The organism is Pseudomonas sp. FW305-7 (genome assembly GCF_058786735.1).
This window is the reverse complement of the sequence record NZ_JBYSZA010000026.1, coordinates 1-83452: the sequence shown is the minus strand read 5'-3', so window position 1 is coordinate 83452 and position 83452 is coordinate 1. Positions and strand designations below refer to the sequence as shown.

Below are 83452 nucleotides of genomic sequence, written 5' to 3'. Positions count from 1 at the left end.
GCCCCGAACTCCGCCCGGGAGCCCGACAAGTCATTGTTGAACACGTTGTTGTTGACCTTCACTTCGTTGTTCGAGGCGAACTCATGAGCAATCGCCGCGCGCACGTAAGGCTGCGCGACAGCGCCGTTACCGAAACCGAAGTTACGCCCGAACGTGGCACCGGCCTTGCCGAGCAGTGAACGCATGCGATCGCCGTCGGCGTCCATGTCGTTGTCCAGCGTGTAGCGTTTGCCCTGTATCTGCACCGCCGACAATTGCGTGAAAGGCTCGATGAAGTAACCGTCAGCCAGTTTGATATGCCGACCGAATTCCGCCGAACCGCCCACACCCCAGTTGTCGTAATCGCCCTTGGTACGACTGCCGTCGCTCAGGTTGACCTTCGATTCGTTGCGAAAGCGGTTGAACTTGAGCACGCCATCAACGTAGTAACCGGTGTCGCTGTCGAGCCAGGTCACGTACGGGCCGACGTAATAGCTTTTCACCGTGCCCGAGGTGCCACGGTTCAAATCCAGATCAGACTGGCTCGTGCCCGCCAGCACACCGACCAACACCTGGCTGTCACCGATCCGGGCGTCGGCGCCAAGGGACAGGCCCTGCTGCTGTTGCTGGTAACCGGTTCCCGAACCGTCGGCCACGTTGTATTTGTTGCCGTAGGTGCGGATCCAGCCACCGGCCTGACCGCCGTTGAAACGCAGCTCACCCATGCGGCTGCGCAACGAGCTCAACTCGCCGTACCACACGGTGGGCGCGGTATTGAACAGTGCCAGCACTGAACGCGCGCCAGGGCTGATCACGGCGGTGGTAGGGTCAAGAAACCAGTCCCTGCCGCCTTCGCCGTTTTCCCGATTGGCCAGGCTGTAAGACCAGGTGCCGACGTCGACCACACTGTTGCCCGCCAGTGCAAACTGCGCACCATTGGTACTGCTGGTGCGTGCCAGCGTCAATTGCTGAGGCGCCACCGCATCCAGGCCCGACGCCGCCACCGCGAGAGCAAAGTCACCCGCCGATGCGCCGACCACATTCAGGAAGTCATGCTCTCCCGTAGCAAAATCCCCCTTCATGACAAAGGTGCCATTGCCAGACAGCGCGCCGACATTCAATTGGTAATAGGTGGCGGGTGCATCTGCGGCGCCAAAGGTGACATTGCCACCATTCATGCCCAGGGCGCCGATCGAGTCGTTGCCTGTCAGCGTCCAGTTCGAATGGCTGTCGATGTTGACGCTGGCGACCTTGTCCAGGCGACCGGTGAACTGTGACTGGTTTTGCAAGGTCACGCTGGCTGAGGAACTGCCATCGACCAGCACGTCGCCGGTCATCTGGCCCTGATCGAAAGTGAGGTTGGCGGTGCTGCCGTCCGCAATGTTGATGTTGCCTTGCAACGTGCTGTTGGCAACTGCCATGGTAACCGTTGAAGCACCTTGCACATCGAGCAGGATGTTATTGCCAGCGAGCAATTTCGAGTTGTTCAGAACATGAATATCCGCCTGCACCCCTTCCTCGACAAGAATGGCTGACGATAACCGCCCTTCAAGTGTTGCGCCATCAAGCGTCAGATCGGTCTCTGCCAACCCTTGACCACTCAGGGCCATCCGCACACCGTTGGCGTCACCACTGATAATTGTGCCGTTCGCCCGAACCGTACCTGCAAAAAATTCGATGCCGACGCTGTCCGCAAGGGTACCCGTGACTTCACCGCCATTAAGTTCGAGGGTACTCAATCCTGTAATCGCAACACCCGCTATTCCACCGCGCAGGACGCTGTCTGTCACTACGGCAGCAGAACCGGTAAGCGTTCCCACCTGGCGCCTCAGCGTCAGTGCGGCGTCATCACTGGTGAGCGTTACTCCGATCAACGTTGCCTGACTGTTCGAGAGGGTAATACCACTATTGCCATTGCGACCGGCGAAAGTGCCCCCTGTCGCATTTATTGTCGAACCGGACTGAACGAGAACTTCATAAGTACCGGCATTATGGGCGTTCAGGATACCGCCGCTGTTCACCAGGTAATTATCAGTTGGCGTGGCGTTGTCTATGCTTCGACTTTCCCCCGCCCCCACGATGGTCAATGCCATCAGGGGCGAGCTGACAAAAAACAAAGGTGAAAACATCAGAAGGGTTACTCGGCCGGCGCACAGAAAATGCCCTCTCGACTTTTTACAACTCATAATTCTCTCCGATGGTATGAGTGTTAAAAAACAGATTCTTTGATGTAAGCAGAGTAATAGGAAGTGCCACCCACAAAATGTAGGAAAAGTCTCATATTGCATGAGGTTTTATCCCGCGCTCGCGCCGAATCCGCACATCGCTTCCATTGCGAAACCCCACATCATAAAAACCTGCAGCACAAATGAAAAAGGAAGATTTGCATCTTCCTTTTTCGTTACACCGATTAACGAACAGTCGGGATCGGGCACATACCTCCGTCGCCTGTGCGTGCAATCACTTGAACTTCGTGCTTATCAGAAGTCTCAGACCGACCCTGTACTAAAGCTGAATATTCAATGCTCCCACTGCCGTCTATGATCGGTTTCAAGACGGTGTCGTAAGGTAAATACACAGTGAATCCGTCTCGATGTTCTTCGTTGGCAAGTTTTTTGGTAAATTCATAAGGTGTGATTGGAACAGGATCTGTTCCATCCCAGCCCACGCCAGTCCAGGTAAACTCCAAGTCCATGCCCAACTCCAAAGGCGCTCCGCCCGGAACCGTCACAAGGGCTACATGTCCCTGTCCGGCAATATTTCTCAGCGACCCACAGTCCAAGTATTCGCTACTTCCAATCATGAAAGTAAAGTTGATCTTTGGCTCTGGCAAGGTGACGGGCATGACGTAAACGCTCACTGGCTGTCGAAGTGACGGGTTTGGATTATTGTCGGGCAATGCGGGATTGGTAATCTTGTAATGTACGGGAATTGCCTGACCATTACCCTGTGCAGTAATAAATGCATGTGGAATGGTAAACGGAACCGGATCGTCGTCATTTTCACTACCGGTCACGGTATACACCCCTCCAGGACCGGGAACAGCTACGTCCCCCCAGTAGAGTTGATAGACGTCACCAACTTGTCGAACTTCATCAATGACTGTACTCGCCGTGCCGTCCTGCCCTGCATCGACGAGCTCAAATTTATTGGGCTCGCCAGTGATTGCCGCTTGAACCCTTACCACGCTCAAGTTCGGGTTGCCTGTTTCCGGATCTTCTGGATCAGGTGGCAGGGTACCCGGACGCCGAAGGTCGACGTTCACCGGCACAACCGTGTTTTCAGGATATTCCTGCGTGCTACGCCATATCGAGTAGGTGACGCTGACAGGCCTATCCCCGAGTCCTTTGGCTTTCACATGGTGGTAAGGAACGTCGAAGATCATCGGAAAACCATCAACGGACCTTTTGCGTGGCTGAGGAATGCCATCCCACGTCAGCGCTACCTCATCCATCGCGCCAACATTGTCGTACTCGCGGATGATAACGCCCACATCAGGGTACGCATCGCTGATAGTGATGAGGTTATCGGGGCCTGGCGCCTCAGGCACTTCAAGAGGCTTCAGGTTAGTGGGCTGCTGCGCCAGCAGAACCAGAACGTCCAGTTCATGTGAAGGCGGTCCTTCATTGCCAACGCGATCCTGCCATTGGTAATAAATGATTTTTTTCCCCTCACCCTCGGCTTCGATCCGGGCCTTCGTCAGTGTGACCGTCATAGCATCGCTACCGGCATCGGGGGCAATATAGGTGTCGACAATCGTGCCCGGGATGCTATCGCCCATATAGACACGGGCAGTATCCCCGGTTCGTCGATCGGGATGCAGCGGGATCGTCAACTCAAGATCAGGGTCGGTTGCCAATCGCTCTATTGTTATACGACCGTCCTCGTACGGAGTCGGTAATTCAATTGGCTCACCAGCGATATTTTTATTCGGCGGCTCCTTATCAATCAGAATAAATTCCGGAAGTGGAAAATCATATACATCCCTGACATAGGTCAATCTATAGCTCAATGCAAACCGACCTTCTGCAGTCGTCTCAAGACCCGGCAATACCAGTGTCTGCTGAGTATCTACCGGAGTCTTCGCTATGATGGCATCGCCCACTTCCGCGCCATTCCACAATAGTTGCAACTTTACGTCGCGATTAGGTGGAGGGACAGGACTGATTTCCAGAACGTTTTCGATAATAACTTCGTTAGGAAAACCCTGCCGAGCCTTCGGTAGTTTGTTGTCATCGTCACCTGAAACATTATCCAGCAAGCCCTGTAGTTTCGGTGGTGTTGGAGCGCGTGACGCCCGGGCTGCGCGGATGGCCTTCATTGCCGCCCTGCCGGGCTCGCCTTGGGTATTTTTTTCATGGACAGTCATTTTGTCACTCTCCTGATATTAAAGCAGATATTTGAACTCTATTTTTCGACACAACATGACCTCCGAATCGAAACTCCGACCCGTTACTGCCTGTCATTTATTTACTGCTTTATTTGCACGAAAAAACTTATTCCGGGCAATAAACCTCATTCATCGGCGAACAGACTATGCCGCTAGGCATGGTTCTATTGATAATTACAAATTCAGGTCGTGACCTGCCAATCGTGCCGTCCTGCTTATACAAAACATAATAAACAAGTGCAGAAGCATTATTCACCATGGGTGCTATAAGCCGTTCGTAATCAGTGACGACCAGATCAAAGCCATTTTGGATATCCGCCAACTCGATTTGTTTTGGCAATTCGTCATAAGCATCGACAATAGGATTAGTCCCGTTCGGTCCCAGACACCCCTGCCAATGCACAATAACTTCATCCTTCTCTGCAAAGAGAGGGTTGGCCGGAATATGTACGGTGACGCCTTCCCACAAACGAGGTTTGGAGCAACAGTGCAATTCGACTTGTTTTCCGGCATGGGGGAATGTCGGCTCGTCGAGATTTTCGATGACGACGATCGCCACCTCTACCTCAGTCTTTCGAGCATGCTGGTCATTCACCCCATTACGGGTAACGTAGTAAACCGGTAACTTCGGATTCTGCAGGTCTGGCTGAATGTACTGCCAGGGAATCTCAACCTCGATGGGCGTGCCGGCGCCATCACTGGCTTGCACCGTGTACGTGGCAACCGGCGTCGGAATCTGCCCCCAGTACACGTCTATTTCCTCAAAGGGCTGAGGATTGTCGTAGAGCGTCAATATCGCTCGCGCCGGCAAGCCGAAATCAATACTGCGTAGCTTGTCGGGAAGATCAGACTTCTGCCCGCGAATTTCCACTTTGGCCAGGGTTTCATTGAGCAACGCCGGGGCGTGCACATGATCCTGACCGGCAATGGTCAAATTCAACGCGACGGAAATGTCGGAGGAAGGCGCAGTGTAGCTGCCATCTGCCAGACGAATGCGATAACTCACTTTGGGCCGTGACGGACCATCGCCACGCGCATGCAGCGCCGTCCACGGAACAGTGGTTTGCAGCGGGAAGTCCGTCGGATCGACTGGAATTTCTGCCAGCGTTGTTCCGTCCCAGTCGATAGCAACCCGATGGGCAGCATCCGGAAAATCATAAGGATCTATCAGTACCTGGACGCTTTCACGAGCCTGCTGCCGATCAAGCAAATTACGCGTCAAAATCACGCGAGGAGGAGGCAGCTTACCTGGCAGCGGCGACAGGTCGACAAAGATTTTCGCTCGCCTGGCATTGGGCCCGATATTGCCCGCACGATCCCTGAGCCGGTAATACATAAAACGATCACCGTGCCCCCAAGGGCGGATCTCGTCGGCATACACAGTGATCAACAGACGTTTGTCGATAATGTCCTGAGCGCTGAACTCCTGTTCGCGGATCTCGACGTCGCTGTCGAGCGGATCTTCCTTGTCCGTCCAGAAATAGACTGCTCGATCGCCCGGTGCTACATCGATGTAAAACGGTACTTCGACGATGACCTGCCCGTGCTGCGTCAAATAGCTTTCTGTGATGACACCGTTCAGCTCGTCAGGAAAAATGACCGCATCGGGCTGGTTGCCGAAATTGGGCTTGCTGGTGTCGATGGTGATCTGTTTTTTTAAGGATTCCGAAGCGTTGGCCTCAGATCCGCTGGGGTAAAAGCGAATGGATACGTCATAGACCCCATGGCTTAAAAGATCTTTCGGTACGCTAAGAGTCTGCGGCTGCTGCACCGGGACATTGGATGGGTACTCGCGAAAATCCACCGGAACAAAGGCTGCGCCGCGCGTTCTGAAGCTCAGTTCCACTTTGTCGGTACGATTGGGAACCGTGGTGAAATCCACGCCTTCGAACGTGACCTGCAGAGGCTGCCCCAGCGCACGCAGAGGAAGAAGTCCCGCAGGATCATCCGGGTCCAGCACCGAAGGTACTTTGGGTGCTGGAATATCGGCGAGCGGCTCGCCCTGAGGAGTGATTTGATCGTTCGGCGTATTGGTGGCAGACATCGCACGTAATCCCTGACGAATGTTGAAGCCCGCGTTGCGCACATTGTCGAACTGCGGCAGGCGTGTGTTGAATGGCTTCATTTAGCGCGCATCACTCAAAAGCGACAACTGTCAGAAATTACAGGTATTGCTACCGTTCGTCGGAGAAAATCCCGATTAGCAGGCCTACACCCGATAAACGACAGCGTTTAACCGATCGCGCCCTCGACCGTGGTTGCTGAAGCTCTCGGGAGCAAGTCCTCCGCCCACAGGGATCTGTGTCGATCACAAACCTCTGTCACACCACCGAACCTGTGGGAGCAGCTCGCGCAGACTGGCGAACAAGCAACGCATTTCCATCAGGCAGAAAAAACCCGCCGCCCCTTCAACGGGGGCGGCGGGTTTTGTCGTTTCAGGCCTCGATCAGACGGTGTCCACCTTCAACGAATGATCATTCAACATGCCGCTGATGATCGTCGCCGTGTCATGGCCACCGGCAACCACGCCACCCGCCCCCGGCGTGACGCCGTAATGGCTGGCGAGGTTGACACCGGCCAGATCAATCGTCTGGTTCGGCGTCGCACCGGCCATGGCGCTGACATCGATGCTGGTGAGCACCGACGCGCCGCTGCCGGTGACGGTGAAGTGCAGGTAGTCATCCAGCGACGCCGTGGTGCCGTTTTCACCTTGCAGCAGTTGCGACAGGTCGAGCTTGTCGGTGCCTGGGGTGAAGTCGGTGATCAGGTCGTGGCCGCTGTTGCCTTTGAGCCACTGGAAGGTGTCGGCCCCTGCGCCGCCCGTCATCGTGTTGTTGCCCATGCCGCCGATCAGCAGGTCATCGCCGCCGCCACCGTTGAGGATATCGTTGCCCAGGCCGCCGTTGATCACATTGTTATTGTTGTCGCCGGTCAGGGTGTCGTTGAAGTTCGAACCGACGAGATTTTCGATAGCGGTCAGGGTGTCCGTCCCTGCGCCGACGGTGTTTTGCGCGCCGAGCAGGCCGAGGTTGACCGTGACGCCGGCCGTGGCGTGGGCGTAGCTTGCGGTGTCGATACCCGTGCCACCGTCAAGCAAGTCGTTGCCCGGGCCGCTGTAGAGCAGATCGTTGCCGGCACCGCCGTGCATTTCGTTGTTGCCCGAGCCTGCGGTGAGCACGTCATTGCCATCGCCACCGTTGAGGATGTTGTCGCCGGTGCCGGCCACCAGAATGTCATCCCCGGCAGTGCCCGTGAGGGTGTGGCCATCCTGATAAGTAATGGTCACAGCAGCGGTATCGCTGCCGCCGTGGTTGTCGTTGGCGGTGTAGGTACCGTTGAAGTCCGGGGTGATGTCGTGGGCCCCGGCGTAGTTGACCGTCATGGTCAGTTGGTAGTTTTCCGCAGCGTTGGTGTTACTGCCGCTGGTGTTGGTGATGTTGGTCACGTGGATCTGATACGTGCCGTCGGCGCTGGCGGTGATGGTGCCGCCATCGGCGATGCCGACGAACGCGCCGCCGTTGAGCGAGTACTCCATGGTGATGTGCCCGGCCGCCAGGTTGTGATCGAGGTTGAGAGTTTCGCCCTGTTTCAGTTTGACGGTGATCAGGTCTTCATCGTTGGCATTGGCGTTGGTCACCGCGCCGAGGTAACCGCTGACCACCAGCACGGCGGTCATCGCTGCGGTGTTGGCGGCAAACGCATTGCGCACATCCGCCAGGCTCTGGTTGGCGGCCGTATTCCCGGTACCGTTGAAGGTGATCGCGCCGGAGCCGGTGAAGTCCGCGCCCTTCGCCACCCAACCGGTATTGAAACTGGTTGGCGTGGCGTTGAGCGTGTCGCCATTCGGATCAGTGTCGTTGGCCAGCAACAGCTCACCCGGCACCACGATGTTGCTCGACAGCACGTTAGTGATGACGTGGTCGTCCGCCGCCACCGGAGGCGCGTTGGGGATCACTTTCACCGTCAGCGTCGAGCTGGCGAGGTCGCCGTCGTTGTCGCTGAGGGTGAAACCGATGTTTTCGGTGATCACCACCGCGGTGGTTTTCTGCGAGGTGTAGCTGTAGTCACCGGTGTCGAGGTTGATCACCAGCGTGCCGCTGTTGTTGGTGGCGATGCTCAGCGTGTTGTTCACGGTGTTGAAGGTGCCATGGTTGGTGCCGCCGCTGGCGACCAGCGAGCCCTGTCCGCCATTGGCTTTTGGATCGTAGGTGTACGTGGTGCCGTCAATGACGATGGATTTGATGAAACCGCCATCGGCGCCGAACGTACCGCCCTCGCCCAGCAACGAACCGGTAACCGGCGCGCCTTCGACGGTGCCGGACAGCACCGAGTTGAGCTGATTGAGATCGGTGACCACCACCGCGTTGGTATTGGTGTGAGTGATGCCGTCATACGCCAGCGGATCGAGGTTGGCGTTGCTCACGCCACTGCCCAGGCCGATCGCGTAGTTCTTGATGTTGTTGGCATCGAGGAAGTTTTTCAGCGCCGCTTCGTCGGCAGCGTTGATGTCGCCCTCGTTGGGTTTGCCGTCGGAGAAGAAGTAGCCGACGTTCTGCGCCCCGGTGAGTTTGCCCGAGGTGTTGAACGCGGTCTGCATCACCGCCACGGCCGCGTCGTAGTTGGTGCCGCCGCCCGCCGTGAGGCCGGCGAGAATGGATTTCGCCGTGGCCACATCGACCCACACCGAGGTGCGATCGGTAGCGTTGCTGCTGAAGGTAACGAGCTGCACTTTCACATCGCCAAGATCATCGTACTTGTCGAGCAAGGCACTGATCGCCTGCTTGGCCAGCGCCAGCCGCGACAAGCCGGGCACGCCAGAGGCGTCGGCCATACTGCCCGAGATGTCGAGAACGATCAGCAGGTTGGAATCGATCTCCACCGCCGCCACCGAACGATCCGACGCCACGGCTTTGGGCACGTCGTCGACGATGTTGACCACAAGAGTGCTGGTAGTGCTGTTGCCCAGTGCATCGGTGGCTTTGTAGGTGAAGCTTTCGCTCAGGGTGTTCGGTCCGTCGTTGGCGTTCGGCGTGGTTTTCGGCGCCGAGGTCAGCGTGTAGGTGTAGGTGCCGTCAGCGTTGAGCTGGATCTGCCCGTAAGTGCCGGTGGCGCTGCCGACCAGCGTATAGGTGATCGCGCCCGTGCCGCCGGTGACCGCGCCGACCAGGGTACCGGTGGCGGTTTCGCCGGTGTTGCTCGGGTCGCTGCCGGTGACCGTACCGGGGGCCAGATCCGCGCCGTCCTTGGTCAGGTCGAGGGCTTTTTCGTAGACCGTCACGTCCTGATCGACCGAGGCCACCAGTTTGCTGTCGGCGACATTGATGGTGATGGTCGTGGTGCTTTCGTCGCCGTCACTGTCGCGGATGGTGTAGGTGAATGTATCGGTGGCGCCGGGTGGACTCACCGAGTTCGGGTTGCTGTGGTAGACGGCGTTGCCCGCCGCATCGAGGGTCAGGTATCCGAAGGCGCCGTTGATGTTGCTGTTGAGGCCGCCGATTGCCGACGTCGCGGTGTTGCTGCCGGCGCGCACGCCCACCACGGCTCCACCCGCCGCAGCACCATCGGCGCCGGTGACGTCGTTGCCGAGCACGCTGATGTTGACCGTGCCACCCTCCGCCACCGAGCCGGTGTCGGCTTTGGCGGTCGGCAGATCATCGATGATGTTGACGTTGATCTGGCCGCTGGCGGTGCTGCCATCGGTGTCGGTCGCCACCACGTTGAAGTTCTCGGTGAGGCTGTTGGCACCGTTGGCGTTCGGGTGGGTTTCGTTATCCACCAATGTGTAGCTGTAGCTGACCACGCCGGTCGCCGGGTTGTAACCGGTGATGGTGAACGTGCTGCCCAGCGGCGAGACGACCGATTGCGGGAAGCCTGCGGCCACGCCGTTGGTGACCACGGCTATGCCACCGACGGTGAGGGTTTGCAGACCATCGAGCGCGGTGACGGTAAAGGTGCCGCTCTGGGTCAGGGCCGGTGCGTTGGGGCTGGTGCCGTCGCTGAGGTTTTTCTCGTAAACGGTGAGTTCGCCGCCATTGACGTCAAGGCCGTTGAGCACCACCGGATCGTCGTTGTTGTGGATGTTCAGCACCAGGTTGGCGGTGCTGGTGTCGCCGTCGGCATCGGTCAGGGTGTAGGTGAAGGTCTCGGTGCCGTTGCCACCGCCGTGCAGATTTTTGAAGTCGGCGTCGCTGGTATCCAGCGTGTAGGTGTAAGTGCCGTTGGCGTTGAGTACCAGGGTGCCGTAGGTCCCGACGATCGTGGCGGGCGTGATCGGACCGGCATTCGGCCCGGTCGCGACGACATCGGCGCCTTGCACGTCATTGGTCAGCACGTTGCCGGTCAGCGTCAGTTGGCTTTCCGAGGCGGTGCTGGCGTTGCTGTCATTTACCGCTTTCGGCACGTCATCGACGATGCTGACGACGATGGTGCTGGTGACGACGTTGCCCAGCGAATCGGTGGCCTGATAGGTAAAGGTTTCGGTCAGGGTGTTGGCCCCGTCGTCGGCGTGCGGCGTGGTGGTCGCCGGCGATGTCAGGGTGTAGGTGTAGGTGCCGTTGGGGTTGAGGACGATCTGCCCATAGTTGCCGGTGGCACTGCCGACCAGCGCATAGCTGATTGCGCCAACGGCGCCGGTGACCGAGCCGACCAGCGTGCCGGACGCGGTTTCGCCGGTATTGCTCGGATCGCTGCCGGTGACTGTACCGGGGGCCAGATCGGCGCCGTCCTTGGTCAGGTCGAGCGCTTTTTCGTAGACGGTGACGTCGGTGTCGCTGGTCGCGTACAGCTTGCTGTTGGCGACATCGATGGTGATGGTGGTGGTGCTCTCATCACCGTCGGAATCGCGCACGGTGTAGGTGAACACGTCCACCGCGCCCGGGCCGTTCACGGTGTTCGGATTGCTGTGATAAACAGCGTTGCCGTTGGCATCGAGGGTCAGGTAGCCGTAGGTGCCGTTGATTTGCGCGTTCAGGCCTCCGATGGCAGAAGTCGAAGTGTCGGCACCGACGCGTACGCCCACTACTGCGCCAGTCACGGCCGGGCCGTCAGCGCCGCCGATGTCATTGTCGAGCACGTTGCCGCTGACCGTACCGCCCTCCGCCACCGAGGCTGCGTCGGGATGAGCGCTGGGCAGGTCATCGACGATATTGACGTTGATCTGGCCGCTGGCCGTGCTGCCGTCGGTGTCCGTGGCGACTACGTTGAAGTTCTCGGTGATGCTGTTGGCACCGTTGGCGTTCGGATGGGCTTCGTTGTCGACCAGGGTGTAGCTGTAGCTGACCACACCGGTGGTTGCGTTGTAACCGGTGATGGTCAACGTGCTGCCGAGTGGCGTGATGATCGACTGCGGGAAGCCTGCGGCGACGCCGCCGGTCACCACGGCGATACCGCCCACGGTGAGGGTTTGCAGGCCATCGAGGGCGGTCACGGTGAAGGTGCCGCTCTGGGTCAATGCCGGCGCATCGGGACTGGTGCCGTCGCTGAGGTTTTTCTCGTAGACCGTCAGCTCGCCACCGTTCACATCGAGACCATTGAGCAGTACCGGATCGTCGTTGTTGTGGATCTGCAAGACGAGGTTGGCGGTGCTGGTATCGCCGTCGGAATCGGTGAGGGTGTAGGTGAAGGTTTCAGTACCGTTGCCACCGCCGTGCAGATTTTTGAAGTCGGCGTCGTTGGTGTTCAGCGTGTAGGTGTAAGTGCCGTTGGCATTGAGTTGCAACGTGCCGTAAGTCCCGGTGAACGTGCCGGCGGTGACGGGGCCGGTGGTTACGCGGTCGGCGCCTTGCACGTCGTTGGTCAACACGTTGCCGGTCAGTGTTAGTTGAGTTTCCGAAGCGGTGGTGGTGTTGCTGTCGTCCACGGCTTTTGGCAGGTCGTCGATGATGTTGACGTCGAGGGACGCGTTGGCGGTTGTGCCGTTGTCGTCGACCACGGTGACGGCGAACTGCTCAGGCAGGTTGTTCGCGCCGTTGGCGGTTGGGTGCGCTTCGTTGTCGACCAAGGTGTAGCTGTAGCTGACAACACCAGTTGTGGCGTTGAAACCGGTGATGGTCAGCGTGCTGCCCAGCGGTGTGGTGACTGATTGAGGGAAGCCTGCGGCGACGCCATTAGTGACGACGGCAATGCCACCGACGGTCAGCGTGGTGACGCCATCGAGCGCGGTGATGGTAAACGTGCCGTTTTGGGTCAGTGCGGTTGCATCAGGCGCGCTGCCGTCACTGAGATTTTTCTCGTAAACCGTCAGTTCGCCGCCATTCACATCGAGACCGCTGATGACCACCGGATCGTCGTTGTTGTGGATCTGCAAGACGAGGTTAGCGGTGCTGGTATCGCCGTCGGAATCGGTGATGGTGTAGGTAAAGGTTTCGGTCCCGTTGCCACCGCCATGCAGGTTTTTGAAATCGGCATCGGTCGGATTCAGCGTGTAGGTGTAAGTGCCGTTGGCATTGAGCTGCAGCGTGCCGTAAGTCCCGGTGAACGTGCCGGCGGTGACGGGGCCGGTGGTTACGCGGTCGGCGCCTTGCACGTCGTTGGTCAGGACGTTGCCGGTCAGTGTCAGTTGAGTTTCCGAAGCAGTGGTGGTGTTGCTGTCGTCCACGGCTTTTGGCAGGTCATCGATGATGTTTACATCGAGGGTCGCGTTGGCGGTTGTGCCGTTGTCGTCGACCACAGTGACGGCGAACTGCTCAGGCAGGTTGTTCGCGCCGTTGGCGGTTGGGTGCGCTTCGTTGTCGACCAGGGTGTAGCTGTAGCTGACAACACCGGTCGCTTCATTGAAACCGGTGATGGTCAGCGTGCTGCCCAGCGGTGTGGTGACTGATTGCGGGAAGCCTGCGGCGACGCCGTTGGTGACGACGGCAATGCCGCCGACGGTAAGCGTGGTGACGCCATCGAGCGCGGTAATCGTGAACGTGCCGTTCTGAGTCAGCGCAGCGGAGTCCGGTGCGCTGCCGTCACTGAGATTTTTCTCGTAAACCGTCAGTTCGCCACCGTTCACATCGAGACCATTGAGCAATACCGGATCGTCGTTGTTGTGGATCTGCAAGACGAGGTTGGCGGTGCTGGTGTCGCCGTCGGAATCGGTGAGGGTGTAGGTGAAGGTTTCGGTCCCGCTGCCACCGCCGTGCAGGTTTTTGAAATCGGCATCGGTCGGGTTCAGCGTGTAGGTGTAAGTGCCGTTGGCATTGAGCTGCAGCGTGCCGTAAGTCCCGGTGAACGTGCCGGCGGTGACGGGGCCGGTGGTTACGCGGTCGGCGCCTTGCACGTCGTTGGTCAATACGTTGCCGGTCAGTGTCAGTTGAGTTTCCGAAGCGGTGGTGGTGTTGCTGTCGTCCACGGCTTTTGGCAGGTCATCGATGATGTTGACGTCGAGGGTGGCATTGGCGGTGGTGCCGTTGTCGTCGACCACGGTGACGGCGAACTGCTCAGGCAGGTTGTTCGCGCCGTTGGCGGTTGGGTGCGCTTCGTTGTCGACCAGGGTGTAGCTGTAGCTGACAACACCGGTCGCTTCGTTGAAACCGGTGATGGTCAGCGTGCTGCCCAGCGGTGTGGTGACTGATTGCGGGAAGCCTGCGGCGACGCCATTGGTGACGACGGCGATGCCGCCGACGGTAAGCGTGGTGACACCGTCCAGCGCGGTGATCGTGAAGGTACCGTTCTGAGTCAGCGCAGCGGAGTCCGGTGCGCTGCCATCGCTGAGGTTTTTCTCATAAACCGTCAGCTCCCCGCCCTCGACGTTCAAGCCGTTGATGATCACCGGGTCGTCGTTGTTGTGGATCTGCAAGACGAGGTTGGCGGTGCTGGTGTCGCCGTCGGAATCGGTGATGGTGTAGGTAAAGGTTTCGGTCCCGTTGCCACCGCCATGCAGGTTTTTGAAATCGGCATCGGTCGGGTTCAGCGTGTAGGTGTAAGTGCCGTTGGCGTTCAGCACCAGCGTGCCGTAAGTGCCGGTAAAAGTACCCGCCGTGATCGGCCCGGCATTTTCACCCGTCGGCACACGGTCGGCGCCTTGCACGTCGTTGGTCAGGACGTTGCCGGTCAGTGTCAGTTGAGTTTCCGAAGCAGTGGTTGTGTTGCTGTCGTCCACGGCTTTTGGCAGGTCATCGATGATGTTTACATCGAGGGTGGCATTGGCGGTGGTGCCGTTGTCATCGACCACAGTGACCGCAAACTGCTCAGGCAGTGTATTGGCGCCGTTGGCGGTTGGATGCGCTTCGTTGTCGACCAGGGTGTAGCTGTAGCTGACAACACCGGTTGCCGCGTTGAACCCGGTGATGGTCAGCGTGCTGCCCAGCGGTGTGGTGACCGATTGCGGGAAGCCTGCTGCCACGCCGTTGGTGACCACGGCAATGCCGCCCACCGTCAGGGTGGTGACACCGTCCAGTGCCGTGATGGTGAACGTGCCGTTTTGCGTCAGTGCGGTTGCATCAGGCGCGCTGCCGTCGCTGAGGTTTTTCTCGTAAACCGTCAGCTCCCCGCCCTCGACGTTCAAGCCGTTGATGACCACCGGATCATCGTTGTTGTGAATCTGCAAAACCAGGTTCGCGGTGCTGGTGTCGCCGTCGGAATCGGTGATGGTGTAGGCGAAGGTTTCCGTGCCGTTGCCACCACCGTGCAAGGCTTTGAAATCCACGTCGCTGGTGTTCAGCGTGTAGGTGTAAGTGCCGTTGGCGTTCAACACCAAAGTGCCGTAAGTCCCGGTGAACGTGCCGGGCGTAACCGGGCCTGTGGCCACACGGTCGGCGCCTTGTACATCGTTGGTCAGGACATTACCGGTCAGCGTCAGCAAGGTTTCCGAGGCTGTCGAGGTGTTGCTGTCATCCACCGCTTTCGGTACGTCGTCGGTGATGTTGACGTCGAGCGTGCCAGTGGCGCTGTCGCCGTTGCTGTCGCCGGCAATCACCGTGAACTGTTCGCTGAGGTTGTTCGTGCCGTCGCCGGCGGCATGGGTTTCGTTGCCGTTGAGGGTGTAGCTGTAAGTGACCACGCCGGTCGCCGGGTTGTATCCGGTGATGGTCAGCGTGTTGCCCAGTTGCGTGGTGATTGATTGTGGAAAGCCGACGGCCACGCCCGCGTTGATCAGGCTGATGCCGCCCACGCTCAGGCTGCTCAACCCGTCTGGCGCCGACACGGTGAAGCTGCCGCTCTGGGTCAGCGCGCCGGGATTGGCGGCCGAACCATCAGGCAGATTGGCTTCATTGAGGGTCAACTCGCCGCCGGGCACGGCAAGGCCGCTGAGGGTGACCAGATTGTTGACCGGTGGCGGTGGCACCACCGGCACGGTGTTGTCACCGTTGTCGATGACCGCGTTGTGGCGTTCTTCGGGAAACTCGGGGATACCGCCGAACCCGGCAGTCGGGAAGCCGATGATCGGATCGACCCGCCCGCCGACTTCGGTCAGTAAAACGAAACTGTGCCCGCCGCCCAATTCACCCGGCGCGCCGCCCGGTGCATTGGGGCCGGCTGCAGTGGCTTCAGCGGATTTGGTCGGGTCGTCACCGGCGGCGATGGCTTTCTGGATCTGCTCGACGTCGGTCAGTTGCGCCTCGCTCGGGGTCAGCACTTCGGGCGCGTTCACATGCGCCGCCTGATCGGCCAGCAACTGGCTGGTCATGGTCAGGCTGCTGTCGCGGCCCAGGGTCAATTCCTGGCCATTTTGCAGATGAACGGCAACGGCGCCTTCCGCCCCGGTGATCAGTTGATCGCCCGCAAACAAGCGATCCCCTTCAACCAGTGCGCGTTTTGTACCGTCGGTTGACTGAGCGAAAACCTGGCCAATGACTTTAGTAACCGTACCGATGAGCGTTGCCATGTGAAATCCTCCGCTGCCGACCACCGTCGGCACTGGTAAGCGAAGCAGCCCATGGCTCAATCGGGTTGTCGGGGGCGACGCTCGCACCCTCGACAGTTCGTTTCGCAGGTAGCGCCTTACGGAAACTTCAGTGCTATCAAGCACTTCCGAACCCTGTTCAAGGCAGCACGCCCACTAACGCTACGTAACGATGGTGAATCACCCGAGTGACAAAAAAATGTCGCTCATCCGTCGCTACGCGTCCCTCCCCTTCAGCAGTACTTCGCCGTATGTCGCAAAGTGAGTGGAACTTTCCTCAAGCCTTTTTGCACTCCCTAAAGCGCATAAAACAAAGGCTTTCGTGCTGAACAATGTGCCGCTTTTTACAAAGCGCATAAGTTTTTTTCGGCATAAGCCTTATGAAAATTTTTTCTTAGCTACGCTTCAGGATGTTCTTAGCTCTGTTGTTACAAGAGTGAAACGCCTACACCTAAAAATATCGTCAAATATTTGGCGACAGTTACACACCATCAGGACTCAGGGAGATGCACCCATGCGCGTTCTAACCCCCCTCTGCAGCGCGGTTTTGCTGGCCATGGCTTGCACTTCTCAAGCCCATGCCATGAACCTCACCGAGGCGATCCAAAGCACGATTGCGACCCACCCGGAACTGGCTTCGCGCGTGGACGCACGCCTGTCGGCTGATGAACAAGTCAAAGTTGCCAAGGGCGGCTTCTACCCGTCCGTCGATTTGAACGCCGCCTATGGTCGCGGCTACAGCGACAACACCAACACCCGGGCCTTCGGTAATCACCACACCGAGATTCTCAATTACACCCAGTCGGAGCTGCGTCTGCGGCAAATGCTCTTCGACGGTTTCAACACCGCCAACGAGGTCGAACGGACCAAAGGCGTGTCCAATTCGCGCGCGTACTACGCGCAAGGCACCGCTCAGGATCTGGCCCTGCGCACCATCGAGGTCTACCTCGAAGTGCTCAAGCGCCGCGAACTGGTGACGCTGGCCCGGAACAATCTGCAGGCGCACTTGCGGGTCAACGATCAGATCGGCCTGCGCACCGAGCGCGGCGTCGGCAGCACCGCTGACTCCGATCAGTCGGTCGCTCGTAAAGCGCTGGCACAGAACAACCTCGACACCGCCGAAGTCGATCTGGCCGATGCCGAATCAAACTTCTACAGCGTGGTCGGGCGCATGCCCGATGAGCTGGAAACCCCGGCCTCGACCCGTGGCGAGTTACCCACCTCCCTGCCGGAAGCCCAGCAGAGCATGGTCGAGAACAATCCGTATCTGAAATCCGCACAGGCCGACGTGCAATCGGCCGAGAGCCAGTACGAAGTCGCCAAGTCACCTTTCTATCCACGCTTCGACGCAGAAGCGGCGGTGGGCGCGAACAACAACGTGCAAGGCGATGAGGGTCACGACAACGAATGGCGTGTGGGTGTGGTGATGAACTACAACCTGTTCCGTGGCGGCAGCGACAAGGCGCGACTGGCCTCCGATGCGCACCAGATCAATCAGGCGATGGACATCCGCAACAACGCCTTGCGTCAGTTGAACGAGAACATTCACCTGGCCTGGAACGCCATGCTCAACGCGAAGAAACAGACCCCGACCGCCCGCGAATACGCTGAAACCACCAAGCGTGTACGCGCCGCCTATCAGGATCAGTTCGGCCTTGGCCAACGCACCCTGCTCGATTTGCTCGACAGCGAAAACGAGCTCTACAACGCCAACCGCCGCTACACCGAAATTCGCTACACCGAGGAATATTCGATGTACCGCGTGCTGGCGAACATGGGCCAGTTGCTGAGCAAACAACGGGTGGTGCTGCCTGCCGATGCGATCGCCGCGACCGAAGTCAAAAACGAAGCACGCCTGCCAGAGCTGAAATGACGTAGACCTCCTACCGAAGGCTGCTGATTCTGATCGTTCCCACGCTCTGCGTGGGAATGCAGCCCGTGACGCTCCGCGTCACTGGACGCAGAGCGTCCCTGGAGGTATTCCCACGCAGAGCGTGGGAACGATCAGTAAGCCCAATGAAGCGGTAACAGGGGAGCGATCAATATGACCAGCATGGAACCCGGTAACGCAGGGGTCGATCCGCGGCTGAGCTTCGATGATCCGTTACTCGACGGTCTGTTGATCCTCTGCAAACTCCATGGCGCGACGGTCAGTCGCGCCAGCCTGAGTGCCGGGCTGCCCCTGAACAAACAACGCCTGAGCCTCGATCTGTTGCCCCGCGCCGCCGCCCGGGCCGGGTTGCAGGCGCGTTTGCTGCGTCGTGATCTGAAAGATATCTCGCCACTGAACCTGCCGATCCTGTTACTGCTCAACGACGGTCGCACCGCTGTACTGCGGCGTTTTGGCGATGACGGCAAAGCCCTGATTTTGCCCAGCGAAGCCGATGGCGGCGAGCAATGGGTCAGCCGCGAAGAACTCAGCGAACACTACAGTGGCCAGGCCTTGTTCGCCCGGCCCCGCCACGAACTTGAAGACCTGCGCTCGCCCCTGGTGCCGCGAGTGCATGCGTGGTTTCGCGACACTTTGAAGCTGTCGAAATGGCTCTACAGCGACGCGATCCTTGCCAGTTTCCTGATCAACCTTCTGGGCCTGATGGTGCCGCTGTTCGTCATGCAGACCTACGACCGCGTGGTGCCGAATCAGGCCACCTCGACCCTGTGGGTGCTGTCGATCGGGCTGCTGATCGGCACCGGTTTCGAACTGGTGTTGCGGGTGGTGCGCGCGCACTTGCTGGACACCGCCGGCAAGAAAACCGATGTGATCCTTTCCGCGACTTTATTCGAACGCATCACCGGCATGTCGATGAAGGCGCGGCCGGCGACCATCGGTGGTTTCGCCCAGAGCATTCATGACTTCCAGGGCCTGCGCGAATTCCTCACGGCGGTGACCCTGACCAGTCTGATCGACCTGCCCTTCGTGGTATTGATGCTGGTGGTGATCGGCCTGCTCGGGGGCTGGCTGGTGGTGATTCCGCTGCTGGCGTTTCCGATCACGATCATGTTTGCCCTGGCCATTCAGGTGCGTCTGCGCGACACCGTGCAGAAGAGTTTGAGCCTAGGCGCCGAACGTCAGGCTTTGCTGATCGAAACCCTCGGCGGTCTGGAAACCCTCAAGGCTTGCAGCGCCGAAAGCGAGCGCCAGCACAAATGGGAAAGCACCCACGGCGCCCTCACCCGCCTCGACAGCCACGCACGCAATCTATCGGCGCTGGCCACCAACGGCACGCTATTCATCCAGCAGTTTTCCGGGATGGCGACGATTGTTGCCGGGGTCTACAGCATCATCGCCGGCAACCTCAGCGTCGGCGCGCTGGTGGCGACATATATGCTCGGCAGTCGCGTGCTCGCGCCGCTGGGGCAGATCGCCGGGCTCATCACCCGTTATCAGCAAGCGCAACTGACCATGAAGAGCACCGACGCGCTGATGGCTTTGCCGCAAGAGCGCGACGGCAAACAGCGGCCGCTGGAACGTACGCAACTGCAAGGCGCGCTCGACGTCAACGGCGTGACCTTTCATTACAACGGGCAGAATGCGCCGGCCCTGAGCAATGTCAGTTTCAGTCTGAAACCTGGCGAACGGGTCGGCATCATCGGTCGCAGCGGTTCCGGCAAAAGTACTTTGGCGCGGCTGGTGATGGGCTTCTATGAACCGGAAGAAGGCCAATTGCTGCTCGACGGCCTCGACCTGCGGCAACTGGACGTCGCCGACCTGCGCCAGCAGATCGGTTACGTCGCCCACGATCTGCCACTGTTGGCCGGCAGTCTGCGCGACAACCTGACCCTCGGTGCGCGCTACATCAGCGACTCACGCATGCTCGAAGTTGCCGAACTGACCGGCGTCACCGAACTCGCCCGTCAGCACCCGCAAGGCTTTGACCGCCCGGTGGGCGAGCGCGGGCAATTGCTCTCCGGCGGACAACGCCAGGCCGTGTTGCTGGCGCGAGCGTTGTTGCTCGACCCGCCGATCATGCTGCTCGACGAACCCACCAGCGCCATGGACAACAGCAGCGAAGACCAATTGCGCCAGAAGCTGCACGACTGGGTACAAGGCAAAACCCTGCTGCTGGTCACCCACCGCACCTCGATGCTGAGCCTGGTGGATCGCTTGCTGGTGCTGGACAACGGCCGGGTCGTCGCTGACGGTCCGAAAGAAGCAGTCATCGATGCACTGCGCAAGGGCCGTGTCGGCTCGGCGGCAGTCTAGGAGTAAGCCATGTCTGCTGCATCCGATGGCAAATCACGCGGCTACTTCGACAGTTTCGGCAAAAGCGCCGAGGCCGAGTTCATGCCGGAAACCGCCGGCGCCTCGTTGCAGGATTCGCCACGCTGGTCGCGGATTACCGTGTGGCTGGCGGCGGGATTGCTGATCTCGGCGCTGGTCTGGGCCAAATTCGCGGTGCTTGAAGAAGTGACCATGGGCGAAGGCAAGGCGATTCCGTCGAGCAAGGTCCAGGTGATCCAGAATCTTGAGGGCGGGATCGTCACTGAAATCTTTGTCCGCGAGGGGCAAATGGTGAACAAGGGCGACACCCTGCTGCGCCTGGATGACACGCGGTTTCGCTCGAACAAGGGCGAGAGCGAAGCGGATCGTTATGCACTGACGGCCCAGGTCGAACGGCTGTCAGCGGAATCCGAGGGCCGGCCGTTCAAACTCTCTGATGAAGTGATCGCCAAAGCACCGCAAGTGGCAGAAGACGAGCGCTCGCTGTACGAGCAACGGCAACGGCGTCTGGCCAGCGAACAGCGCACCTTGAGCGAACAATTGCGCCAGAAGACTCAGGAACTGGCTGAGTTCCGCTCCAAGCAAGGCCAGTTCAGCTCAAGTCTGGCGCTGCTGCAGCAAGAGATGAACATGTCCGAGCCATTGGTAAAAACCGGCGCGGTGTCCCCGGTGGAAATCCTCCGGCTCAAGCGTAGCGCGGTGGAAATTCGCGGCTCCTTGAACGCTACGACACTGGCGATTCCCCGGGCCGAATCGGCGATCGCCGAGATCCGCAGCAAGATCGACGAGTCCGAGCAGACCTTCCGCTCCGAGGCCGCCAAAGAGCTGAATGAGAAACGCACGGACCTGTCGAAAATCACCGCCAGCAGCATCGCCATCGACGACCGCGTCAGCCGCACCACGGTGACGTCGCCGGTACACGGGGTGATCAAGCAACTCAAGGTCAACACCATCGGCGGCGTGGTCCAGCCGGGCAGCGACATGGTCGAAATCGTGCCGCTGGAAGACAACCTGCTGATCGAGGCCAAGGTGCGTCCGCAGGATGTGGCGTTCCTGCATCCGGGCCAGAAAGCCATGGTCAAGTTCAGTGCTTACGACTACACGATTTACGGCGGGTTGAGTGCCAAGCTTGAGTTGATCGGTGCGGACACGATTACCGATGACAAGGGCAACAGCTTCTATCTGATTCAGGTGAGAACCGATAAAAACCATTTGGGCGGGGATGTGAAACCGCTGCTGATCATTCCGGGAATGGTAGCGACGGTGGACATTATTACCGGGGAGAAAAGTGTGCTGGATTACTTGCTCAAGCCAGTGCTGAAAGCGCGGACCGAAGCGATGCGCGAACGGTAGAGATATCCGGATTTTGTGGTGAATTGACTGGCCTCATCGCTGGCAAGCCAGCTCCCACAGTATCCGTGTCAAACACAAAACCTGTGAACACCTCAGAACCTGTGGGAGCTGGCTTGCCAGCGATGAGGCCTGCAAAGGCACCGATCATTTTTCAGCATGATTGCGCTGAAAAACCTCCTCCCCCATCGCCGCAATCTGCCCCTCGATCAACGCCTCGAACGGCCTCAGCAACGGCGCAAACGTAGTCGGTGCTTCGAGAGTTTCAAGCGCCTGCACAATCGCCTCGATCGTCGACAACGCCCCCGGCCCCGGCGCCTTGCGCAATCGATAGCGCGACACACCGCCCTGCGCCAGCGTCACCCGTGGCAACGCCGCCAGCAGCGGATTGAGGTGCAACATCTTGCGCGCCTTGCGCCAGGTGCCGTCGGGCACCACCAGCAGCAACGGTTCATCAGACTCGCCATACGCCTGCATCGGCTGCGCATCATCCGCCGGAAACAACAACCGCGCCTGATACCCCGGCCGGTTCAGCAGCGCCGGCAAATCCGCGAACACCTCGCCGACAATCAGTTCGGCATTGGTCAAACCCAGCGCCGCCAAGCGCGCGGTATTGAGCGCATGACTGACCTCGCTCGGATGCTGCAACAACAACACCCGGGTGCGGCTGTCGAGACGGGGGATCAGCGCGCACAGGCAATGGGTTTCGGGGCGCAGGCAGCGCGGGCATTGAGGTCTGGACATACTTCTTGTTCCTACAAGCTAGGCCTGATTGAGCTGGGCTTTAAGCAAATCACGAAAGGTCTGAATCAGCGGTTCACGGCTGCGGCCCCGGCGCATGATCATCGAAAACGGTGCCTGATAACCGAAGGTCGCCGGCAGCAACACACGCAAATCACCCTTGTCCGCCCAGGCTTGAGCGTAGTGCTCCGGCAGGTAACCGATGTAGGCGCCGGACAGCACCAGAATCAGCTGCGCTTCCATACTTTCCACGGTCGCCGCACTGTGTTTGAAGCCGTGCCGGGCCAATTCCGCCTGACTCCAGTAACCGCGTCCGACCATGCGCTGCTGGGTGATGACCTGCTCGGGGATACGCCGCTCGTTGAACAACGGGTGCCGGCTGCTGCAATACAGCCAGTGCTGCTCGCGGTACAGCGGCATGTAGACCAGACCGCTCATGCGCGTGGAGAACGCCCCGATGGCCAGATCGAGGCGGTTGTCCTGCACACCGAGTTGCAGTTCATATGGGCTCATCACCGACAGATGCAAATGCACCGCCGGATGCTCCTGACTGTAGGCGCCGATGGCTTCGGCGAACGGCAGGGCCTTGTCGCTGACAGTGGAGTCGATGACCCCAAGGTTGAGCGTGCCGCGCAATTCGCCCTTGAGCGCGGCGGCGTATTGCTCGAAACCTTCGAGTTCGGCGAGCAGGCGCAGGGTTTCCTGATGGAACAGCTCACCTTTACTGGTCAGGCTGAACCCGCCACGCCCGCGATGGCACAGCACCAGACCGAGCGCGGCTTCGAGCTGGCTCATGTAGGTGCTGATCGCCGAGGTCGACAGGTTGAGTTCCTGTTGCGCGTTGGCGAAACCCTGATGGCGCACGACGCTGACGAAGATGCGCAACAGTTTCAGATCGGGTAAAGCGTTGGCCATGCGGCTCTCCAAACATCTGTCGAACACTGATGACTTTGTGGTGAGGGGATTTATCCCCGATGGGTGGCGAAGCCGCCCCACGCCTGCAAATCGATTCATCAGGTATGCCGCGAGCAACGAATTGACGACTGCTGCGCAGTCGATCGGGGATAAATCCCCTCGCCACAGGGGTATAGGTGCAGGTTCGGGAAGTCTATCTCCAGCCTCGCCATTAGTTTAGAAAAATCTGAACTAAGTATTTGCCCGTAGCGATTCTTCCCCTCCACTACATTTCGCAGAATCGGCCCCACAGCGGCGTCCGAACCTGTGCTGAACGGTGCGCCGACATAAATAAAACAAAGACGATGAGGCCTTTCCCGTGGACAAGATTCTTCACCAACCACTGGGCGGCAACGAAATGCCGCGCTTCGGCGGCATCGCCACCATGCTCCGACTCCCACACCTGCCCACTGCTGCCGGTCTGGACGCTGCCTTCGTTGGCGTGCCGCTGGACATCGGTACTTCGCTGCGCCCCGGGACCCGCTTCGGGCCACGCGACATCCGCACCGAATCGGTGATGATCCGCCCGTACAACATGGCCACCGGCGCTGCGCCGTTCGATTCGCTGTCGGTGGCCGACATCGGTGACGTGGCGATCAACACCTTCAACCTGCTCGACGCCGTGCGCATCATCGAAGAAGCCTACGACAATATCCTCGAGCACAACGTGATCCCGATGACCCTGGGTGGCGACCACACCATCACCCTGCCGATCCTGCGGGCGATTCATAAAAAGCACGGCAAGGTCGGTCTGGTACACATCGACGCCCACGCTGACGTCAACGATCACATGTTCGGCGAGAAGATCGCCCACGGTACGACCTTCCGTCGCGCCGTCGAAGAAGGCCTTCTGGACTGCGACCGTGTGGTGCAAATTGGTTTGCGTGCGCAGGGTTACACCGCTGACGACTTCAACTGGAGCCGCGATCAGGGCTTCCGCGTCGTCCAGGCCGAAGAATGCTGGCACAAGTCGTTGGCCCCGCTGATGGCCGAAGTGCGCGAGAAAGTCGGCGGCGGTCCGGTGTACCTGAGCTTCGACATCGACGGCATCGACCCGGCCTGGGCGCCAGGCACCGGCACCCCGGAAATCGGTGGTCTGACGACCATTCAGGCGATTGAAATCGTCCGTGGCTGCCAAGGCCTCGACCTGATCGGTTGCGATCTGGTAGAAGTCTCGCCCGCTTATGACACCACCGGCAACACCTCGCTGCTGGCCGCCAACCTGCTGTACGAAATGCTCTGCGTACTGCCTGGCGTGGTCCATCGCTGAGGATCGGGTCATGAACGAACGTGATCAGGTTTTGCAAGCGGCCGCCGATCTGGTGGCCGCGTTCGCCCGCAACGATCGCGAAGCTTACTTCGGCGCGTTCAGCGCCGACGCAAGTTTCGTCTTCTACACCCTCGAACAGCCTTTGCTGTCGCGCGATGCCTATCAGGCCTTGTGGGACAGCTGGCGCGCCGAGGATGGCTTTGAAGTGCTGTCGTGCACTTCGAGCAACGCCTTCGTCAGCCTGCAAGGTGACGTGGCGATTTTCATCCATGACGTGGCCACCGAGCTGCGCATGCAAGGGGAGCAACACTTCAGCCAGGAGCGCGAGACGATTGTTTTCAAGAAACAAGCGTCGAGCCTAGAACAACAAGGCCATTGGCTGGCCTGCCACGAACATTTGTCCGCAATGCCGGAAGGGCTGCCATCCCCTTAGCCAAGACAGGTGACGTTCACGCACGATGAACGCGCCTTTATGATCGGAGCAGATCATGAATAACAACAACAACGACCAAAGCCTTACGCAAATTGAAACCCACGGGGTCGAACAGATCCCGGACCACGAACGCAGCGCAGGCCCGACGGACTTGTTCCGGATGATCTTCGGCGGTTCGAATACCTTTGCCACCGCCGTGCTCGGCAGTTTCCCGGTGCTGTTCGGCCTGTCGTTTCAGGCTGGCGTCTGGGCGATTGTTGCGGGCGTGCTGCTCGGCTCGCTGATCCTCGCACCGATGGGCCTGTTCGGCCCGCTCAACGGCACCAACAATGCCGTGTCGTCCGGTGCGCACTTCGGCGTGCACGGGCGGATCGTCGGTTCGTTCCTGTCGCTGTTGACCGCTATCGCGTTTTTCTCGCTCTCGGTGTGGAGTTCGGGGGATGCGCTGATCGGTGGTGCAAAACGCCTGATCGGTCTGCCGGAAACCGACCTGACCCTGGGCCTGGCCTACGGTCTGTTCGCGGTCCTTGTACTGACCGTGTGCATCTACGGCTTCCGCTTTTTGCTGTGGGTGAACAAGATCGCGGTGTGGAGCGCCAGCCTGTTGTTCCTGCTGGGCATCTTCGCCTTCGCCGGTCCTTTCGACGCGCATTACGCGGGCACCGTCAGCCTCGGTCAACCGGGCTTCTGGGCCGCGTTCATCGGCGCTGCACTGGTAGCGATGAGCAACCCGATTTCCTTCGGTGCGTTCCTCGGCGACTGGTCGCGCTACATCCCCCGTGAAACCTCCAAGCAACGGATCATGGCGGCGGTTGTGCTGTCGCAGATCGCCACGTTCATCCCGTTCCTGTTCGGCCTGGCCACCGCGACCATCGTTGCGATCAAGGCGCCGGACTACATCGCGGCGAACAACTATGTCGGTGGTCTGCTGGCGGTGTCGCCGAGCTGGTTCTTCCTGCCGGTGTGCCTGATTGCGGTGATCGGCGGCATGTCCACCGGCACTACCTCGCTGTATGGCACCGGGCTCGACATGTCCAGCGTGTTCCCACGCGTGTTGTCGCGCGTGAAAGCGACGTTGCTGATCGGCGTGCTGTCGATTGCCTTCATCTTCATCGGACGCTTTGCGGCGAACCTGGTGCAGAGCGTGTCGACCTTCGCCGTGCTGATCATCACCTGCACCACCCCGTGGATGGTGATCATGATCATCGGCCTGCTGGTACGTCGCGGTTTCTACTGCCCGGATGACCTGCAAGTGTTCACTCGCGGCGAGCAAGGCGGACGCTACTGGTTCAGCCACGGCTGGAACTGGCGCGGTCTGGGTGCGTGGATTCCGAGCGCGGCGGTCGGCCTGTGCTTCGTCAACCTGCCGGGGCAGTTCGTCGGCCCGCTGGGCGAGATGGCCGGCGGCATCGACATCAGTTTGCCGGTGACTTTGGGTCTGGCTTCGGTTGTGTATCTGACGCTGCTGAGCCTGTTCCCGGAACCGCGCGACGTGTTCGGCCCGACGGACGCGCGTAGCCAAATCGTGGAAAAACCTGAACTGCGCCAGGCTGCCTGACGCAGATCCCCTGTAGGAGTGAGCCTGCTCGCGATAACTGCAGCACATCCAATAAAGATGTGACTGACAGACCGCTATCGCGAGCAGGCGAAGGCCTACAAAGGGCAGCACCACTGAACCAAATTTGTTTCACCATAAAAAAGACAATCGGAGACACGCCATCATGGCTTTGGATTTATTCGTCGTCCTCATCTACGCCGCCGGCATGCTCTTGCTCGGCTACTTCGGCATGCGCAAGGCCAAGACCAACGAAGACTTTCTCGTGGCCGGTCGTAACCTAGGCCCGAGCCTGTATATGGGCACCATGGCCGCGACCGTGCTCGGTGGCGCATCCACCGTCGGCACCGTGCGTCTGGGCTACGTGCACGGCATCTCCGGTTTCTGGCTGTGCGCGGCACTCGGTTGCGGCATCGTCGCGCTGAACCTGTTCCTCGCCAAACCGCTGCTGAAACTGAAGATCTACACCGTTACCCAGGTCCTGGAAAAACGCTACAACCCGATGGCCCGCTCGGCGAGCGCGGCAATCATGCTGGCCTACGCGCTGATGATCGGCGTGACCTCGATCCTCGCCATCGGCACCGTGCTGCAAGTGCTGTTCGGCCTGCCGTTCTGGATCTCGGTGTTGCTCGGCGGTGGTGTGGTGGTGGTCTACTCGGCCATTGGCGGCATGTGGTCACTGACCCTGACCGACATCGTCCAGTTCATCATCAAGACCGTTGGCCTGATGTTCATCCTGTTGCCGATCTGCCTGTACCGCGTCGGCGGTTGGGATGAGTTGGTGCTGAAACTGCCGGCCACTGCCTTCAGCTTCACCACCATCGGCTGGGACACGATCATCACCTACTTCATGATCTACTTCTTCGGCATCCTGATCGGTCAAGACATCTGGCAACGGGTGTTCACCGTCAAGACCGCCAAAGTCGCGCAGTACGCCGGCAGCATCGCGGGCATCTACTGCATCCTCTACGGCCTGGCCTGCGCGCTGATCGGCATGGCCGCGCACGTGCTGATCCCGGATCTGGACAACGTCAACAACGCCTTCGCCGCCATCGTCAAACTGTCGCTGCCGGACGGCATCCGTGGTCTGGTGATCGCTGCGGCACTCGCGGCAATGATGTCCACCGCCAGCGCCGGCCTGCTCGCCGCTGCCACCACCCTGACTGAAGACCTGTTGCCGAAACTGCGTGGCGGCAAACAGTCGAGCCTGGGCATCAACCGCTTGTTCACCCTGCTGACCGGCATCGTCGTGCTCGGTATCGCGCTGGTGGTGAACGATGTGATCAGCGCCCTGACCCTCGCCTACAACCTGTTGGTCGGCGGCATGCTGATCCCGTTGATCGGGGCGATTTTCTGGAAACGCGCGACCACCGCCGGCGCCATCGCCAGCATGGGCCTGGGCTTTGCCACCGCGCTGCTGTTCATGTTCAAGGACGGTCTGGACGCCAACACGCCGATCTACTACAGCCTGGCTGTCGGTCTGGTGAGTTTCGTGGTGGTCAGCCTGGTCTCCCCTCGCCCGGCGACCGTGGCCAGCGCGATCTAAGCTGAAACATAACGACTTGATGCTTTCTTCGACGGGTGTGGCGTCGGTTGCCACACCCGTTTTTTTCGTCTGGAGAAAATGGCTGATGAAGATTGTTTCGCGCGATCAATGGTTTGAAGTGCAGAACCTGAGTGACGGTATTCGGCTGATTCACGAGCCGTATATTCGCCCGTTCTACCGCTGCAACCTGTGGCACGTACAGGGCCGCGACAAAGACCTGTTGCTCGATAGCGGTTCAGGGCTTGTCAGCCTGCGCGAACAGTTGCCATGGATTACCGAGCGACCGTTGGTGGCAGTAGCCAGTCATTGCCATTTCGACCACATCGCCGGGCATCACGAATTCGCTGAACGACTGGTGCATCCGGCCGAGGCGGACATTCTGGCAGCGCCCGATGGCGAGAATGATCTGAGCCGCGCTTTCGTCGGCGATGACATGTTCGAGGCGCATCCGGATTGCCCGTTGTGCTACGCCGAGTACCGGGTCAAAGCCGCGCCGGCGACCGGGTTTGTCGAGGATGGCGATGTGCTGGATCTGGGCGATCGCAGCCTGCAGGTGCTGCACACGCCGGGGCATTCGCCGGGCGGGATCAGCCTGTATGAAGCGGCGACACAAACGCTGTTCAGTGGCGACATCATCTACGACGGGCCGTTGATCGAAGACGCCTACCATTCGAATCTGGATGACTATGCGGCCAGTCTGCGGCGTTTGCAGGCATTGCCGATCCGCACCGTGCATGGCGGGCATTTCGGCAGTTTCTCCGGCGAGCATTTGCGTTCGATGATTGACGAGTGGTTACGCGGGCACGCGTGACGCCTGCTGTAATCAAGCAAAACAACAATCAGAAATATCTGCCATGAGAAGAGCTGCCGTGCGTGCCGCCGTGCACCGATATATTCGGCGCCTGCTGGAAAGCCGCGAATTCAACGACAACACCAGTCTGGTGCAGTTGGGGCTGGAGAAAGCCGATATCGAAGATCTGATCTTTCATCTGGAAGATGAATTCGGACTGACGGCGTTTACGGCGGAGGAAGACCGGATGCTCAAGACCGCGAAGACCGCGAATGACTTGAGCCGGTTTTTACTGGAGATCGGGCGGCATTGAGAGGTATTGCCAAATACATATGTCAGGATGCTGGAGATCCCTGTGGCGAGGGGATTTAGCGAAACGTCGCACCGCCCCGATGGGCTGCGAAGCAGCCCCAAAACCATTCAGCCCGGTTGCCCCAGACCACCTTGTTGACTGACTTTACGACTGCTTCGCAGCCGAGCGGGAGCAAGCTCCCTCGCCACAACAAGCGTCACTCACAGGGTGATCGCTTACCGCCGACGCTGTTGGCGCCGACGCTGCTCGTCGTCTGTGCGAATCGGTACAGGTTGCAGAGGCGGTTCGATCAAGCCGAGGGCAACACCTAAATCGTGCAGCCAGTTCTGAATTTTCTCTTTCATCGTCATGCCCCCTTCAGGGTGGTGCTGAGCGGCCGGAATTCTGAGGCCGCTTCGCACTGATAATAGTCCGAAGTCCTACGCAATGCTCGGCGAAATCCGCAATGATCTGTTACTGAATTGAACAGAATTCCTGTCCATTCGTTCAAGCCGTTTCCCGGCTTTCATTCAGAGCCGCAGGATAGACGGCTTGCTGCACTTCAATCCACGCGTTGAGGTTGGCGCCAAGCATGCCTTTGCGCCACATGAGCCATGTTGTCGCACTCACGAACGGCTCAGCCAATGGATGCGCGGCAACGTTCTCGCGCCCCGGCAGGCTGGCCAGCATCGACTCCGACATCAGCGCCACGCCACTGCCCGCCACCACACAAGCAAGCATGCCCTGATAGGACTCGATTTCCATCGCCCGGCCCATCGCCGCATGGGCGTGGGCAAACCACGCCTCCAGGCGCATACGGTAGGAGCAGCCTTGGCGAAACGTGAACACCGAACGCCCTTCAACATCCGCGGCGCTGCGCACCGATGGGTGATCGATTTCCGTGATCAACACCAGACGCTCTTCGCACAACGGCACACCATCGAGCCCGGCCAGCTCCAGCGGGCCGTCCACGAAAGCCGCATCGAGGCGACCGGTGAGCAAGCCTTCGAGCAGTTCGCCGCTCGGTGCCGACTGCACTTGCAGGTTCACCGCCGGGTACTGCTTGTGATACCGCGCCAGCAACGCCGGCAAATGGATCGCTGCGGTGCTGTACATCGTACCCAGAACAAAATCCCCCGCCGGCTGCCCACCCATCACCGCCGCAGTGGCCTGATCACGCAGGGCAAACAGTTTGCCGGTGTAGTCCAGCAAGACTTTTCCCGCAGGCGACAGCTGCAAACGCTGACGTTCGCGGACGAAAAGCTCTACGCCGAGTTGCTCCTCCAACTGTTTAAGCCGGGTCGACAGATTCGACGGCACTCGGTGCAGGCGTTCGGCGGCGCGGGTGATCGACCCTTCCTGCGCAACGGCCTGAAAAATCCGCAGTTGGCTGAATTCCACAACCTTTCTCCAGAACAGAACAAGTTACTCACTATTATTCAATTTTAAAGAAAGTCAATCAGTCTTAGCCTGACGGTCATTGATCCTCTAAAGGAATCCAGACCATGTCGCCGCTGATTCGCTTATCCGCTTGCTTCGTCGCTCTGATGATGGCCATGGGCATCGGCCGTTTCGCTCTCACACCGCAAATGCCGCATCTGCTCAGTGAAGGGCAGTTTGACCTGACGGCCGCCGGTCTGATTGCGGCGGCCAACTACCTCGGTTATTTGCTGGGTGCGGTGGATGCAATGTTCGCCCGCCGTCCCGAGCAGGTGCAGCGTCGCCTGCACGGCGGATTGTGGCTGTGCGTGCTGCTGACGCTGGCATCGTTCTGGGCCAACGGTTTCTGGTCGCATCTGGTATTACGCTTCGGTACCGGCGTGGCGAGTGCCTGGGTTCTGGTGATGATCACATCACTGAGCCAGCCATTGGCTGCGGCGGCAGGGCGTCCTCGGTTGGGCGCATTGGTGTTTGCCGGACCAGGTCTGGGAATTTTTCTGACGGGATTGCTGGCACTCGTCTCACATCTGTTGCAGCAGACGTCGGCGACGTTGTGGCTGATTTATGCCGTGGCGGCCTTGGTGATGATGCTCGGCGTCTGGCGCTTTTTGCCGCAACCGGTCGCCGCGCCCATCGTTGCAACGACTTCCATCAATCCAGCCAATCGCGGTATTGCCCGTCTGGCCGTTATTTACGCGTTGTACGGCATCGGCTACATCATCCCGGCGACGTTCCTGTCGCAGATGGCCAACGCGCAGTTTCACGGGCAATGGCAAGCGGATCTGTTCTGGCCGTGCTTCGGCCTTGGCGCGGCCATCGGCGTGTTGCTGGTGAGTCTGCGCCGGCATGATCCGGCGACCACGCGCCACTGGTTGACGGCGACGCTGTGGCTGCAAGCCGCCGGGGTTTTTGCCTGCCTGTTGGGCAGTGGTTGGGGTCTGGCACTGGGTGTGGTTCTTTGCGGCACTCCGTTTCTGGCCTGCATGCAGTTGGTCATGCAACGCTCCCGGGAGCTGGCGCCGCATGCCACCCAGCGCAATGCCGGCATGTTGACCGCTTGCTTTGCCGTCGGTCAGCTCAGCGGCCCGTTGCTGGCCGCGCTGAGCAGCCATTTCAGCGGTGGTTTGCAGCCTGCGCTGGTGATCGCCGGCAGCGGCTTGTTGATGGCCGGTGGCCTGGCGCGGCAATCGACTAGCGCTGGCCGAGCGCTTTGCGCAAACGCCGACGCAGCCACTGCTCGGCGCTGACAAAAGTGATGCCGAGCAATACCAGCACCGCACCGATTACAAAGTTCAGGCTCAGGTGTTCGCCGAGCAGCAACACGCCGAAGGTGACGCCGAACAACGGCGTCATGAACGAGAACACCGCGAGGTTGGCGGCCAGATAACGGCGCAGCAGCCAGAACCACACCAGGTAACTGAAGAACGACACCACCAGGCCTTGAAACAACACGCTGGCCACTGCCACTGTAGTCAGGCTGACATGAGTAATCTGGCCGCTGAACAGCGCGATCAGCAACAGGCCGAGAAAGCCGACGATCAATTGATAGAACAGGGTCAGCGTTACCGGTGCCTCGGACAACCGCGAAGCGCGCACCACCACCGTCGTCGCGCCCCAACAGGCGCCAGCCAAGACACCAAAGGCGTCCCCCAGCAGCATCCGCCGGTCGAGGTTGTCCCACGACACGCCGCCAGCGAAGGCAATCGCGATACCGATGAAGGCGAGCAAAATCCCCAGCCACTGCAAGGGCCGCAAACGCTCGCTGGCCAACAGGAAGTGCACGCCCAGCGCGGTGAAGATTGGCGCGGTGTAGAGGAACACTGACATGTGCGCCGCCGTGGTCAGTTGCAGGCCTTCGGCGATGAAAAAGAACTCCAGGCCGAACAGCGCACCGGCCAACAAGCCGCCGCGCCAGGTCTTGCCGACCTGATTCCAACCGCCCTTCCAGCAGATGAGCAGTCCTACCAGCAATGCGGAAATGCCCGAGCGCGCCGCCGCTTGCATGACCGGCGCAATGTCGGGCGCCGCCCACTTGATCATCACTTGCTGCACGCCCCAGATCAGGCACAGGCCAATCATCACTTGCAGGGCAAAACTATCGGCATTGCGCCGCTCGATACTCACGGCAACACCTCGTATACACACAACATGGCAGGCCATCCAATGGTCATAACAAAGCCCCGGATCGATGTCCGGGGCGAATAGTGATGGCGTCGATTATTCACCAGTGCGGCAGAAAAAGCCGTCTGGAAAAGACATTTAATTCTTCCGTTGCGTCAGCGGTGAATGGCTGTCGGCTGCGCCGTCAATCGCTGGCAAGCGAGCTCCCACAGGGTTGCATAGTGTCTACAGATTCTATGTTCGGCACAAAACCCTGTGGGAGTCTGGCTTGCCAGCGATGAGGCCGGTCGAAGCAGCACAACTCAACGCTTCGAAACAGCAAACCGCCGAGCCACACAAAACCCGACCGTACAAGCCACCGCCGTGGCAAACGTCCCCCACCCCCAATCCAGCAACGTCACCTGCACCGACCAGCCGCGCAATGTCGCCCAATTGGTCAGGTCATACGTCCCATACGCCACCAGCCCCAACAACACTCCCATCCGCGCCGCTTGCTGCCAACTGAGCGCGGGCAACACCACAAACTGGATACAACCGAAAACGTACAGGCAATAAAAAACCGCTGCGGGAACCAGCAGCGGTTTTTCGAGCATCAGCGGACCGAGCAGTTCGCGATAGGTCGGTGCCATCAGCAGGCCGAGCCAGATGCCGTCAAGCAAAAGAAACGTCACCAACGTGGCGACGTAGGCAATCAACGCTTTTTTCATTTACCCGACCTCCTGTGAGCCCATGCAACATGGGCCACACCAGGCTCAGGTTAGTTCAATGCGATCGGCGTGAATGACGATCTTGCCATCCTTGTACAGCGAACCGATGGCCTTCTTGAAGTTGCCCTTGCTGACGCCGAACAGGCTGCTGATCAGTGCCGGATCGCTCTTGTCGCTGACCGCCAGCGTGCCGTCGTTCTCGCGCAATTTGGCGAGGATCTTCGACGACAGGCTGCTGGCCGCTTCCTGGCCGACCGGTTGCAGGCTCAGGCTGATCTTGCCGTCGCTGCGCACTTCCTTGATGAAGCCCTTCTCACGCATGCCGGAGCGCATGAACTTGAAGATTTCGTTCTTGTGAATCAAACCCCAGTGCTTGTTGTTGATGATCGCCTTGAAGCCCATGTCGGTGGCTTCGGCGACCAGCAGATCAACTTCCTGGCCTGCGCTGTACGTGGCCGGGGTCTTGTCGAGGTAGCGATCCAGACGCGCGGTGGCGGTGATGCGGCGGGTGTGCTTGTCGAGGTAGACGTGCACCACGCAGTACTCGCCGGCAGTCATCTGCCGCTTCTCTTCGGAATACGGCAGCAACAGATCTTTCGGCAAACCCCAATCGAGGAATACGCCAATGCTGTTGACTTCAACAACTTTCAGACTGGCAAACTCGCCCACCTGAACTTTTGGTTTTTCCGTGGTAGCGAGAAGTTTGTCTTCGCTGTCCAGATAAATAAATACGTTGAGCCAGTCTTCATCTTCGCTGGGAATATCTTTAGGGATATAACGGTTGGGCAAAAGAATTTCGCCGTCGGCACCGCCGTCCAGATATAAACCGAAGTTAGTGTGTTTAACCACTTGCAAACTGTTGTAACGCCCGACTAAAGCCATTTTCCAGAACCCTCATTGCGTGGGCGGCATTCTACCCGGTTTTGCCGCGTCCGTTCGCGGGCAAACCGGCGAGGCCGCAAATTCTGTGACAAGCCTTGATTTTCCTCGGTCGCGGGCCGGCGAACTGCCGCTCGTCAGTCTGATTTCGCGCCTCGCGATCGAGCATCACGGCGCCACGGAACATCAATGTTCTTATTTAAAACAGCAGGTTAGCCGGATATTTCGAGTATTGAATCGAGAATAATGCAGCAACGCACTGGGTTATTCCGAAGGATATTTACCAAGCTATTGTCAAGTTATTCCTGTACGATGCCTGGCCGAGTTACTTTTCTACAGGTTAATGGCCGCCATGCGTGTAAAAGCATCCACCAGCAAAGCAAAGCCAGCTCCAGCCGTTGAAACCAGCGAATCGATCAACGATCAGATCGCAGCGTTCCTCAAGTCCGGCGGCGAGATTCAGCAAATTGCCAAAGGCGTCAGCGGCCAGACGTTCGGCCCGTCCAAGCAGATCAGCCTGGGCAAGAAGTAACACCCGGTAATACACCCGTCCTGAGGCGCTTTGAGCTTCGAAGCGTCTGGACTGGCACCCTCGCCACACCCCACCTCTGTTTAATCAAACTTGTATAAATCGACGAACGGCCTTCAATGCCGATCATTCGCCGGTATCCTTGCACGCGTCTAGATCAAGCGTTTCAGCAGGCCCGCCGGCCAGCGCTCGCTGTTCATGGAGTGACGCATGCGCAAAACATCCTGTTTATTGCTTGTAGGCCTGCTGGCATGCACGACTGCGCACGCGCAGATTTTCCAGCGCGAGCTCGGCGATTTCGACCTCAAACTCGGCACCACTCCGAGCCGCAGCATGGCCCAAGGCCTGGTCAAACCCGCGGCGGTCGGTTCATTCCACGGCGGCCTCGATCTGAGCCATAACAGTGGGCTCTATGTTGGCCAATACGCACCGAGCATGGGCATCACTCCGGGCAAAAACCTCGAGATCGATTCCTACGTCGGCTTCAAACAACCCTTCGATAACACCCTTGGCTATGAAGTCGGGATGATTCACTACAGCTATCCCAAGGTGGATACCCTCGACAGCCAGGAACTGTTCGGCGGCCTGACCCTGCTCGGCAGCCGATTCGGCATCGCCTTGAGCAACGATCCGGACAAACAGAACAACACCCTGTTCGCCGACCTTGGCGGCAATCAGCCGTTTGGCATTGGCGTCAGCATGAAATACACCACCCACCAACTGAACACACCGGTCGCTGTGGACGGTGGCTACGTCAGCAGTTTCACCGATTGGTCGGTGAAATTCTCGCGTCCGATCATGGGCGTCAATCTGGACCTGATCTACAGCAATTCCAGCCTCAGCGGCAGCGATTGCTCGGCCTACTCCGGTCATAACAGCGAGTGCGACGGCCTCGTCACGCTCAAGGCCGAACGCGCGTTCTATTGATCGGCTGAACTGCTGCACACCTTCTGCGTTCACATAGGAATCAGACTTTCGAAGCCAGGCTCACGCAAGGATTGGCCCATGTCTCGCTGGTTCAAAAACATTGCCGCCCTGTTGATATTCACCCTCGCTCTCGGCGCCTGCAGTCGCGTCGGCCTGGCCTATCGCAACCTCGACGTGATCATCCCGTGGACGCTCAGCGACTATGTGGACATGAACGGCGAGCAGAAAGACTGGTTCAACGAGCGACTCAAGGAACACCTGAGTTGGCACTGCACCACGCAATTGCCAGGCTATCTGGATTGGCTGGATCGCTTGCAGACCATGGTCGAAACCAATCAGGTCACCGACGCAGCACTTCAGTCGCGCACCGTGGAAGCCAAACAGGCCATCGCTGAAACCGCACGAGAAATCACTCCGTCTGCAATCGAGTTGTTGCAGGGGCTGGATGACAAGCAGGTCGCGGAAATGAACGACGCGTTTGCCAAGGATCTGCGCAAACGTCAGCAGGAATACCTCAAGCCACCGCTCAGCCAACAGATCGCCGAACGCGCTGCACGCATGGATAAACGCCTGAACGACTGGCTCGGCCCTTTGAGCGCGCCTCAGGAACAACGGGTGATGGCCTGGTCAACGGCGCTGGGCGATCAGAACACCCAGTGGATCGCCAATCGTGCGCATTGGCAGAAGCAGTTCAGCGCCGCCGTCGCGCAGCGTAACAGCCCGGAGTTCCCACAACGAATCGAAACACTTCTGGTCAATCGCGAGAGTTTATGGACAGCGGATTATCGCAAAGCCTTTGCCGATACCGAGGCGCAGGGACGCGCACTGGCGGTGGACTTGATGGCGGTAAGTACGCCGCAGCAGCGTCAGCGGTTGTTGAAGAAGATCGAGGGTGTACGGAAGGATTTCAATGACTTGAAGTGTCTGAAGGCCAAGCAAAAACCCTGAGCATTACGTATTTCAATTGTAGGAGTGAGCCTGCTCGCGATCGCGGTGTGACAGGCGCTGTTTATGTGGCTGTCACACCTCGATCGCGAGCAGGCTCACTCCTACAGGGCGATCTGCGTAAACTCAGGCGATCTGGGCTTTGGACGCCACTTCGTCAAATGTCGCCTCATCCAGCGCATCCTCCTGATCATCCAGCACTTGGCGCGGATGATCATTGCCGGGGATGCTGCTGTCGATCAGGCTCAGCAGGCTGGATCCACGCGGGGTCAGAATGAAATTGTTTCCGGTGCTGCCCTCATGGTCCGGGCGCGGCGCGATATACCCGCGGTCGAGCAGCAGACTTTCATAGTCACAGGCCAGCGTTTTCAGATGATCCAGATTCTCGATCTGTTCACCAGAATTGGCTTTCTCCGCCGCATAGTCCTCGGCGTATTTTCGAGGCGCGAAACTTTCGCCAGCGCTGTTCTGCACTTCGTGCAGCAAACGCTCAATCAAATCCCACTTATAAGTCGTCATCCTGATTCAACCTCCGGTGCGCATGGTTTGTGGCGCTGTCATAGGTTGTGACCCGAGCCTGTCGCAGCCGTTCAGCCGCGTTTTGCGAGATGACCGACCGGCGGTCTGTCGAATTCCCCGAGGGTTAAACGACTAGTCTGAAACAGACGGTTTCAACCCCGCAGGAGAAATCATCATGAACGTTGAGAATCATCCGGTGGTGTCGCGCGAAGAATGGCTCGCCGCCCGTAGGCAACACCTCGATCACGAAAAAGCCTTCACCAAGGAGCGCGACCGCCTCAGCGCGGAACGCCGCGCCTTGCCGTGGGTGAAGATGGAAAAGGACTACCACTTTCAGGGCCCGAACGGCGAACTGAAACTGGCGGACCTGTTCGGTAAACACAGCCAGTTGGTGGTTTACCACTTCATGTTTGCCAAGGATTGGGAAGAAGGCTGCCAGGGCTGCTCATTCCTCAGCGACCACATTGATGGCGCCAACCAGCACCTGGCCCATCATGACATCGCTGTCGTTGCTGTTTCCCACGCGCCGTTCAGCGAATTTCAGGATTTCAAACGGCGGATGGGCTGGAAGTTTGACTGGGTGTCTTCAGAAGGCTGCGACTTCAACTATGACTTCGGTGTTTGTGCCCGGGCTGGGGATGTGGCTGCAGGAAAGGCTACGTACAACTATGAAAAGACCGACAGTGCCGAGGAAGAGATGCCGGGGCTGAGCGTTTTTTATCGCAACGATAAAGGCGAGATATTCCATACCTATTCAACCTACGCCCGTGGCCTGGACATGTTGGTTGGCGCCTATAACTACCTCGATCTCACACCCAAGGGCCGCAATGAGGACGAGATCATGGAGTGGGTTCGTCATCATGATCGGTATGAGGCAAAAGCAAAGTCCAGTTGCTGCCATGGAGACTGAAAGGCAAGTACAGATTCTGAACTTTTCCCGCCACCCAGGCCTCAACCGGTTAACCCGCCTTAACCGGAACTGAGGCCTGCCACGATGAAAACCCTGATCAAGCTCACCCTCGCCGCCACTCTTGCCTGCGCCCTGCCCGTCTGGGCCTGCACGCCGGAAGAAGCCACCGCCAAACGTGAACAACTGGCCAAGGAAGTCGCCAAGCTCACCGAGCAGAATCCAGCCAAGGCCAAGGAAATCAACGCTGAGTTGCAGAATATGGATCTGGGCACGGCGAGTGCGGATCTGCCGGACAAGTGTCAGTTGATTGATCAGCGCTTGAAAGAGCTGGATACAGCAGAGAAGAAAACCGAAAGCTAAAAAGCTAAAGATCGCAGCCTTCGGCAGCGCCTACACCGACCTCTGTAGAAGCTGCCAAAGGCTGCAATCTTTCGACCCTTGAAAATGCATTAATGCATTTATTTATTTGCACAAATGCATATTCATGACTACGGTTACTTCGAGCAAGGAGATCGGCACCGGCCATCGGAGATGGCAACCGTTGAATACCGATCGCTCTGTAATACCGCAACACCCATACAAGCTGGACGCTTGTTTTCACTCATGGAGGATTGAAAATGTTAACCACAGAAGCAACCCGATTTACCGGCGAAACTTTGCCAAGGTGCCTGATCGGCCATCTGCTCGACCCGCAACTGGTCGAAGTCGAAGCCGCTGTACAGGTCAACGCGCTGGCCGCCAGTCTCAACTTCAACATGCAAAAGCAGACCCAGACCAACTGGTGCTGGGCCGCCGTCTCCGCCTCGGTCGGCAACTATTACGGCACTGGAAACTGGACCCAGTGCGGGGTAGCCAGCTCGGCACTGGACCGCAACTGCTGCAATCAACCCGGGCCGTGCAACGTCTATGGCTATCTGGACACCGCGCTGCGGATCACCCGCAGTTACAACGGCATGAATCAGGGCTCGCTGCAGATGTCAGCCATCCAGAACCAGATCAGCATGGGCCGACCGGTCGGCCTGCGTTGCGCCTGGTACGGCGGCGGTGCGCATTTCCTGACGATCTACGGCACCAACGGCGATTACGTGCTGGTCGCAGACTCGATCTACGGTTACTCGACCCGCGCCCTGAATGCCTTCCCCCGTTCCTACAACGGCGGCGGCAACTGGACCAACACTTACTTCACCGTGAAAAACTGAGGAGGGCGACATCATGCAACTGACTTATCCAAAGGCGCCTTCCAACGGCGTACAGACCTTGCGTCCGGCTCTGCAAGCCGCTCTGCAAACCCGTGGCTTTGGCGTCAACCGCCAATTCGCCAACGCCGCTGCGGCGAAGATCAGTCTCAGCGAGGCTTACCGTGGCTACTCGCTCAGCCTGGACGACCTGAGCAACGGCAAAGGTCTGCAGAACGCGCGGATCGGCGATTGGCATTACCTGGTGTTTGCCGATGGCGTAACGATTGCCGATGCACAATTGGCTGAAGTGCGCGGGCATGTCGAGTTCGCCTCGTTGAACCACGGCGACCTCGCCGCCGCCACGGTGGGTGCGCTGAAACTGGCAGAGCAATCGCCGCAGTTGCAGGGCAAAACCGTGGAGCTGCGGCTGTTGTTTGTATCTGCGCTCAACGTTGTGGCGATCTGGCTGCATGCTGACGGTGAAGAGCTGCTGATCCCGATCGAGCCGACGCCCAGGGACCTGGCCGTCACTCGGTTGTACAGCGAGGCTGCCCTGCTCGCTGCATTGAAACCGGCGGCTGCTCAGGCGAAACAGCGCTTTGATGCCGACACCAGCGGCCTGCTGGGCAACTGACAAACGCTGGACGAAAAAAAACCCGGACATTGTCCGGGTTTTTTCTGTGTGCCTGAATCGACTTACTCAGCCGCAGGCTCTGCCGGCTTGCGGCGCTTGAGCGGGGCCATGCCGTCGCTGCTCACCAGAGAGTCCGGTTTCGGGCGGTTGACGCTCTTGCGCTTGGTCGGCGTCTTGGCGGCGGTTTTCTTCTTGTCGCCCTTGGCGTCGGTCTTTTTCTTCTTCACGCCGACAGCTTTGCCCGAGGCCTTGACCTTTTTCGGTCCGCCGTAGGTGCCTTTGACTTCCTTGATGGTGCGGCGCTCGAAGCTCTGCTTCAGATAACGCTCGATGCTCGACATCAGGTTCCAGTCGCCGTGGCAGATCAACGAGATCGCCAGACCGTCGTTACCGGCGCGGCCGGTACGACCGATACGGTGTACGTATTCGTCGCCGCTGCGTGGCATGTCGAAGTTGATCACCAGATCCAGGCCATCAACGTCCAGACCACGGGCCGCGACGTCGGTGGCCACCAGAATCTTCACGCCGCCCTGTTTCAGACGGTCGATCGCCAGTTTGCGATCCTTCTGGTCTTTCTCGCCGTGCAGCACGAACGCCTTGTATTCCTGAGCCACCAGACGCCCGTAGATGCGGTCGGCCATGGCGCGGGTATTGGTGAAGACGATGGCCTTCTGATAGGTCTCGTTGGCCAGCAGCCAGTTCACGATCTGTTCTTTGTGCTGGTTGTGGTCGGCGGTGATGATCTGCTGACGGGTCGTCGAGTTCAGCTGGCTGACCGCGTTGAGCTGCAAGTGCTCAGGGTTGTTCAGCACCTTGGCGATCATCTCGCGCAGGCCGGAACCGCCGGTGGTGGCGGAGAACAGCATGGTCTGCTGACGGTTCGGGCATTCGTCGACCAGACGCTGGACGTCTTCGGCGAAACCCATGTCGAGCATGCGGTCGGCTTCGTCGAGCACCAGTACTTCGACTTCTTTGAGGTCGAGGTTGCCGGCGTTGAGTTGCTCGATCATCCGGCCCGGGGTGCCGATGAGGATGTCCGGCACTTTGCGCAGCATCGCCGCCTGCACCTTGAAGTCTTCACCGCCGGTGATCAGGCCGGACTTGATGAAGGTGAACTGCGAAAAGCGTTCAACTTCCTTCAAAGTCTGCTGGGCCAGTTCGCGGGTCGGCAGCAGGATCAGGGTCTTGATGCTGACGCGAACCTTGGCCGGGCCGATCAGGCGATTGAGGATCGGCAGGACGAAAGCGGCGGTTTTGCCGCTACCGGTTTGCGCAGTCACCCGCAAATCACGCCCTTGGAGCGCCAGCGGGATGGCCGCGGCTTGCACAGGCGTTGGCTCGACAAATTTCAGCTCGGCCACAGCTTTAAGCAGGCGTTCGTGCAGGGCGAATTGGGAAAACACGGGTGCTACCTCGAAGATATGCAAAAAAACAGCTGCATAGGTTACCGGTTTCGAGCGCTCAGGCCGAGTTTCTTTATACAAACGGACGTAATCAGTGGCTTTTTTGTTGCTCGATTTGTCTCTAACGGTAATACACAGCGTCTTAAATGCTCTAATTGCCCATCGCGTCTTACAGAAGAATCGTTTCTCTCATGGATTTCAAACAGCTCTGGCTCAAAGCCCAGGACCTCTGGGGCACCCTCGAACAGCATCCGTTCCTGCAGGCCGGCCTCGCCTTGACCTTGCTGCTGGTGATCGCGCTGGTACTCGGACGAGTGGCGCGTTATCTGATCCTGCACACCAGTCGCATGCTCGGTCGCCAGCCGTCCCTGCACTGGATCAACGACTTTCGCCACAACAAGGTGTTTCAGCGCCTGGCGCAGATGACGCCGTCGCTGGTGATCCAGTTCGGCCTGCACCTGGTGCCCGAACTGAGCAAAACCGCGATGACGTTCCTTGGCAACGTCGCGCTGTCGTTCACCATTCTGTTCCTGCTGCTGTCGATCAGCGCCCTGCTCAATGCCTTGCTCGACATCTACGCGCGCACCGAACACGCCCGTACCCGCTCGATCAAAGGCTACGTGCAACTGGCAAAAATGGTCTTGTACGTGTTTGGCGCGATCATCATCGTCGCCACGTTGATCGACCGCTCGCCGCTGTTGCTGCTGTCCGGTCTTGGCGCGATGTCGGCGGTGATTCTGTTGGTCTACAAGGACACTCTGCTGTCGTTCGTTGCCAGCGTGCAACTGACCAGCAACGACATGCTGCGGGTCGGCGACTGGATCGAGATGCCGCAAGTCGGCGCCGATGGTGACGTGGTCGACATCACGTTGCACACGGTCAAGGTGCAGAACTTCGACAAGACCATCGTCTCGATCCCGACCTGGCGGCTGATGTCCGAGTCGTTCAGAAACTGGCGCGGCATGCAACAGTCCGGCGGGCGACGGATCAAGCGCAGCCTGTTCATCGACGCCAGCGGTGTGCGTTTCATCCGTGACGATGAAGAAGAGAAGTTGAGCCAGGTGCACCTGCTGACCGGCTACATGAGCCGCAAGAAAGCCGAACTCAAGGCGTGGAACGAGGCGCAGGGCAATGTCGCGGCAATGTCGGCCAACCGTCGGCGCATGACCAACATCGGCACCTTTCGCGCTTATGCGCTGGCGTATCTGAAGAGTCATGTCGAGGTTCAGCCGAACATGACCTGCATGGTCCGGCAGATGCAGACCACGGCGCAGGGCATTCCGCTGGAAATCTACTGCTTCACGACGACCACGGTGTGGGCCGACTACGAGCGGATTCAGGGGGATATTTTTGATTATCTGCTGGCGGTGCTGCCGGAGTTTGGGTTGAGCCTGTATCAGCAGCCGAGTGGCGGGGATTTGCGTACCGGGTTGCTGCCGGCGGTGTTGGGCGCAAGCCACATTCCCGAGCCTGAAAAACATCTGATGTAACTTCACCGATCAAAACTGTAGGAGTGAGCCTGCTCGCGATGGCGGTGTGTCAGACAAATCAATATTGACTGAGACACCGCGATCGCGAGCAGGCTCACTCCTACAGGGGATTATGAGGTGGCCGCAGGTTTGCGGATGCCCAAGCGGCTGATCCACACCGCCGCCAGAATCACACTCCCGCCGAGGAACAGCCTGCCCAGTTCCTCATGCTGATTCCAGAGCAGCAGGTTCAACAGCAAGCCCACCGGCACATGCAGGTTGTTCATCACCGCCAGCGTACCGCCGTTGACCATGCACGCGCCTTTGTTCCACCAGTACAGGCCCAGCGCGGTCGAGACCAGGCCGAGAAACAGCAGCACGCCCCATTGCAACGGCGCTTCCGGCAGGAAGTTGGCCTTGCCGAACATCAGGAATGCCGGCAAGACCACCGCCAATGCACCGAGGTAGAAGAAGCCGAAGCGCCGGTAATGCGGCAGGTCGCTCGGGTGTTTCGCCACCAGATGTTTGTACAGCACCTGCCCGGCGGCGTAGGTGAAGTTGGCCAGTTGTAGCAGCAGGAAACCCATAAAGAAGTCCGGATTGATGCTATCGAAGCGAATTACCGCCGCGCCGCCCACCGCCACCAGCGCCGCAATCAGCGCCCACGGATTGAAGCGGCGGTTCAGCGCGTCTTCTATCAGCGTCACATGCAGCGGCGTGAGGATGGTGAACAGCAAAACCTCAGGCACCGTCAGCACGCGGAAGCTCAGATACAGGCAGACGTAGGTCACGCCGAACTGCAACGCGCCGATCAGCAGCATGCCGCGCATGAACGCCGGTTCCACCGAGCGCCAGCGCGTCAGCGGGATGAACACCAGCCCGGCCAGCACCACACGCACCAGCACCGCGAAGTAACTGTCGACATGCCCGGCCAGGTATTCGCCGATCAGGCTGAAGGAAAACGCCTGGATCAGCGTGACAAAAAGTAGATAGCCCATGGTCGCCTCTGTTTCGAATGGCGGCGACGATAGCGGTTTTTGCGCCAGACTGCGAACCCTCGAACAACACAAATCCCCTGTGGGAGCGAGCTTGCCCGCGATGAGGGTGTGTCAGGCAATTTGATGTGTCTGAATGACCGCCATCGCGAGCAGGCTCACTCCTACAGGGGTTCTACGTCGTTTACTGAATCGTGGGCAAAAAAAAGCCCGATCTCGCTAAGGCGTTCAATCGGGCTACAGCACTCAGGAGCAACAAGTGCAAAGGGAGGTTCGATGCGCGTAGAGCCTTGAAGGGGTTGCGCCAGGTCACTAAAACAATCGGCGATTATCTGGCGATTAACATATCAAGCGACCTGGGACAGCTTGGCGTTGGCCTGATTCAAGCCTTTCTCCTGGAAGTCGCCGCCAAGGTTCATGCCTTCGGCGTGAATGAAGGTCACGTCGTGGATGCCGATGAAACCCATGACCTGACGCAGGTACGGTTCCTGGTGATCAGCCGGGCCACCGGCGTAGATGCCGCCCCGTGCGGTGAGCACATAGGCACGTTTGCCGCTGAGCAAGCCTTGCGGACCGGTTTCGGTGTACTTGAAGGTCACGCCGGCACGCAGCACATGGTCGAGCCAGGCCTTCAGGGTGCTCGGGATCGCGAAGTTGTACATCGGCGCGGCCATGACCAGTACGTCGGCGGCGAGCAATTCATCAGTCAATTCGTTGGAGCGGTCGAGCGAGGATTGCTCGTTGGCGTTGCGCTGTTCGGCGGGTTTCATCCAGCCGCCCAGCAGATTGATGTCCAGATGTGGCACCGGGTTCACGGCGAGGTCACGAACAGTGATCTGATCGGCAGGGTGCGCGGCTTTCCACTGACTGATGAAGGTCTGGGTCAGTTGACGGGATACCGAGTCTTGCTGGCGGGCGCTGCTTTCGATGATCAGAACGCGGGACATGTTGTGTAGCCTCCATCCGAGAATGTTGTAGGTCGATGGAGTGAAGGTTAAACAGAGTCGAATCGATGAAAAAGCGCAAATAATTGCTATAAAGCATCGATAATTTCGTTTATAAGCTGACACATACCCTGTAGGAGTGAGCCGGCTCCGGGCGGCGTTCCGACGATAGCGGTGTCTCAGTCAATATCGATGTAGCTGACACACCGCTATCGCGAGCAGGCTCACTCCTACAAGAGATCGACTGTTATTTCGGGGTGCAGGTCAGGTTGATGCGCAGCTTGATGATCTCTCGGGTGAACTTGGCCGTGGCGTTTTTATGTTTGCCGGCAGGCACATCGATGGTGCGGGTGCGCGGCGCCTCCGGGCCATTGTTGAACACCGCTTTGCAGGTCGCATCGACATCACCGTAGTTGCTCACTCGTATGGAGCCGATGTCGTTGTCCGTATCGAAGGACTCGTAATCGATCTTCATGCCGTTGAGGTTTTTCTGCACATCGATCGGATACGCAAACGCCGTCAGCGGCAGCAGCGCCAGCAACACACAACAGAATTTTTTCATTCGGCAGTCTCCATGAGGGACCGCCAGCTTAGGACAAGAGGAGCTATTGATGAAAGCGCCCCGCGTGACCCTTGATCAATGGCGAACATTGCAGGCCGTGGTCGACCACGGCGGCTTTGCGCAGGCCGCCGAGGCCCTGCACCGTTCGCAATCGTCGGTGAGCTACACCGTCGCCCGCATGCAGGATCAGCTTGGCGTGCCGTTGCTGCGCATCGACGGGCGTAAAGCGGTGCTCACCGAAGCCGGCGGCGTGTTGCTGCGCCGCTCGCGACAACTGGTGAAACAGGCCAGCCAACTGGAAGACCTCGCCCACCATATGGAACAAGGCTGGGAGGCCGAAGTGCGGCTGGTGGTCGACGCGGCTTACCCGAGCGCACGCATCGTCCGCGCGTTGACCGCGTTCATGCCGCAGAGCCGTGGCTGCCGCGTGCGTCTGCGCGAGGAAGTATTGTCCGGCGTTGAGGAAGTGCTGCTCGAAGGCGTGGCCGACCTGGCCATCACCGGCATGGGCATCCCCGGCTACCTTGGCGCGGAATTGAGCGACGTCGAGTTTATCGCCGTGGCCCATCCCGACCATGCCCTGCATCGGCTCAATCGCGAGCTGAGCTTCCAGGACCTGGAAACCCAGATGCAGGTGGTGATCCGCGACTCCGGCCGCCAACAACCACGGGACGTCGGCTGGCTCGGCGCCGAGCAGCGCTGGACCGTCGGCAGCCTCGCCACCGCCGCGACGTTTGTCAGCAGTGGCCTGGGTTTCGCCTGGCTGCCACGACACATGATCGAACGCGAATTGAAAGAAGGCTCGCTCAAGCTGCTACCGTTGGATCAGGGCGGCAGCCGCAACCCGAGTTTCTATCTGTATTCGAACAAGGACAAACCGCTGGGCCCGGCCACGCAAATCCTCATTGAATTGCTGCGTACCTTCGACACCTTGCCGCTGGACGCACCGTTCGCCGCCCCCGAACAAGCCTGACACGGAGTTCACCGATGGCGTATTTCGAGCATGAAGGTTGCAACCTGCACTACGAGGAATATGGCCACGGCACACCGTTGCTACTGGTTCACGGGCTCGGTTCAAGCACGCTGGACTGGGAAATGCAGATCCCGGCGCTGGCCGCCCACTACCGGGTGATCGTCCCTGACGTGCGCGGCCACGGCCGCTCCGACAAGCCCCGCGAGCGCTACAGCATCGCTGGTTTCAGCGCCGACATGCTGGCGCTGATCGAGCACTTGAACCTCGGCCCGGTGCACTACGTCGGGCTGTCGATGGGCGGCATGATCGGCTTCCAGTTCGGCGTCGATCAGCCGCAACTGCTCAAAAGCCTGACCATCGTCAACAGTGCGCCTGAGGTGAAACTGCGCAGCCGCGACGACTACTGGCAGTGGTTCAAGCGCTGGAGCCTGATGCGCGTGCTGAGCCTGGCGACCATCGGCAAAGCACTCGGCGGCAAACTTTTCCCGAAACCCGAACAGGCCGATCTGCGGCAGAAAATGGCCGAACGCTGGGCAAAAAACGACAAACGTGCTTATCTCGCCAGCTTCGATGCGATTGTGGGCTGGGGGGTTCAGGAACGACTTTCCCGAGTGACCTGTCCAACCCTCATCGTCAGCGCCGACCGTGACTACACACCGGTGGCACTGAAAGAAACCTATGTAAAACTGCTGCCCGATGCGCGACTGGTGGTGATCGCCGATTCACGCCACGCCACCCCGCTCGATCAACCCGAACGTTTCAATCAAACGCTGCTGGAGTTTCTCGCCGCAGCCGATATTCAATCTCAGGATCACTGACCCATGCTGAAAAAACTCGCCCTCGCCGCCGGTACCGTGCTGTTCGCTGCCAACCTGATGGCGGCCACGCCAGCCAAGGCACCACACGTGCTGCTGGACACCACCAACGGCCAGATCGAAATCGAGCTGGACCCGGTCAAGGCGCCGATCAGTACCAAAAACTTTCTCGATTACGTCAACAGCGGCTTTTACACCAACACGATTTTCCACCGTGTGATCCCGGGTTTCATGGCTCAGGGTGGCGGTTTCACCCCGCAGATGCAGCAGAAAGACACCAAGGCACCGATCAAGAACGAAGCCAGCAACGGCCTGCATAACGTTCGCGGCACCTTGTCGATGGCGCGCACCTCCAACCCTGACTCGGCCACCAGCCAGTTCTTCATCAACGTGGCTGACAATGCTTTCCTCGATCCGGGTCGTGATGCCGGTTACGCGGTGTTCGCCAAAGTGGTCAAGGGCATGGACGTGGTCGACATCATCGTCAACTCGCAGACCACCACCAAAAGCGGCATGCAAAACGTGCCAGTCGACCCTGTGATCATCAAGTCGGCCAAAGTCATCGACTAAGCTGTACAGGGCGTATCGAGCGGCGCTGGCCTGATCCCGCGCCGCTCACACCGATAAAAGGAGAGCCCGTGCTCCGGGCGGTTATCTGATGCTCTATCGCCGTTTCGAACAACTGATCGACATTTTTCGTGAAGCCCCTACGGCGTCTCCGCCGGACCGCGTTCTCCCCTTCTACACCTATTACCTGAAGCAGGTCTGGCCAAGTTTTGCCGCCCTGCTCGTCGTCGGCCTGTTCGCCGCGCTGATCGAAGTGGCGCTGTTCAGTTACCTGAGCCGCATCATCGACCTGGCCCAAGGCACACCGAACCCGAATTTCTTCAGCGACCACGCCCTCGAACTGACGTGGATGCTGGTGGTTGCGCTGGTGCTGCGACCAATCTTCTTTGGCCTGCACGACCTGTTGGTACATCAGACCCTGAGCCCGGGTATGACCAGCATGATCCGCTGGCAGAACCACAGTTACGTGCTCAAGCAGAGCCTGAATTTCTTCCAGAACGACTTCGCCGGACGCATCGCCCAACGCATCATGCAGACCGGCAACTCGCTGCGTGACTCGGCGGTGCAAGCGGTGGATGCGCTGTGGCATGTGGTGATCTATGCGATCAGTTCGCTGGTGCTGTTCGCCGAGGCCGACTGGCGCCTGATGATCCCGTTGCTGACGTGGATCGCCGCGTACATCGGCGCGTTGTATTACTTCGTGCCACGGGTGAAGGATCGCTCGGTGGAAGCCTCTGACGCGCGCTCGAAACTGATGGGCCGGATCGTCGATGGCTACACCAACATCGCCACGCTGAAGCTGTTCGCCCACACCAATTTCGAACAGCACTACGCCAAAGAAGCCATCGAAGAACAAACGGTCAAGGCGCAAATGGCCGGCCGCGTGGTCACCAGCATGGACGTGGCGATCACCGCCATGAACGGCTTGTTGATCGTCGGCACCACTGCGCTGGCGCTGTGGTTGTGGACGCAATCGCTGATCAGCGTTGGCGCGATTGCCCTGGCCACCGGCCTGGTGATCCGTATCGTCAACATGTCCGGCTGGATCATGTGGGTGGTCACCGGCATTTTCGAGAACATCGGTATGGTGCAGGACGGTCTGCGGACCATCTCGCAACCGGTCAGCGTCACTGATCACGAACAGGCCAAACCGCTGGATGTGGCCCGTGGCGAAGTGCGTTTCGAGCACGTGGATTTTCACTACGGCAAGAAGAAAGGCATCATCGGCGACCTCAACCTGACCATCAAACCGGGCGAAAAAATCGGCCTGATCGGGCCGTCCGGCGCCGGCAAATCGACCTTGGTCAACCTGCTGTTGCGCCTGTACGACGTCGAAGGCGGGCGCATTGTGATCGATGGGCAGAATATCGCCGAAGTCGGCCAGGAGAGCCTGCGCGCGCGCATCGGCATGATCACTCAGGACACTTCGCTGTTGCACCGTTCGATCCGCGACAATTTGCTCTACGGCAAACCCGACGCAACGGATGCAGAGCTTTGGGACGCAGTGCACAAGGCCCGTGCCGATGAGTTCATTCCGTTGCTGTCGGACGCCGAAGGCCGTACCGGTTTCGATGCGCACGTTGGCGAACGCGGAGTGAAGTTGTCCGGCGGCCAGCGTCAGCGCATCGCAATTGCCCGCGTGCTGCTCAAGGACGCGCCGATCCTGATCATGGACGAAGCGACCTCGGCACTGGACTCGGAGGTCGAAGCGGCGATTCAGGAAAGCCTGGAAACCCTGATGCAGGGCAAAACCGTGATCGCGATTGCCCACCGCCTCTCGACCATCGCGCGCATGGATCGGCTGGTGGTGCTGGAAAACGGCAAGATCGCCGAGAGCGGCACCCACGCCGAACTGCTGGCCCACCGTGGGCTGTATGCGCGGTTGTGGGCGCACCAGACCGGGGGGTTTGTCGGGATCGATTGATCTTCTCATGATCGTTCCCACGCTCCGCGTGGGAATGCAGCCCGTGACGCTCCGCGTCACTGGACGCAGAGCGTCCCTTGAGGCGTTACCACGCAGAGCGTGGGAACGATCATCATAGGGGATTCGCCGAATCCCGACTGGATAAAACCGCCACAGCCCGCCAACCACGGGCGCTGGCGGTTTTTTTGTGGCCGCTGGAAATCCATAAAAACCCTGCTGTACTCAGCCAAGGCTCCAGCACGGAACCTGTCGTAAGTCTGCAGGGATGCACAACTCGATGCGGTCTCGATAGCACATCTATCAAGGACTCTCTCATGTCTCTGTTCAAACGTTCAGTCACTGAGTTGCTGGGTACATTCTGGTTGGTATTGGGAGGTTGCGGCAGCGCCGTGATCGCCGCTTCATCACCTTTGGGAATCGGGGTGCTGGGGGTTGCCCTGGCGTTTGGTCTGACGGTACTGACCATGGCGTTCGCCATTGGCCACATCAGCGGATGCCACCTCAACCCGGCGGTCTCGGTCGGGCTGGTGGTCGGCGGTCGGTTTCCGGCCAAAGAACTGCCTGCTTACATCATTGCCCAGGTACTCGGGGCGATCCTCGCGGCAGCGCTGATCGCGCACATCGCCAGCGGCAAGGAAGGCTTCGACATCGCCGCCGGTCTGGCCTCCAACGGATATGGCGAACACTCGCCCGGCAAGTATTCGATGGCCGCAGGTTTCGTCACGGAACTGGTGATGACCGCGATGTTCGTGATCATCATTCTCGGCGCCACCGATAGACGCGCTCCAGCGGGGCTGGCCCCGATTGCCATCGGTCTGGCCCTGACGCTCATTCACCTGATCTCGATTCCCGTGACCAACACCTCGGTCAACCCGGCGCGCAGCACTGGCCCGGCGCTGATTGTCGGCGGCTGGGCGATCGCGCAGTTGTGGATGTTCTGGGTCGCGCCGCTGATTGGCGCGGTAGTCGGTGGCGGGATCTATCGCTGGCTGGGTAAAGAGGAGTCCTGAAGACACGGAAATCCCTTTGTAGGAGTGAGCCTGCTCGCGAAAGCGGTCTGCCTGACAGTGATGAGGTAACTGAAAGACCGCTATCGCGAGCAGGCTCACTCCTACAAGGATCTATGTCTGGCGGTAGGGCAAGGCTGTTTTTGCTTCCTCGGCATAGGCCAGCACGCCAGCACGCTCCTGATGCAGGAAATCCTTCACCGCCGCTTTTAAACCCGGATGGCGCAGGTAGTGCCACGAATGGGTGATCACCGGTTCAAAACCGCGAATCAACTTGTGCTCGCCCTGAGCGCCGGCGTCGAAACGCTGAAAACCGTTGGCGATCGCGTAGTCCATGCCTTGATAAAAACAGGTCTCGAAGTGCAGTCGATCAAACTCGGCGAGACAACCCCAGTAACGCCCGTAGAAGCTGTCGCCCCCCACCAGACTGAAGGCCATCGCAACCGGCCGTGAGCCCTGTCTGGCCAGCACCACACGGATCGCCTCGGGCATGCGTTCGGCCAGCAAACTGAAAAACTCCCGGGTCAGGTAAGGCGTTTGTCGCCGCACCGCGTAGGTGTTGGCGTAGCAGGCGTAAACGAAATCCCATTGCGCCTCGTCCAGTTCACGCCCCTCAAGCCATTCAAATTCAAAGCCCTGCCCCGCCACCTGCTCACGCTCTTTGCGCATCTGCTTGCGCTTGCGCGAACTGAGCACGTCGAGAAAATCCTGGAAGTCGCGATATCCGCGATTTTGCCAGTGGTACTGACAGCCGATGCGCTGCAGCCAACCCGGCTGCTCGGCCATTGCGGCATCGGTAAACGGATCAGTGAAGTTGATGTGCGCGCTGGAGAGCTCTTCGATTTCCAGATAACCCGGCAGGCTCTTGAGCAACTCGAAACCGTCCTCGACGTTGGCGGCCAGCAGCCGCGGCCCGCTGACCGGACTGAACGGCACCGCCGTCAACAGCTTGGGGTAGTAATCGATTCCGGCACGCGCGCAGGCATCGGCCCAGCCATGATCGAACACATACTCGCCATAGGAATGCCATTTGCGATAACTGGGCAACGCCGCGATCAATCGCCCGTCTTCGATGTGCAGCAAATGCTCAGGCTGCCAACCGGTGTGGGGGCCCACGCTACCGCTGTCTTCCAGAGCGCTGAGAAAGGCGTGACGCAGAAATGGCTGAGTGTCGGGCACCAGCGCGTCCCACATCGCCGGAGCGATTTCAGACAGGTTTTGCAGGCATTGCAACGGCATCGACAAGCTCTCCACAACTGGGTTTCAGCGCCCGGCGAGTATCGCCGATCGCGCTGCATTGCACACCCGCAATCGGCCGACAGCGCTCTAGATCAATAGTTCACGGCAAATGCGCATCGTCATCAACCTGCCATCACTATGCCACTGCTCTGTCATAAACCATCGCGATACTGGCGCCTGTTTTTAGAGCGCCGGGTTCTACCCGGACACTGTTTTCCGACCTTCAACCGTCGGTTGTGCCCAGGATGGTTCAGCCATCCCTCTCATCTTCGGAGATTGCTATGCGTCTTGCTTCCACGAAAACTGCGGCGGCCCTGTGCGGTGGCCTGTTGCTGGCCATGAGTGTTCCGGCCAGTGCTGCAGTCGACGCCAAACTGCTCGACATGCTCAAGGCTAACGGTTCGATTTCCCAGGCGCAGTACATTGAACTGCAAACTGAACTGGCCAAGGATCAGAAGGCTCAGCAAATCGCGCAGCAGGCGCAGCAAGAGACCAACGAACAAGTCGCGGCTGTCGCGAAGAAGACCAATGAACAAAGCGCCTTCGACCAGAAACTGGCCTGGGCCGCCAAGACCCAGTTCAAGGGCGACGTGCGTTTCCGCCAGGAAACCATCAAGATCGACGGCGAACCGAACAACGGTGGCCGCGACAAGGACCGTCAGCGTATCCGTGCCCGCCTCGGTGCCTACACCGAGATCAACCCGCAAGTCGACACCGGTATCCGTATCGCCACCGGCGGCGGCGATGATGCCCGTTCGACCAACCAGGACCAGGACAACTACTTCGACAAGAAGCAGATCTGGCTCGACCTCGGCTACATCGACTATCACCCTGATCAGATCAAGAACCTGCACATCATCGGCGGCAAGATGCTGCAACCGTGGGTCAGCATGGGCGATGTGATCTGGGACAGCGACATCAACCCGGAAGGTCTGGCCGTTACCTACAAATACCCGCTGGGCAGCAGCGCCGAACTGTTCGGCAGCCTGGGTAACTACAACCTCAAGGACAACGTCGATGGCGATGGCGTGCAATTCCGTCACGACCTGCGTCTGACTTCCGGTCAGTTGGGTAGCCGCTTCAACATCACCGACAACCTGAAAGTAACTTTGGGCGGCAGCATCTACGCCTACCAGAACGATGAAGACAGCCGTTGCACCGGCACTTCCACGCCGTGCGCCCTGGCGGTCAACGGCAACTCGGCCAACAACGAATTCCGTCTGTATGAAGGGTTCAGCCAGGTCGACATCGGTGGTCTGCCGATGCCATTGTCGTTCTACGGCCAATACGTGAAGAACAACGATGCGGTGACCGATCAAGACACCGCGTGGCTGTTGGGTGCCAAGTCGAAAGTCTTCGGCCTGAACCTCGATTACAACTATCGTGACGTGCAGCGCAACGCCGTGGTCGGCGCCTTCACCGACTCCGACTTCGCCAACGGCACCACTGGTTCGCGCGGTCACAAGTTCAAGGTCGGTTACGACATCGACAAGAACTTCGCCATCGGCGCTACCTACTTCCTGACCAAGGCTGACTTCGCCAGCCGTACCCAGCGTGACGCAGACGCCAACACCCTGCAGCTGGATGCGGAGGCCAAGTTCTAAAACGCGTCACCCTGTAGTCTGGCGCGGGTGGGGCGATCCCCATCATCCGTTCGCTTCACCCACGCCGGGCTACTTTTGCAGTATGCAAAAGCCCTCCTACAGGGGCTTGTCTTTTCGGCGCTGTTCAGCCAGGCGCTCAGCCAAGGCATCCACACCTTCTTGCGCTTTTTCCGGCATCGCCTTCAGCGTGGCTTGCATCAAACGCATCTGACGAATGAAACGCCGGCAGTTCGGGCAAAACATCAGGTGATGGCGCACCATCAGGTTTTCCCGAAAACTCAGTTCGCCATCGAGATAATCGCTGGAACGCGCCACTTGCTCCTTGCAGGTCAACATTCTCCTGTCTCCTCAAAATGCTCCACGGTCGCAAAGACCTTCAAACGTGCCCGATGCAGCAGCACGCGGACATTGGAGAGCGAGATCTCCAGAAGATTACAGATCTCTTCCAGCTCCAGACCCTGACGTTCGCGCAGCAGCAACACACTGCTTTGCAGTTCCGACAGGCTCAACAGCGTGTGCTCCAGGCATTCGCGCAGTTCGCCTTCGGTCAGCAGCGCTTCGGGGGTGTCCTGGTGCCAGGCAAATGGTGCGACCAGCCAATGACCGTCGCCGGGCGAGAAGCGGTCGTCATCAATGGTGCCGTGGGGCGACGGCAGGTCATCCATCAGCACTTCGCGGCGATTGAGTTTGTAACGACTCTTGGCCGAGTTGGCGGTGATGGTCAGCAACCAGGTCTTGAGACTGGAGCGGCCCTCGAAGCTGCCGATATGGCGTACCACCGACAGCCAGGCATCCTGCACCACTTCTTCGACGTGACGCTGGCCAACAATCGCATACGCGACAGCGCGCATCGCGCTCTGATACGTCGTGACCAGCTCCTTGAAGGCCTTTTGCTCGCCTGCCAGCAAACGTGCGAGCAGTAGGGTGTCGTCAGCCGCCATCCATCAATCTCCTTGTTCCGACGTCGAAAATGACTGCGGCAGGATTCGCCAAAAGCGTCTCCTGCCGCGATTTCCGAAAACTACAGCGTTGCAGCCGATTCGGATGTAGGAAAGATCAGCGCGATTAAGCGGAAATTAAACCGCTTTTCAACGCTTGCGCAGAATCACACTGCCGATCGAGTAACCCGCACCGAACGAACTCAGCACCGCCAGCGAACCGCTCGCCAGATCATCCTGATACTTATGGAAAGCAATCACAGAACCTGCGGAGCTGGTGTTGGCGTAGGTGTCGAGGATCACCGGTGCTTCTTCATCGGTAGCCTCGCGGCCGAGCAGTTTGCGCACGATCAGGTGGTTCATGCTCAGGTTGGCCTGGTGCAGCCAGAAACGCTTGACGTCGCCGACGTTGAGCTTGTTCTCCTCCAGATGTGCAGCGATCAGTTCGGCGACCATCGGGCAGACATCCTTGAACACCTTGCGACCTTCCTGCACGAACAGCTTGTCGCGGGCGCCGATGCCCTCTTCCGCCGCGCGGTTGAGGAAACCGAAATTGTTGCGGATGTTGTTGGAGAACTTGGTCAGCAGTTTGGTGCTGACCACGTCGAACTGGTGTTTGGAGGTCGCGGTGTCTGCGCGCTCGATGATCACCGCAGTCGCGGCGTCGCCGAAGATGAAGTGGCTGTCGCGGTCACGGAAGTTCAGGTGACCGGTGCAGACTTCCGGGTTGACCATCAGGATTGCCCGGGCCTGGCCCAGTTGCACGGTGTTGGCGGCTTGCTGGATACCGAAAGTGGCCGACGAGCAGGCGACGTTCATGTCGAAACCGAAGCCTTGAATGCCCAGCGCTTCCTGGACTTCGATGGCGATGGCCGGGTAGGCGCGCTGCAGGTTGGAGCAGGCGACGATGACGCCGTCGATGTCAGCGGCGGTTTTGCCGGCGCGCTGCAAGGCTTGTTCGGCAGCGCCGATGGCCATTTGGCAGAGTACCGACCATTCATCGTTGGAGCGCTCCGGCAGACGCGGGGCCATGCGCTGCGGGTCAAGGATGCCGTCCTTGTCCATGACAAAGCGGCTCTTGATGCCCGAGGCTTTTTCGATGAACGCGGCGCTGGATTCGGTCAGAGCCTGGATTTCGCCGCTGGCGATGGCGTCGGCGTTGTCCGCGTTGAACTGCGCGACGTAGGTATTGAAAGACTGCACCAGCTCTTCGTTGGAGATGCTGTTGGCCGGGGTGTACAAGCCGGTGCCGCTGATGACGACGTTATGCATGGTCGTTTCTCTAATCTGTTCAGGCAGAAAGTGCTGGAACCGTCGTACCAACACACAAAGGGTCTATTCCCATCAGGGGGGACGCAAACCTGGCATCGCTTTATTCCGCTCCGTGACCGCGCCAAAGGCTCTGGGTCGCGAAACCGGCGTTTATGGTCGCGAAGTTTGCCATAAACGTTGGCTTTTGGCGCCTTTCTCAAAATCAACACGGATGATCGTTCCCACGCTCCTGCGTGGGAATGCAGCCCGTGACGCTCAGCGTCACTGGACGCGGAGCGTCCCCAGAGGCGTTCCCACGCAGAGCGTGGGAACGATCAGCTTCACGGTTCGACCTGGGTCCACTGCTTGTTCAGGCGTTTGTCGGAGATCGGTACTTTCGTGCCCAACTGCTGGGCGAACAGCGAAACCCGGTATTCCTCCAGCCACCAACGATACAACTCAAGCTGCGGATCGCGTTTGCCTTCCTGGGCATGCTTGGCCGCGCGAGCCTGGTATTGCGCCCAGAGCCCGGCGAGTTCGCCACTCCAGACGCGATCCTTCTGCACTTGCGCGCCGAGTTTTTCGAAACGCTGCTCGACTGCCTTCAGGTAACGCGGCAGCTCTTTAAGCCACTGCATCGGCGTTTCCCGGACAAACCCCGGATAAACCAGATGGCTGATCTGCTGCTTGATGTCGTTCAACGCCACGGCTTGCGCCAGATCGATCTTGCCTTTGAAGCGTTTTTGCAGACCGTGCCAGATCTTCAGGATCTCCAGGGTCAACCGCGCCACACGCTCGGCGTGCTCGGTCCAACTGCCGCGTTTGCGTTCGGCCAGTGCCGCCAACCCGGCGCCATCTCGCGGCAACGGGTCTTCACCCTCCAGAATGCAGCTGTCGAGGCTGGCCAGCAGAATGTCTTCGACCAGTGCATCGACCCGGCCCAACTCGCGATAGAGCAAGCCCAGTTCAGTCTGCCCCGGCAATTTGCCACGCAGGAACTTGGCCGGCTCGGCCAGTTGTTGCATCAACAGACGCTGCAACGCACGACGATGCTGGAACTCTGCTTCGGCCGGGGTCGAGAACCGCCCTTCCTTGACCGTGCCGCCCTCTTCCACCAGCGCCGGATAGACCGTCATCGACAGCCCGGCGATCTTCTGTTGAGTCTTTTCCGCCACCGGCGCGAAGACCTTGGCCTGCACCGGTTGCTGACTTTTCGCACTCTGCGGCACTGCCAACGCCGCCTGACTGGCTTCGGCAAAACGCGCGGTCAGCTCAGCGAGATCACGTCCTTCGCCGAGGAATTTGCCTTGGCCATCGACGATTTCCAGGTTCATCCGCAGATGCCCTTCGACGCCTTGCTCAGCTTCGGCCCACGCCTCATCGCTGACCCGCGCACCGGTCATGCGCAGCAGCTCACGCCCGAGCGCCTGCGGCAGTGAACCGTCGGCAAAGGTCATGCGTTGCAGCGCAGCCTTGATGAAGTCCGGCACCGGCACGAAGTTCTTGCGCAGCGCCTTCGGCAGGTTGCGCACCAGCGCGATGCACTTGGCCTCGATCATTCCCGGCACCAGCCATTCCAGACGCTCCGGCGGCAGCATCGGCAGCAGCGGCGCCGGCACGCGCAGGGTTACGCCGTCACGCGGGTGGTTGGGTTCGAAGTGATAGGTCAGCGCCAGTTCCAGATCGCCAATGTGCAGCGTGTCCGGGTAATCCCGCGCGGTAACTTCACTGGCCTCGCGTGCCAGCACGTCTTCTTCGCGCATGATCAACAGCTGCGGATCTTTCTGGCTGTTGATGCGATACCAACTGTCGAACGTCGCCGTCTGATGAATCTCTGCCGGCAGCCGCGCATCGTAGAACGCGTAGAGGGTTTCTTCGTCGGCAAGAATATCGCGGCGACGAGCCTTGGCTTCCAGTTCGTCGAGCTGCTCCAGCAATCGCTGGTTGGCGCTCAGGCACTTGGCTTTCGACTGAATCTCGCCACGCACCAGACCTTCACGGATGAACAGTTCACGCGACACCACCGGATCGACCGGGCCGTAATGCACCGGTCGACGGCCAACCACGATCAGCCCGAACAAGGTGATCTGCTCGAACGCCACGACCTGGCCGCGCTTCTTCTCCCAGTGCGGTTCGAAGTGGTTTTTCTTGATCAGGTGCCCGGCCAACGGCTCGATCCAGTCGGCGTCGATCTTGGCGACCATGCGCGCATAAAGCTTGGTGGTTTCCACCAGCTCGGCGGTCATCAGCCATTGCGGGCGTTTCTTGCCAATGCCCGACGACGGGTGAATCCAGAAGCGCCGCTGACGGGCGCCCAGGTAATCGCCGTCCTCGGTTTTCTGGCCGATCTGGCTGAGCAGACCGACCAGCACCGCTTTGTGCAATTTCGGGTAATCGGCCGGCTCTTTGTTGAGGCTCAACTGCATGTCGCGGCAGATCAGGCTCAACTGGCGATGGGAATCGCGCCACTCGCGCAGACGCAGGTAATTGAGGAAGTTTTTCCGGCACCAGTTGCGCAGCGGGCTCGCGGTCAGGGCCTGGCGCTGTTCTTCAAAACCGCGCCACAGATTGACCAGTCCGGCGAAGTCGGAATCAGTGTCTTTCCATTGCGCGTGGGCCTGGTCGGCAGCTTGCTGACGCTCCGGCGGACGCTCGCGCGGATCCTGAATCGACATGGCACTGGCGACGATCAGCACTTCCTGCAGGCTGCCGAGCTTCGCCGCTTCGAGCAGCATGCGGCCCATGCGCGGGTCCACCGGCAGACGCGCCAGTTGGCGGCCCAATGGCGTCAGCTGACTGTTGCGATCCACCGCCGAGAGTTCTTGCAGCAGGTTGAAACCGTCGCTGATCGCCTTGCCGTCCGGCGGCTCGATAAACGGGAATGCAGTGATCTCGCCGAGGCGCAGATGGAGCATCTGCAAGATCACGGCTGCAAGGTTGGTACGCAGAATCTCCGGATCGGTAAATTCCGGACGGCCGAGGAAATCTTCTTCGCTGTACAAACGTATGCAGATGCCCGGCTCAACCCGACCGCAACGGCCCTTACGCTGGTTGGCGCTGGCCTGGGAAATTGCTTCGATCGGCAAACGCTGCACTTTGGCGCGATAGCTGTAACGGCTGATGCGCGCAGTGCCGCTGTCGATCACGTAGCGGATGCCCGGCACGGTCAACGAGGTTTCAGCAACGTTGGTCGCCAACACCACACGACGGCCCGGGTGCGACTGGAAAATCCGCTGCTGTTCGGCCGGCGACAGGCGTGCGTACAGCGGCAGAATTTCAGTGTGTTTGAGCTGGGCTTTACGCAGCATGTCCGCTGCATCGCGGATCTCGCGCTCACCGGGCAGGAACACCAGCACATCGCCAGGGCTGCGGCGTTCGCTGCGCTCGTAAGCGGCGATTTCATCGAGGGTGGCGAGGATCGCCTGATCCACGGTCAGATCGTCTTCGACGCGGTTGCCCTCTTCGTCCTGCTCCAGGGTCAGCGGGCGATACCAGGTGTCCACCGGGAAGGTGCGGCCGGAGACTTCGACAATCGGCGCATCGTCGAAGTGCTTGGAGAAGCGCTCCAGATCGATGGTCGCCGAGGTGATGATGACTTTCAGGTCCGGGCGACGCGGCAGCAGGGTTTTCAGGTAACCGAGGAGGAAGTCGATGTTCAGGCTGCGTTCGTGGGCTTCGTCGACGATGATCGTGTCGTAGCGTTCCAGATACCGGTCATTCTGTGTTTCCGCGAGCAAAATGCCGTCGGTCATCAGTTTGATCAGGGTGTTGGAATCGCTCTGATCCTCGAAACGCACCTGATAGCCGACCAGCGCCCCGAGCGGCGTGGCGAGTTCTTCGGCAACGCGGCTGGCGACACTGCGGGCAGCGATCCGCCGTGGCTGGGTATGACCGATCAGGCCATGCTGGCCGCGACCGATTTCCAGACAGATTTTCGGCAACTGGGTGGTTTTGCCCGAACCGGTTTCGCCGGCGATGATCAGCACTTGGTGCTGTTCCAGCGCTTTTTTGATTTCGTCGCGCTTGGCGGCAATCGGCAGGCTGTCGTCGTAACGAATCACCGGCAGGCTGGCGCGGCGCGCCAGCACTTGATCACATGACGCCTGCATGCGCGTCACCCACTGGGCCAGTTTGGCTTCGTCAGGTTTCTTGCGCAGCTCAAGCAACTGCCGCCGCAGCCGGTGGCGGTCGGCGAGCATGGCGTGATCGAGGTTTTTCAGCAGTTTGTCGATGGAGGGCGATTCGTCGGTCATCGGGTACGCAATTCGGTCGTCTATTTGTGCAGGGGGCGGATTGTCGCAGATTTGCGGCACTGAACACGACTGCGAGGTGCTCTTGTGGCGAGGGGATTTATCCCCGATCGGCTGCGCAGCAGTCGCCGACTGGATATCAAAGTCGATCTGGGGCGTCTGAGTTGAATGGTTTTGGGGGGCTTCGCACCCCATCGGGGATAAATCCCCTCACCACAATGTGTTCAGGGGGAGTTATTCGTTATCCAGGCCCTTGCGCCGATACGGAAAGACGTCGATGACCTTTCCCGCCCGAATCGCCTCCTGCAACCCCTTCCAGTAATCGGCGTTATACAACTCCCCATGCAGCTGATCGAACAACTTGCGCTGCCCCGAATCGGCAAACAGAAACGGCGGAAACTCCTCGGGGAACACATCCAGCGGCCCGATCGAATACCACGGCTCCGAGGCCATTTCGTCTTCCGGCGTACGCGGTGCCGGAATGTGGCGAAAGTTGGCCTCGGTCAGAAAGCAGATCTCATCGTAGTCATAAAACACCACACGCCCGTGCCGCGTGACGCCGAAGTTCTTCAGCAGCATGTCGCCGGGAAAGATGTTCGCCGCCGCCAGTTGCTTGATCGCCAAACCGTAGTCTTCCAGCGCCTCACGCACTTGCGCTTCGTTGGCGTTTTCCAGATACAGGTTGAGCGGCGTCATCCGCCGCTCAGTCCAGCAGTGGCGAATCAGCACGGTATCGCCCTCCACCGAGACCGTAGACGGTGCGACTTCGAGCAATTCCTCAAGGCACGCCGGATCGAACTTGCTCAGCGGAAAACGGAAATCGGCAAACTCCTGGGTATCGGCCATGCGCCCTACCCGGTCGACACTCTTCACTAGTCGGTACTTCTCGATCACCGTGGCGCGGTCGACGTTTTTTGACGGCGAAAAACGGTCCTTGATGATCTTGAACACGGTGTTGAAGCCCGGCAGGGTGAACACACTCATGACCATGCCGCGCACACCGGGAGCCATGATGAATTGGTCGTCGGTGTTGGCCAGGTGGTTGATCAGCGCCCGATAGAACTCGGACTTGCCGTGTTTGTAGAAGCCGATCGAGGTGTACAGCTCGGCGATGTGCTTGCCCGGCAGGATGCGCCGCAGGAAACCGATGAACTCCGCCGGCACCGGCACATCGACCATGAAATACGAACGAGTGAAGGAGAAGATGATCGACACATCGGCTTCGTCGGTGATCAGCGCATCGATCTGAATCCCGCGTCCCTCGCGGTGCAGCAGCGGAATCACCAGCGGCCACTGCTCGTCGCGGGTGTAGATGCGCCCGACCAGGTACGCGCCTTTGTTGCGGTACAGCACCGAGGAAAACAGCTCGACGCTCAGTTCCGGGTCCTTGCACACCCAATCCGGCAGGTTCTCGCGCAATTGCGCTTCGAGGCGGCGCAGGTCGCCCGGCAGGTCGGCGTAATCCTCACTGAAGCGGTAGTCGGCAAAAATGCTCGCGAGCATCCCCGACAACTGGCCCTGGGGTTTGTAGGTGCGGGTCTGCGCGGCCCGGGCACGCCGCAGGCTCGGCCGGGTGGTGTGGATGAACATGCAGCCGTCGCTGATCAGGTCATGGCTGAACAGCCCGCAGAAAATCGAGTTGTACCAGGTCTCGGACAGTTCATCGTCGAAACGCAGGTCGATGACGCTGATGTAGGCGCTTTTCACCAGCGGCCAGCAACTGACATTCATCAGCGCTTCGTCATCGAAATACTCGCGCAGGCGGGCGATGGTTTCGCTGACCTTTTCTTCGTAGAGGTTGATCCGCGCCGCCGATGCGGTTTGGGTCTCCTGCCAGCGCGCCTGCTCGAAACGCTCCCGGGCACCGTCGGTGATCCGGCGGAAATGCTCGCGGTAGTCGTCAAAGCCATCGAGGATCATGCGGGCGATGTCGGTGGCGGGCCATGGCTGCGGCATAGATAAGACCTCAACGTGCATTCGGAAGGCTTGAGCTTAGCCACGGAACAGACCTGAGGAGAAGTGCAATTTCTGCCAAAACTGAAGCACAGGCGTACGTCAGTGCGTTTTTTCGCCGGGCAGTGGTCGGGAAAAATTAATTGCCCGATTGGCGGTTGCCATTGGCAAGGCGCTCGGCAACACTCTCGTCCCGATCTAGGAAGGAGACCCGTCGTGAGCCCAGTCGATATTTTCCGTATGTTGTCGCTGGCGGCCATCTGGGGCGCGAGTTTTCTGTTCATGCGCATTATTGCGCCGGTGATCGGCACGATTCCGACGGCGTTTTTCCGTGTGTCGATCGCTGCCGTCGGCCTGCTGGTGATCCTCGGGTTGATGCGCATCAGTTGGGATTTCAAAGGCAAGCTGAAAACCGTGATGTTGCTCGGGGTGATCAACTCGGGGATTCCGGCGACGCTGTATTCGGTGGCGGCCCAAGTGTTGCCGGCCGGTTACTCGGCGATTTTCAACGCCACCACGCCGCTGATGGGCGTGCTGATCGGCGGCTTGTTCTTCAGTGAAAAACTGACCGTCGTGAAATTGACCGGCGTGTTCCTCGGCCTGTTCGGCGTCGGCGTGCTCACGCGCGCAGGTCCGGTGGCCTTCGATCTGGAACTGCTGATGGGCGCCCTCGCCTGCCTGCTCGCTACCACCTGCTACGGTTTCGCTGGCTTCCTCACCCGGCGCTGGCTGGATCAAAGTGGTGGGCTCGACAGTCGACTCTCGGCGGTCGGCAGCATGCTCGGTGCTTCACTGTTTCTCCTGCCGTTGTTCGGCTACAGCGTGATCACCGCACCACCGGCAAGCTGGGGCGGCTGGAGTGTCTGGCTGTCGCTGCTGGGCCTGGGCCTGGGCTGCACGGCGTTTGCCTACATCATTTACTTCCGCCTGCTCAGTTCCATCGGCCCGGTGAAGTCAATGACCGTGACCTTCATGATTCCGGCGTTCGGCGTGTTGTGGGGTGCGTTGCTGCTCGATGAGCCGCTGTCGATGGCGCATCTGTATGGCGGGGTGTTGATTGCGCTGGCGTTGTGGCTGGTGTTGAAGCCGGCGGTGGTGAAGTCTTCTGCAGCGCCAGCCCGATGATTTTGCGGCGTTGCTGATTCAGTCTTCGCGGGCAAGCCCGCTCCCACAGTGATTGATGTCGTCCACATCATGGGTGTTCAACACAAAACCCTGTGGGAGCGGGCTTGCCCGCGATGGCGGCTGTTCGGCCGCCATCACCCTACAGGTCAGCCGGTTTTACGGAACACGAACGCCAGACCGACGATGATCAACAGCATCCCCAGCACGCTCAACGCAGCCAGGCGATTGCCGAAAATCAGATAGTCCATCACCGCTGTCACCGCCGGCACCAGATAGAACAGACTGGTGACATTCACCAGATTGCCCCGTGCGATCAAGCGATACAGCAACAGCGTCGCCAGCACCGACACCACCAGCCCCATCCACAGCACCGGCACGATGAAACCGGCGCTGTGTTCGAAGTGAAACGGCTGGAACGGCACAAAGATCCCGCAGAGCAACAGGCCCGCCAGATACTGCACCGGCAACGTTCCGAGGGGATTGTCGGTGATGCGTTTCTGCATGATCGACCCCAGCGTCATACTCGCCAGCGCCAGCAAGCCAAACAACATCCCCGCCCACGACATCCCGGCCAAACCAATGCCTTGGTAGACCACCATGATCAGCCCGGCCAACCCCAACGCCAGGCCAAACATCCGGCTCGCCGAACGCTGCCGCTCCATCAATACCACCGTGAGAATCGGCTGCACGCCCATGATCGTCGCCATTACCCCCGGTGTGACTTTGGTGTTCAGCGCCAGCAGATAGAAAATCTGATAAGCGCCCAACAACACCATGCCCGTGGCGATCGCATACAGCATAGGCCTGCCGCTTTTGGGCAGTTTCAACTTGAGCAACGGCGCCAGCAGCACCAGCCCGCACAGGGCAATGACGAAACGGATCAGCAGAAAGGCAAAGGGCGACGCGTGGGCCAGGCCCCATTTGGAGAAGATCGCCCCGCTGCTCCACAGCAGGACGAACAGGCTCGTGGACGCCGCCGCGAGCGCGGTTTTTTTCGAAAGGACAAACATGAATACCACCTGTAGTCAGGCAAAAAGCCAACTCAGCCGAAGCTGAAATTCAGTAGGTTTTTTCAGGCGGGCACAGGGGTCAGCAGAAACTGCCGATCAGCCCGAAACGCCAACGCCCGGCGGTGATACGACTGCGCACACCGGCGTGCTACTGACAGGTGGGGGGTAATGACTGATCTGCTTTGGCTGCTGATTCCCGCACGGCACGACGCCAGCGTTGACCGCTGAATCGACTACCGCGTTGATGAGGGATGCAGGCATTGGGGCTGATCTTTTTCCGAGGATGGAAACGAGAGTGATGACTCTCGCGAGCGCCGACTATAACCAGCGTGGGACATGGATTGCAACGACTTGGGCAAAGGGCCTGCAGCGACAGTTGACCGGGGATGAAAACCGCTCTCAATGAACGGTTTTCATCCCCACACGCTGACCACTCAGACGTAACGTTTACTGCCGCTGTTTTCCGGCGGATAACCTTTGAACACCGCCGGACCGTCCATAGTAAGCACCAGCTTGTCGCCTTTGCGCGACAGCCACGGGGTGGCTTCGCTGGTGCTCTTGGAGGTAGTGCCGGACGGGCTCAGTTCAATGTGATCCAGATCGATTTCGATCAAGCCGATCACGTAGGTGTAGATCGCGCTGCTGAAAAAACCGTCCTTGAACTCGAAGGCACACTCGACGACCTGATCGCCGTACTCCATGCGCATTTTCGGTTTCAGCGACGCCACCGAGACGGCGCCGTTGTCCACCGCGGAATAAACGCTGCAGACCAGCGCCACCTTGCCGCCCATACGCTGGGAGATGGCCGGGTTGATGTCGACCGTCTCGATGCCCGGCGCCGACGCGCTGGCACTGACGACATCGCCGGTGTGAAACACAAACGGATCGATATCAAAGGCACCGCTCTTGTCGGGTGCCTGGATGATCGACATCCGGCCATCGGGTCGCAGGATACCGATCCTGAGGTCGAGATCGTCATTGTCCTCGCCATCGCCGTTATCCACCCAGGTCGCGCTGACGCGGATGACTTTCGGTGCGGACGGGCCTTTCTCCAGAGACACCTTGTGGCTGGTGCCCGGCTTGTCGAGAGTAATGACCGACTTGACGATATTGACTGGCTTCGAGGCGGGGGCCGGTGCCGGCTCATCGGCTACCTCAATCCCGTAGAGATCACAGAGCCCGGCCAGTCCCGAGGCAAAACCCTGCCACACCGAACGCGCCTTGAACTGCCCGTTACGCACGTACAGATCGAGCACGATGATGCCGGTTTCTTGAGCAAACGCCCCAGGCGCCAGTTCCAGCGTCTGGTCACCGACGACTACCTGGGCACGCAGGTCGTTGACCGCCGCAAAGCCAGCGGCGCTGCCGTCTTGCGTCAGGGTGATGGCTATTTTGGTGATACCGGCCGGCATGCGCGACAGATCAAAGCCGATGCGGTGGCTGACCGTGCCACTTTGCGGGACCGGTGCGATGAACATGGCGGCGCCGGACGCGTGTTCCGGCGCATTGAAGAAAACCATGTCACTGTCACCCGTGACTTTGCCGCATTCGGTGACGAGAAAAGCCGTGAGGTTGACGTCCAGATTGTCGCCGCCCGCGTGGGTGACCACGACATGCCCCTTGGGCAGTCCAAGGGTGGTGTTTTCGCCGGGCTTGAGGGATTGATTCAAGAGAGGTCGCCTATTCCATGGGGTGTACGGCAGCACACGGCATGTGCGCTGCGCCTTCATTGAGGGAGTGCGTGAGCGGACCGAAGGAACAACCAGACTTCGGTCTTTACCGCCGGTACGGAGTCTAACGGCTCGCATGGCTCTTTGGCGCTTTGGCGCTTTGGCGCTTTGGCGCTTTGTGCATGTTCTGGCCGGCAATAAAAAACCGCTCACAAGGAGCGGTTTTTTATTGTCGGCGGCTTTTAACCAAACAGCCAATACCCGAGCAACGTCAACACCACCACTGCCAGCACCGGCCGCAAAACGCGGTAGGCCCTAGGGTTACGGCGCTTCCACTGCTTGACCACGCCGCTGAACTTGTCACTGAAGTTCTTGCTCCAGGCGTAAGCCTGATTGATACCGCCGACGCGTTCGTCGTCGAGGTTCTGCGGTGCGGTCGCGCGGCCGAGCCAGCCACTGATGAAGCGGTTGATGCGGGTCATGAGGCGGTTGCTCAGCGGCCGCTCGATGTCGCAGAAGAGGATGACGCGGGTCTTGTCGGTTTCGTTCTTGACCCAGTGTACGTAGGTTTCGTCGAACATCACGTCCTCGCCATCGCGCCAGGCGTAGACCTGACCATCGACGAAGATGCGGCAGTCGTCGGAGTTTGGCGTCGACAAACCGAGGTGATAACGCAGGGAGCCGGCAAACGGATCGCGATGCGGATTGAGGTGGCTACCGCCCGGCAACAGCGCGAACATGGCGCCCTTGACGTTCGGAATGGCACTGACCAGCGCGACGGTTTTCGGGCACAGGGTTTCTGCCGACGGCAGCGGTTTGTCGTACCACTTGAGGTAAAAACGCTTCCAGCCCTTCTTGAAGAACGAACCGAAACCGGCATCGTTGTTCTTCTCCGCCGCACGGATGTAACCCTCGTCGAACAGGTGCATGGCTTCGTCGCGAATGGTTTCCCAGTTATCGCGCAGCACATCCAGTTCCGGGAACTTGCTGCGGTCCAGATACGGCTTGGACGGCACGCCGGAAAACAGATACATGAGGGCGTTATACGGCGCGAACAGCGCCGAGTGGTTGACGAACTGGCGCAGCACCGGCAGGCGCGCCTTGCCGCGCAAATGCACGTAAAGGATGCTGCCCACAAACAGCAGCAACACCAACACCTTGGCGGCTAACGAAAAGGTCATCAACGACTCCTTGAATAAAGACAACACTGCGCACGCCCTTTACCCGGCATGGCAGCCGGCCATGATAAACACTACCGGCCTGGGGAAAAACCCGTTAAACCTAATATTCAGTATTAAGAATTGCGCAATAAAGCATTTATTAACATAACGGTCCTGAACGGTGGCTGACCTGAGTCAAAGATCAAAAGATCGCAGCCTGCACTGCGATCCTTTGCTTTACCGGGTTACTGCTGGTTCTCCTGCTCGGTGAACAGATCGCTGAACAACATGCTCGACAGATAACGCTCACCGGAGTCCGGCAGGATCACGACAATGGTCTTGCCCTGCATTTCCGGGGTTTCCGCCAGGCGTACGGCAACCGCCATCGCTGCACCGCAGGAGATTCCGCACAAGATGCCTTCTTCCAGCATCAAGCGCAGGGCCATCGCCTTCGACTCTTCGTCGGTGACCTGCTCGACCCGGTCGACCATGGCCAGATCCAGATTCTTCGGTACGAAACCGGCACCGATGCCTTGAATCTTGTGCGGTGCCAGCGGTTTGGCCTCTTCACCCGCCAGCGTCTGGGTGATCACCGGCGACAACACCGGCTCCACCGCCACCGACAGAATCGGTTTGCCCTGGGTATTCTTGATATACCGCGAAACACCGGTAATCGTTCCGCCCGTGCCGACGCCAGCCACCAGCACATCGACGGCGCCATCGGTGTCGTTCCAGATTTCCGGGCCGGTGGTTTTTTCGTGGATGGCCGGGTTGGCCGGATTGTCGAACTGCGCCGGCATGAAGTATTTGCCGGTATCGCTGGCAACAATCTCGGCAGCCTTCTCGATCGCGCCTTTCATGCCTTTGGTCGGTTCGGTCAGCACCAGCTCGGCACCCAAAGCCTTGAGGACCTTGCGCCGCTCGATGCTCATTGACGCCGGCATGGTCAACATCAGTTTGTAACCACGGGCGGCGGCGACGAAGGCCAGACCGATGCCGGTGTTGCCCGACGTTGGCTCGACGATGGTCATGCCCGGCTTGAGTTTGCCGCTGCTTTCGGCGTCCCAGATCATGTTGGCGCCGATCCGGCACTTCACCGAATAACCGGGGTTGCGCCCCTCGATCTTGGCCAGGATAGTCACGCCACGTGGCGCGATGCGGTTGATCTGCACCAGCGGCGTATTACCGATGGAATGGGCGTTGTCAGCAAAAATACGGCTCATGGCTGGGTCCTTATGCAGCGTTGAATTCAGCGCCCACGGTATGCCTGTTGCCCATTGCAGTCCAGTCGGGTCGAACGTCTGCGGCCGGCAACAGTCAATCGCTTACATCGTTCGGGAATTGCCGTCATGAAACGTCGTTACAGCTGGCCATTAGGGATTATCGCCGTCATCGTCGTGTTGTTGATTGCCCTGCACATCGCTCTGCCTTATGTCGTACGCGATTACCTCAACGACAAGTTGGCGAACATGGGCGATTACCGTGGCCAGATCACCGACGTCGACCTGGCGCTATGGCGCGGCGCCTACAAGATCAACGGTCTGAAAATCGTCAAGGTCGACGGCAAGGTTCCGGTGCCCTTCGTTAACGCGCCGCTGATCGATCTCGCCGTGAGCTGGCATTCGCTGTGGTACGACCATGCGGTGGTGGCGCAGGTGAAATTCTTCAATCCCGAAATCAACTTTGTCGACGGTGGCGCCAACAAGCAGAACTCCCAGACCGGTCAGGGTACCGACTGGCGCGCGCAACTGGGCAAGTTGCTGCCGATCACCCTCGACGAAGTGCAGATTCACGACGGCAAAATCAGCTTCCGCAACTTCAACTCCAAGCCACCGGTGAACATGAATGCCACCAATGTCGACGCCAGCATTTACAACCTGACCAACGTGGTCGACAAAGAAGGCAAACGCGATGCCCGCTTCGAAGGCAAGGCCAAACTGCTCGGCCACGCGCCGCTGGAGACTACCGCCACCTTCGACCCGTTGAGCAACTTCGAAGACTTTGAATTCCGCCTGCGCGCCAAAGATATCGAACTCAAAAGCATGAACGACTTCGCCTCGGCCTACGGCAAGTTCGACTTCAACGCCGGCCACGGTGACGTGGTCATCGAAGCCCAAGCCAAAAAAGCCCAGGTCAGCGGCTACATCAAGCCACTGCTGCGCGATGTCGAAGTGTTCAACTGGCAGCAGGACGTCGAAAACAAGAACAAAAGCATCTTCCGCTCGGTGTGGGAGGCAATCGTCGGCGGCACCGAGACTGTGCTGAAGAATCAGGCAAAGAACCAGTTCGCTACCAAGGTCGAACTCAGCGGCAACGTGCATCAGCAAAATATCAGCGCGTTCGAGGCGTTTTTGCAGATTTTACGCAACGGTTTCGTTCAGGCATTTAATGCCCGGTATGAGCGCCCTAAGCCGGATGCGGGTTAGGGTTTGAAGCTGAAAATGCATCGATATAAAGAGTGTCTGCACCGATTTGAATATCCGGGGCTAGCCATTCAACCGACCAGCCATCATCGTCCATACGAGCGGTCGCAAAGACTTCCGGATCGAGTAATGGATCTAGACCTGGATAAGTATGGATATCCCGATTCAGATCGACTGTCACTCGTTGGCCATTGATAAAGGTCAGTGCCAGTAGGAAACCTGGATGTGCAGTGACAGCTGACAAGCGGGGGCGTTTTATGGGTGACATATATTAAAACCCTGGAATGGACGCGGTGGGTCTGCTCCGCAGCCCAGCGGGAGCAAGCTCCCTCGCCACAGAATGCCCTCATGTAGCGGGTAATACGCCGTGCCCAGAGGCTATCGCCAAATCGACGGAGTAAAAATACTGGCCAACCGCCGAGACTGAGTCAACATGTGACGCCCCATTCAGAGACTGAATAAGCCGTCTGCGTTCACAGTCGACCGGGCTGCGCGTTATAGTCGGGGCATCCGATTATTTCGCCCCCGCCCTGCCCATCAGGTCGGCGTTACCGTTCGAGGATTAGCAGATGAAGTTCGAAGGCACCCAGGCCTACGTCGCCACCGATGACCTGAAGCTGGCGGTCAACGCCGCCATCACCCTGGAGCGGCCGCTGCTGGTCAAGGGCGAACCGGGCACCGGTAAGACCATGCTCGCCGAGCAACTGGCCGAATCGTTCGGCGCCAAGCTGATCACCTGGCACATCAAGTCGACCACCAAGGCTCATCAGGGCCTGTACGAGTACGACGCGGTGAGCCGTCTGCGCGACTCGCAGCTGGGCAATGAAAAAGTCCATGACGTGCGCAACTACCTGAAGAAAGGCAAGCTCTGGGAGGCTTTCGAGTCCGAAGAGCGGGTCATTCTGCTGATCGACGAGATCGACAAGGCCGACATCGAGTTCCCGAATGACCTGTTGCAAGAACTCGACAAGATGGAGTTCTACGTTTACGAGATCGACGAGACCATCAAGGCCAAGAAGCGCCCGATCATCATCATTACCTCGAACAACGAGAAAGAGCTGCCGGACGCCTTCCTGCGCCGCTGCTTCTTCCACTACATCGCCTTCCCCGACCGCACCACCCTGCAGAAAATCGTCGACGTGCATTACCCCGACATCAAGAAGGATCTGGTCAGCGAAGCGCTGGACGTGTTCTTCGACGTGCGCAAGGTGCCGGGTCTGAAGAAGAAGCCGTCGACCTCGGAACTGGTCGACTGGCTGAAACTGCTGATGGCCGACAACATCGGCGAAGCCGTGCTGCGTGAACGCGATCCAACCAAAGCGATTCCGCCACTGGCCGGTGCCTTGGTGAAGAACGAACAGGACGTGCAACTGCTTGAGCGTCTGGCGTTCATGAGCCGTCGCGGCACCCGCTAAGAGGCTGATGCCATGTTGCTCAACCTGTTCAATGAAATGCGTGCAGCCAAGGTACCGGTGTCGGTGCGCGAACTGCTCGACCTGATCAACGCGCTGAAACAGCGCGTAACCTTCGCCGACATGGACGAGTTTTACTACTTGTCGCGGGCGATTCTGGTGAAGGACGAGCGGCATTTCGACAAGTTCGACCGCGCGTTCGGCGCCTACTTCAATGGTCTGGAAAAACTCGACGATCACTTGCAGGCGCTGATTCCCGAAGACTGGTTGCGCAAGGAGTTCGAGCGCTCGCTGACTGACGAGGAACGCGCGCAGATCCAGTCCCTCGGCGGCCTGGACAAGCTGATCGAAGAGTTCAAGAAGCGCCTGGAAGAACAGAAGGAGCGCCACGCCGGCGGTAATAAATGGATCGGCACCGGCGGCACCAGCCCATTCGGTTCCGGCGGTTTCAACCCGGAAGGCATTCGGGTCGGCGATGCCGGCAAACGCCAAGGCAAAGCAGTCAAAGTCTGGGATCAGCGCGAGTACAAGAACCTCGACGACTCGGTGGAACTGGGCACGCGCAACATCAAGGTAGCCCTGCGCCGTCTGCGTAAATTTGCCCGCCAGGGCGCGGCGGAAGAACTGGACATCGACGGCACCATCGACCACACCGCCAAGGACGCCGGCCTGCTCAACATCCAGATGCGCCCGGAACGGCGCAACACAGTGAAGCTGCTGTTGCTGTTCGACATCGGCGGCTCGATGGATGCGCACGTGAAGATCTGCGAAGAACTGTTCTCGGCCTGCAAGACCGAGTTCAAGCATCTGGAGTACTTCTACTTCCACAACTTCATTTATGAATCGGTGTGGAAGAACAACATGCGCCGCACTTCCGAGCGTTTCTCCACTCAGGATCTACTGCACAAGTACGGCGCCGACTACAAAGTGATCTTCATTGGCGACGCGGCCATGGCACCTTATGAAATCACCCAGGCCGGCGGCAGCGTCGAGCACTGGAACGAAGAGCCGGGCTACCTGTGGATGCAGCGTTTCATGGAGAAGTACAAGAAGCTCATCTGGATCAACCCGTATCCGAAAGATACGTGGGGCTATACCTCGTCGACCAATATCGTGCGCGATTTGATCGAGGATCAGATGTATCCGCTGACCCTGCGTGGGCTTGAGGAAGGGATGCGGTTTCTGTCCAAATAATTGTTGTTGTCTGGACTGGCGCCATCGCGGGCAGGCCCGCTCCCACAGGTATCGGTGGTGTACATAAATTTCGAGTACAACTCGGACACTGTGGGAGCGGGCTTGCCCGCGATGCTTTTAGCGATTGATAAAGCGCTGCAAATAATCGACATGCTCCCGGTGCGCGACGTCCTGCACCACCGGCCTCAACCTCACCTTGGCCCCCGGCAAACACTGCGCCAGCCGCGCCAACGCCAACGGCGTCAGCGCCCCCAATCGCGGATAGCCGCCAATGGTCTGCCGATCGTTGAGCAGCACAATCGGTTGCCCATCCGGCGGCACCTGCACGGCCCCCAACGGAATACCCTCGGAAATCATCGGCTGGCCGTGATACTGCAACGCCTTGCCGAGCAAGCGAATGCCCATGCGATCGGCGCGACTGTCGAGCGTCCACGCGCTGTTGAACAGATCAAACAGACTCTGCCCGCTGAACTCGCCGATCTGTGCACCGAGCACCAGATCCAGCGGCGTATTCAGCCGTAGATCCGGACGATATTCCATCGGCACCTCACGAACCAGCAAGGCGTGCCCCTGATAAGTCAGCGTCGCGCCTTTGGCCAACGGCAAGCCCATGCCATCCAGACCGCCGAGTTCTTCGCGCACCACCGTAGCACTGCTGCCCAACACCTTCGGCGCGTCGAATCCACCGGGTGCGGCAAGATAAGCACGGGCGCCGAGCAGCGGCTGGGTGAACTGCAACTTCTGCCCCTGGCCCAGTTTGAAACTGCGCCACGGCGCCACTGGCTGCCCGTCGATCTGCGCGCCGAGATCGGCTCCGGCCAATGCCAGCAAGCAGTCCTCCTCAGCCACCACGGCAAACCCGCCAAGGGTAATTTCGATCACCGGCACGTCCAGCCCATTGCCCAGCAGCCAATTGGCCCAACTCATCGAACACCCGTCCGCCGCGCCGCCCTGGGTCACGCCCAGATGCCGCACGCCAAAACGTCCTGCGTCCTGCAACAGGCACAGCGGCGTGCTCGCTTCAATCTTCAGTCGGCTCATGCCAGCGCCTCCAGAGGCGTGTCATCGCCGCCAAAACGGATGAATTCGGCATGGCTCACCGCTTCGAAACGCACGGTGTCGCCGGGTTGCATCAGGCTGTAGCCATCGCGGTTGCGGTCAAACAGCTTTGCGGGCGTGCGGCCAATCAGGTTCCAGCCGCCGGGGGAGACCACGGGATAGGCGGCGGTCTGGCGTTCGGCGATCCCGACGCTGCCGGCCGCGACTTTTTTCCGTGGGGTGCTCAGCCGTGGCGCCGCCAGAATCTCTTCGACCAACCCCATGAAGGCGAAACCTGGCGCAAAGCCGAGCGCGAACACCTGATATTCCCTGGCGCTGTGACGGCGAATCACCTCCTCCAGCGCCAGACCGCTGCGCTCGGCGAGCAGGCTCAGCTCCGGCCCGACACTCAGGTCGTACCAGACCGGCAGCACATGACACTGGCCGCCGGTTCGCGCATTCGGCGACAGGTCGACCAGCGCCTGCGCAATCAACTCCCGCGCCTGATTCGGACTCAATGAAGTCAGGTCGTAATGCACCATCAACGTCGTATAGGACGGCACCAGATCAATCAACTGCGTGCCGAAGGCCTGACGCAACCGCTCGCTGGCCGCCAGCATCCACGGCATGTTGGCCTCGGCAATTTCATCGAACAGACGCAGCATCAGGCAATCCAGTGCCACCACTTCAATCCTTGGGTTCATTGCGCATCCTGCTGATTCAGGGCCTCGCGAATGCGTTGCACGGCGGCGACCGAACTGGCGTTGTCGCCGTGTACGCAGAGGGTGTTGGCTTGCAGGCGCAAGGCGCTGCCATCGTTGGCGATCAGATTGTCACCACGGGCAATCTTCAGCGCTTGTTCGATGATGATCTCGGGATCGTGATGCACCGCGCCCGGCAGTTGCCGTGAAAGCAGTTTGCCGGCGCTGTCATAGGCGCGATCAGCGAAGGCCTCGAACCACAGCGTGAGGCCGTACTCATCACCGAGCTGCTGCGCAGCGCGATTGTCGCGAGTGGCCATCAGCATCAGCGGCAGACTGCGGTCGTAAGCCGCCACGGCCTGAATCACCGCGCGCAATTGCGCCGGGTTCGCCATCATGTCGTTGTACATCGCACCGTGGGGTTTGACGTAACTGACTCGCCCGCCCTGGGCGCGGCAAATGCCGTCGAGGGCGCCGATCTGGTAATGCAGGATGTCTTGCAGTTCCTGCGCGGAGTACGCCATCGAACGGCGGCCGAAGCCGACCAGATCCTGATAGGCCGGATGGGCGCCGATCTGCACGCCGTGACTCAGGGCCAGGCTGACGGTTTTGCGCATGATGCTCGGGTCGCCGGCATGGAAGCCGCAGGCGACGTTGGCGCAATCGATGAAGGGCATGACTTCGGCATCCAGACCCATGGTCCAGCTGCCGAAACTCTCGCCAATGTCGCAGTTCAATAACAGGCGGCTCACGGTAAACACTCCTGTAGCTTTTTGTCTTTCTATCCGTAGGACATTGCCCGCCGGGCAGTGCCTCGCAGGTTAGCAGTTACTGTGCATCGAGTTGCTTGCCGCGAGTCTCCGGCAGGCTCAAGGCCGCGAGAATCACCACGCCGTAGGACACTGCAGCGAACGCACCGATGCCCATGCTCAATGGCACTTTCTGGCTGAGCAGACCAATCAGCAACGGAAACAATGCGGCCAGCGCGCGGCCGATGTTGTAGCAGAAGCCTTGCCCGGAACCGCGAATCCGCGTTGGAAACAGCTCGGTGAGAAACGCGCCCATGCCGCTGAAGATCCCTGAAGCAAAAAAGCCCAACGGAAAGCCCAGCCATAACATCACAGCGTTGCTGACCGGCATTTGCGTGTACAGCAGAACGATGGTGAACGAGCCCACCGAGAACAGGACGAAGTTCTTTTTGCGCCCCAGCAGATCGGTCAGATAGGCGCTGATCACATACCCGACGTAGGAACCGACGATCACCATGGCCAGATAGCCGCCGGTGCCGAGCACGCTCAAGCCGCGTTCATTTTTCAGGAAGGTCGGCAGCCACGAGGTGATTGCGTAGTAACCACCCAGCGCACCGGTGGTCAGCAGCGAGGCACGGAATGTGGTGAAGAGCATGCCGGGGGCAAAAATCTCGTAGAACTTCGCCGGGTTCTCGGGTGTTTGTGCAGCCTTGGCTTCGCGGTAAATCTCCGGATCTTTCACCAGTCGACGGACGAAAATCACGAAAATCGCCGGGACGATGCCGAGAATGAACAGCGCGCGCCAGGCGTCTTCCGGCGGTAGCACCGAGAACAACAGCGCATACAGAATCGCCGTCAGCCCCCAACCCAAAGCCCAACCGGATTGCACCATGCCCACCGCTTTGCCGCGATCCTTGGCGCGGATCACTTCACCGATCAGCACCGCGCCGGCGGTCCATTCGCCGCCGAAACCGAAGCCCATCAGGGTGCGGGCGATCAACAATTGTTCGTAGTTCTGGGCGAAGCCGCAGAGGAAGGTGAAGAAGGCAAACCACAACACGGTCAGTTGCAGGGTGCGCACGCGACCGATGCGGTCGGAAAGGATGCCGGCAACCCAGCCGCCGATGGCCGAGGCGATCAAGGTGCTGGTGTGGATCAGCCCGGCTTCACCGGTGGTGATGCCCCACATCGCAATCAGCGTTGGCACCACGAAGCTGAGCATCTGCGTGTCCATGCCGTCCAGACCGTAACCGATCTTGCAGCTCCAGAACGTGCGGCGCTCCTGTTGATTGATGTTGCGGTACCAGTCGAACGGCCCCGGACGCGCCGCTGCCTTGGGTAAATCAATGGTGTCGGGAGCACTCATGGCAAATCTCCGCAGGTTTTTATTGGTCTTGTTCGCAGATCCCGCGACGCCTATCGTGGGAACCGGATGCGCCGATTTTTGGGCGCGCCGCCCTGCTGCGTCCAACGAATAAAAACCCGCCTTAGGCATAAGAAAAATTTGTCACCCGAGCCTTTGCCATGAACCTGAAGTTTCTCGAGACCTTTGTCTGGGTCGCCCGGCTGAAGAGTTTTCGCCTGACCGCCGACAAGCTGTTCACCACCCAGGCGTCGATTTCCAGCCGCATCGCGGTGCTCGAAGGTGAGCTGGGGGTGAAGCTGTTTTTGCGTGATTCTCGCGGGGTCAGCCTGACGCCCGAAGGCTTGAAAGTGCTGGACTATGCCGAGCAGATGCTCGACACCATGAGTGCGCTCAAGCAATCGATCGAAACCCGTTCAAGCAAGGTCGGTCGGGTGCGTATCGGGGTGATGGACACGGTGATCCACACTTGGCTGAGCCCGTTGGTGGCGCAGATGACCGATCTCTATCCGCGCGTGGAAATCGAGCTGGTGGCGGATACCTCGCTGAACCTCTGTGATCAGCTGCAAAAAGGCTTTCTCGATCTGATCCTGCAAACCGATCTGGTGCGCCATGAAAGCGTGCGCAGCCTGGAGCTGGCCAGCCATCCGCTGGGCTGGATTGTCGCCAGCAATTCGATCTACAAACGCGAGTACGCCGATCTGGCCGAACTGGCGCAGGAACGCATCATCACCTATTCGAAAAACTCGCGGCCGCATCAGGACATTCTGGCGTTGATGCAGGCAAATGGCGTGCTGGCGCCGCGATTGAATTGTGTGAATTCGGTATCGGCGATTACGCGGTTGTTGCGTGATGGATTTGGTATTGGCGTGTTACCGCCCGTGCTGGTGGCCGAAGAACTGGCGAGGGGCGAACTGACGTTGCTCGATATCGACCAGCGACCACCGGACTTGCAGGTGGTGGTGTCGTGGCGAGTGGGGGTTGAGTGGGTCGAGGAGATTGTGACGTTGTGTCAGCAGGTGTTGGCGGGGTATGCGCACAAAATGGGCAAGGACTACATCACCCTCACTGACTGATCACACCTGTGGTGAGGGGATTTATCCCCGATGGGCTGCGTAGCAGCCCTCAAACCTGCAGCATCAGGTTTACCTGACACACCATAGGGGGCCGCTTTGCGCCCCATCGGGGATAAATCCACTCACCACAAAATTTCCTCACTTCAACGGATTGTGCAGGCCTTACAGCCCGCGCACGTCGCGATCTTCGATCGGCCGGCTCTGGCGCAGACGCTTGCCGCCCAGCACCACCCAGTCAATCAGACGGAACAGGCATTCAATCCCGAACGACAGCAGCAGCGCGCCACTCATGCCCCAGATCATCGCCTCTGGCGTCAGCAGAATCTGGTAGCTGTAGCCATTCCAGGTTTCCTTGCGGATGTCCGGATCAGCGGCCAGCACCACTTGCAGGAAGCGGATGTACCACGGGCCCTGCATCGCCTGGTATTGCTTGTCCAGCGCCAGCTGACGATTGAGCAAGGTGCTCAGGCTGTCGGCGTCGCTGCGAAATACCGGATCTTCGCTTGCGCGGTAATGCGCAACCAGCGCCTGCAAGTCGCCTTTGAAAAACTGCTCGGCAGTGCCCTGAAACCCGCGCAGGCCGGTCTGCGCTTCGATCAGATGCGCCTCGACGCGTTTCGCATAATCGCTGATGAACCCCGGCACCTGGACACCGATCAACAGGCCCGCCGCAAACAACACCAGCCGTAGATAACTGAGCAACATGGGGTGCAATCCTTATTCGGTCTTGCCTTGGCTTACGCATTCGCCGCGTCGCCACAGGCTCCATTGGCCCGGTTCGTAGCGGGTCCAGGTTTCGTTTTCGGTCAGAGGTTCGGTGGCGATCACCGTGACCACGTCGTTGGGCGTGGTTTCCGCCTGGAAGTCGACGATCACATCGACGTCCTTCAGGCGTGCCGGGCCAAACGGTGCACGTCGGGTGATCTGCGCCAGTTTGGTCGAGCAATAGCAGAACAGCCAGTCGCCATCGCTGAGCAAGCAGTTGAACACGCCTTTGCTGCGGTATTCGGCGCACGCGGCGACCAGATCCGGCAGCAGCACTTCTATATCGACCGGTTCCGGGAATGCTGCACGCACACGATTGAGCAAATCGCAGAACGCCGCCTCGCTGTCGGTATCGCCGACCGGGCGGTAGAAACTTTTGATCGGGGTGAAATCGGCGAGCTGGCCGTTGTGCGCGAAGCACCAGTTGCGCCCCCAAAGTTCACGGACGAACGGGTGAGTGTTGGACAGGCAGACCTTGCCGACGTTGGCCTGACGAATGTGGCCGATGACCACTTCGCTCTTGATCGGATAACGCTGCACCAGGTTGGCGACTTCGGATTCGCAACTCGCCGCCGGATCCTGAAACAGCCGCAGGCCACGGCCTTCATAGAAAGCGATGCCCCAACCGTCGCGGTGCGGGCCGGTGCGACCGCCGCGCTGCATCAGGCCAGTGAAGCTGAACACGATATCGGTCGGCACGTTGGCACTCATGCCCAGTAATTCACACATGTGCGGACTCTCGGATTACAGACGCGGCTCGACCCGCATGCGCTGCGGATTGTTCGGCACTGGCGGGCGACCATAACGATCATCACCGGCACCACCGAACGGTTGATCGTCGTCGCGCTCATCAGCGCGGGCCGCGGCTTTGGCCGCTTCGGCCTGCTCGCGGCGAGCTCGGGAAGCACGTTCGATCGGGAAACGGATCAATACGAAGATCAGGTAAATGCCAAAAGCGATCATGCCGTACATGAACAGATCGGAGATTGCGCGCCAGGCGTTGTTACCGACCTTGAAGGCCAGATCCAATGCGGTGATGGCGATGGCCGGCGCAACCTTTTCCTTCACCGGATCAATGATGGTGGGGCTGAACAGCAACACCGCCATCAACACGCGCAACGGTTCGCGCAGCCAGCGCCACATCCAGGTGGTCAGGCGCATCCATACCAACAGGCAGCCTACAGCGGCAAAGGCGTAGAGGCCCCAGGCGATCAGATAGTCGTTCTCGGTCATGGTGTCCATGGCAAGGCAGGCAAAGAGGCGCTTATAGTAACGACTTTTCGCCCGTCAGGCTTGTCCCAATAGACACACGACCTGTGGGAGCGAGCCTGCTCGCGAATACGGACTGTCAGTTGAAACATTGTTGTCTGACCCACCGCTTTCGCGAGCAGGCTCGCTCCCACAGGGTTTGCGGTGATACCCGGATTCGCGAAAAACCCTATTCCGAACATTGTCCGAGAGCCTTCCATGCCCGTATCCGCCAACGTCATCAGTGCCCCGATTGCCCACAAGGCACCCGGCGCCGACCCGTATGCCTGGCTGCAGGAGCGTGACACCGACGCGGTGCTCGACTACCTCAAGGCCGAAAACGCTTACCAGGAAGCGCAAACCGCCGATCAGGCCGAGCTGCGCGAAAGCCTGTTCGAAGAGATCAAGGGCCGGATTCTTGAAACCGACCTGTCCCTGCCCTCGCCGTGGGGCCCGTATCTGTATTACACGCGCACCACTGCCGGTGACGAATACGCCCGGCACTACCGCTGCCCGCGTCCGGCGGACGACAGCCTGACCCTCGATGAAAGCCGCGAGCAACTGTTGCTCGACCCGAACGTGCTGGCCAATGGCGGTTTCTTCTCGCTGGGCGCGTTCAGCATCAGCCCCGATCACCAACGTCTGGCCTACAGCGTTGATGCCTCGGGCGATGAGATCTACACGCTGTTCGTCAAAGAACTGGCCAACGACAAAGTCAGCGAGCTGGAGTTCGAAGACTGCGACGGCAGCATGACCTGGGCCAACGACAGCCTGACGCTGTTCTTCGGCGTGCTCGACGACACCCATCGCCCGCACAAACTGTTCCGCTACCGCCTCGACGGTACCGCTGCCGAAGAAGTTTTCCACGAGCCGGACGGGCGTTTCTTCCTGCACTGCTACCGCGCAAGCTCCGAACAGCAGTTGCTGCTGTCGCTGGGCAGCAAGACCACCAGCGAAGTCTGGGCGCTGGACGCCAACCAGCCGCAGCTGCCATTCGCTTGCCTGGCGCCACGGGTCGAGGATCACGAATACGACGTCGACCATGGCCTGCTCGATGGCGTATGGACATGGTTTATCCGCACCAACCGCGATGGCATCAACTACGCCCTGTATCAGGCGCCGGACACTGGCGTGGTGCCGACGGAGGCCGATTGGCAACAGCTGATCGCGCACAGCGACACGGTGATGCTCGACGGTGTGAGCCTCAACAGCGAGGCTATGACCCTGAGCCTGCGCGAAGGAGGCTTGCCAATCATCGAAGTTCACCCACACGGCGTGGCGCCTTATCGCGTGCAATTGCCGGACGCGGCCTACAGCCTCTACGTGCAAAACAGTCTGGAATTCGATAGCGACCGCATTCGCCTGCGCTATGAGGCGTTGAATCGCCCGGCTCAGGTCCGCCAATTGATGCTGGCCAGCGGCGAACAGACCGTCCTGAAAGAAACTCCGGTACTCGGCCCGTTCGATGCCGACGCTTACGTCAGCCAACGCCTGTGGGCGAGCGCGCCGGACGGTACGCTGGTGCCGATCAGCCTGGTGATGAAACGCGAAATGGTCGGCAAACCGGTGCCGCTGTATCTCTATGGTTATGGCGCTTACGGTTCGAGCCTCGACCCGTGGTTTTCCCACGCACGTCTGAGTCTGCTCGATCGCGGTATGGCCTTCGCCATCGCCCACGTACGCGGTGGCGGTGAACTGGGTGAAGCCTGGTATCGCGCAGGCAAGCAGGAACACAAACACAATACTTTCAGCGACTTCATCGCCTGCGCCGAGTTTTTGATCCTCAACGGCATCACCACGGCGGAAAAACTGGCGATCAGCGGTGGCAGCGCCGGTGGTCTGTTGATCGGCGCGGTGCTCAACCAGCGCCCGGATCTGTTCGGTGTGGCGATTGCCGAAGTGCCGTTCGTCGACGTGCTCAACACCATGCTCGACCCGGAGCTGCCGCTGACCGTCACTGAATACGACGAGTGGGGCAACCCGCAGGAACCGGAAGTCTATGATCGGATCAAGGCCTATGCACCGTACGAAAACGTCAGCGCTCAGGCGTATCCGGCAACGCTGGTGATCGCCGGCTACAACGACAGCCGCGTGCAGTACTGGGAAGCGGCCAAGTGGGTGGCGAAATTGCGCGCGACGAAGACCGACGAGAATGTGCTGCTGCTCAAGACTGAACTGGGCGCCGGCCATGGCGGAATGAGCGGGCGTTATCAGGGATTACGTGACGTAGCGCTCGAATACGCATTTGTGTTCAAGGTTTTGGGCATCGTCTGAGGAACTCCGTCGGTCACTTGGGTCTTAACTCCAGACCCAAGAGGCCGATACCTCACAGATCTCCGTGAAAACCGATCCCCTCACCACAAAAAGGGTTCCCACGGGATCCGTGTACAGCCTCGAAAATGTGAAAACAAAAAGATTGCCACGACATGTCAGAACCCACCTTACTCAACAACGAAATTCGCGACTGGCTGATGGATTGCGGCCTGTTCGATCAATTGCAACTGGCCGATTTCGCAGCGGCATCCGGCTACTTCAGCATCAGCACCGTGGCTGAAGGCGAAGCGATTTTCCGCGAGGGCGATGCCGGCAGCTTCATGTGCATCCTCCACACCGGCCAGGTCGCCGTGCAGAAAACCGGCGCCGACGGCCAGGTCATCACCATGGCCACCCTGCGCAGCGGTCGGGCGTTCGGCGAAATGGCCGTGCTGGACGGCGAAAGGCGTTCTGCGACGTGCGTGGCAGCGAGCAATTGCCAACTGCTGAACCTGGGCAAGGACTCGCTGGAAAAAATGCTCAACGACGCGCCGAAAATCGCCGCCAAGATCATCCGCGCCCTCGCCGTCTCTCTCTCCAAACGCCTGCGCATGGCCGACGGCCAATTGGCGGCGCAGCAGATTTAACCGCCCGGGGATTTGGCCTTGGTGCCGCTCGGTTCAATGCCCGGCACCGCTTGATCCTTGCTCGGCGGACTGGGCATTTCGATCGGCACCAGCGGCGGGCTGCCACTGCCGGCGCCCGACTTGGGAATGTTGATCGGCGTGATCTGCGGATACGGTGTCGGTGTTGCGGTTCCGGGCGAGCCAGGCTGCGGCGCCGGGCTGACCGGAACAACCTGCTGTGCCTGCACGGCAGTAATCGAGAGCGCGGCCAGGGCAATGACCGTTAGAATGGTGCGCTTCATCAAGGGCTCCGTTGGCCTTAGTCTGCGCTCAGGCTACTCCCAACGGGCCTGCTTGCCTTCCCCCTTGTAGAGATTTCCATGAAACGTTTCGTTCTGCTCGACACCACCCCGATCCCTGAAAGCGGCGGTGCCCTGTGCTTGTTCGAGTATGGCGAGGATTTTGTCATCAAGATCCAGGGCGGCGACGGCGGGCAATTGATGAACACGCGTATGCACGGTTCCGAAGATGCGCTGGCCGAGATTCCTTGTCGCAAGGTGGCTGGCCGGCCGAACTCGCGGGTGCTGATCGGTGGGCTCGGCATGGGTTTCACCCTCGCCTCGGCGCTCAAGCATCTGGGTAAAACCGCCGAAGTGGTGGTCGCTGAGCTGGTGCCCGGCGTGGTCGAGTGGAACCGTGGCCCGCTCGGCGAAAAGTCCGGGCGGCCATTGCTTGATCCGCGCACGGTGATCCGTCAGGACGATGTGGCCAAGGTGCTGCAAAGCGAGCCGAACGGCTTCGACGCGATCATGCTCGACGTCGACAACGGCCCCGAAGGCCTGACCCAAAAGGCCAACAGCTGGCTGTATTCCGCCGCTGGTCTGAATGCCTGTGCCAAGGCCCTGCGTCCCAAAGGCGTACTCGCCGTATGGTCGGCCAGCGCCGATCGGCTGTTTTCCGACAAATTGAAGAAGGCCGGTTTCAAGGCCGAAGAAGTGCAAGTGTTCGCCCACGGCAACAAGGGCACCCGCCACACGATCTGGATTGCCGAGAAACTCAAGGGCTGAGCTAAACTCTGCACATAACCGTCATTAGTCTTTTACAAAGGTGAACCCATGAGTTCGTCCACCCCAACCAACACGTCGAAGCTGGATCGCATCCTCGCCGACAACCAGCGCGACAAGGAAATGGGCTACCGCGACAAGGCCCTGAAGATGTACCCGCACGTCTGTGGCCGCTGCACCCGCGAGTTTTCCGGCAAGCGCCTGAGCGAACTGACCGTGCACCATCGCGACCACAACCACGACAACAACCCGCAGGACGGCTCGAACTGGGAGCTGTTGTGCCTGTACTGCCACGACAACGAGCACTCGCGGTACACCGACCAGCAGTATTTCAGCGAAGGCTCGCTGAGCACGCCGAAAATCGCCAAGGCAACGCACAACCCGTTCGCCGCGCTGGCCGGGTTGATGAAGAAAGAAGACTGATCTTCATCGCCTGAATTGGCCTCATCGCTGGCAAGCCAGCTCCCACAATGATTTTGGTCGCTCACAAATTTTGTGTACACCCGAGATACCTGTGGGAGCTGGCTTGCCAGCGATGAGGTC

General features: G+C 59.5%; 68 protein-coding genes. 33 read left to right on the top strand and 35 right to left on the bottom strand.

The window, feature by feature from the left end:
• The 4 genes from AC3WMT_RS24650 to AC3WMT_RS24635 all read right to left on the bottom strand — a co-directional run.
• On the bottom strand, nt 1–1718 hold a 1718-nt coding region (locus AC3WMT_RS24650), incomplete at its 3' end, for an autotransporter outer membrane beta-barrel domain-containing protein (protein WP_256583606.1).
• A gap of 671 nt (nt 1719–2389) precedes the next feature.
• Nucleotides 2390–4348 carry a hypothetical protein gene (locus AC3WMT_RS24645; RefSeq protein WP_103307373.1) on the bottom strand — a complete coding sequence of 653 codons (1959 nt, stop codon included), beginning with the start codon at nt 4346–4348 and terminating at the stop codon, nt 2390–2392.
• 127 nt (nt 4349–4475) lie between these two features.
• Nucleotides 4476–6494 (bottom strand): hypothetical protein, encoded by a 2019-nt coding sequence (locus AC3WMT_RS24640; protein WP_103307374.1) that lies wholly within the window; start codon nt 6492–6494, stop codon nt 4476–4478.
• Between the two features lie 321 nt (nt 6495–6815).
• Entirely contained in the window at nt 6816–16178 is a 9363-nt protein-coding gene (locus tag AC3WMT_RS24635) for a retention module-containing protein (RefSeq protein ID WP_492577987.1), read from the bottom strand.
• A gap of 532 nt (nt 16179–16710) precedes the next feature.
• Here AC3WMT_RS24635 and AC3WMT_RS24630 point away from each other — a divergent pair.
• From AC3WMT_RS24630 to AC3WMT_RS24620, 3 genes are all read left to right on the top strand, one after another.
• On the top strand, nt 16711–18069 hold the full coding sequence (locus AC3WMT_RS24630) for a TolC family outer membrane protein (RefSeq protein WP_103306201.1): 1359 nt from the start codon (nt 16711–16713) through the stop codon (nt 18067–18069).
• 171 nt (nt 18070–18240) lie between these two features.
• Complete coding sequence (locus AC3WMT_RS24625) at nt 18241–20400, top strand: type I secretion system permease/ATPase (protein ID WP_103306200.1); 2160 nt, start codon at nt 18241–18243, stop codon at nt 20398–20400.
• Nucleotides 20401–20409: 9 nt separating this feature from the next.
• A complete protein-coding gene (locus AC3WMT_RS24620) occupies nt 20410–21771 on the top strand; it encodes an HlyD family type I secretion periplasmic adaptor subunit (RefSeq protein ID WP_103306199.1) in 1362 nt (453 codons plus the stop codon).
• Nucleotides 21772–21915: 144 nt separating this feature from the next.
• Here AC3WMT_RS24620 and AC3WMT_RS24615 read toward each other — a convergent pair whose 3' ends face one another.
• Nucleotides 21916–22512 (bottom strand): tRNA-uridine aminocarboxypropyltransferase, encoded by a 597-nt coding sequence (locus AC3WMT_RS24615; RefSeq protein ID WP_103306198.1) that lies wholly within the window; start codon nt 22510–22512, stop codon nt 21916–21918.
• An 18-nt stretch (nt 22513–22530) separates the two neighbouring features.
• Nucleotides 22531–23424, bottom strand: coding sequence for a LysR family transcriptional regulator (locus tag AC3WMT_RS24610; RefSeq protein ID WP_007956593.1), 894 nt, complete (start codon nt 23422–23424; stop codon nt 22531–22533).
• A gap of 358 nt (nt 23425–23782) precedes the next feature.
• On the opposite strand from AC3WMT_RS24610, the gene speB reads away from it, so the two are divergent.
• The 6 genes from speB to AC3WMT_RS24580 all read left to right on the top strand — a co-directional run bounded on the left by speB (nt 23783) and on the right by AC3WMT_RS24580 (nt 29370).
• On the top strand, nt 23783–24733 hold the full coding sequence (gene speB / locus AC3WMT_RS24605) for an agmatinase (protein WP_103306197.1): 951 nt from the start codon (nt 23783–23785) through the stop codon (nt 24731–24733).
• Between the two features lie 10 nt (nt 24734–24743).
• Entirely contained in the window at nt 24744–25166 is a 423-nt protein-coding gene (locus tag AC3WMT_RS24600) for a YybH family protein (protein ID WP_103306196.1), read from the top strand.
• Between the two features lie 55 nt (nt 25167–25221).
• A complete protein-coding gene (locus tag AC3WMT_RS24595; protein WP_103306195.1) occupies nt 25222–26724 on the top strand; it encodes a purine-cytosine permease family protein in 1503 nt (500 codons plus the stop codon).
• A gap of 163 nt (nt 26725–26887) precedes the next feature.
• Nucleotides 26888–28267: a sodium:solute symporter family protein gene (locus tag AC3WMT_RS24590; protein ID WP_103306194.1), complete on the top strand. Its 1380-nt coding sequence runs from the start codon at nt 26888–26890 to the stop codon at nt 28265–28267.
• Nucleotides 28268–28352: 85 nt separating this feature from the next.
• A complete protein-coding gene (locus AC3WMT_RS24585; RefSeq protein WP_103306193.1) occupies nt 28353–29078 on the top strand; it encodes an MBL fold metallo-hydrolase in 726 nt (241 codons plus the stop codon).
• 43 nt (nt 29079–29121) lie between these two features.
• A complete protein-coding gene (locus tag AC3WMT_RS24580) occupies nt 29122–29370 on the top strand; it encodes a phosphopantetheine-containing protein (RefSeq protein WP_103306192.1) in 249 nt (82 codons plus the stop codon).
• Between the two features lie 215 nt (nt 29371–29585).
• Here AC3WMT_RS24580 and AC3WMT_RS24575 read toward each other — a convergent pair whose 3' ends face one another.
• Complete coding sequence (locus AC3WMT_RS24575; protein WP_007914492.1) at nt 29586–29714, bottom strand: PA1414 family protein; 129 nt, start codon at nt 29712–29714, stop codon at nt 29586–29588.
• A gap of 142 nt (nt 29715–29856) precedes the next feature.
• Nucleotides 29857–30750 (bottom strand): putrescine utilization regulator PtrR, encoded by an 894-nt coding sequence (gene ptrR, locus AC3WMT_RS24570; RefSeq protein WP_103306191.1) that lies wholly within the window; start codon nt 30748–30750, stop codon nt 29857–29859.
• 104 nt (nt 30751–30854) lie between these two features.
• Here ptrR and AC3WMT_RS24565 point away from each other — a divergent pair, with 104 nt between their 5' ends.
• On the top strand, nt 30855–32036 hold the full coding sequence (locus AC3WMT_RS24565) for an MFS transporter (protein ID WP_103306190.1): 1182 nt from the start codon (nt 30855–30857) through the stop codon (nt 32034–32036).
• On the opposite strand, the gene AC3WMT_RS24560 is transcribed toward AC3WMT_RS24565, so the two are convergent.
• The 3 genes from AC3WMT_RS24560 to AC3WMT_RS24550 form a co-directional block, all read right to left on the bottom strand.
• Nucleotides 31981–32913, bottom strand: a complete 933-nt coding sequence (locus AC3WMT_RS24560; protein WP_103306189.1) for a DMT family transporter — start codon at nt 32911–32913, stop codon at nt 31981–31983. The genes AC3WMT_RS24565 and AC3WMT_RS24560 overlap by 56 nt on opposite strands.
• A gap of 299 nt (nt 32914–33212) precedes the next feature.
• Entirely contained in the window at nt 33213–33617 is a 405-nt protein-coding gene (locus AC3WMT_RS24555; protein ID WP_103306188.1) for a DUF2177 family protein, read from the bottom strand.
• 45 nt (nt 33618–33662) lie between these two features.
• Nucleotides 33663–34499 (bottom strand): CvfB family protein, encoded by an 837-nt coding sequence (locus AC3WMT_RS24550; protein WP_103306187.1) that lies wholly within the window; start codon nt 34497–34499, stop codon nt 33663–33665.
• A gap of 340 nt (nt 34500–34839) precedes the next feature.
• Here AC3WMT_RS24550 and AC3WMT_RS24545 point away from each other — a divergent pair, with 340 nt between their 5' ends.
• The 3 genes from AC3WMT_RS24545 (at nt 34840) to AC3WMT_RS24535 (ending at nt 36900) form a co-directional block, all read left to right on the top strand.
• Nucleotides 34840–35028 carry a PFL_1563 family small protein gene (locus tag AC3WMT_RS24545; protein ID WP_016985943.1) on the top strand — a complete coding sequence of 63 codons (189 nt, stop codon included), beginning with the start codon at nt 34840–34842 and terminating at the stop codon, nt 35026–35028.
• Between the two features lie 207 nt (nt 35029–35235).
• Nucleotides 35236–35952 (top strand): TorF family putative porin, encoded by a 717-nt coding sequence (locus AC3WMT_RS24540; protein ID WP_103306186.1) that lies wholly within the window; start codon nt 35236–35238, stop codon nt 35950–35952.
• Nucleotides 35953–36030: 78 nt separating this feature from the next.
• The gene (locus AC3WMT_RS24535; RefSeq protein WP_103306185.1) at nt 36031–36900 is read left to right on the top strand and encodes a DUF6279 family lipoprotein; all 870 of its coding nucleotides are present in this window, start codon (nt 36031–36033) and stop codon (nt 36898–36900) included.
• Between the two features lie 123 nt (nt 36901–37023).
• Here the strand turns inward: AC3WMT_RS24535 and AC3WMT_RS24530 are convergent, their stop codons facing one another.
• Nucleotides 37024–37416, bottom strand: a complete 393-nt coding sequence (locus AC3WMT_RS24530) for a transcriptional regulator (RefSeq protein ID WP_103306184.1) — start codon at nt 37414–37416, stop codon at nt 37024–37026.
• 175 nt (nt 37417–37591) lie between these two features.
• On the opposite strand from AC3WMT_RS24530, the gene AC3WMT_RS24525 reads away from it, so the two are divergent.
• The 4 genes from AC3WMT_RS24525 to AC3WMT_RS24510 all read left to right on the top strand — a co-directional run bounded on the left by AC3WMT_RS24525 (nt 37592) and on the right by AC3WMT_RS24510 (nt 40138).
• Complete coding sequence (locus AC3WMT_RS24525; protein WP_103306183.1) at nt 37592–38326, top strand: DUF899 domain-containing protein; 735 nt, start codon at nt 37592–37594, stop codon at nt 38324–38326.
• Between the two features lie 84 nt (nt 38327–38410).
• A complete protein-coding gene (locus AC3WMT_RS24520; protein ID WP_103306182.1) occupies nt 38411–38686 on the top strand; it encodes a hypothetical protein in 276 nt (91 codons plus the stop codon).
• 257 nt (nt 38687–38943) lie between these two features.
• Nucleotides 38944–39525 (top strand): C39 family peptidase, encoded by a 582-nt coding sequence (locus AC3WMT_RS24515; RefSeq protein WP_103306181.1) that lies wholly within the window; start codon nt 38944–38946, stop codon nt 39523–39525.
• Nucleotides 39526–39538: 13 nt separating this feature from the next.
• Nucleotides 39539–40138, top strand: a complete 600-nt coding sequence (locus AC3WMT_RS24510) for a hypothetical protein (RefSeq protein WP_103306180.1) — start codon at nt 39539–39541, stop codon at nt 40136–40138.
• A 62-nt stretch (nt 40139–40200) separates the two neighbouring features.
• Here the strand turns inward: AC3WMT_RS24510 and AC3WMT_RS24505 are convergent, their stop codons facing one another.
• Nucleotides 40201–41541 (bottom strand): DEAD/DEAH box helicase, encoded by a 1341-nt coding sequence (locus tag AC3WMT_RS24505; RefSeq protein ID WP_103306179.1) that lies wholly within the window; start codon nt 41539–41541, stop codon nt 40201–40203.
• Between the two features lie 191 nt (nt 41542–41732).
• Between AC3WMT_RS24505 and AC3WMT_RS24500 the strand changes: the two genes are divergently transcribed.
• Nucleotides 41733–43031, top strand: a complete 1299-nt coding sequence (locus tag AC3WMT_RS24500; protein WP_103306178.1) for a mechanosensitive ion channel family protein — start codon at nt 41733–41735, stop codon at nt 43029–43031.
• Between the two features lie 110 nt (nt 43032–43141).
• Here AC3WMT_RS24500 and AC3WMT_RS24495 read toward each other — a convergent pair whose 3' ends face one another.
• From AC3WMT_RS24495 to AC3WMT_RS24485, 3 genes are all read right to left on the bottom strand, one after another.
• Nucleotides 43142–44008 carry a carboxylate/amino acid/amine transporter gene (locus AC3WMT_RS24495; protein WP_103306177.1) on the bottom strand — a complete coding sequence of 289 codons (867 nt, stop codon included), beginning with the start codon at nt 44006–44008 and terminating at the stop codon, nt 43142–43144.
• Between the two features lie 344 nt (nt 44009–44352).
• On the bottom strand, nt 44353–44952 hold the full coding sequence (locus tag AC3WMT_RS24490; RefSeq protein WP_103306176.1) for an FMN-dependent NADH-azoreductase: 600 nt from the start codon (nt 44950–44952) through the stop codon (nt 44353–44355).
• 244 nt (nt 44953–45196) lie between these two features.
• Nucleotides 45197–45511, bottom strand: a complete 315-nt coding sequence (locus AC3WMT_RS24485; protein WP_103306175.1) for a 3-phosphoglycerate kinase — start codon at nt 45509–45511, stop codon at nt 45197–45199.
• Nucleotides 45512–45560: 49 nt separating this feature from the next.
• Here AC3WMT_RS24485 and AC3WMT_RS24480 point away from each other — a divergent pair, with 49 nt between their 5' ends.
• The 5 genes from AC3WMT_RS24480 (at nt 45561) to aqpZ (ending at nt 50800) form a co-directional block, all read left to right on the top strand.
• Nucleotides 45561–46484, top strand: a complete 924-nt coding sequence (locus AC3WMT_RS24480; protein WP_103306174.1) for a PA3225 family LysR-type transcriptional regulator — start codon at nt 45561–45563, stop codon at nt 46482–46484.
• 14 nt (nt 46485–46498) lie between these two features.
• Nucleotides 46499–47302, top strand: a complete 804-nt coding sequence (locus AC3WMT_RS24475; protein WP_103306173.1) for an alpha/beta fold hydrolase — start codon at nt 46499–46501, stop codon at nt 47300–47302.
• A gap of 3 nt (nt 47303–47305) precedes the next feature.
• Nucleotides 47306–47869 carry a peptidylprolyl isomerase gene (locus AC3WMT_RS24470; RefSeq protein ID WP_103306172.1) on the top strand — a complete coding sequence of 188 codons (564 nt, stop codon included), beginning with the start codon at nt 47306–47308 and terminating at the stop codon, nt 47867–47869.
• A gap of 88 nt (nt 47870–47957) precedes the next feature.
• A complete protein-coding gene (locus AC3WMT_RS24465; protein WP_103306171.1) occupies nt 47958–49790 on the top strand; it encodes an ABC transporter ATP-binding protein in 1833 nt (610 codons plus the stop codon).
• Between the two features lie 314 nt (nt 49791–50104).
• A complete protein-coding gene (aqpZ, locus tag AC3WMT_RS24460; RefSeq protein ID WP_103306170.1) occupies nt 50105–50800 on the top strand; it encodes an aquaporin Z in 696 nt (231 codons plus the stop codon).
• 111 nt (nt 50801–50911) lie between these two features.
• Here the strand turns inward: aqpZ and AC3WMT_RS24455 are convergent, their stop codons facing one another.
• Entirely contained in the window at nt 50912–52036 is a 1125-nt protein-coding gene (locus tag AC3WMT_RS24455) for a GNAT family N-acetyltransferase (protein WP_103306169.1), read from the bottom strand.
• Between the two features lie 281 nt (nt 52037–52317).
• Between AC3WMT_RS24455 and AC3WMT_RS24450 the strand changes: the two genes are divergently transcribed.
• Entirely contained in the window at nt 52318–53640 is a 1323-nt protein-coding gene (locus AC3WMT_RS24450) for a putative porin (RefSeq protein ID WP_103306168.1), read from the top strand.
• A 96-nt stretch (nt 53641–53736) separates the two neighbouring features.
• Here AC3WMT_RS24450 and AC3WMT_RS24445 read toward each other — a convergent pair whose 3' ends face one another.
• The 5 genes from AC3WMT_RS24445 to aceK all read right to left on the bottom strand — a co-directional run bounded on the left by AC3WMT_RS24445 (nt 53737) and on the right by aceK (nt 62035).
• Nucleotides 53737–53976 (bottom strand): anti-sigma factor family protein, encoded by a 240-nt coding sequence (locus tag AC3WMT_RS24445; protein WP_103306167.1) that lies wholly within the window; start codon nt 53974–53976, stop codon nt 53737–53739.
• Nucleotides 53970–54581, bottom strand: a complete 612-nt coding sequence (locus tag AC3WMT_RS24440; protein ID WP_103306166.1) for an RNA polymerase sigma factor — start codon at nt 54579–54581, stop codon at nt 53970–53972. The genes AC3WMT_RS24445 and AC3WMT_RS24440 overlap by 7 nt, the downstream gene beginning before the upstream one ends.
• A 147-nt stretch (nt 54582–54728) precedes the next feature.
• The gene (locus AC3WMT_RS24435) at nt 54729–55850 is read right to left on the bottom strand and encodes a beta-ketoacyl-ACP synthase III (RefSeq protein WP_103306165.1); all 1122 of its coding nucleotides are present in this window, start codon (nt 55848–55850) and stop codon (nt 54729–54731) included.
• A 320-nt stretch (nt 55851–56170) separates the two neighbouring features.
• A complete protein-coding gene (gene hrpA, locus AC3WMT_RS24430; RefSeq protein WP_103306164.1) occupies nt 56171–60082 on the bottom strand; it encodes an ATP-dependent RNA helicase HrpA in 3912 nt (1303 codons plus the stop codon).
• A gap of 231 nt (nt 60083–60313) precedes the next feature.
• The gene (aceK, locus tag AC3WMT_RS24425) at nt 60314–62035 is read right to left on the bottom strand and encodes a bifunctional isocitrate dehydrogenase kinase/phosphatase (RefSeq protein ID WP_103306163.1); all 1722 of its coding nucleotides are present in this window, start codon (nt 62033–62035) and stop codon (nt 60314–60316) included.
• A 213-nt stretch (nt 62036–62248) separates the two neighbouring features.
• On the opposite strand from aceK, the gene AC3WMT_RS24420 reads away from it, so the two are divergent.
• Entirely contained in the window at nt 62249–63157 is a 909-nt protein-coding gene (locus tag AC3WMT_RS24420) for a DMT family transporter (RefSeq protein ID WP_103306162.1), read from the top strand.
• Nucleotides 63158–63303: 146 nt separating this feature from the next.
• Here the strand turns inward: AC3WMT_RS24420 and AC3WMT_RS24415 are convergent, their stop codons facing one another.
• The 4 genes from AC3WMT_RS24415 to cysK all read right to left on the bottom strand — a co-directional run bounded on the left by AC3WMT_RS24415 (nt 63304) and on the right by cysK (nt 68220).
• Nucleotides 63304–64167, bottom strand: coding sequence for a DMT family transporter (locus AC3WMT_RS24415; protein WP_103306161.1), 864 nt, complete (start codon nt 64165–64167; stop codon nt 63304–63306).
• Between the two features lie 434 nt (nt 64168–64601).
• Nucleotides 64602–65837, bottom strand: coding sequence for a TerD family protein (locus AC3WMT_RS24410; RefSeq protein WP_103306160.1), 1236 nt, complete (start codon nt 65835–65837; stop codon nt 64602–64604).
• 242 nt (nt 65838–66079) lie between these two features.
• Complete coding sequence (locus AC3WMT_RS24405; protein WP_103306159.1) at nt 66080–67018, bottom strand: aspartyl/asparaginyl beta-hydroxylase domain-containing protein; 939 nt, start codon at nt 67016–67018, stop codon at nt 66080–66082.
• Between the two features lie 224 nt (nt 67019–67242).
• On the bottom strand, nt 67243–68220 hold the full coding sequence (cysK, locus tag AC3WMT_RS24400; RefSeq protein ID WP_103306158.1) for a cysteine synthase A: 978 nt from the start codon (nt 68218–68220) through the stop codon (nt 67243–67245).
• A 126-nt stretch (nt 68221–68346) separates the two neighbouring features.
• Between cysK and AC3WMT_RS24395 the strand changes: the two genes are divergently transcribed.
• Entirely contained in the window at nt 68347–69423 is a 1077-nt protein-coding gene (locus tag AC3WMT_RS24395) for a DUF748 domain-containing protein (protein ID WP_103306157.1), read from the top strand.
• Here the strand turns inward: AC3WMT_RS24395 and AC3WMT_RS24390 are convergent.
• Entirely contained in the window at nt 69404–69688 is a 285-nt protein-coding gene (locus AC3WMT_RS24390; RefSeq protein WP_103306156.1) for a DUF2442 domain-containing protein, read from the bottom strand. The genes AC3WMT_RS24395 and AC3WMT_RS24390 overlap by 20 nt on opposite strands.
• A 301-nt stretch (nt 69689–69989) precedes the next feature.
• Here AC3WMT_RS24390 and AC3WMT_RS24385 point away from each other — a divergent pair, with 301 nt between their 5' ends.
• Both AC3WMT_RS24385 and AC3WMT_RS24380 read left to right on the top strand, forming a co-directional pair.
• Nucleotides 69990–70835 (top strand): AAA family ATPase, encoded by an 846-nt coding sequence (locus AC3WMT_RS24385; RefSeq protein WP_007911294.1) that lies wholly within the window; start codon nt 69990–69992, stop codon nt 70833–70835.
• A gap of 12 nt (nt 70836–70847) precedes the next feature.
• On the top strand, nt 70848–72026 hold the full coding sequence (locus AC3WMT_RS24380; RefSeq protein ID WP_027614532.1) for a vWA domain-containing protein: 1179 nt from the start codon (nt 70848–70850) through the stop codon (nt 72024–72026).
• Nucleotides 72027–72143: 117 nt separating this feature from the next.
• On the opposite strand, the gene AC3WMT_RS24375 is transcribed toward AC3WMT_RS24380, so the two are convergent.
• The 4 genes from AC3WMT_RS24375 to AC3WMT_RS24360 all read right to left on the bottom strand — a co-directional run bounded on the left by AC3WMT_RS24375 (nt 72144) and on the right by AC3WMT_RS24360 (nt 75880).
• Nucleotides 72144–73067 (bottom strand): 5-oxoprolinase subunit C family protein, encoded by a 924-nt coding sequence (locus AC3WMT_RS24375; protein ID WP_103306155.1) that lies wholly within the window; start codon nt 73065–73067, stop codon nt 72144–72146.
• The gene (gene pxpB, locus AC3WMT_RS24370) at nt 73064–73768 is read right to left on the bottom strand and encodes a 5-oxoprolinase subunit PxpB (protein ID WP_103306154.1); all 705 of its coding nucleotides are present in this window, start codon (nt 73766–73768) and stop codon (nt 73064–73066) included. Before pxpB ends, AC3WMT_RS24375 begins: the two co-directional genes overlap by 4 nt.
• Nucleotides 73765–74517, bottom strand: a complete 753-nt coding sequence (locus AC3WMT_RS24365) for a 5-oxoprolinase subunit PxpA (RefSeq protein ID WP_103306153.1) — start codon at nt 74515–74517, stop codon at nt 73765–73767. The genes pxpB and AC3WMT_RS24365 overlap by 4 nt, the downstream gene beginning before the upstream one ends.
• 76 nt (nt 74518–74593) lie before the next feature.
• Complete coding sequence (locus tag AC3WMT_RS24360; protein ID WP_103306152.1) at nt 74594–75880, bottom strand: MFS transporter; 1287 nt, start codon at nt 75878–75880, stop codon at nt 74594–74596.
• Between the two features lie 158 nt (nt 75881–76038).
• On the opposite strand from AC3WMT_RS24360, the gene AC3WMT_RS24355 reads away from it, so the two are divergent.
• On the top strand, nt 76039–76953 hold the full coding sequence (locus AC3WMT_RS24355) for a LysR family transcriptional regulator (protein WP_103306151.1): 915 nt from the start codon (nt 76039–76041) through the stop codon (nt 76951–76953).
• Between the two features lie 162 nt (nt 76954–77115).
• Here the strand turns inward: AC3WMT_RS24355 and AC3WMT_RS24350 are convergent, their stop codons facing one another.
• From AC3WMT_RS24350 to AC3WMT_RS24340, 3 genes are read right to left on the bottom strand one after another with little or no spacing between them, the layout of a single operon-like run.
• Nucleotides 77116–77658: a DUF2937 family protein gene (locus tag AC3WMT_RS24350; RefSeq protein ID WP_103306150.1), complete on the bottom strand. Its 543-nt coding sequence runs from the start codon at nt 77656–77658 to the stop codon at nt 77116–77118.
• Between the two features lie 12 nt (nt 77659–77670).
• Nucleotides 77671–78447 (bottom strand): class II glutamine amidotransferase, encoded by a 777-nt coding sequence (locus tag AC3WMT_RS24345; RefSeq protein WP_100847538.1) that lies wholly within the window; start codon nt 78445–78447, stop codon nt 77671–77673.
• Between the two features lie 15 nt (nt 78448–78462).
• A complete protein-coding gene (locus AC3WMT_RS24340; protein WP_103306149.1) occupies nt 78463–78960 on the bottom strand; it encodes an MFS transporter in 498 nt (165 codons plus the stop codon).
• A 225-nt stretch (nt 78961–79185) separates the two neighbouring features.
• Here AC3WMT_RS24340 and AC3WMT_RS24335 point away from each other — a divergent pair, with 225 nt between their 5' ends.
• Complete coding sequence (locus AC3WMT_RS24335) at nt 79186–81240, top strand: S9 family peptidase (protein ID WP_103306148.1); 2055 nt, start codon at nt 79186–79188, stop codon at nt 81238–81240.
• 152 nt (nt 81241–81392) lie between these two features.
• Nucleotides 81393–81866, top strand: a complete 474-nt coding sequence (locus AC3WMT_RS24330; RefSeq protein WP_103306147.1) for a cyclic nucleotide-binding domain-containing protein — start codon at nt 81393–81395, stop codon at nt 81864–81866.
• Here AC3WMT_RS24330 and AC3WMT_RS24325 read toward each other — a convergent pair.
• The gene (locus AC3WMT_RS24325; RefSeq protein WP_103306146.1) at nt 81863–82147 is read right to left on the bottom strand and encodes a superantigen-like protein SSL4; all 285 of its coding nucleotides are present in this window, start codon (nt 82145–82147) and stop codon (nt 81863–81865) included. The genes AC3WMT_RS24330 and AC3WMT_RS24325 overlap by 4 nt on opposite strands.
• 78 nt (nt 82148–82225) lie before the next feature.
• On the opposite strand from AC3WMT_RS24325, the gene AC3WMT_RS24320 reads away from it, so the two are divergent.
• Nucleotides 82226–82912, top strand: coding sequence for a spermidine synthase (locus AC3WMT_RS24320; RefSeq protein WP_103306145.1), 687 nt, complete (start codon nt 82226–82228; stop codon nt 82910–82912).
• Between the two features lie 48 nt (nt 82913–82960).
• Nucleotides 82961–83332, top strand: a complete 372-nt coding sequence (locus tag AC3WMT_RS24315) for a YajD family HNH nuclease (RefSeq protein WP_007911336.1) — start codon at nt 82961–82963, stop codon at nt 83330–83332.
• The last annotated feature ends 120 nt before the right edge of the window (nt 83333–83452 follow it).

Coding starts and splice junctions, on each gene's coding strand:
- AC3WMT_RS24590 (WP_103306194.1), top strand. CDS start 26,888: ATGGCTTTGGATTTATTCGTCGTCCTCATCTACGCCGCCGGCATGCTC.
- aceK (WP_103306163.1), bottom strand. CDS start 62,035: ATGCCGCAGCCATGGCCCGCCACCGACATCGCCCGCATGATCCTCGAT.
- AC3WMT_RS24435 (WP_103306165.1), bottom strand. CDS start 55,850: ATGCATAACGTCGTCATCAGCGGCACCGGCTTGTACACCCCGGCCAAC.
- AC3WMT_RS24485 (WP_103306175.1), bottom strand. CDS start 45,511: ATGAAAAAATTCTGTTGTGTGTTGCTGGCGCTGCTGCCGCTGACGGCG.
- AC3WMT_RS24510 (WP_103306180.1), top strand. CDS start 39,539: ATGCAACTGACTTATCCAAAGGCGCCTTCCAACGGCGTACAGACCTTG.
- AC3WMT_RS24645 (WP_103307373.1), bottom strand. CDS start 4,348: ATGACTGTCCATGAAAAAAATACCCAAGGCGAGCCCGGCAGGGCGGCA.
- AC3WMT_RS24375 (WP_103306155.1), bottom strand. CDS start 73,067: ATGAGCCGACTGAAGATTGAAGCGAGCACGCCGCTGTGCCTGTTGCAG.
- pxpB (WP_103306154.1), bottom strand. CDS start 73,768: ATGAACCCAAGGATTGAAGTGGTGGCACTGGATTGCCTGATGCTGCGT.
- AC3WMT_RS24515 (WP_103306181.1), top strand. CDS start 38,944: ATGTTAACCACAGAAGCAACCCGATTTACCGGCGAAACTTTGCCAAGG.
- AC3WMT_RS24625 (WP_103306200.1), top strand. CDS start 18,241: ATGACCAGCATGGAACCCGGTAACGCAGGGGTCGATCCGCGGCTGAGC.
- AC3WMT_RS24615 (WP_103306198.1), bottom strand. CDS start 22,512: ATGTCCAGACCTCAATGCCCGCGCTGCCTGCGCCCCGAAACCCATTGC.
- AC3WMT_RS24355 (WP_103306151.1), top strand. CDS start 76,039: ATGAACCTGAAGTTTCTCGAGACCTTTGTCTGGGTCGCCCGGCTGAAG.
- AC3WMT_RS24335 (WP_103306148.1), top strand. CDS start 79,186: ATGCCCGTATCCGCCAACGTCATCAGTGCCCCGATTGCCCACAAGGCA.
- AC3WMT_RS24325 (WP_103306146.1), bottom strand. CDS start 82,147: ATGAAGCGCACCATTCTAACGGTCATTGCCCTGGCCGCGCTCTCGATT.
- AC3WMT_RS24630 (WP_103306201.1), top strand. CDS start 16,711: ATGCGCGTTCTAACCCCCCTCTGCAGCGCGGTTTTGCTGGCCATGGCT.
- AC3WMT_RS24575 (WP_007914492.1), bottom strand. CDS start 29,714: ATGAAAGAGAAAATTCAGAACTGGCTGCACGATTTAGGTGTTGCCCTC.
- AC3WMT_RS24470 (WP_103306172.1), top strand. CDS start 47,306: ATGCTGAAAAAACTCGCCCTCGCCGCCGGTACCGTGCTGTTCGCTGCC.
- AC3WMT_RS24385 (WP_007911294.1), top strand. CDS start 69,990: ATGAAGTTCGAAGGCACCCAGGCCTACGTCGCCACCGATGACCTGAAG.
- AC3WMT_RS24320 (WP_103306145.1), top strand. CDS start 82,226: ATGAAACGTTTCGTTCTGCTCGACACCACCCCGATCCCTGAAAGCGGC.
- AC3WMT_RS24610 (WP_007956593.1), bottom strand. CDS start 23,424: ATGGCCAACGCTTTACCCGATCTGAAACTGTTGCGCATCTTCGTCAGC.
- AC3WMT_RS24495 (WP_103306177.1), bottom strand. CDS start 44,008: ATGGGCTATCTACTTTTTGTCACGCTGATCCAGGCGTTTTCCTTCAGC.
- AC3WMT_RS24585 (WP_103306193.1), top strand. CDS start 28,353: ATGAAGATTGTTTCGCGCGATCAATGGTTTGAAGTGCAGAACCTGAGT.
- AC3WMT_RS24535 (WP_103306185.1), top strand. CDS start 36,031: ATGTCTCGCTGGTTCAAAAACATTGCCGCCCTGTTGATATTCACCCTC.
- AC3WMT_RS24565 (WP_103306190.1), top strand. CDS start 30,855: ATGTCGCCGCTGATTCGCTTATCCGCTTGCTTCGTCGCTCTGATGATG.
- AC3WMT_RS24525 (WP_103306183.1), top strand. CDS start 37,592: ATGAACGTTGAGAATCATCCGGTGGTGTCGCGCGAAGAATGGCTCGCC.
- AC3WMT_RS24475 (WP_103306173.1), top strand. CDS start 46,499: ATGGCGTATTTCGAGCATGAAGGTTGCAACCTGCACTACGAGGAATAT.
- AC3WMT_RS24465 (WP_103306171.1), top strand. CDS start 47,958: ATGCTCTATCGCCGTTTCGAACAACTGATCGACATTTTTCGTGAAGCC.
- AC3WMT_RS24500 (WP_103306178.1), top strand. CDS start 41,733: ATGGATTTCAAACAGCTCTGGCTCAAAGCCCAGGACCTCTGGGGCACC.
- AC3WMT_RS24595 (WP_103306195.1), top strand. CDS start 25,222: ATGAATAACAACAACAACGACCAAAGCCTTACGCAAATTGAAACCCAC.
- AC3WMT_RS24415 (WP_103306161.1), bottom strand. CDS start 64,167: ATGTTTGTCCTTTCGAAAAAAACCGCGCTCGCGGCGGCGTCCACGAGC.
- AC3WMT_RS24390 (WP_103306156.1), bottom strand. CDS start 69,688: ATGTCACCCATAAAACGCCCCCGCTTGTCAGCTGTCACTGCACATCCA.
- AC3WMT_RS24315 (WP_007911336.1), top strand. CDS start 82,961: ATGAGTTCGTCCACCCCAACCAACACGTCGAAGCTGGATCGCATCCTC.
- AC3WMT_RS24455 (WP_103306169.1), bottom strand. CDS start 52,036: ATGCCGTTGCAATGCCTGCAAAACCTGTCTGAAATCGCTCCGGCGATG.
- AC3WMT_RS24440 (WP_103306166.1), bottom strand. CDS start 54,581: ATGGCGGCTGACGACACCCTACTGCTCGCACGTTTGCTGGCAGGCGAG.
- AC3WMT_RS24450 (WP_103306168.1), top strand. CDS start 52,318: ATGCGTCTTGCTTCCACGAAAACTGCGGCGGCCCTGTGCGGTGGCCTG.
- AC3WMT_RS24490 (WP_103306176.1), bottom strand. CDS start 44,952: ATGTCCCGCGTTCTGATCATCGAAAGCAGCGCCCGCCAGCAAGACTCG.
- AC3WMT_RS24350 (WP_103306150.1), bottom strand. CDS start 77,658: ATGTTGCTCAGTTATCTACGGCTGGTGTTGTTTGCGGCGGGCCTGTTG.
- cysK (WP_103306158.1), bottom strand. CDS start 68,220: ATGAGCCGTATTTTTGCTGACAACGCCCATTCCATCGGTAATACGCCG.
- AC3WMT_RS24360 (WP_103306152.1), bottom strand. CDS start 75,880: ATGAGTGCTCCCGACACCATTGATTTACCCAAGGCAGCGGCGCGTCCG.
- AC3WMT_RS24635 (WP_492577987.1), bottom strand. CDS start 16,178: ATGGCAACGCTCATCGGTACGGTTACTAAAGTCATTGGCCAGGTTTTC.
- AC3WMT_RS24555 (WP_103306188.1), bottom strand. CDS start 33,617: ATGAAAAAAGCGTTGATTGCCTACGTCGCCACGTTGGTGACGTTTCTT.
- AC3WMT_RS24600 (WP_103306196.1), top strand. CDS start 24,744: ATGAACGAACGTGATCAGGTTTTGCAAGCGGCCGCCGATCTGGTGGCC.
- AC3WMT_RS24380 (WP_027614532.1), top strand. CDS start 70,848: ATGTTGCTCAACCTGTTCAATGAAATGCGTGCAGCCAAGGTACCGGTG.
- AC3WMT_RS24545 (WP_016985943.1), top strand. CDS start 34,840: ATGGCCGCCATGCGTGTAAAAGCATCCACCAGCAAAGCAAAGCCAGCT.
- AC3WMT_RS24520 (WP_103306182.1), top strand. CDS start 38,411: ATGAAAACCCTGATCAAGCTCACCCTCGCCGCCACTCTTGCCTGCGCC.
- AC3WMT_RS24340 (WP_103306149.1), bottom strand. CDS start 78,960: ATGGACACCATGACCGAGAACGACTATCTGATCGCCTGGGGCCTCTAC.
- hrpA (WP_103306164.1), bottom strand. CDS start 60,082: ATGACCGACGAATCGCCCTCCATCGACAAACTGCTGAAAAACCTCGAT.
- AC3WMT_RS24620 (WP_103306199.1), top strand. CDS start 20,410: ATGTCTGCTGCATCCGATGGCAAATCACGCGGCTACTTCGACAGTTTC.
- AC3WMT_RS24395 (WP_103306157.1), top strand. CDS start 68,347: ATGAAACGTCGTTACAGCTGGCCATTAGGGATTATCGCCGTCATCGTC.
- AC3WMT_RS24540 (WP_103306186.1), top strand. CDS start 35,236: ATGCGCAAAACATCCTGTTTATTGCTTGTAGGCCTGCTGGCATGCACG.
- AC3WMT_RS24640 (WP_103307374.1), bottom strand. CDS start 6,494: ATGAAGCCATTCAACACACGCCTGCCGCAGTTCGACAATGTGCGCAAC.
- AC3WMT_RS24445 (WP_103306167.1), bottom strand. CDS start 53,976: ATGTTGACCTGCAAGGAGCAAGTGGCGCGTTCCAGCGATTATCTCGAT.
- aqpZ (WP_103306170.1), top strand. CDS start 50,105: ATGTCTCTGTTCAAACGTTCAGTCACTGAGTTGCTGGGTACATTCTGG.
- AC3WMT_RS24405 (WP_103306159.1), bottom strand. CDS start 67,018: ATGACCTTTTCGTTAGCCGCCAAGGTGTTGGTGTTGCTGCTGTTTGTG.
- AC3WMT_RS24330 (WP_103306147.1), top strand. CDS start 81,393: ATGTCAGAACCCACCTTACTCAACAACGAAATTCGCGACTGGCTGATG.
- AC3WMT_RS24480 (WP_103306174.1), top strand. CDS start 45,561: ATGAAAGCGCCCCGCGTGACCCTTGATCAATGGCGAACATTGCAGGCC.
- AC3WMT_RS24580 (WP_103306192.1), top strand. CDS start 29,122: ATGAGAAGAGCTGCCGTGCGTGCCGCCGTGCACCGATATATTCGGCGC.
- AC3WMT_RS24345 (WP_100847538.1), bottom strand. CDS start 78,447: ATGTGTGAATTACTGGGCATGAGTGCCAACGTGCCGACCGATATCGTG.
- AC3WMT_RS24530 (WP_103306184.1), bottom strand. CDS start 37,416: ATGACGACTTATAAGTGGGATTTGATTGAGCGTTTGCTGCACGAAGTG.
- AC3WMT_RS24550 (WP_103306187.1), bottom strand. CDS start 34,499: ATGGCTTTAGTCGGGCGTTACAACAGTTTGCAAGTGGTTAAACACACT.